This is a genomic window from Nocardia sp. NPDC047038 (assembly GCF_040644075.1).
Classification (GTDB): Bacteria; Actinomycetota; Actinomycetes; order Mycobacteriales; family Mycobacteriaceae; genus Nocardia; species Nocardia sichangensis.
The window spans coordinates 238,527-325,692 of sequence record NZ_JBEYVQ010000008.1; the positions used below are offsets into that span (position 1 = coordinate 238,527).

Sequence of the window (87,166 nt, forward strand, 5' to 3'; positions counted from 1 at the left end):
AGCATCGGCGGCGGCCCGCACACGTACACCGCCGCACCGGGTTCTGCGCGCGCCAGCAGTGCGGCGACATGCGGAGGGCCGAATTCGTCGTCCGGCCTGACGTCGGCGCCGGGCAGGTCGGCCAGGAACGGCATGGTCTCGCGTGAGCGGCCGACGTATACCAGGCGTCCACGCGCGCCCGCCGCCTCGACCATCGGCATGATCGTGGTGATGCCGATGCCACCGGCCAGGAACAGATACGACGTCGCCTCGACGAAGGTGAACGCGTTGCGCGGCCCGCGAATGCGCAGACGGTCGCCGACTCGCAGCGAATGGTGGATCTCCCGCGATCCGCCGCCCCCGTCGGGAATGAGCCGCACCGCGATGCGATACCGGAACCGGTCGCTCGGGTCGCCGCACAGCGAGTACTGGCGCTGCCGTCCCGAGGGCAAGAAGACATCCACGTGCGCGCCCGGCCGCCAGGTGGGCAGCGGACTGCCATCGGCCGCGCGCAGTGTCAGACTCACCACGTCGGCGGCTTCGCGTCCGATCCCGGCGATCGTGACGTCCGTATAGAAGCCCGTGCGGCGCACCGTGTTCGGGCGGGACAGGAATGCGGCGGTGCGTCCGGTGACGAACACCTTCCGATAGATGTCCATGACATCGCCGATCAGGCGCAGTCCCCCGGGCACCGAGCGCTCGGCCAGGGTGGGTGATCCGTTCATCGGTGCGCCGCCCGCGCGGCAGGCGAGTGCGCCAGATAGCGCAGGGCCTTGTCCATCGGACCCAGCTGGGACGGATGGAAACCCGGCCGCAGGTACCGCGGCATCTCGGTGACGAAGACCGTCCACTTCGGGATGACGCCACGCCGGGTCGCGCTCCAGAACTGCAGGCCCCAGAACCGGCCCTTCTGCGGCGACGGATCCTTCCGGTAGAGATAGGCGGTGGAGACGATGAACAGCGGAAGCAACGTCGCGCTGGCCAGGATCGCCGTGCGGGCTTTCCGTGCGTAGCTGCCGTCGATATGCATGAAAGCGTCGTAGACGACGCTGCGGTGCTCCACCTCTTCGGCGCCGTGCCACCGGACCAGGTCCAGCATCGCCGGATGCATGCCCTTCTCCTCGAGGATGTCCGCGTTGAGCAGCCATTCCCCGAGCACCGCTGTGTAGTGCTCCATGCCCGCGAACAGACCCAGCCGTTCCTTGAGCCACTCCTCTCGCGCCCGGCCGGTCAAGCCGTGGTCACCGAGGATGCGATCGACCAGCCAGGCGACTTTGCCGACGTAGGAATCGACGTCCAACCCGATCGATCGCAGGTGGGCGCGCGCGGCTTCATGACTGTTCGCGTGCATGGTCTCCTGCCCGATGAACCCCGTCACCTCCTCCCGCAATCGTTCGTCATCGATGTGTGGCAGGGCTTCGGCCAGTGCCTGCGCCATGGCTCGTTCCCCTTCGGGCAGCACCAGGTGCATCACATTGACGATGTGGGTGGCCAAGGCCTCGCCCGGCACGTAGTGCATGGGCACGGAGTCGAAATCGAAATGGACGTCGCGCGCATGGATGGCATGCGCTTCGTCGCGATACCGGCGCTGCGTCGCGCCTGCCTGCTCAGCCATGACCCGACCGTACAGAACAACAAATCGCATTGCAATGTTGCAGCAACAACTCGGGCTGAATGTTGCAGGATGGATCCGTTTTGCTAGCGTTGGCCCATGCCCACCGCGTCGAAGGCCACTGCGAGCAGCGAGAACGTCGCCGGTACCCTCGTCACCCGGATCCTGGACGCGGCTCTGGTCCTCTTCGAGCAGGTCGGCGTCAAGAAGACGACGATCGAGGAAGTGGCGCGGAAGGCGGGCGTGGACCGGGTGACGGTCTATCGCCATGTCGGTGGCCGCGACGACTTGGTGCAAGCCGTGATCAGTCGAGAGGTGGCCGCGGTGCTCGCCGAGATCACCCAGATCGCCGACCGGCACGACGAGCTCGGCGATCTCGTCGCCGACATCTTCGTCACCGTGATCACCCGCTGGCGCACGAATCCGCTCGTCGACCGCATGCTGGCGCTGGAACCGGCGCGCGTTGTCCTGAAACTCACCGTCGATGGCGCGGGCCCGTTCGCGATGTCCGTCCACGCGACGGTCACCGCGCTCGAGCGCGCTGTCGAACGGGGAATCCTGCCGCCCGCAACGGATCTGACCACTCGTGCGGAAATCGTGTGCCGGATCGTCCACTCGCTGATCCTCGCGCCGCACGGGCTCACCGAACTCCGGACCGACGGGCAACTCGACGATTTCGCGCGCACATACCTGGTGCCGGTGGTGGCCGGACCGAACGTCGCGCCCCGCTGACACCGGACGCGCCGGGCCGGTCGCTCCGTGGAATGCCGCGTGCGGATGTCCATCGGACGAACGCTCAGTTGTACCGCGGCAACCGCTGTCGATTTCGTCCGGTGTTCCGCGAAAAACGCTGCGCCGGAATTCGTTCAGAAGACGCCTTCGTCCACTTGGCGATCCCGGATGTGCCGTTGACCAGCGCCACGTCGAATCCGTCGCGTTCGGCGAAACGGTCCTCGGCACCTCCCCGCGCTCTCGTTGCGACGGGACGATCGGCCGTACCTGCGACAAGGCCCGGCAAATAGCGGAGAGTGTGCTATTTGGCGGGCGATCGATCGCGAACGACCGTGTGGTGAACGGGGGACCGCGACCGTCAGCGGATCGTCGAACATCGTCCCGTTGATCATGTGATGCGCGGTGTTTCACTGTGGCTCCGTACTTCTGGCCTACACCGTCCAGCGGTCAGCCACTCGGAAGTGTTTCCATCCAGAAGCCTTCAGCCAACGAAGAGATGAGGTAGCTGCATGTTGACTGTGTGACGATGAAGGAGGAGGGGTGGCGATCTCGATGACCTACAAGGTGGCTGTCGTCGGAGCGGGTTTCGGCGGCATCGGGATGGGAGTCGGGTTGCGGCGAGCCGGGATCACGGATTTCGTGATCTTCGAGCGGGACGGCGACGTCGGCGGGGTTTGGCGAGACAACACCTATCCGGGCTGCTCCTGTGATGTGCCGTCCCACTTGTATTCGTTCTCGTTCGCGCCCTACCGAAGTCGGCGCATCCGATATCCGCGCCAGGCGGAGATCCTGGAGTATCTGCGCGGGGTCGCCGCCGACCACGGTTTGGTTCCGCATCTGCGATTGGGCACCGCGATCAGGGAAGCCAGCTATCTGGAAACCGAGGGCGGGTGGGAACTGACCACCTCCGACGGGCGGCGTGTGGTCGCCGAGGTGGTGATCTTCGCCGTGGGCCAGCTGCACCGGCCGAGCATTCCCGATCTCGCGGGCCGGGCGGATTTCGCCGGACCGTCGTTCCATTCCGCGCGCTGGGACCACGACCAGGACCTGCACGGCAGGGACGTGGCGGTGATCGGCACCGGCTCCAGCGCGGCACAGATGTTGCCGACCCTGGCGACGAGAGCCCGGCGGGTCCGCATCTTCCAGCGCACGCCGCACTGGGTACTGCCCAAACCACCCGCCGACTTCGGGCCGCTCGCTCGAACGGCGCTGCGGCTGCCCGGCGCTCACCATCTCTATCGCCGAGTCCTGTACTACGGCTCCGATGCCGTGCTCGCGCCGATCATGCGCCGAGGTTGGTCGGCGCGGCCCGCCGAATGGGCTGCCCGGCGGTACCTGCGCAGCCGGATCGCGGACCCGCGGCTGCGGGCGAAACTCACCCCCGACTATCCGATCGGGGGCAAGCGCATCATCTTCGACAGCCACTATTATTCGGCCTTGGCCCGCGAGAACGTCGAGCTGATCACCGACCCGATCGCCCGGATCACCCGCGATGGAGTGCGCACGGCCGATGGTGCACACCATCCCGCGGATGTGATCATCTACGCCACCGGGTTCCGTGCTCCGGAGTTCCTGGTCCCGATCACCGTGCGTGGACGCGGGGGCGTGCTGCTGCACGACCAGTGGCGTTCCGGAGCGACCGCGCTACTGGGCATGGCGGTTCCCGGCTATCCGAATGCCTTCCTGATCGCCGGGCCGAACAGTTTCAACCCCGCGGGCAGCAATCCGGGAATGAAGGAGTGTCAGGTGGACTACATCGTTCGTTGCCTGCACTGGCGTGATCGGATCGGCGCGTCCGCCATCGAGGTCAGGGAAACCGCGATGCGGGCACATCAGCAGTGGCTCGAGCAAGCGGTCACCAAGACGGTGTGGCCCGCGATGGGACCGAACTGCTGGTACAAACACGACAGCGGGCGCGTCACCAACCCGTGGCCCGCCTCGGCGCGTGCCTTCGATCGCGCCTTACGGCGACCGCCGTCCGAATCGTTCCGTGCGGTTCCCCCCGATCCGGCGAACCCGGCAGATCCGGCCGCATCGGAACCGGCCGCCGGAATCCACTCCGAGTGACAATGCCCGGCCGAGCCGTATTTCGTTGCTACTCGGATGTTTCCGCTCGCTGGGCCGGATTCGCACCCGAGATCGGTTCATAGAGGGCGATGTGCCAGGCGGAGCCGGGCGTCGGCCGTATCACGGCGCGGCGTTCGTGCGGTCCGATGGCCGGCTGCGCGGCTTCGAAACCTCCGGCGCGCAGCCGGTTCAACGCGGCATCCAGGTCGTCCACCTTGATCGCGAGGAACGGGCTGTCGTCCTCGCGGTCGGTGCCCGCGAGCATCACGCGGACGCCATCGCTGTCGAACTGGGCCCAGCGGTCGCCGTCGACGACGGTGGGTTCGGTAGCGAGGACGGCGGCGAGCAGTGCCACCGTGGCGGGCAGGTCGTCGGTGGGGTAGGCGGGGCCGATCCGTTGGATCGTCATGGGTGGGTCCTAACAGTGCGTGGTGCGGGCTCGTTCAGGAACGCCGCTCGGCGTGGGCGGCGCGAACGACCTCGTAGGTGGCGGTGTTGGCCCGGATCGCCTCGGGCAGGTCGTCGGCCATGCTCAGGAAGCCGTGGAACATGCCGTCGCAGCGGTGGATCGCCGCCGGGACACCGGCTCGCCGCAGCCGCTGCCCGTAGTCCTCGCCCTCGTCGCGCAGCGGATCGAACTCCGCGGTGACGATGTGTGCGGGCGGGAGCCCGGCCAGGTCGGCGGTGAGTGGGTTGGCGTACGGATCGGCGCCGTCGTGCGAGCCCAGGTACTGACGCCAATACCAGCGCAGGTGGGCGGCGGTGGTGAAATAGCCGTCGGCGTTGTCGCGGTAGGACGCCGTGGCGCAGGCCGGATCGAGCATGGGATACAGCAGCAGTTGCCGGGCGATCTCGGGGCCGCCTCGATCGCGTGCCATCAACGTGGTCACCGCGGCGAGGTTGCCGCCCGCGCTGTCCCCGGCCACGACGAGGCAGGCGGGATCGCCGCCCAGCGATTCGGCGTGGTCGGCGACCCAGCGCAGCGCCGCGTACGCGTCCTCGGCCGCCGCGGGGAACCGGTGCTCGGGCGCCTGCCGGTAGTCCACCGACACCACGATCGCCTCCGCCCCGACGGCCATGGCCCGGCAGAACCGGTCATGGCTGTCGAGGCTGCAGATCACGAATCCGCCGCCGTGGCAGAACATCACGATCGGAGGCGGCTGCACCGCCGCGGCGGGACGATAGACGCGGACGCGGATCTCGGGTGCGCCCGGCGGGCCGGGAATCAGTCGATCCCACACCTCGGCGACGGGAATCGGATCGATGACCGGCGCGGGACGGGCGGCGAGCAGCCGCCGGGCCTCGGCGGCGTCGAGCACTTCGGTGCCCAATTTCGGGAACGCGGCGCCCGCGGCCTCGACGATCGCCCGCGCCTGTGGTGTCAGCGGCATCGCGGCTCGCCCCTTTCGCTACTGCTCGAGGTCCGGTGGCAGGAACTTGCCCGCCGCCAGGCCGCCGTCGATCGTCACCTCGGCGCCGGTGATGTAGGCCGAGGCGTCGGAAGCAAGGAACGCGACCAGTTCGGCGACCTCCTCCGGCGCGCCGGTGCGTTGCAGCGGCAGGGACGGGAAGCTGCCGGGGCCGGTGGTCAGATACGGGACCATCGGGGTCGCGATCGGGCCAGGATGCACCGAGTTGACCCGGATTCCGGCCGGGCCCAGTTCGAGCGCGGCGGTCTTGGTCAGCCCGCGCAGGCCCCATTTCGAGGAGCCGTAGGCGGAGTGACCCATCAGCCCCTCGAGGCCCGCCTGCGAGGAGATGTTGACGATCGAGCCGCCGCCCGCCCGCGTCATCGGCCCGATCGCCGCCTGGATGCCGCGGAACGGACCGACCAGATTCACCCGCAGGATCCGCTCCAACTCCTCCGGCGCGGTGTCGCTCAGCGGCTTCGCGGTGTAGATGGCGGCGTTGTTCACCAGGACGTCCAGCGTGCCGAACGCCGAAACCGCCGTGCCGACGGCGGCCTCCCAGTCGTCACCGCTGCCGACGTCGTGCCGGACGAAACGTGCGGCGGCGCCCAACGATTCGGCCAGTTGCGCGCCTTCGGCTTCCAGCACGTCGGTGATCACCACCAGGGCGCCGCGCTCCACGAACAGCCGCGCCTCGGCGGCGCCCTGTCCTCGGGCGGCGCCGGTGATCAGGGCGACCTTCCCACTCAGGTCAACCATGTCGAACTCCTCGTTGTCTTGCGGGGTCAGCTGTTGCGGAAGTGGGGGATGACCTTCTCGCCCCAATGCCGGATGGTCTCCAGGCAGGCCTCCTGCGGCACGGTGCCCATCTGGATGAGGCAGAGGATCTCGTCGGCGCCCGCCGCCTGCAGACGCTCGACGTAGGCGATGGCGTCCTCGGGGCTGCCGTAGGCGTGCTCGACGTTGAAGACCGAGGTGGCGCCGGTCTTCACGGGAATCTTGGCCTCGTGCAGGTAGGCCACGTGGTCGTCGGCGGCCTGCTTGATGGCGGCGACTTCGTCCGCGTTCGGGTCCACGGCCTCGTCGGGAGCCGGACCCGCGCCGTAGTAGTGCTTGATGGACTGGGCGAAGAAGCGCTGTCCGCGGGCGCCGATCTGCTGGGCCTTCTCCCGGTCGTCGAGGACGATGGTGGGGCACAGCGCCGCGAAATGATCGTTCACGACGGTCGAGACGAAACGCTCACCGGTGCGCGCGGCGATCGCCTCGTCATAGGTGCGCCGCAGTTCGGCGATCTCCTCCACGCCCGCGAAACCCAGCACGAGCGCGCCGATTCCGTAGTCGGCGGCCATTTTCAGCGTGTCCTTCTTGGTGCACGCCATGAACAGCGGCGGATGCGGCAGCTGCTCCGGCCGCGGCAGCAGCGAATGCGGCGAGACCTGCAAGAGTTCGCCGTTGTACTCGAATTCGGCCTCGGGATCCTGCCATGCCTTGCCGATCATGCGCAGCGACTCCTCGACCTCCTGGTAGGTGCGCTCGGGGTCGACACCGCACATGGAGGTCTCCACCGGCGTCGCGCCGCGGCCCGCGCCGAGGTTGAGCCGGCCGCCGGACAGCACGTCGAGCATCGCGGCGCGTTCGGCCGCCCGCACGGGGTGGTTGAAGTTGAACGGCATGCACACCACGCCGTGCCCGATCCGGATCCGTTCGGTCTTGGCGGCCACCCAGGTCAGGAAGACCTCAGGGGCGCTCATGTGCGCGTACCACTTCAAGCCGTGGTGCTCGACCGCCCAGACGGTGTCGAATCCCATCTCGTCGGCGAGTACCGCCTGCTCGACACAGTCGCGCAGCACCTGGTGCTCGTGCTCACGCGAGGGGTTGGCCATCTGGGCCTCGAAGATCATCGAGAACTTCATCCGGTCTCCTTCTCGACGCCCGATCGGGCGTTTCCGGTTTCGTCGGGGTGATTCGTCCCGCTGCGGGACAGTCGGAAGCTGTATGCCTAATCGAAATATGACCGCTGGAATTTCTCAGGTCAGGAGCTAGTCCCGGTGGCCGGGACCGTCCGGTGCCGTGCCCCCGGTGGGCGACCTAGCGTCGGTGCGCAAGGGACGGTCAGAGAGGACGGAAATCGGTGGGACAACTCGACGGCAAGGTGGCGCTGGTCACCGGCGGGGCGCGCGGGATGGGCGCCGAGCACGTACGGCAGTTCGTGGCCGAGGGCGCGCGGGTGGTGTTCGGTGACGTGCTCGATCACGAGGGAACGGCGCTGGCCGCGGAACTGGGTGACGCCGCGCGGTACGTGCACCACGATGTGACCAGCGAGGCCGATTGGTCCGCCGCGGTGTCGGAGGCGGTCGGCCACTACGGGCGGCTGGACGCGGTGGTGAACAACGCGGGCATCCTGCGGTTCGTCCCGATCGCCGAAATGGCTCTGGCGGATTTCACCGCGATCATGTCGGTCAACGTGACCGGCACCTGGCTGGGCATCAAGACCGCCGCACCGGCGCTGGCCGAGACCGGCGGCGGCGCGGTCGTGAACGTCTCCTCGGTGGAGGGGTTCGTCGGCGCCGCGGGCCTGTCCGCCTACAGCGCGAGCAAGTTCGCGATCCGCGGCATCACCAAGTCGGCCGCCCGCGAGCTCGGCCACCTGGGTATCCGGGTCAACTCGCTGCACCCGGGCGGCATCGCCACGCCCATGACCGCGGCGGTGTCCGGTGCGTCCGGAGTCGACGGCGACGGCTTCTTCGCGAGCCTGCCGATCCCGCGCTGGGGGCAGCCCGTCGAGGTCTCCCATGTGGCGGTGTTCCTGGCCTCGGACGCGGCGAGTTATTGCACCGGAGGCGAATTCGTGGTCGACGGCGGCATGCTCACCGGCTGCGGCTACTGACGGGAAGCGACGCGATGACTCAGGAATTCGAATTCGACGTGGTGGTCGTCGGTTCCGGCGCCGCGGGCATGACCGCCGCCCTGACGGCCGCCTACCGTGGACTTTCGGTGACGCTGATCGAGAAAGGCCGAGCGTTCGGCGGCTCCACGGCACGGTCCGGCGGCGGCATCTGGATCCCGAACAACCCGGTACTCCAGAGCGAAGGCGTGCCCGACAGCCCGGAACTTGCCCGCACCTATCTCGCGGCCGTGGTGGGCGATCGGGTACCGGAGGTCAGGCAGCGGGCGTTTCTCGAGCGCGGACCGGAGATGATGCGCTACCTCGGCGCTCGCAGCAAATATTGGGAATTCGTCTACGACCGTGGCTATTCCGACTACCACCCCGAGTTCCCCGGTGGTCTCGCCCAGGGACGCAGCATCGAGCCGGCCCCGCTGGACGGACGGCTGCTCGGCGGCGACCTGCACAAGATCAACCAGCCGACCATGTCCGGTCCCAAGGGCATCGCCTTCACCGTCAGCGACTTTCACGATCTGAACATGATCGCCCGCACCTGGGCCGGGAAGCGCACCGCGATCAAGGTCGGTATCCAAGCGGTGGGGAACAAGCTGCGCGGACGGCTGCCGCTGAGCCTGGGCAAGGCCCTCGCGGCCCGGCTGTGGCTGTCGCTGCGCGACGCAGGGGTGCCGGTGTGGCTGAACACGCCGCTGACCGAACTGATCACCGAGGGCAACGCGGTGGTCGGCGTACGCGCCGAACGCGACGGGACGCCGGTGGTGATCAAGGCGCGCCGCGGCGTGGTGCTGGCGGCGGGCGGCTTCGAGCACAACCTGGAGATGCGTCGGCAGTACATGAGCGGCCCCCAGTCCACCGAATGGACGGTGGGCGCCACCGAGAACGTCGGTGAGGGCATCGTCGCGGGCCAGAAGGCCGGCGGCGCGGTCGATCTCATGGACGACGCCTGGTGGGGACCGTCCGTGCGCAATCCCGACGGGCCGCCGTTCTTCTGCCTCGCCGAGCGCTCCCAGCCCGGCGGCATCATGGTGAACCACGCGGGCGAGCGGTTCGTCAACGAATCGGCCCCCTACGTCGACGTCGTGCACAAGATGTACGAGCAGGAAGCGGCGGGCGTCGGGCACATCCCGGCGTACTTCATCATGGACCAGCGGTTCCGGGACCGGTACCTGTTCCTGGGCAACTTCCCGAAGCGTCCGCTTCCGCAGAAGTACCTGGATGCCGGGATCATCCAGCAGGCAGACACTTTGGCCGAGCTCGCGGCGAAGATCGGCGTGCCGCCCGCGGCGCTCACCGCGACGGTGGAGCGCTTCAACGGTTTCGCCCGTGCCGGTCGCGACGAGGACTTCCGCCGTGGCGATTCCGCGTACGACCGCTACTACGGCGATCCGACCGTGCGCCCGAACCCGTGTCTGGCGCCGCTCGAGCAGGGGCCCTTCTACGCCGTCGAGATGGTGCCGGGAGATCTGGGCACCAAGGGAGGTCTGGTCACCGACGAGCACGCGCGCGTCCTCGACAGCGACGACCAGCCGATACCCGGCCTGTACGCGGCCGGGAACAACTCGGCCTCGGTGATGGGCAACGACTACGCCGGCGCGGGCGCGACCATCGGTCCCGCGATGGTGTTCGGCTACATCGCGGCGGGCCACATCGCGGGCACCCGGTCGGAAACGACCGCGCAGCGGGCACAGACATCGGAAGGAGCGCGTTGATGGGACGCGTCGACGGCAAGAACGTCATCGTGACCGGCGGCGCCCGGGGAATGGGTGCGGCTTTCGCACGGCGGCTGGTCGCCGACGGCGCCAGCGTGGTGATCGGCGACGTGCTGGTGGACGATGGGGTGGCACTGGCCGCCGAGCTGGGCGACGCGGCGACCTTCCTCCCGCTCGACGTCACCGACGAGTCGGCGTGGAACGACGCGGTCGCCTACGCCGAGAAGGTCTTCGGGCCGGTCTCGGGCCTGGTCAACAACGCGGGCATCGTCCACGTCGATCCGATCGAGAAGCTGTCGGAAGCCGATTTCCGCAAGGTGATCGACGTCAACCAGGTCGGGGTGTTCCTCGGCATGAAGGCGGTGCTGGGGTCGATGCGCCGGGCCGGAGGCGGCTCCATCGTCAATATCTCCTCGATCGGCGGCATCATCGCCTTCTCCAACATCCTCGGCTACACCGCGTCCAAATGGGCCGTGCGCGGCATGACCAAGACCGCCGCCCAGGAGTTCGCCGCCGACGACATTCGCGTCAACTCGGTGCACCCCGGTGTCGTGGTCACCGAGATGACCGCGGATTCGACACGCTCGCAGGGCATGTCGGGCAATCAGCCGATCCGCAGGGCCGGCCGTCCCGAGGAACTGGCGAACCTGGTGCTGTTCCTGATCAGCGACGAGTCGAGCTTCAGCACCGGCTCGGAATTCGTGGCGGACGGCGGCTACACGTGCCTGTGAGGACCACCGGCAGAGCAAACCGGCGGGCCGACCGCCGAGCGAGACAAGGAAATCGACCGTGAAGAATTTCGAGGGCAGGACCGCGGTGATCACCGGCGCGGGCGCGGGCATCGGCCGGGCGTTGGCGGTCGAACTCGCCCGCCGCGGTGCACGGCTGGCGCTGTCGGGCCGCAACGTGGAGAACGTCGCCGAGACCGCGGCGCTGTGTGCCAAGGAAGGCGCGCAAGCGCGCGCGTACAAGCTCGACGTGACCGACCGGGCGGCGGTGTACCGCCACGCCGACGAGGTGGCCGAGGACTTCGGCGGGATCAATCTGGTGGTCAACAACGCCGGAGTCTCGCTGACCGCGAACGTGGAAGAACTCGGCTGGGCCGACTTCGAATGGATCGTCGGCATCAACTTCTGGGGCGTCGCCTACGGCACGAAGGCGTTCCTGCCTCATGTCATCGCCTCCGGTGACGGCCATATCGCGAACGTGTCGAGCATGTTCGGCCTGGCCGCCTGCCCCAGCCAGGGCGCCTACAGTGCGACGAAATTCGCCATTCGCGCCTTCACCGACGCGCTGCGGCAGGAGATGAACATCGCCGGGCACGCGGTGGGCGTCAGCAGCGTGCATCCGGGCATGATCAAGACCGAGATCGCCTGGAAGGCGCGGGCGGGCGGCGATCGCGATCGCGACGCGCTGGCCGCCAACTTCGACCGCCTGGCCAAGACCACCCCGGAGCACGCCGCGCGGGTCATCGTGAACGGTATCCGCAAGAACAAGGCGAAGATCTTGATCGGCGCGGATGCCCACGTCATCGATTGGCTGCCAAGGCTTTTCGGATCCGGATACCAAAAGATCCTCACCGCGCAGATGAAGAACGAGGTCGCCTGACACGCGGCGCGCAGATCCTGTGGGCGGCAGGTGCGTGTCAGCAGCCGGACGCGTTCTCGCTGATCACCCACTGCACAAGGTGGTCCTACCGAACCGGGTCCTTCACGACCTGGCCGGGTAGGACCGCCTTGCTCGTTTCCGGCGCTTCGACAAGAAGGACGGCCCATGCTGAGGGGATGGCAATGGAGCGGGTTCGAGACGGTGGCGCTCCAAGAGGCGATGCAGCGGTCTCCTGACCCATATAGCTATCCTGCCGCGTGGGGGATGGTGCAACGGTGGATTGGGGTCACCTATAGGTTCGCCGGCGGCCTGGGAGGCGATTACCGGGGTAGAGGCCGGGAATGCTCAGGGCTGGGCACCCTGCGAACGCAGGACCCGTTTGAGGACCTTGCCTGCAGCGTTTCGAGGTAGTGCCGCTACGACCTCGATGCGACGCGGGGCCTTGTAACCGGCGATACGGGTCCGGGCCCAGGCGAGGATCTCTGTCGGGTCGATTTCGACGGGGCCGTCGGGGACGACGAAAGCGTGGCCGACTTCACCGAGACGAGCGTCGGGGACACCGACTACTGCGGCTTCGGCGATCTCGGGATGGTCGAGGAGGATTCGCTCGATCTCGGCGGGGTGGACGTTGAACCCGCCCACGATGAACATGTCCGCGCGGCGGTCGGCGATGCGCAGGTAGCCGTTGGTGTCGAGGGTGCCGATATCGCCGGTGTGCAACCAGCCGCCGGAATCGATGGCCGCTGTTGTCGCTGCGGGGTCGTCGAGGTAGCCGTGCATCACGTTGGGACCGGAAATCACGATCTCGCCGGGCTCACCCGCCCGCACCCGTCGCCCGGAATCGTCCACAACCCGAATCAGCGTGCCGGGCAGCGCTTTTCCTACGGTGTGCGCCAGGAGGTGCGCCGGTGCATCGGGTGCGCAGATCGTGGCGACGCCGGTCGACTCGGTCAGTCCGTAACCGGTGAAGATGTTCTCGGCACCCAGTTCACAGCGGATCCGCTCCACCAATTCGGTCGGCACGCTCGAACCACCCGTGCCCGCCAGCCGCAGGGAACTCAGATCGTGGGCGGAGCGTCGGTGCGTGAGCAGGTCGTGGAAGAGGGTCGGTGGGCCGGTCAGCACGGTGATCCGCTCGCGCTCGATGGCGCTGAACACACGCTGCGGATCGAATCGGTCCACCGGCACCATGGTGGCGCCGCGTAACAGGCACGCGATGATCCCGGCCTTGTAGCCGAAGGTGTGGGAGAACGGGTTCACCAGCAGATACCTGTCGTCGCCGGAGAGAGTGACCGCATCGGCCCAACGGCTGAACGCCTCGATCGTCTGCCGGTGGGTGGACGGCACGCCTTTCGGCACTCCCGTGGTGCCGGAGGTGAACAGGATGTCGGAGACCGACTCCGGGTCCACGGACGCGATCCGCGCGTCGGCGTCCGCGACGGGAACTTCGGCGCCGAGTGTGAGAAATCGGGACCACGAGAGTTCCGCGGCGGTGTCGTCGAGCACGACGGTGGTGTGCAACTCCGGCAGCGCGCACCCCGACTCCCGCAGCATCTCCGGGTAGTCGGTGCCGAGGAATCCGGCCACGGTGAGCACCATGCGGCACCGGCCGCGAGCGAGGATGTCGGCCGCCTCGCGACCGCGCAGCCGAGTACTGATCGGGACGAGCGTCGCGCCCGCACCGAGCACGCCGAGCGTGGCGGTCACCCATCGCGCGGTGTTGGGCGCCCAGATCGCCACCCGATCGCCGGGCCGCACCGATCGTGCCAGCAACGCCCGTGTGACCCGCCGCGCCGCGACGGCGAGTTCGGCGTAGGTGAGCTGACCCTCCGGCGCCACCACCGCGATCCGCGCGCCGTGCCGCCGTGCCCGGTCGGCCAGTACCGCCGGAATGGTCGCGAGCCCACCGGTCGCCGCGCGCCGTCGATCCATGCCGCGATCGTGCCGCACCAGCCGTTCGCTGCGGACCGATCGTCGCCGAACATCCCGCTGACCGGGAATTCTCTCCCGGTCAGGAGTTCGCAGGTACCGCGTATCGCCCATCGGTACCGGCGCGGTCGCGATATGGCACGTCGAGCGGTCGAGGGCGCGACGACCGCATGCCGCCATCCGGTCGGCTCACGCGGGATCACTGGTCCTGCTCAGCGGGACCACGGGTACGGCAGGTGACCGGTGGCACGGCAGGCTCGAAACGAGCGACAGGTGTGTGCGCCGCGGTTCGCGCCGCGCACGGCCCGGTGTACGAGATCCGAATCGCGCTTAGGCGCGGAACGTTCAGTGATTGCCAAGGAGTGACATGACGGCCGGAGCAGAGCTAGTGGAGCGCAACGACGAGGCAGCGGGCGCGGGGCCGGTCGTCGAACTCGACGGCGCCTGTTCGCTGTCCCGGGAACGCATCGGCGGCAAGGCGTGGAGCGTCAACCGCATGCGCGCGCTGGGCCTCTCGGTGCCGCCCGCGTTCGTGATCACCGTCGAGGGCTGGGCCGACTTCTCCGCGCGCGGGGAGATCGGCGAGGACATCTGGCACGGTGTCCGGGCGGGCATCGCCGCTGTGGAGCGCGGCACCGGCCGCATCTTCGGATCCGGCACCCGCCCGCTGCTGGTGTCGGTCCGCTCGGGCGCCGCGGTGAGCATGCCGGGGATGATGGACACGGTGCTCAACCTCGGCATGAACGAGGCGGTCGAGCGAGCGCTGGCGGCGGAGACCGGGAATCCGGGCTACGCGGCCGATACTCGGGAGCGGTTCCGTACCCAGTATCGCGAAACGGTGCTGGGTGACCCCGCCGGTGCGGTGCCGGAGGACCCCTGGGAGCAGTTGCGGGCGGCCATCAGTGCGGTGTTCCGGTCCTGGGATTCGCCCCGGGCGCAGACGTATCGGCGCAATCGCGGCGTGTCCGCAAGCCTCGGCACGGCGGTGACGGTGCAAGCCATGGTGTTCGGCAATCTCGACGAGAAGTCCGGTACCGGTGTGCTGTTCAGCCGCAACCCGAACACCGGAGAGCGCGCGACGTTCGGCGAGTGGCTGGTCGGCGGACAGGGTGAGGACGTGGTGTCCGGCCGGACCACTCCCCGGCCGCTCGACGAACTGGCAACGCTGTCACCGCAGGTGCACGCCGAACTCATCGCGGCGGCCGACCTGCTGGAACGCGACGGTCGCGATATCCAGGACATCGAATTCACCGTCGAGTCCGGCGCACTGTGGCTGTTGCAGTCGCGGTCGGCCAAGCGCTCGGCGCGGGCGGCGGTGCGTGCCGCGGTCGCGATGGCCGAGGAAGGGCTCATCGGCACCGACGAGGCGCTGAACCGGGTCACCGCCGACCAGGTGCGCACCGTGCTGCGCCCGGCGACCGGGGAGTACACCGGGACACCGCTCGCACGCGGCGAAGCGGCGTGTCCGGGCCTGGCCTCGGGTGTCGTCGTCACTGATCCGCACGAGGCCGAGCGTAGGGCGGAGACGGGCGAGGACGTGATCCTCGTCCGCCCGACCACCAGCCCCGACGACCTGCACGGCATGATCGCCGCCCGGGCGATCGTCACCGAATCGGGCGGCGCCACTTCGCATGCCGCACTGGTCGGCCGCGAGATCGGCAGGCCCTGCGTGGTCGGCTGCGGCCCCGGCGTCGTCGCGGCCCTCGCCGGTCAGGTGGTGACCGTGGACGGCGGTGCGGGCAGCGTCTGGCCGGGCCGGGTCGAAGGCAAACCCGTCGATGCGAGCACCCTCGCGGACGTCGGCCGATTGGCCGGGTGGGCGGGCACCGACGCCGACCGGTTGGCGGCGTGGCTCGACGCCCGCGCGACCGATGTCTCGGTGAAAGTAGATGTGGCATCCCCGGCGACCGTGACGGATATTCCCGACCTCGATTTGCTGCGGCTGATCGGGATCAAAGGCCGGGCCGCCCATGACGCGCTGGCCGCGGGCGTAGGTGCGTCTGCCGAGACGGTCGCCGCTCGATGCGAACAGCTGGTAACCGCGGGCTGGTGCGCCGCGACACCGATCGGAGTGCGGCTCACACCCGAGGGCAGACAGCACCTGGACGGCCTGCTGGCGGCGGAGCGACGGACCGTCGACCGTGCCGCGATCGCCTCTGTCTACGCCGAATTCTGCGACTTCAACGGCGTTTTGAAAGAAGTCGTCACCGCCTGGCAGATGAAGGATCCGGCCACCGTCAACGATCATGCCGACGCCGACTACGACGGTGCGGTGCTGACCCGCCTGACCGACCTGCACGGCGCCGTGCAGCCGCTGCTGCGGCGGATCGGCGACGTCGCGCCCCGGCTGGCACGGTACCGCGCCCGCTTCGCACACGCCGTCGAGCGGATCGCCGATGGTGACCACGCTTGGGTCGCACGTCCGGTGCTCGACAGCTACCACACCGTGTGGTTCGAGTTGCACGAAGACCTGATCGGACTGTGCGGCCTGAGCCGCGCCGACGAGGCGGCGGCCGGCCGTGCCCACTGACAGCACGGGCGAAGCCACCGTGCCCGACCGGTGGGTCGAGTTCGCCCAAATCGACAACGTCCGCGACCTGGGCGGGCTGCCCGTGCAGAACGGCGGCACAACCCGTTTCGGCGTCGTCTACCGTTCCAGCACGCCGCAGAATCTCACCGAGTCCGACATGGCGAAGCTGCTCGGACCGATCGGTCTGCGCACACTGATCGATCTGCGGCTGCCCGACGAGGTGGAGCGCGAGGGCTACGGCCTGCTGGCCACCGCCGACGTGCGGCGGGTCTGCCTCCCGGTGCGGAAATCGCCGCAATCCTCGCTCGCCGCACGAGATCTGGTCCCCGACTCGAGCCGGGTGGATCTGGTCGACTTGTACGACAAGCTGCTGGCGGGCAGCGCCGAGTCCATCGTCGCGGCGGTCCGGCTCGTCATCGACGCAGGCCACCACTCGGTGCTGTTCCACTGCGCCGCGGGCAAGGATCGCACCGGAGTGCTCGCAGCGGTGCTCCTGGACGCGGTGGGCGTGCCGCCGGACGCGATCGCGGCCGACTACGCCCTGACCGGCGAACGCATGCACCGGGTCCGTGACCGGCTCGACGCGCTTCCGTCCTACACGGGGCTGCCCCCGGTCAGCACCGGCATTCTCGGCGTCGAGGCCGAAGTGATGCGGCGTTTTCTCGCGAAACTGTCCGCGGACCACGGCGGTGCGGCCGAGTGGTTGCTGGACGGCGGGCTCACCACAGGGGAGCTGGCACGACTGCGTGCCGTGCTGATCGCGCCGGAATAGGACATCGCGGCCCGGTCCGGCGCGCTCACCGAGCCGCTCCGGCAGGTCAGTCCTTGACCGGGTCGGCTCCGGCCCGCTTGATCACCGAGTCGCCGACCTCCAGCACCTTCCACAACGTCCGGTTCACACGGATCTTCATCGTGCTGCCATCCTGCAACCGAACGTGCAAGCGTCGATACAGATTCGCCCCGTCCAGCAACCCACGCGACTTCTTCACGACCGTCCCGCGCCACTCCTGCTGTGTCACTGATCGACTCCTCACTCGACTGGACGCCGACGCCGTAGCGATTCCCCGACCGGCGTGGTTCCAGTGTCGCCACCCATCGCGCTGGAAACATCACCATTCAGGAGTAAGTCCGCTGTGCCGGAAGTCGCACACCCCATCGAACGGTCGGTTGATGCCGCATGCCACCGGAGGGTGGGTATGGGTCCGGCCGACACCCTCCGCGTGCTGATGGCAGACCGATCCTCGAGCGCGAATTCGTCACCCGCATCCGCTCAGCGGCGCGGTCGTCCGGTGGGTCCCGAAACGACTGAGCGGGTCGGGTGGATCACGATCCACCCGACCCGCTCCGGTCGTCGACTACCGCGGCAACAGTTCGGCTTTCAGCGCTTCCAGTGTGGCACCGTCGACTCCGAGTCCGTCGGTGACGAACCGGTCGAAGGATCCGAAGGACGCGGCGGCCTGGTCGAAAGCAGCGTCGAGGTATTCGGCGCGCACGCCGAGGATCGGATCGAACAGCGCGGGATCGGTGACCAGCCCCTTGGCCACCAGCCCGTCCATCGTCGTCTTGTTGCTCGCGGCCAGGTTGTCGTTCGATTCCAGATAGTCCTTGTACACCTGGCCTTTCGGCACACCGAGCGCCGTCATCAAGATCGCGGTCATCCAACCGGTGCGGTCCTTGCCCGCGGTGCAATGGAACAACACCGGTCCGTTCGCGTTCACGATGTCCCGGATGGCGGCCCCGAACTGCGCGCGAGCCGCGGCGTCGGTGACCAGCCAGCGGTAGTAGTCGCGCATGATGCCCGCGGCCTTGCCGTCGCCGAACATCTGCTGCTGCACGGCGGGACCGCCCTGCACCGCCTTGCCCACCATCAGGTAGAAGTCGTTGCCAGGGTCGTACACCGGACGCGCGAGCGCGGGAATCGATGCCGGAAGCTTGTCGGGGTTGGCCCCGGACTCGTTCGGGCTGCGGAAATCGATCACCGCGGTGATGCCCGACGTGACCAGCTTCTGCTGGTCGGCGGCGGTGAGTTTGTCCAGGGCGTCGGTGCGGAACACCACGCCGGTACGGAGTTTGCCGTTGCCCTGGGTGGGATAGTCCCCGATGTCCCGCGCATTCGGCGCCGACGACAACTGCATGGAGCGGTCGTGCACAGTGTGCACCAGTCCGGGCCCCGCCACTGCGGTGGTGGTGGACGGGAACACGGCGATCAATGCGGCGGCGACACCGGTCACCGCTCCGCGAGCAGCACGCGAAATCGTCACTGGCTCATTCCTTCCATAGAGTCGCGGCCCGGCGACGCCGAGCCGGCAAGTGGGCCGGAGTGTGCGACCCCGGCCACGGCTCAGGCGTCGGCGAGCAGGGTGACCGTGCCGGCCGCCCCGTCGACCCGCACCCGTTGCCCATCGGCCAGCCGGGTGCTGGCGGTCTTGGTGTCCACGACGCAGGGGATGCCGAATTCCCGGGCCACGATGGCCGCGTGCGAGGCGGAGCCGCCGATGTCGGTGACCACCGCGGCGGCGTAGGCGAACATCGCGGTGTGCCCGGTGTCGGTGACCGATGCCACCAGGATGTCGCCCGGCTCGATGTCGTCGTCCAGGGACAGGACGCGTTTCACCGTGCCTTCCACGACGCCGGGGCATACCCCGATGCCGGTCAGGCCGTCTCCGGGCGTCAACGCGTCCGCGTTCGGCAGCGGCTCCCAGTCACCTGCGATCACATCCGGCATGCGGACGCCGCGCAACCGGCTCAGCTCGGCTCGGCGGCGTGCTACCCGTTCGGTCAGATCGGCTGGCGCCCAGAGGATTTCGTCGAGCGTGAGAAAGCAGGCGTCCTCGGCCTGCTGTAGCAGCCCCTGCCGGATCAGCCGCTCCGCCCGCTCCCGCACGGCGAGGCGCAGGCAGTGGGTGTACCGGACCACGGCGTCGCGGACGCGTTCGCGCGCCATCGTCGCTCCTGCCGCCATCCGTGCGGTGCGGCTCGGCGCCGGGTCGACCGGTTCCCGCTTGGGCGCGGGCATCCGAGCGGCGCGTGCGGCGGCGGTCACCAGCAGCTCCGGCCGGTCGCCGAAGGTCGGGTTGAGCAGCTCGCACTCGCCCGGTCCGCGATGTCCGATCCGCCGCAGCTCCTCCTCCAGCGCGGCGGCGAACGCCGGGGAGATCGTCCGCGCCGCGGTGACGTCGCCCGCGTGCGCCGCGTCGTGCAACGCGGTGTCGTCCCGGCACAAGGCGGCGAGCCGTTCCACCGCGAGCATGGTCCTGGCCGACTCCAACCGCTCCAGATCGATGGGCACGGTCGCCGCTTCCTTGCCGCGGGAGTGGATGGCGGTGGCCGCGCCGGTCATCATCACCCCGATGGACGCCGCCGCCCAGGACTGATTCAGCCGATCCCGCCACAGCAGGGCGCGGGCGTGCAGTTGTTCATCGGTGAGCTCGCGAATCGCCGCGGCGCCAAGGGATTCCTGATGCGCGGCGGCATTGATGCCGTCGGTGGTCTCGCGGTAGCGCAGCGCGGTGCGCAGGACCCGGGCCGCCGCGCGCCAGGTGGCGCGGGTACTGGCGAATCCCGTCGGTGTGGGTGGCTTGCCGTGCGGGGTCAGCGAGATCTCGGGCGGGATGTTGCCGTAGACGTCGCGGCGGATGCTCTGCTCGTCCCAGCCCGGCATGTTCTCCGCGGCCAGCACGCCGATGGAGGCGTTGATGTAGATGTGGTGCCCGAGCACCGTGGTGACCCGGCTGGTCCAGTGCTCCAGCGCGATGCCGTCCAGCGCGATCATGGCGCCCATCGCGGCATTGGCCAGCCGGATAGCGCCCGCTTGGAGATCCACCGTCAGCGGGGTGAGCGGTCCGGGCAGCGCCTCGGATGTATTGGTCGCGGTGTGCACCGGATAGGCCGGGTCGACACGATCGTCGAACTCGCCCTCGAGACCTTCCGGCGCGACCGACACCAGCGCGTGTCCGTCCGAGGTGGCCGCGCGGGTGGGTATCAGGTAGCCGGGCAGCGGGATGGCGCCGGGCCCGGCGACGAACTCGTCGCCGTCGAGTCTGCGACCGGTCAGTCCGCGGACGATGTCGGCCACCACTTCGGACGCGGTCCAGCCGCACCGGAATCCCCATTCGTCGCGTGCCACCCTCGGATCCACCTGCGGTGGCGTGCCGGACGTCCGCCGCGACTTCCGTGTTCGGGCCGCCTGGCGGATGCGATGCGCGTCCGCACTCGAGACCACCCCGGGCGCGGCCAGTTCGACCAGGCCGGTGCGCTCGGATTGCGCGGCCAGCACCAGGAAACGTTCGAAGTCGTCGGTGTGCAGCACCTGGAATCCGCCCGATCGGCGGGAACCGAGCAGCCCGCGCAGGATTCGCCAACTCGCGCCATCGACGCGCCTGCCCGCGACCGGCGCGGTGCGCACGATCAACGCCGCCGCCCCGCTGGACCGCACGACGTCCTCGGCGATCGATTCCGGCCCCGCGACCACCGGAACGACGATTCGCGCCCCGGCCGCTCGGGCCGCCGTCGCGATGGCGGCGAGCGAACCGCCCAGATGCACTACCGACGCGCAGTCGGCGACAGCCCGTGCGCACAACGCGGGCTCGGCGGGGTCACCGGTGATCACCTCGATCCGAGGGTCGACGTACCGGTGCCGCGCGCGGTCCAGCCCGATCACGTCGTGGCCCGCGGCCAGCAGCATGCGCGCCACCGCGCGACCGGTCGGATCGGAAACTCCGGTGACCAGGACCCGCATGAAATCTTCCTCCTCGCTGGCGCCCATGCAGACGTGACGCCGTTCACACACCATCGCCATACGGCGAGCCTGCGGCCGACCACAGTCCCGATGAACGGGACCGGCGGGTCGCTCACCAAGACGGGCGGCCTGCCATCGCGACCGGCGCGGGAAGGTCGACCCCATGAGTGATCGGTATTCGGTCGCGCCTCGGGAGGCCGCCGACGTGCGCGCCTACGACCTCGAGACCGATGTGCTGGTGGTCGGTTACGGATGCGCCGGAGCGGCGGCGGCATTCGAGGCGGCGGCGAGCGGCGCGCAGGTGCTGGTGCTGGATCGGATGAGCGGTCCCGGCGGCGCATCCGCCCTCTCGGGCGGTGAGATCTATCTCGGCGGCGGCACACCGATCCAGCGGGCCTGCGGATTCGACGACGACCCGGGAGCGATGGCCGCGTTCCTGTCCGCCGCGCTCGGTCCGGGGGCGGATTCGGCCAAGATCTCTCGCTACAGCGAGGACAGCGTCGCGCACTTCCACTGGCTCGCCGACCGCGGCGTGCCGTTCAAGCCCACACTGTGGGACGCGCCGACGTGGGTACCGCCGACGGATGACGGGCTGATGTGGCTGGGAGAGAACAGCAAGCCGTTCTCCGGCCTCGCCGGTCCCGCGCCCCGCGGGCATCGCCCGGCCGCCGCCGACTTCGGCGGCAAGCTGCTCATGGACTGTCTGGCCGAGGCCGCGCGATCCGCCGGCGCGACAGCGCTTCTCGATACCAGGGCGACCTGCCTGATCCTGGCGGCCGACGGCACCGTTGTCGGTGTGGTGGCCCGGCGGTACGGCACCGAGCTGACCATCCTGGCGCGTCGCGGCGTCGTGCTGACCACCGGCGGATTCGTGGACAACGACGCCATGCTCGCCGCCCACGCACCGAAACTGCTGGGGCACACCAAGGTCAGCGCGGGCACCGACGACGGAAGCGGGATCCGGATGGCGCAGGCGCTCGGCGCGGCCGTGCGGCACATGTCCACGGGCCAGGTCGGCATCTCGCTCGTTCCCGGCCTCGCCGCGCGCGGCATGGTGGTCAACGGGCACGGGCAGCGGTTCGTCAACGAGGACACCTATCCCGGCCGGATCGGCCAGGCGGCGCTGTTCCGGCACGGCATGCGGACCTGGGTCGTGCTGGACGAACGAGCCTTCGAGGAAGTGCCGGAACCACAGCGGTGGGGTGTGCAGCCGACCCATGTGGCGGAGACCGCCGAGGAACTCGCCGACCTGATGGGCGTACCGGCGGCCGCGCTGGCCGATACCGTCCGCCGGTACAACGACTTCGCCTCGCGCGGGGTGGATCCCGAGTTCGGGAAAGCGCCGCGCTGGGTGCGGCCCCTCACGCCGCCGCTCGCCGCGATCGACGTGCGGGCGGGGGTGCGGCCACCGTCGGAATCCGGTGATCGCCGTGGGACCGGTGCGTCCGTGTTCACCCTCGGCGGTCTGCACACCTCGCTCGACGGCGCCGTACTCGATATCGACGGCGCCCCGATCCCCGGTCTGTTCGCCGCGGGCCGTGCCGCGAGCAACCTGCACGGCGAGGGCTACATCAGCGGCACTTCGCTCGGCGACGGCACCTTCTTCGGCCGCCGCGCAGGTACCGCCGCGGCCCGCACCAGCTGATCCGGACGGCGGGTTCCGGTCATCGGGATGGATCGGACCGGACGGCGCCGCACCGGCCTAGCGTCGAAAGACGGCACTACCAGGAGGACTACCGCATATGACCAACAAGGTGCTCGATCGGGTACGGGATCTGCTGCCCGCGATCCGGGAGCGAGCCGCCGACGCCGAACTGCAGCGCAGAGTGCCCGACCAGAGCATCCGGGAGCTGACCGAGGCCGGGGTGTTCCGCATGCTGCAGCCGTCCCGTTTCGGCGGCGACGAATCCTCACCGGTCGCGTTCTACGAGGTGATCCGCGCCATCGCGACCGCCTGCCCGTCCACGGCCTGGGTGTCCTCGGTGCTGGGCGCGCACCCGTGGCAACTGGCGTTGTTTCCGCTGCGGGCACAGGAGGACGTCTGGAGTGCCGATCCGGACACACTGGTCTCGTCGTCGTACGCGCCGACCGGCAAGCTGATACCGGTCGAGGGCGGCTTCGAGATCAGTGGTCGGTGGAGCTTCTCCTCCGGGTGCGATCATGCCCGCTGGGCCTTCCTGGGCGCGGTCGTGCCGAACGACGAAGGCGGAGCGGAGTATCTGACCGTTCTGGTGCCGCGTGCCGATTACCGCATCGAGGACGTCTGGCACGTGTCGGGGTTGTCCGGCACCGGCAGCAACGACATCGTCATCGAGAAGGCGTTCGTACCCGCCCACCGGACCTACAGCGCGAGTGAGCAGGCCGAGCTGCGCGGACCCGGACAGGAGGTCAATACCGCTGCGCTGTACCGGATTTCGTTCGGCGCGGTATTCTCCAACACCATCACCGCACCCATCATCGGCGCCGCCCAAGGCGCGTACGAAGCGCACATCGAGCGCATGCGCGAGCGGGTGCGGATCTCCTACGGCGGGCAGAAGGCCGCCGAGGATCCGTTCGCGCACGTCCGCGTCGCTCGCGCCGCCTCCGAGATCGACGCCGCCGTCCTGCAGATGGAGCGCAACATCGGCGAACAGCTGCGCTACGCCGAGGCGGGGGAGGAGATCCCCCTCGAACTGCGGGTCCGCAGCCGCCGCGACCAGGTGCGCGGCACCGAACGCGCCATCGAGGCCATCGACCTGCTGTTCGACAACTCCGGCGGTCATGCGATCCGCAAACCCAATCCGATCGAACGGCACTGGCGCGACGCGCACGCCGGGAGCGTGCACGTGATCAACGACGTGGAGCGCGCACTGGTCCTGTACGGCCGGGACGCGTTCGGCCTGCCGGTCACGGATCGGATGATCTGATGACGCTCACCGCGGAGAACACCACGCGCCGGAGCACGACGGGCGGACTGGAACTGCGCTACCACGAAGCGGGGTCGGGCGCGCCGCTGGTGCTGTTGCACGGCTCAGGACCGGGCGTCTCGGGATGGGCCAACTTCGGCGCCAACCTGCCGGTGCTGGCCGAGCGTTTCCGTTGTCTGATCGTGGATCAGCCTGGCTTCGGCGCCAGTGGCCGCCCGCCGGTGTACGAACGCAACTACCTGCGCATCTCCGCCGACGCGGTGCTGGGCCTGCTCGATGACCTCCACCTGGAACGGGTACACCTGCTCGGCAATTCGATGGGTGGCGCGGTCGCGACGCTACTGGCGCTGGAACATCCCGACCGGGTCGATCGGCTGGTGCTGATGGCGCCCGGCGGCGTCGGGGTGAACGTGCTGGGGCCCGATCCGTCCGAAGGCATCACGCGCTTGCTGGAGTTCAGCGCCGCTCCCACCCGGGAACGGCTGCTGCACTGGCTGCGCGCCATGGTGTCGGATCCGGCGACCCTCACCGAGGAGTTGATCGAGACCCGGTCGGCCGCCGCCTCCGATCCCGCCGCCATCGCCGCGCTGCGCGACGCGTACGCGACCTTCGCCGATCCCGCTCTCGCCGAACCGGTTCCGCTGTGGGCCCGGCTGCGCGGCCTGCGCGCCGAGACGCAGATCCTGTGGGGGCGTGACGACCGGGTGACACCGGTGGAGGCGGCGTTGTTCCCGGCACGGCAGATCCCGAACGCGGATCTGCGCGTCTTCGCCCGGTGTGGTCATTGGGTGCAGATCGAACGCAAGTCGGCGTTCGAGCGCGCGGTCGTCGATTTCCTCACCGCCGGTCTCTGACCGCCCGCCGCCCGCGTCGATCACACCTCGTGATCGCGGACCCACCCCGCGATCTGGGTTCGGGAGGTGAAACCGAGCTTGGTGAGAATGTGCTCGACGTGGGTCTCGGCGGTGCGCACCGAGATCACCAGCTCGGCGGCGATGCGTTTGTTGCTGTGCCCCGCCGCCACCAGCCGGGCGACGTCCTTCTCCCGGCGTGTGAGGACGTCCGCCGCCTGTGCCTCGACCGGAGCGGCCTGCGGCGGTCGCGCCGTGGCGGGCGCGCGTCCCAGCGCGTAATCGATCGCCTCGCTCAGCGACAGCGTCGCGCCGCTGTCGAAGATCTCCTCGAACTTCCGCTCGCCCAGTTCTTCTCGCACGCGACCACGCATCCTGTCACCGAGTACGCCGGTGATGGCGTGGGCGAGGCGTACCGTGCTGCGCGCCAGGATCTCCGCGGCGCCGAGCAGACGGGCGGCTCGCTCGAAGTCGGCGCGCGCGACCGCCGACCACGCCAGCCCTTCGAATCCGGAGGCGAGCCAGACGCATCGGTCGAACAGGCTGAACATCTCGACGGAGCGGGCGAGATATCCGGTCGCGGCACGCTGATCGCCGCGCCGCCAATGATCCAGCCCCATCGACCACTGCGCCAGCCCGCCGAGCAGATACGGTCCGCGCTCGGTGGTGACCTTCAGCAGCCGCTCGGCGAAGGCGGTCGAGCGTTCGTCGGCGAGCACCAGCGCGCACACGAACGCGAACGCGAGGCTGTCCATCTCCATCGCGTGATGGCCGCACTCGGCCGCCAGATGCGTGGCGGTCTCGGCCAATTCGAGCGCGCGGGCGGTGTCGCCGTCGTTGAAGGCAAGCAGCGCCGAATCGAGCATCGCCTCCGCGAGGATGTCGGGGGCATTGACCCGGCGCGCCAGGGCAACGCATTCGTCCACCAACTGGCGCGCCGACCCGCGATCGGACAGCAACGCCGCGAGCGAGGCCGCCGCGGACAGCCCGCGTGCGCGCAGCTCGGTCGGTTCGCTCGACCTCGCCAGCGCGTCGGTCAGCCAGCGGTAGCCCTCGGTGAGGAAGCGATTGTGCTCCCAGAACGGCCGCAGCACCGCCGCCATCTCGAGCGCCGACTCGGGCGCGTCGGTCAGGCTGAACTGGAGCGCCGCGCGCAGATTCGCGTGCTCGCGGTTAAGTTCGCGGAACCAGGCGACGTCATCGGAACTCCAATACGCGGTGCGGCCGCGCAGTGCCAGCCGCCGGTAATGATCGCGGTGGCGGCCGCGCACCTCGGGCTCCTCGCCCCGCTCGGCCAGCCGGTCGCGGGCGAACTGCCGGATCGGCTCCAGCATCGAGTACCGCCCGACATCGCCGTCGTAGCGCAGACTCAGCACCGACTTGTCGACCAGGCCGGTCAGCGCGTCGATCACCGTGCGCCCGTTCGGTGCGGGCAGGCACACGGCTTCGGCGGCGTCGATGTCGAAGCCGCCGGAGAACACCGACAGCTGCTCCCACAAGCGCTGTTCGGCCGGGATGCACAGGTCGTAGCTCCAGCGGATCGCGCCCTCGATGGTCTGCTGTCGTTCCGGCGCGAGTCGCGGTCCCGCGCTGAGCAGGCCCATGGTGTCGTCGAGCCGGGTGAGGATCTGTTCCGGAGTGAACACGCGGAACCGCAACGCGGCCAGCTCCAACGCGAGCGGAATGCCGTCCAGCCGGCGGCAGATCGCGGCCAGCGCATCGCGATTCGCGGGGGTGGCCGCGAAGCCGGGGTTGGCGGCGCCGGCCCGCTCGGCGAGCAGTCGCATCGCATCGCTGTCGGTGGTCCCCGCGTCCGGTAGCGGCAAGGGCGCGACGGGCATGACCTGTTCGCCCTGCACGCCCAGCACCTCCCGGCTGGTCGCCAGTACGCGGACCTCCGAGGTGGTGGCCACGATCCTGCCCACCAGCCGCGCGCAGGCGTCGATCAGGTGCTCGCAGTTGTCCAAGATCAGCAGCAGCCGCTTGTCCGCGAGGAACTCGGTGAGCCGCCGCAGGGGCGCCGCCGTGTCGTCGCGCAACGCGAGGGCCTCCGCGACGGTCACCGTGACCAGATCCGGGTCCTGGACGTCGGCCAGCTCGACCAGCCACACCCCGTCCGGGAACGCGCGTGCGACCGCGACGCCGACTTGGCGGGACAGCCGGGTCTTGCCGACGCCGCCCGGACCGAGCAGGGTCAGCACGCGTGTCGTGGGCAGCAGCCGCTTCGCGGCGGCGAGTTCCTCCCGGCGCCCGACGAAGCTGGTGACCTCGGCAGGGAGGTTGCCGATGGGACGCCGCGCCATGGGTGTCAACCCTAGGTACCGCGCGGGGCGCGGAAGAGCGTTCTGGACAAATTCAACTCCGATGAACGTGCCCGCGGGCCCGGCCGGCGCGGGATCGGCGGCGTTCCGGTGACCGCGGACGGATCGAACCGGCGCCGCTCACCGAGCGGCGGCAGCGGCGTCGACGTCGCTGAGCTGATGGCGCATACGGTCGCGCTTGGCGCGCAGGTACCGCACGTTGTGCTCGGTCGGACTGGTCTGCAGCGGAATCCGTCGTTCGACGGCGATGCCGTATTCGGTCAATCCCGCCTGCTTGGCCGGATTGTTGCTGAGCAAGTGGACCGACCGCACTCCCAGGTCGGCCAGGATCCGCGCCGCGGCGCCGTAGTGACGGGCATCGACGGGCAGCCCGAGTCGCAGATTCGCGTCGACCGTGTCGGCGCCCTCGTCCTGGAGCGCGTAGGCGCGCAGCTTGTTCAGCAGTCCGACGCCGCGCCCCTCTTGTCCGCGCAGGTACACCACGACGCCGCGGCCCGCGGCGGCCACTGTCCGCAAGGCGGCGTCGAGCTGCTCGCCGCAGTCGCAGCGCAGCGAGCCGAACGCGTCGCCGGTGAGGCATTCCGAATGCACCCGGGTCAGTACGTCGCGCTCGCCCGGCGCGCCGAACACCAACGCGAGGTGTTCGGCGTGGTCGGTCGTGTCCCGGTAGCCGATGAGCCGGAATTCGCCGAAGCGGGTGGGCAGCCTGGTCTCGACGACGCGCACGACGCCCGGCTCCAGCCTGCGGCGATGGTCGATCAGGTCGGCGATGGAAATGATCGGGATTCCGTGCACCCTGGCCATGGTCAGCAGGTCGGGGAGCCGGGCCATCGAGCCGTCGTCGCGCACCACCTCGGCGATGACCGCGGCGGGGCGCAAGCCCGCCATCCGCACCAGGTCGACCGCCGCCTCGGTGTGTCCTTGCCGACCGAGCACGCCACGCGGGTGCGCTCGCAGGGGGAACACGTGCCCGGGGCGAGTGAAATCCCGGGGTGTGGCGCCGGGATCGGCGAGCAAGCGCATGGTGTGCGCGCGGTCGGCGGCCGATATGCCGGTGGTGATGCCCGCCGCCGCGTCGACCGAGACCGTGTACGCGGTGCCCTTCGGGTCCTGGTTGATCGCCGTCATCGGCGGCAGCTCCAGCCGGTCCAGGTCGCTGCCCGTCATGGGCACGCACAGCACGCCGCTGGTGTGCCGCACCAGGAACCCGATGTTCGCTGCGGTCGCCTGCTCCGCGGCGAGCACCAGATCGCCTTCGTTCTCGCGGTCCTCGTCGTCCACGACGAGGACCATGCCGCCGTTCGCGATGGCCGCCACCGCGGCAGGCACCGAGTCCAGTTCACCGGTCATCGTCCGCCACCTCCATATGCCTAATAGAAATATGGCGGGGCCGGAACAGCCAGGTGGCGTCTCACTGAGTGAGGCGGTCGATATCCGCCAGCAGCTCGCGGGCGAAATCGCGCTCCGCCTCGTAGTGCCGCACGCACCAGCGCAGCACCAGTTCGGGATAGGCCCAGTCCGGATTCGCCTCGGCGCCCTGCGCGTCGGCCTCGGCACGCCTGCGCATCTTCTCGGCGTACTCGATGTGCTCGGTGAGTATGTCGCGCATCCGGTCGGGTTCGGCGAGGTTGCCGAGCCATGCGCGCAGCATCACACTGTGCTTGAGCACCGGCGCCTCCACCGGTGCGTGATTGACCCAGTTCGCCGCGGCCGCACGGCCTTCCGACGTGATGGCGTACATCCGCTTGCCGCGCACGCCGTCCTCGTGCGCCACCGTGCGGGAGCTGGCGTAGCCGTGCTTCTCGAGGCGTTTGAGTTCGGCGTAGATCTGGCTGAACGACGGGCTCCAATAGAAGAACTGCAGACTCCAGTCGGCCCATTTCTTGAGGTCGTAGCCGGAGAGTTCGTCAGCGTGCGAGAGCATGCCGAGTACGGCCCACGCGGTGGTCGGCAGGTCGGGCACCGCGGGTGTGACGCCATCGGTCATGGTCGGACTGTACCGCTCAGGCATATTCGGATTCGAACTATCGCCAGCGCGCCCGCCGCCCGAACAGCGTACGTCCGGCCTCGTGGGAGATCTCGAGCAGCACCCGCGCCAGCTTGTCGAAGCTCATCGCCTCGGCTCGACCGGACAGCGACAGGGCTGCGGGTGCGGTGCCGCGGCCCCGGAGTGGCGCTGCGACACAGGCGATTCCGTCCATCGCTTCCTCGCGGTCCAGCGCCACGCCCTGGCGCAGCCGGACCTGGGCCAAGGCGCGATGCAGCGCGTCGGGCTCGGTGATGGTGTGCGCGGTCCGTCGCGGCAGCCGGGAATGGAACGCGGCTTCGGCGATGGTCGGCTCGAGTGTGGCCAGCATGGCCTTGCCGAGCGCGGTGCAGTGCGCGGGCATGCGGCCGCCGAGGCGGGTCGGCAGCATCGCGGCCAAGCGCCCGCCCGCCTTGTCCAGGTACACCACCTCGCGCCCGTCGAGCACCGCCAGGTGTCCGACCATGCCGGTGCGCTGGCACAACTCGTGCAGCAGCGGGCTGACCGCGTCGCGGATCTCGTTGTGGTCGGCGGTGAGCCCACCCAGTTCCAGGGTTCGCATGCCGAGCCGGTATCCGCCGGACGTGTGGGCCAGCCACCGAAGCCGGATCATCTGGTCGAGGATCCGATGGACGGTCGACCGCGGCAGGCCGGTGCGTTCCACCAAGCCGAGCAGCGTCAGCGTCGGGGTGGCCGCGTCGAACGCGTCCAGGATGAGGGTCATCCGCTCGATCATCGACACCGGCACCTCGGCTTCCACCCCCTTGGCGCGGGTCCGCCGTGGGACCCGGTCGGTGCGCGGCTCGCTGTCGGGCAGCAGGGTGACGGTCATTCGAACCTCCGTCGGTCACAGTCGGTCAACGTCGACCAGGCATTACGTGCTCGATCGTTTGTGTCTCCCATCACACTGACGACTTCGCAGCCGAGATGAATCGGGAGAACTACGTAGCTTCTACGGATCCGCATCTCGGTGACCGGACTCCGATCTTGACGACCCTCGGGCGAGCGCTGCTGTCATAGCTGACAGGTATATGCCTGATCGAAATAGGAGGCCCGATGGAACCGGTGCTCGAGATGGACGGATCGCCACTGGACGTGCGCGACTTCAAAGCGGTGCTGGGTCGCTTCTGCACAGGCGTCACGGTGATCACCGCGCACGCGGAGGACGGGCCGATCGGATTCACCTGCCAGTCGTTCTCGGCGCTGTCGCTGGAGCCGCCCGCGGTCTGCTTCTGCCCCGCGCGCACGTCCACATCGTGGCCGCGCATCCGGGCCGTGGGCCGGCTCTGCGTCAACATCCTGGCCCACGACCAGCAGGAGGTCTGCCGCCGTCTCGCGCGCAGCGGCACCGACAAGTTCGCCGGGGTCGACTGGGAGCCCTCGCCCAACGGCTCGCCGCGGCTGGCCGGAGCCATGGCCTGGCTCGACTGCGAGATCGAGCAGGAGGTCGACGGCGGCGACCACACCATCGTCATCGCACGCGTCACCGCGCTGTCGGAGCATCGCGAGGCGCCTCCGCTGCTGTTCTACCGCTCCGCCTTCGGGCGGCTCGATGAGGCCTGAGCACCTCCCGGCCAGTGGGACTGCACATTTCCGGGGCGGGACGGCGAACCGAAATATCGAAGTGACAACCGTGCGCGAATCGTGGAGGAACCGATGACTACCGACACCGAGGTCCGAGTGATCGACGCGGGCGCTCCGCCCGCCCGCTACGCGCGCGGTTGGCACTGCCTGGGGCTCGCGCAGGACTTCCGGGACGGGAAACCGCATACCGTCGAGATTTTCGGCACCGAACTGGTGGTCTTCGCCGGTGCGGGCGGAGAGTTGTACGTGCTGGACGCCTATTGCAGGCACATGGGCGGGAACCTCGGGGACGGCCGGATCAAAGGTGGCTCCATCGCCTGTCCTTTCCACGACTGGCGGTGGGGCGGCAATGGACGCTGCACCGGCATCCCCTACGGCCGCCGAGTTCCACCCCGGGCTCGGACCCGCTCGTGGCCGACGTTGGAGCAGAACAAGCAGCTGTTCGTGTGGAACGACCCGGAGGGCGATCCGCCCCCGGCGGAGGTCACCATCCCGCGCATCGACGGGGCGTTCAGCGACGAGTGGACCGACTGGACCTGGAACACCATGACGATCGACGGCGCGAATTGCCGCGAGGTCATCGACAACGTGGTGGACATGGCGCACTTCTTCTATGTGCACTTCGGGTTCCCGACCTACTTCAAGAACGTCTTCGAGGGTCACATCGCCAGCCAGTACATGACCTCGGTGTCGCGCGAGGACATGATGGGGGAGACCGCGAAGGCGTTGGGCGGCAAGAACGTCCTGCACTCTGATGCCTCTTACTACGGCCCGTCCTACATGATCGATCACCTGCGCAGCGAGAGTGCGGGCCTGACGGTCGAGGGCATCCTCATCAACTGCCACTACCCGGTGTCACCCACGAAATTCGTGCTGCAGTACGGCGCGATCGTGAAGAAGCCACACGGCGTGCCCGCGGAGCAGGCCGAGGAGATCGCGGCGAAGTTCGCCGGTGGCCTGGGCCGCGGCTTCGAACAGGATGCCGCGATCTGGCAGCGCAAGACCCGCATCGACAACCCGCTGCTGTGCGAGGAGGACGGACCCGTCTACCAGCTGCGCCGCTGGTACGAGCAGTTCTACACCGACGTGGCCGACATCGATCCGAAGATGACCGACCGCTTCGAGTTCGAAGTGGACACCACCAGGGCGGTCACGGCGTGGGAGGCGGAGGTCGCCGAGAATCTCGCCGAGCAGCGCGCCGCCGCCGGAGCCTGAGCGGGGTGCGATGGAACGGGTTACCTGCCGTATCTGCGCGACGTGTGTGCTCGTCGAGAAGTTCAGTCCGCAGCACACCAGCGTGCAGTGGAGCGCGGGCGCGGTGGCGGCGTGCGCCGAGTTCGCCGGCGCGGACAGTGCGCGGGTACGGACCTGCGTCGCGCTGCGCGACAGCATCGATGCCGCCGTCGCGGGCGGTCTCATCGACGTCAGCACCCGGGACGGGGACGAGCCGTGACAGCCGTGGAGGACCGAAGAGGAGACGCAGCAGTGGATCGAGCCCGAGCGGCCGTGGCGCCGGGGAGCCGGGCCGAGGTTCCCGACGACACCGAGAGTCGCCCCGGCGCATTCCTCACCCTGCGTGTGGCGCGGGTGATCCGGGAGACCCACGACGCGGTATCGCTGGAGCTGAGTCCGACCGCGGAGCAGTCGAATGCGATCGACTATCGGCCGGGCCAGTTCCTGACCCTGCGGATTCCGAGCGAGCTGACCGGCTCGGTGAGCCGCTGCTACTCGTTGTCGAGCGCGCCGCACGAAGCGGGGCCGCTGAAGGTCACGGTCAAGCGAACGCCCGACGGCTACGCGTCGAATTGGTTGTGCGACAACGCGGTTGCCGGCATGGATTTCCACGCGCTGCCGCCCGCGGGTGTCTTCACCCCGGCGTCGCTGGACGAGGACGTGCTGTTGTTCGCGGCGGGCAGCGGGATCACCCCGGTGCTGTCGATCCTGAAATCGGTGCTGGCAGACGGAGCCGGGCACTGCGTGCTGATCTACGCCAACCGCGACGAGCGCTCGGTGATCTTCGCCGACGAACTCGCCGACCTGTCCGCCCGGCATCCCGGCCGCCTGGTCGTGGTGCACTGGCTGGAGAGCGTGCAAGGGCTGCCGTCGCGGCCGCAGCTCGCGGCGCTGGCCGGACCGTGGCGCGAGCGCGAGGCGTTCGTGTGCGGACCCGGCCCGTTCATGGACGCCGTCTCCGCCGCACTGATCGGGTCGGGCGCCGACCGCAAGCGCGTGCACGTCGAGAAGTTCGTGTCGCTGAACGGCGATCCGTTCGATACCGCCACGCCCGATGTCGTCGACTCCGGCGACTCCGGCGACCACGCGGCGGTCGAGGTGGAACTCGACGGCGAGACGCGCGCACTTCCGTGGCCCCGCCACCAGGTCCTGCTCGACGTCCTGTTGGCCAACGGGCTGGAGGCGCCCTATTCCTGCCGCGAGGGCGCGTGCAGCGCCTGCACCTGCCGGGTCGTCTCCGGTCAGGTGGCGATGCGGCACAACGAAATTCTCGACGAGGCCGATCTGGCCGAGGGATACGTGCTGGCCTGCCAGGCGGTCCCGGTCACCGACACGGTGCAAGTCACCTATTCCTGAGGAGTACGACGAATCAATGGCTGACATCGCCTCGCTCGGCTACGTCCGAGTCGCCATCGCCGATGTGGCGGCCTGGCGCGCCTTCGCCTTCGACGTGATGGGTTTCGCGCAGGCCACCGGGCCGAATCCGGACAGTCTGTACCTGCGCATGGACGAGCACGCCTACCGTTTGGAACTCGTCCCGGCGGAACAGGACCGGGTGCTCGCCGTCGGCTGGGAGGTGCGCGACTACCGCGCGCTCGCCCGGGTGCGGCAGGCGCTGGAGCAGGCGGGCGTGGCGGTCACGCCGCTCGCTCAGGAGCAGGTCGACGCACTACGCGTCGAGGAAGCCTGCACCTTCACCGACCCCGCCGGGTTCACCGTCGAGGTCTTCCACGGCCCGGTGCTCGACCACAGCCCGGTCGTCACTCCCCACGGAAACCGTTTCGTCACAGCGGGATCGGGACTCGGCCACGTCGTGCTACCGGTGCCCGATCTCGAGGAGGCGAACCGTTTCTACTGCGAGATACTCGGATTCCTGCCACGCGGCTCCTTCCGAGTGCCCACCCCACCCGGGGTGGGACCGGTACGCGTGCGGTTCCTCGGCGTCAACCAGCGTCACCACAGCCTCGCCTTGATCCCCGGCACCCGTCCCGACGGCCCTGGCCTGGTGCACATCATGGTCGAGGTCGACGAACTCGACGCCGTCGGCCGGGCGCTCGACCGCGTGATGCGGGCGGGTCTCCCGTTGTCGTCGACCCTCGGCAGGCACACCAACGACAAGATGATCTCCTTCTACGTCCGCACGCCCGGCGGCTGGGATCTCGAATACGGCACCGAAGGTCTGCTGGTCGACGAGTCCACTTACAGCGCGGAGGAGATCACCGCCGACAGCTACTGGGGCCACGAATGGTCACGTGGCTGATCCGGTGGCCCGGCTCGTCAGCCGCGCCTCGAGATCGAGCAGTTCGGCGCGGCGCAGTTTTCCCGCGTCGTCGCGCAGCGGGGTATCGGTGAACCGGTAGGTGCGCGGGCATTTGTAGCGGACCAGTCGCGACTCGACGTGACCGCGAAGCCGCGCCTCGTCGAGCGGGGCGTCGGTCTCGACCACGGCGTGAACGCGCCTGCCGAGGTCGTCGTCCGGCAGCCCGACGACCGCACACCCGCGCACGCCGGGATACTCGGTGATCACGGCCTCCACCTCGGCGGGGAAGACGTTGGCGCCACCAGTGACGATCAGGTCGGTGCGGCGGTCGCTGAGATAGAGGAATCCCTCGTCGTCCACGTGGCCCAGGTCGCCGAGAGAATCCCAGCCCGGCCAGCCGGCGCGGGTGCGCGGTTCGGCGCCCACGTAGCGATAGCTGGGTCCGTCGCCCTCGGCCGGGCGCATGAAGATCTCGCCGACCATGCCGGGCGGGCACGGGCGTCCGTCGGCATCCAGGACGACGAACTCGCCGAAGACGGCGCGGCCGACCGAGCCGGGGTGGGTCAGCCAGTCCCGGCCGTCGATCAGCGTCATCATCTGATTCTCGGTGCCGCCGTACATTTCGTAGATCTTCTCGGCGCCGAGCAGCTCGATCCAGGCCCGCTTGAGCCACGGCGGGCAGGGCGCAGCCATGTGCCAGAGCCGCCGGACGGAGCCGAGGTCGTAATCCTTCGGCCGATCACGCACCTCGGTGAGCATGCGCGACATCATGGTCGGCACCACGGTCAGCCAGCTGACTCGGTGGCGAGCGATCGCCCGCAACGCCGTGCGCGCCTCGAATTTCGGCAACATCACCAGGTGCTGGCCCGCCATGAGACCGAAGAACGAGGTATTGAACGGCGCGTTGTGATAGAGCGGGCCGCTGACGAGCTGGACATCGTCCGGTCGCTGACCGAGCACGGCATTGAGCGGCGCGACGTCGAGCAGACCCGCCTGGCCCGACACGATCAGCTTCGGGCGTCCGGTCGTCCCGCCGGAAGTCGGCGCCTTCCACGCAGGCGCGACCGGATAGTGGTCGAACGGCGCGTCGGAGAACTCTGCCGACAGCGCGTCCTCGTCCGGCGCCGCGGGCAGGCCGGGTTCCGCGGCGCCGACCACCAGCCGCGGTCGCGCGAGCCGGAGTACGGCCGATCGCTCCGGTGCGGGAAGCCGCGGCGAGATGAGTTGCGGCACCGCGCCCAGCTTCCAGACCGCGAAGACCGTCGCGAAGTAGGACGGTTTGTTGGCCAAGGCGACGGTCACGTAATCGCCTCGGCGGACACCGAGTTCGGCGAAGTGCCTGGCTCGGCGATTGGCGGCCGACTCGAGGTCCTGCCGCGACCAAGTGTCGCCTTCGAACGTGATGGCCGCGGCGTGCGGGTCGGCGGCGGCCAGGTCGGTGAGAATCTGCCCGAGCGGCCGGGCGAGTGGATCAGGCACGGCGGGCGAACCTCGCTAGGAAGTCCGGGTCAACGATGTCGCCGTGGACTTGGACGTTGTGGCTGTGCGCGAGCTGATGCAGCGCGAAGGCCGTCTGCTGTGCCGTCGCGCGGCCCTGCGCGTCCTGCGCGGCGTTGACCGACCGCTTGGCCAGTTTCAGCGCGAACAGCGGCATGGCGGCGATCGTCGCGGCCAGCCGCATAGTGTGCTCGGTCAGCTCCGCTCGCGGGACGACCCGGTTGACCATGCCGATGCGTTCGGCGTCGGCCGCCGTGAGAGTCCCGGCGGTGAACAGCAACTCTTTCGCTTTCCGTATGCCGAATTCCCACGGGTGGTTGAAGAACTCCACCGCGTTGGCGCCCATCGCGACGACGTTGTCGACGAACTCGGCATCCTCGGACGCCACGATCAGATCACACGGCCAGACCAGCATCAGCCCGCCCGCGATGACCTTGCCGTGCACCTCCGCGATGGTCGGTTTGGGGATGTTGCGCCATCGCTCGCTGAACCCGGCGTAGATCTCCTCCTCGCGGGCCATGAGTCCCTCGGCGCCCTGGCTGCCGAAGCCGGCCCAGGTGCCGACCGGCGTGCGCGGACCCATGTTGGCGCGCCAGTCGTGTTCGCCCAGATCGTGTCCCGAGGAGAAGTGCGGGCCTTCGGCCGCCAGCACGATCACGTGGATGCCGTCGTCGCGGGCGGCCCGGTCGAACGCGTCGTTGAGGGCGTAGAGCAGCTCGGTGTTCTGCGCGTTGCGTGCGTCGGGACGGTTCAGGACGATCCGGGCGATCCTCGGCGTGCTGTCGTCGTAGCGGACCAGATCGCTCATCGCACACCCGCCCACAGCAGTCGCTCCGCGGCATCGGGATCGTTCGCCACGGTGACGGTGTCGGCGATCAGGCCGGTGGTCCGCCGCTGCCGCTCGTACCGCGCCCAGCCCGGATCGGCGTCGAGCACGAAAGCCCGATACATGCCGTGCAGGTTGTCGGCGACCGCGTCGGGGGCGTGCGCGCCGACCAGGGTGTGATTCTCCGGGCGGGTGTGCGTTTTGAAGACGAATGGCAGGTCCACCGCGTGCGCGGCGCCGAGCCGCCCTCCGAGCCGCGGTGAGCGCCAGTCGAATCGGAAGGCCCACGCCGCGCCGCCCGCGTCGGTCTGCGCCTCGGCCAGGCGAATCGCCGGGATGCGGAAGAACCAGTCCGTAACGACCGCCGACAGCAGATCGCCCGCCGAGGCATCCGGCCGGGACGCGCGATAGCGGGGAAGCGCGACGGCGGGGTCCAATCCGTATCCTGCGGCTCCGGCGGCCAGGGTCGGCTCATCGATCTGATCGATGGCGCCGGAAGCGACCAGGATGAGCCGGGCGTCCTCGGCATTGCTCCCGGCCAGGATCGCCACGTCGGTGGTCGCGCCGGAGGCGACCGCCCCCAGCGGATCGTCGACGACGATCGCGCCGTCCACCACGGGCGCGAACGGCAATGTGGTCAGCGCCAATCGTCCCCATTTCGCCGGATCCGCGGCGGTTTGCACTTCGTGCAGCACCGCCCTGACGTGCGTGGACAATTCGTCGATCGGCACGTCCGCGAAGGCGTCGAGCGAGGGCTCGATGCCGATGTGCGCGGCCACGTTGTCGATCAGCAGGCGCGCCTCGTCCGGGGTGACGGTGTTGGCCGCCGCTCCGGAGTGCGCGATCAAACCGCGGAACAGGCCCCGAGCGCGCGGCACGGCGAGCAGAGTGGTGGCGAGCATGGCGCCCGCGGACTGTCCCGCGATGGTCACCCGCGCCGGGTCGCCGCCGAAGGCCGCGATGTTGTCGCGCACCCACTCCAGCGCCGCCACGACGTCCAGGATGCCGAGATTGACTGTGTCCGCGCCGAAATGCAGCCACCCTTCGCCGCCGAGGCGATAGTTGACGGCCACCATGACCACCCCGCTCGCCGCGAACGCCGTGCCGTCGTAGGTCGGCAGGGCGTTGGAGCCATTGGTGAACGCTCCGCCGTGGATCCACACCAGGACCGGGCGCGCACCCTCGGTCGCGGAGGTCCAGACGTTGAGGTTGAGCACGTCGTCGCCCGGGATCGACACTTCGGGAACGAGCCCGTCGTAAGCGGGCACGTACGGCGCGCGTGCCGCGGTCGGGCCCGGATCGGTCGCGTCCCGGACCGTGGCCCACGCTTGCGGCGGCACCGGTGGAAGGAACCGATGCTTCCCCGCCGGGGCGGCGGCGAAAGGGATACCGAGGAATTCGTGCACCGGCCCACGGGTGCGTCCGCGCACCGGTCCGTATTGGGTTTGGACGGTTTGCAACATATCTGACATCTGTTTCATCCTTGATTGGAATTCAGCGCATGTTGCAATCAAGCCCTACGGGATCTCGCTGGTCAAGAGCATCGTCATGACCAATTAGTTGCACATGTGCAACATAGTGAATATTTGTTACATCAGCGGTACGCTGGCCCGCATGACATCTCGAACGCCTTTGCAGCGGGCGCTGGGGGACGGCGCGGAGCGGCGGCCCGAACCGATGGACGCTCTCCGTCTGGCGAAGCGAAAGTTCCTGCGCGGCGAGCGACTCGACGTCGGCCAGCTCGCGACCGAACTCGCGGTCAACCGGGTGACGCTGTACCGCTGGGTCGGCAGCCGCGACCAGTTGTTGATAGAGGTCATCTGGTCGCTCACCGAGGCGACACTGCGCGACGAGTGGGAGCGGGTGCGAGACCAGCCGGGCGCTCGGGTGCCCGCGCTGCTCGCCGCGTATCTCCGAGCGGTGCTGGCGCAACCGGGAGCGCGTAAGTTCGTGTTGGAGGAGAACGAGCGTGCCATGAAGCTGCTCACTTTGGCGGGCAACGGGTTCCAGCCGCGCCTTGTGAAAGCCGTTGCCCGGTATCTCGCGCGGGATCTCGAGGACGAGCGCATCGCCACGACGCTCACGCTCGACGAACTGGCCTACGCCAGCGTCCGGATCGCCGAGTCGTTCCACTACCTGCCGACGATCGCCGGGGCGCCCCCCGACCCGGACCGGGCGGAACGGGTCTTGAGCGCGCTGCTGCACAAAGGGACGGGGTGACCGGCTGACTCGCGCTCGACCACCTCGGTGTGCATAGACTGTCGGATCGAGGAGGAAGGACGCTGATGAAGCGAAAGCTGAACTGCCCCTGCGGAGAACTGATCGTCGGAACCGACGAGGATGATCTCGTGGCCAAGACGCAAGCCCATCTGGCCGAGAACCATCCCGGCCACGACTACTCGCGCGACGAGATCCTGTTCATCGCGTACTGACGAACAGCCCGCGTGGACGCCGCCGAGCGCTCCGGCACCCTGATCCTCGGGCCGGGTGAGGTTCGAGGAACGTGCCGCTGCCACGCCGACCGGCATCCACCGCCGGCACTCGTGCCGCGACAATCGCGGCGCATCACGGGCGGGGGCGCAAGCCTTCGATCATGTGTGTGGTCGTCTCGTCCACCAATTCGTCGGCGGTCTCGGCGGCGATCACGCCCGAGCCGACGAAGGTGGCCAGACCTTGTAGCGCGGCGACCGCGGACAGCGCGATCCGGCGCGGGTCGCCGTCGATCACCTCCCCCCGCTTCTGTGCTTCGGTGATGAGCGCGACCGGCGTCGCGAACGCCGCGTCCACGGCCCGGGACATCGCATCGCCCGCGGCGGGGCTGTGCCTGCGCGCGAACATCAACGCGACGAGCGCCGAGTTCTCGGTCGCGAAATGGAGATAGGTGCGGGCCAGGGCGCGGATGTGCCCGTCGGCCGAGTCGGCGGCCGCGGTCTGTGCGAGGGCGGCGGCGAGGCGTTGGAAGCCGGACACCGCGATGGCATCCAGTAGCGCCTGCTTGTCCTTGAAATGCCGGGTCGGAGCGGCGTGACTGACTCCGACGTCACGCGCCAGTCGGCGTAGCGACAAGCCGTCGACGCCGGACTCGCGCAGCGTGGCCTCGGCCCGCTGCAACAACTCGGCGCGCAGGTCGCCGTGGTGATAGGACCGGCTTCGAGTGATCGGCATGGTGTAGGCAGGATAACAAAAGGTAGTCATTGCCTACTTTGTAGGCGGTGACTACATTGACTCGCATGACGGTTCGGACCTTCACCGCCCCGATCGCAGTGCTGACGGTCTTCGCGGCGCTGCTCGCCACCATGTATCTCGGCTACGCCAGCAATACCGAGAAGAACCTGCACGACTTCCCGGTGGCCCTGGTGAATCAGGACGTCGGCGACACGCTCGACGGCAAACCCGCCAACTTCGGCGCCCAGGTCAGCGACGCGCTGGTCGCGGGCATCCCGGCGGAGAAAATCGACCTGCGCGTCGTCGGCATCGCCGAAGCGCGCAAACAATTGCAGAACGGTGAGGTCTACGGCGCGATCGTGATCCCGTCCGACTTCACCAAGCGGCTCGCCATCCTCGGCGCCGCCGCCGTGGTGCCCGGTGCGGTCGAGCGCCCGGTGATCACCATCCACACCAACCCGCGAATCGGCCCCTACACCACCGGCATCATGCAGCGCATCGCCGACCGCGCGTTGCGTCAGGTGGACGAGACCGTCGGCAAGAGCCTGACCGATCAGGTGAACGCCGCCCTCGCCGCCGGGCCTGGCGCGCCGGTCGAGCCCAGCGGGGCCGCCCGGCTGATGCTCACCGATCCCGTGCAGATCGTCACCGCGCCCTACCGGCCGATGGACGACGGCGCCGGGCAGGGCCTCGTCGCGTTCTTCTACACCTTGATCCTGCTGCTGGCGGGCTTCACCGGCGCCATGATCATCCACACGCTCGTCGACTCGGTGCTCGGTTTCACGCCCACCGAATACGGCCCGTGGTTCGTGCACCCGCCGTCCACCGGCATCTCCCGGTTCCGCACGCTGCTGATGAAATGGGCGGTCATCGTCACCGCGGCTCCGGTTCTGTCGGGGATATTCCTCGGGGTCGCCTCGGCATTCAATGTCCCACTGGGCAGTCCGCTGCTGTTGTGGCTCTACGGAACACTGGCCATCGTCGCGGTCGGAGTGACCGCGCTCGCCGTGCTCGCCACCTTCGGCACCGCGGGGCTGCTGGTCAATCTGATCCTGTTCGTCGTCCTGGGCCTGCCCTCGTCGGCCGCCACGGTCCCCCTGGAGGCGACGCCCGCCTACATCGCGAACCTCGCCGCCTTCGAACCGATGCACCAGATCTACCTCGCCGTTCGCGCCATCCTGTTCTTCGACGCCCACGCCGAAGCCGGTTTCGGCCAGGGCTTGTGGATGACGGTGCTCGGCCTCGGGATCGGCCTGCTGCTCGGTGTGACCGCGACCTACGCCTATGACCGCCGCGGCCTGCACCGGGCTTCGGCTCCGACCGAGAACGCACCGGTCATCGCCGTACCCGCCCTAGCTCGATGAAAGCCCCCCGCGCGGTGGTCGGTGTGGGCTACCGCGCGGTGTGAACCTCCCCGGTTGCGTGATGAGCGAAAGCTCGAGCGTCGTGCGGATACCGGCTGGGCGGCCACCACCACGGGAATGGCGTTCACGATGTGTCCTGCCGCAGCGGGGGTGGCGGCGTGATTGTGATCGCCCTTGCGGCTGGTGGGGCGGATGTCCACGACGTAAGACGGCTCGCCGACGATTTCGACACGATTCGAGCTGCCCGTCTGGGCCGTAGCGGCCGGCCGGGGCGGAGGTACACGGCCGATCACGTGGCGTACCTGTGGGAGCTGATCGAGCGCTCCGGGACGTCGTAGTATCGAGCTTGGTAGTCCGCCCCGGCCGTCCATCGTCCAGCCGGGCGGCAGCCACGGGGAGTGCAAGATGAGCGCACGCGAGGGCCTCCGCCCGCGACGGTTGCATCGCAGCACCCGGGTGCTGGTGGTCGCCGCCACGGTGTTCGTCGTGTCGCTGTTGGTGGTGCCTCGGCTGATCCGAGGCTACGTCAGCTGGCTGTGGTTCGGCGAAGTCGGCTTCCGTGGTGTCTGGCTGACCGTGCTGTTCACCCGGCTCTCGCTGTTCATCGCGGTCGCGCTGATCATCGGTGGCGTCCTTTTCGCGGTGCTGTGGCTCGCGTTCAGATTCCGCCCGCTCTTCGTTCCCGAGTCCGAAGAGGAGAACAGTCTTCGGTCGTATCGGGCGGCGGTGCTCCGGCATCCGGTGCGGTTCGGTCTCGGTATCGCGACCACGCTGGGGCTCGTCTGCGGCCTTGCCGCGGAGTCGAACTGGATGACCGTCCAGCTGTTCGTCCACGGCGGGTCCTTCGGCGTGTCCGACCCGCAATTCGGGCACGATATCGGGTTCTTCGTCTTCGACCTTCCCTTCTATCGATTCGTACTCAACTGGCTGTTCATCGCCGTGGTCCTCGCCTTTGTCGCGAGCCTCGCCGCGCACTACCTGTTCGGTGGCCTGCGGCTGTCCAGAAAGACGGGCGGCCTGACGCACGCGGCCCGCGTCCAGCTCGCGATACTGGCCGGCTCGTTCATCCTCTTGAAGGCTGCCGCCTATTGGCTCGACCGGTACTCACTGCTATCCAGCCGCAGCAAGGAACCCACTTTCGCGGGCCCTGGCTACACCGACATCAACGCGGTGCTTCCCGCCCGCCTCATTCTCTTCGCGATCGCCGTCATCTGCGCCGTGGCGGTCTTCGCCGCCATCGTCGTGCGGGACCTGCGAATCCCGGCGATGGCCGCGGCGCTTCTGCTGCTGTCGTCGATCCTCGTCGGAGCCGTCTGGCCATTGGCCGTCGAGCAGTTCTCCGTCCGCCCGAACGCCGCCGACATGGAGCGCGTCTACATCCAACGCAACATCGCGGCCACCCGGCAGGCGTACGGGATCGGCAGCGACCGGGTCGAGTACCAGCCCTATCCCGGCGTCGGCACCAGGTCGCCGCCCGAGGTCCCCGCGGACGTCACCACGATCGGTGACGTCCGTCTGCTGGACCCGAGCGTGCTCTCCCGGACGTTCACCCAGCAACAACAGCTGAAGAATTTCTACAGCTTCCCACCGCATCTGGACCTGGATCGCTACCGGGTCGGTGGGCAACTGCGCGACTACGTGGTCGCGGCGCGCGAGCTGACCCCGACCGCGCTGAGCGGCAACCAGCGCCATTGGGTCAATCGTCACACCGTCTACACGCACGGCAACGGGTTCGTCGCCGCACCGGCCAACCGGGTGAACGCGGCGGTCCGCGAGGCCGCGGGCGATGCCGCGAGCAGCAACAGCGGATATCCGATCTACGCGGTCGGTGACATCGCGTCCCAAGCCTCCGGGCACCAGGTGATCCGAGTGGATCAGCCGCGCGTCTACTTCGGCGAAGTGATCGCCCATGCGAGCCCGGACTACGCCATCGTGGGCGGCGGCACCGAGCCCCGCGAGTACGACACCGACACCACCACCTACACCTACGCCGGCGCGGGCGGCGTCCCGATCGCCAACTGGGTCAACCGCCTCGCCTTCGCGGTGACCTACACCGAGCGCAATATCGTCTTCTCGAAGGCGATCGGTCCCGGTTCGAAGATCATCTTCAACCGCGATCCCCGCCATCGTGTCGAACTCGTCGCACCGTGGTTGACCACCGACAACGACCCCTACCCGGCGGTCGTGAACGGCCGGATAGTCTGGATCGTCGACGCGTACACCTCGATCGACGGCTACCCCTACGCCAAGCGCAGTTCGCTCGAAGCCCTCGAGCCGGGCGACGAGACCCAGCGGGAGTCGCCGCGAGAGATCTCCTACGTGCGCAACTCCATCAAGGCGACCGTCGACGCATACGACGGCACGGTCACCCTCTACCAGGTCGACCGGCACGATCCGGTGCTGGCGGCCTGGATGAAGGTCTTCCCCGGCACGGTCCGACCGGAGGAGTCGATCAGCACGGAGCTACGGGCGCACTTCCGGTATCCCGAAGACCTGTTCACGATCCAGCGCGAGATGCTCGCCAAATACCACGTCGACGAACCGCGCGAATTCTTCACCACCAACGCGTTCTGGTCGGTGCCCAGCGACCCCACCGTGGAGTCCAATCCGCATCAGCCTCCGTTCTACGTCCTGGTCGGCGACCAGGCCAGCGCGGAACCGTCGTTCCGGCTGGCCAGCGCGATGGTCGGCTACAACCGGGAATTCCTCTCCGCCTACGTCTCCGCCCGCTCCGACCCGGAGGGCTACGGCAAGATCACCGTCTCGCAGTTGCCCACCGACACCCTCACTCAGGGTCCGCAACAGATCCAGAACTCGATGATCTCCGACACCAGAGTCGCTTCCGAGCGCACCCTGCTCGAGCGCTCGAACCGGATCCAGTACGGCAATCTGCTCACCCTGCCGATCGCCGACGGCGGCGTGCTCTACGCCGAGCCGCTGTTCACCGAACGGATCTCGACGGCACAGAACGCGTCGACATTCCCGCAATTGGCGCGAGTGCTGGTCAGTTACCGCGATCCCGGCACCGGCGGTGTCCTCGTCGGCTACGCGCCGACCCTCGCGGAGGCGCTGGAGCAGGTGTTCGGTCCGGCCACCGGCAGACTCGCCACGCCGCCCGGCGGCGGACCCGGCGCCCCACTGCCGCCGGGTCAACAGCCCGCCGCGCCACCACCGGTCGCGTCACCGCAGGCGCAGCCCCCGCCGGTGGATCAGGCGAAGATCGCCGAACTCAACGCGCAGATCGACCAGATCCGGGCCGCACTGGAACGCCTGCAGAAACAGCTGGGCGAACTCGAACGCAACGGTCGCTGACGCTCGCGTCGTCGGCCGCCCGCTACTAGTCGGATTCCGCTGCTGCCGAGTCACTTTCGAGGACCGCGCTGCGTTGCGAGTCCGGCAGGTGAACCAGAATCAGGCCGACGCCCGCGATGAGGAAGTTCTGCAACGCGGCCGACGAGGCGTTCACGTCGTCATTGGCCCACATGCGGAACCATTCGCCGCCGATGGTCAGGAACCCGCCCAAGAACAGCAGCACCGCCATGGTCCAGCCCAGACTCGACAGTTTCACGGCCGCGTCCAGACCGGCTCGCAGCCTGCGCGGCCGTCCGGTCAGCACCCGGCCCCATACGGCTCCCGCCGTGAGGAGCACGAAGGCGATCAGGAATTCCCAGATCACCACGAGGATGTAGGCGACGAGCGCGACATTGCCATTGGTGATCGCGCGCCAGTCCGTGCCCGGATTGTGGATCGTCGCTTTCATCGACAGCACAGCGGCCACGCCGTTGCGATTGGTGTCGGTGTCGACGCAATTGGTGAACGCGACGAACAGATAGTAGAAGCCGGTGATGGTGGCCAGCGTCGCCACGGCCATCCGGCGACTGCCCACCACATCGAGAATCTTTGTGCCGCTGCGTGTCATCTGTCTACCTCGGGTCGACCGGCCAGGAGCTCCAAGCGTCGACGATCATATCGGTGCCCGATCACGCATTCTCCCCACGGCGGGGAGCCCGGCACGGCCGGGGACGAGTCGAAATGTTGTCTACCGCATGAGGTTCCGTTTTGTATCGCCCGGAGTCTGTGCGCGAGGCTTCCGGCTGTACGACCGGCGGCGGCGGGCGGGGGACGTCGTGAAACGCGGCGACTGCGCCACCCGGGTGTGGTGGCGCAGTCGTCAAGTGTGCGCTCCGAAGGCTCGGCGGAAGTGCCGAACCCACCGGCTTCTACTGGGCGGTGGTCTGCCGCTTCGGCAGCTTCCACCCCGGCCGGGGGAAGTGGCAGGTGTAACCGTCCGGGTAACGCAGCAGGTAGTCCTGATGCTCCGGCTCGGCCTCCCAGAACTCACTCGCCGGGGTCACCTCGGTGACCACCTTGCCGGGCCACAGACCGGAGGCGTCCACGTCGGCGATGGTGTCCAGGGCGACGCGCTTCTGGTCGTCGTCGAGATAGAAGATCGCCGACCGATAGCTGCTTCCGATGTCGTTGCCCTGGCGGTCCTTCGTCGTCGGATCGTGGATCTGGAAGAAGAACTCCAGCAGTTGCCGGAAGTCCGTCCGGGCCGGGTCGTAGACGATCTCGATCGCCTCGGCATGGCCAGGGTGGTTCCGGTACGTGGGATGGTCGTTGCGTCCACCGGTGTAGCCGACGCGTGTCGATATCACTCCCGGCTGCTTGCGGATCAAGTCCTGCATGCCCCAGAAGCATCCACCGGCCAGAATCGCCTTGCGCGTGTCGGTCACGCCTCCTCCTTCGCGAAGAGAGTCCTGTACTGCCCATAGCCTTCCGCCTCGAGGTCGTCGAGGTGGATGAACCGCAGCGCAGTCGAATTGATGCAGTACCGCAAGCCGCCCGCCGCGCGGGGACCGTCGGTGAACACGTGCCCGAGATGGCTGTCGCCGTGTGCCGAGCGCACCTCGGTGCGGACCATCAGATGGCTGAAGTCCCGCTTCCGCACCACGTTCCCGGCTTCGATCGGCTTGGTGAAACTCGGCCATCCACTTCCGCTGTCGAACTTGTCGACCGAGGCGAACAACGGCTCACCCGACACCACATCCACATAGATGCCCGGCTCGTGGTTGTCCCAGTACTCGCCCGTGAACGCCCGCTCCGTGCCGTTCTCCTGAGTGACGTGGTACTGCTCAGGCGTCAAGGCGGCGACCGCCGCGGGATTCCGGTTGTACTCCCGTGCCACATGACCTCCTCATATCGGCCCCTGGTACAACCAGGGCACCGGCATGGAAAATCCCGTGCGAGCCGGGCGTCACACTCCGGCCCGGGCAGCCGGGCCCACGGCGGCCGCCCACCGTCACCGACGGCGTCGGTCGTCCCGCTATACCGTGGAACTCGCGGTGGCTTCCGGGGCGGGAGGGGCGACGCTCGGGGGCGCCTTTCTCCGGGGCACCGTGAATACGGCGACCAGGCAGAGAACCGCGACAACGAAGCACGCGAGGGTGTACCACAGATTCCCGATCGGGTCTCCTTCGCTGGTCACACCGTCGACGGCGGCGAAGAAATCGGGCAACGCGGTCGCCCAGAGCAATGCCATCACGCCCAGGTACACCACGCCGTAAATGCGGACGAAGTCGTTCGTATAGGGCGCCGCGTCCGAGTCGCCGCGCCGCAGCCGGAGCCACTGGCGGGTCAAGATCACCACGGCGGCAATGGAGAGGACGGCCAATTCGGCGGCGTAGAGCACGCCACGCACCGCGGTGCTACCCATGCCGAAGACGGTCGCGGGGATGGGCAGCACCGCTGTGCCCAACGACGCGAGAATGCCGATGACGATCGTGCGCCCGACCAGCTGCCCTCCGGAGAGGTTTCGGCCCTGGTCGATGTGGCGGCCGACGAACAATTGGACGCAGAAGGCGAGCGACATCGGCCACAGAGCGGCGAAGACGACCACGCTCGGAAGCGGTACCGAATCGAACATCGGTTGATTGATCGGGTTGTCGACCGACCACTCCCACCAGCGCAGCTGCGGGCCGAGATGATCGAAGATCTCGTAGAAGGCGTGGTGGACGAAGCCCACGCACACCGACCCGGCGAGCACCCCGTAGTGCCGGAAGACCCCGAGAATCCTGACCAATTCGAACGCGAGGGTGGCCATGAACGGGTAGATCGCGATGATGTAGAGCGGTAATCGGCCCCAGAGGAATTCCACGGTGAACAGGTTGTGCGCGAACATCGTGTCGACGTGCGCGTCGATGCCGAACGCCGCGGGGAAGTACAGCGGCGGCTCGATGATGAACAGATACGCGGTCGCCCCGAACCAGAGCACCAAGTTGGTGGGATCGCCGTGGCGGCGCAACCGCACGATCGCGTAGATCAGGGCCAGGACCGCGCCGAGGACGATCGTGAATTCGAGGACGGGAAGGGTCCAGTTCTCCAACGCGAAAGGGTTCCGCACCTCGACCGGCCCGCCCGCCTCCTCGCAGGAGAAGCCGAGCGCGGTCGCGAGACGGTCGAAGGTGGGTGCGCAATGATCAGCCATCGGTCCGGCTCCTAGCGTGCGACCGTGTCGGCGGTGTACCAGTGCGAGACGTCGTAGCCGGCGTCATAGCGTTCGAACCATACGGCGGCCAGTTCGGGTAGTTTCTCGTGGTCCGGATTGTGCTTCGGCAATTGACTTCGGATGACGCCCACCAGTGCGACGAGTTGTTCACCGAGCGGCAGGTGGTCGAACGCGCGCGGCATCGGGCCGTTGTCCTCGGCCTGCAGAAACGGCAACCATTTGCGCAGCTTCTGCCTCCGCCGGTAATTCGCGAACATCGACAGCGCGTCGACCTTTCGCTCCTCCAGCGGGACATGCTTGTTGAAGCCCGCGCAGGCCAACCGGATCACCTTCATCACGTGACGGAAGATCGACGGCGCCATGCGCATCCGATACACATCGCTCCCGACGACGGAATCGAAGATGATCAGCGCGGAACTGCGATGTTCGACCTCTTCGACGAAGTGCCAGATGAACAGCGACGCCACTCGGTCGTCGCCCGGCCGGAACAAGGTCGAGTCGTTGTCGAGCATCAGTTTGAACACCGGAGTGAACGTCGCTTCGAGATCGGCGGTGTAGGCGAGGCGGTATTCGACCGAAGTGTTCACGGTGAGGCGGTCGAATTCCGCGATCACTTCGTTGAGCGTCTCCTGCAGTCCCGGGTAGCGCCGGATCAAGGCATTGGCGTGCTGGCGGTGGGCGGTGGAGTGCTGCCCCTCCTGGCGCACGAACGCGTCGGCTTCCTCGGCGACCTTGGGATCGGTGATCAGGGGCATGGCCTCGCGGATCATGTTGACGATCATCTTCTCGAAGCCGATCGCCAGGAAGGACACCGCATTGGCCATGGACGAGAAGGCCGGATTCTCCTCGTTCCACAAGAAGGGCACGTCGTAGTCCGCGAATGCGAAGCGCATCTTCCGTACTTGAAGATCGGTCACTGGGCTATACCTCGACTTTCCGAAAACGAACCGGTCCGGCGGCACCATCCCGATGCGCCGAGCCGCGTTGCAGTGATCATACATACGACTGTCTAAGTGTATGATCAGAATCGCGCTCGAACCGGGACTCCGGCACCCTTGTGATACGGTCGAACCCTTGATCCGGAGGGTCGGCAGGCTTTCCATCAGGGGGTTCGCAAGCGACGGGCTTCGAGTCGAGGAAGCGGGCAGTGGCAGGAAGGCGCGGGTGGGGCGGGAGTCCGCCGAAGGACGACGAGGAAGCCTCGCGTCGCATCGTCGCCGCCGCGGTCGAACTGATCGGACGGACGGGTTCGGAGATCGGCATCGCCGACGTCGCCGAGTCGCTCGGCGTCATCCGGCAGACGGTCTACCGGTACTTTCCCAGCGCGGACGCGCTGATGACCGCGGCGGCGATCGCCTCCGTCGACGGGTTCCTCGATCGGCTGACACAGCACGTCAGCGGGTTGGAGGACGCCGTGGAAGCGATGACCGAGGGGGTGGTGTACACCCTCGCCGAGGTCCGTCGAACACCCCATCTCGGCATCTTGCTGTCGAGCACGTACTCGAACGTCCATCCGGAGAGCCTGACCTCCGAAGAGGCGCAAGCCTTCGGCATGACGATGATCAAGCGCTTCGACGTCGACTGGGCGCGTTACGGATACGACGACGAGTCGCTGCACGAGCTGGTCGAATACGTCCTGCGCACGATGCAGTCGTTCTTCATTTCCCCGGGCAATCCACCGCGCGGCGAAGATGACCTGCGGCGGTATCTACGGCGCTGGATGGGCGCCGCGATCATCGCCCAGACGAAGCCCTCCGCGAGCGTCCAGGGGTTTGCGCCGTAATCCGTTGCGGCACTTGTGGTGTGCCGCCGATTCGGGCGAGGCGAGTCGGATCAGCTCGCGTCGTCGAGCCGTACCGTCACGAAGACGCGGCCGCGTTCGTCGCGTCGCGCTACCGCGTGCCCGGGCCGGTCGGCGCCGTTCAGATGGAGCGTGATGGGGCCGCCCTCGCCCAGGAAGTTCCGCCACCACGTCTTCCGGTCCGGCAACGCGACTCCGATGACGAGCTCGTCCGCTTTTCGCCAGTAGTTGACCGGTGTGCTGAACGTCCGCCCGGACCGTCGCCCCACGTAGGTGATCACCACGAATCCTCTGCCCAGCAGGCGCCCGAGTACCGGCGCGTCGAGCATGCCTGCCACCCCGGCGTTCATCGCTCGCACGACGCGTCCCAGCACCGTCTTCAGTTCCACGAATTCCTCCAGCCACCCACGGACATCTCCCGAACCCTAACCGTTTTCGCGGCGACGAGCCCGCCGCGGTGGGCCGGACGGTCATCGAAATGTCGTTTTGCGACGCTCGACTTCCGGTTGTGGGCAGGATTCGCCAATTGACCGGCACCTCGAACGGACCCGCTTCGATACTCGTGCAACGACCGTCATCACGGCGGCCGGAGGGTTCATGCGCAGAAGGGAAACCGATGACAACCAGCCTGCCCGCATTCCCCGCGGCGAACGAGGATCTGCTGGACACCTGCATCCGGCTCCGGGAGATCGCGCCGGTGGTCGAGGTGGAGTTCCCCGGCGGCGTGCCCGCCTACCTGGCCCTGACGCACGACGCGGTGCGTGAGATCCTCGCCGGGGACAACAAGACCTTCGCGCGGGATCCGAAGCATTGGCCGGCCCTGCACGACGGTTCGATCGCGGAGGACTGGCCGCTGCGCGCCGTCGTGCAGGGCGATCACCTGTCCACCAAGGACGGTGACGACCACCGGCGGCTGCGGGGTCTGATCAGCAAGGCGTTCACGCCGGGCCGGGTGCAGGCGCTCGAGCCGCGCATCCAGGCGATCATCGACCGATTGCTGGACGACGTGATCGCCGCCGGTGACGGCGTCGATCTGGTGCCCACCTTCACCGAAGCGCTGCCGATGGCGGTGATCTGCGAACTGTTCGGGGTGCCTGAGCCGGAGCGGGACCGGCTGCGACGCTGGACCGCAACCCTGCTGGCCCACACCACACCGCCGGAGGAAGCATTCGCGACGCAGAACTCGCTGATGACATACCTGTACGAACTGGCGGACCGGAAACAGGAAACGCCCGGCGACGACCTCACCACCGGTCTGGTCCAAGCTCGCGATCGGGACGACAAGCTCACGGCCGACGAACTGGTCGCCGTTCTGTGGATCATGCTGGTGGCCGGGCACGAGACCACGGTGCATCTGCTCGGGCACGCCATTCTGGCGCTGTCGCGACACCCCGAGCAGCTCGCCCTCGCGAAGGCGGAAGACCGCTGGGGTGATGTGGTCGAAGAGACTGTGCGCTACCGCCATTCGGTGATGATGACGAGCTGGCGATTCACGCTGACGGACGTGACCGTGGCCGGAGTCGCCATACCCAAGGGCCAGGCGGTCGGTGTCGCGTACCAGGCCTGCGGGATCGACCCGGCCGAATACGGCGAGACCGCGAACGAGTTCGACATCACCAGGGAGCAGCGCGGCGGACATCTCGGATTCGGTCACGGGCCGCGGTACTGCATCGGCGCGGGCCTGGCCCGCCTGGAGGGCCGTCTCGCGCTCGCCTCGCTGTACCGTCGGCTGCCGAACCTGGAACTCGCCATCGACCCCGACGAAATCCCGTACTCGCCGTCGTTCTTCACCGTCGGACCCCTGTCCATTCCGGTGAAACTGGGCGCCGAGAAGCAGTAACCCTTGCCCGGCGCGGCAGCCGAACCACGAGGTCTCGGGTCCCGACTTTCGTGCCGGTTGCCGCGCCGGTCGACCCGCAATTGCCGATAATCGGTCAGCGTGGTGAACGACTCGCTGGGTGCTGGCCACGGCGCACTCGATGCATGTTCACATGGTCGGCAAGTCTGCGCGGATGGTGCCCGGGCCGTTCGCGATGGTCGCGGCGGATAGTCGAATCTTGCAACGTTTCCGCTGGTCAACGGTCTATTGCGAACGGGAAACGCATTGTCGGATCTGGCGAGATCGGATCATGTGTCGTGTCACGCTGCTGCGGTCCGCAGTTCCGTAGCAACTGGCAGGAAGGATCGATGACGCCGATGTCACAAGGAGATCCGATCGTCGGGACCACGTCCGAACAGCTCGCCCGGATCGCAGTCCAGGGGCCCTGGGACGCCCAAGGGCAGGTGCGCCCGGAAGCGGTGCAGTTCGCGTCGAACTTGGTGAGCGCCGTGCGTAAGCGCAGTGGCAAGGGGCTGGTGCCCGATGACGTGGACGATCTGGTGAACCGGGCGCTGAACGTCGCCGTGCCGACGTTCCCGCGCATCGAAGGAGCGGGCGGGATCGGTCTGTCGGCGCACATGCTGCGTCAGACCACCACCCGGCCGTGCCCGCTGGTGGTCTTCCCCGCCGGGTGGACACCCGTCGGCTGGCCCTTGTTCGAGTACGCCTATCTCACCCTCGCGTGGAAGGGCTATCACGTGCTGGCCTACACGCCGCGCGGAATCGGCTGGACCGCCACACCGGGAACGAACCTGCCGTGGTTCGGCACGTCCGAAGGCACCGTCGATGTCGCTGGTCCATGGGATCGGGCCGACGGCAAGAAGGTGCTCGACTACGCGATAGACGAACTCGCCCCCAGCGGCATCGCCTTCATGGGTGAGTCCTATGGCTCGGGCATCAGTCAGCTCGTGGCCGCGCACGATGACCGGGTCGACGTCGTCGTCGCGCTGAGTACCTGGGGCAACCTCGCCACCAGTCTGTACGACAACGGCACCCGCCATCTGAAGGCCGTCGAGGCACTGATCGGCCTGACCGGTGGCGAGCAGGCGGAGAAGTTCGACGAAGAAGCACTGGAGATCCTGGCGAAGTTCGCCGAGGGTGTGGACATGGATCCGGTTGTCGAGTGGGGCACCGAACGCGCACCGGAACGCTATGTCGGCTCCCGTGATATTCCGACCTTCTTCTCGAATACCTGGCACGAGGGGCTTTTCCCGGTGAACCAGGTGCTGGAGACCTTCGAGAAGCTTCCGCGCCCGAAGCGGCTGAACATGTGGATCGGCGACCACGCGGCGCCGGAAGGCCCCGGCCTGATCGCTCCACCCATGCCCGGTGCGGGCCCGAACGAGCCACTGCGCGAGGCATACGCCTGGCTCGATCACTACCTGAAGGACGAGGACAACGGCGTCGACGCGTGGCCGGAGATCAGCAATCAGGTCATGTTCACCTACGTGACCACTCCGGGCGCCGGGAACGGCCAGAACGTGATCGTCGAACCGGCGCGGCGCGAGGAGAAGGCCTCGTGGGCGGACGTCACCACCGACACGGAAGTGCTGGTCTTGACCGATGAGCGTGAGGGCGGCGACGGTGTGCTGACCCCTGATTCCACGGGCGGTTGGCAACGCAGTTTCACGGTGGGCGAGGAGCCCGAGGTCGTCGCCATGGACAAGCTCATGACGACGGGCCAGGAGGAGTGGTCGGGCAATCCCAAGGTCTACCGGATCGATGAGATCGACCGCGGTCATGCCCTCGTCTGGTCGACGGGGCCGCTGCTCGCAGCACGAGGCGGAGTCGCCAGGCAGATCCGCGGGATCCCGCGGTTGCAAGTGACCATCGACAGCACCGACGAGTCCGCGACGGTGGTCGCCTATCTGCTCGATGTCGACGAGAACGGCTCGGCGAGAATCATCACCCACGAACCGAAGACGATCGAGTCCGGTCTGCCCGCGTCCGTTTCGTGGGAGCTGCAAGCAGCCGCCTACGATCTCCCCGACGGCCATCGGTTGATGCTCGTCCTCGACGGCATGGATCCGCTGTATTCCAGCGCGAACAAGGTCGGTTCGACGATCACCGTCAGTGCACCGGACGGCGCCCCGTCCTGCCTGGAGTTGCCGCTCGGCTGACCGTTGCGCGTGGCCCGGGCAGGCAAACCATCCGGGCCACGCCATGGTCGACGACGGATCGGGCCATGACCACGATTCGGCGGTCTTCAGCCCGGCGCGAACGTCACCACCAAGACATCGCGATAGGCGGGGCGGCTCCGATCCACCGGACGCACCGGCGAAACACTGTGCAAGGTGCGGCGGTCGTCGCCGAGCAGCAGCGTTCCCGGCCGATCGAGGGTGGTCCGCAGCAGTCGTCGTCCGTTCGGATCGAACACCGAACTCGCACCGCCCAGGGCATTCTGCCGTCCAACCAGAAGCGAGGAGACCAAGGTGACGCCATCGCGGTGGCGGCCTTCGGGTGTAGGCAGGCCGTCCGCGTCCGCCGAGGCGATGACCCGGAAGGGATGTACTTTCGCGCTCCACCGCGCCGGGGCGGCGTCCAGCGCCGTCGCCAATCGCGCGAGCAGTCGCAGCACCGCCACGAAAACAGGGTCGGTCACGAATGCGTCGGTCAAGGGCTCGAAAGTGCGGTCCACGCCGATATAGAGCGGGTTGGATTCCTCGGGCTGCACGAACGAATCCGACGACAGCAGGCCGATGCGACCGGCCGAACCGGTGAGTGAGAACCGGCCGTACCGGCGCAGCCTGCGCGTGCCACGGGCGTCGGCGTAGACGTCCGGGTGCAAGTCTTCCCAGTGTCGGCGAAATCGTTCCCAGTCGGCCGGCTCCAGGTCGAGGCTCGCGGTGGTGACGTCAGCGGGCAGGAGGTGCACGCCGTCGGCGACCAAGGCGTCGCTCGCGGTCCGTTGTACCTGCTCCGCCGTCTGCCCTTCCGGATTCAACGGACGTGGGGCCGGGTGGGCGCGGAGATGACGTCGTCCTCCGCCGCGATCACGACGTCGTAGTCGTGTTCGGTGAACCGCCGGGCCAGTTCCAAACCGATACCGCTGGAGGCTCCCGTGACGAGTGCGAGTGGTGTGTCGGTCATGTGCTGGGGCTACCCACTGAAGCCGCACCCATACCCGGGTCCGACCGGCTCGGTAGTCTGCAGGGGTGTCCGCCGCGCCCGCCGACGCTGACGCACCGATCGTTCCGGTGCGAGACGGAGTGTTCTTCACACTTCCCGCCGCGTTGCCGCGGGGGCGCCACAATCTGGGGCGGGAGCAGGTGATGGCGGCGCAGCGGGAACGGTTGCTGGTCGCCGTGACCGAACTGCTCGCCGCCCGCGGTTACGCCGGATTCGGTCCCACCGATGTCGCCAAGCGGGCCGGAGTGTCCTTGGCGGCGTTCTACGACGCTTTCGCCAACAAGGACGAGTGCGTATTCGCGGGCTACGACCGCTTCATCCAAGTGCTGCTGACCCAGCTGACCGCCGCGGACGTCAAGGGCCGGGACCGCAGATCCATCGTCGCCGACGCCCTCGGCCAGTACCTCGGCTCCCTGCAGAACGACCTGGTCGTAGCACGCGCCTACCAGGTGGAGATCGACGGGCTCGGGCCGGCCGCCCGGCGACGCAGGCGCAAGTCGATCCGGCTGTTCGCCGAGTACATCCGCGGTCTGGTGCAGAGCGCCAGCGCGAACCGGCAGCCACTGTTGTCCGTCACCGCGTACATGGGCGTCGTGTACGCCGTACGCCAGCTCACCGCCGATGCGCTCGACGAGTCGGGCGAGCCGGATCTGACCGCGCTGAGCGCCGACTTGGAGCCCTGGCTCACCGATCTGTTCCGCGAACACTGACCCGGCGCGCGGCCGCGAGCCCGACTTGACATGACAGCCGCCGTCGCGCAGCATTGGCGTAAAGCTCGTTACTTCGATACCGCCCGCATCGGCGTGGCACGACGCCGAATGTCCGATTCCGCCGTCGTCGATCCCCCGCGACGGATGCCTGTCGTCGAAAACCTCGAATGGCCGTAACAATCGCACTCTTCACCCGTGACCTGCGCGTCCACGACAACCCGGCCTTGTTGGCCGCCGTACACGAGGGCGCGGCAGTGGTTCCGCTGTTCGTCGTCGACGACCGGCTCGTCGGCAGCACTCGCCCGGCCGCCAACAAACTGCGTTTCCTCTCCGCAGCGCTGGCCGAACTCGATGCCGAGCTTCGCTGCGCCGGTGGGCAACTGGTGATTCGGCACGGTGACTACGTCGAGGCGGTGGATCGGGTGGCGGCACAGGTGCACGCCGACAGCGTCCACATCGCCGAGGACGTCACCTGGTACAACCGATGCCGACTTCGGGCACTGGGCGAACGGCTGGCGCGGCGCAGCTGCCTGCTGCACACCCATCCCGCCACCCTCACCGCCGTGGATCCCGCCGATTGCGGACCGTATCGGCCGGACGACGAGGTTCCGGACTTCGCGACCTATTTTCGCCGATGGTTGTCGGCGCCGAAGCGACGACCGCTGGAAAAGCCCACGGAATTGATCGTTCCCCGCATCGAAAGTGATCCCGTGCCGAGATTCGACGAACTCGGCGACGCGGCCGTTTCACCGCAGTTGGCGGTCGGAGGCGAGATCACGGGTCGTGCGCTGTGGCGAGGCTGCACCGCCGACCGACGACAACCACGCGGCCGGTCCAAGGGTGACCTCACGGGCGAGGGATGCTCCCGGCTGTCGCCGTACCTGCATTTCGGTTGCCTGTCGGCCGCCGAGATGGCGTACCACACCGATATGGCGACGCCGGACGGCCGCGCTTTCGTCCGGCAGCTCGCTCGGCGCGACTTCCATCTCCAGTTCCTCGTCGCCCGGGCCGATCTCGCGCGGTCCGGCGCTGGTACGGATGTGCGGCAGGCGCACGATCCGGTCGTCGTCGGCGCCTGGCGCGACGGCCGCACCGGATACCCGATCGTCGACGCGGGCATGCGGCAGCTGGCCGCGCAAGGGTGGATGCCGGAGCGGGCACGGGTGATCGCCGCCAGTTTCCTCACCACGACGCTGCAGGTGGACTGGCGGGTCGGCGCCGAGCATTTCCGCCGGTGGCTGCTCGACGACGCGGCGAGCGACCGCTTCACCTGGCAGCAGGCGGGCCGTTTCGACCCGAGAGCGGTCGGCACCGCCGAACGCTACGACCCCGAGGGGAACTACGTGCGGCGCTGGATACCGGAACTGGCTTCCCTGCCGGGTTCGGAGATCCATCGCCCGTGGTGCCACAGCGTGCCGCCCTCGGTATATCCCGCTCCCATCGCGGGCAGCGCGAGCACGTAACCGGCCCGCCGGGCGGTTTCGCGTGCTCGCTGCCGGGTACCGCGGCGACGGACGTAATTCGTCAGTCCGTCCCGATTGCCCGAGGGAGGTCAACCATGGCAACCACGATCGACTCGACCACCGACGCCGTCGATTTCCTCATCGACCAGCACGGCCGGATCCGGCAACTGTTCATCGAGACCGCCGACACCTCCGACCCTGTTGAGCGCGAAAGCAAGTTCTTCGAATTGCGACGCCTGCTCGCCGTGCACGAGACCGCCGAAGAAGAGATCATTCACCCGCGCGCCCGGCGTGAACTGGGCGATGGCGCGTCTGTCGTCGACGCGCGGCTGGAGGAGGAGAACAAGGCGAAAAAGCAGCTCGCCGAAATGGAGTCGCTCGACATCAGCTCGATGGAATTCCAGGTGAGACTGGCCAAGCTGCGCGAAGCGGTGCTGGCCCATGCCGACCATGAGGAACGCGAGGAATTCAACCGGCTGCGCGAGGAACTCGACGACGAGACGCTGCGACGACTGCGCAAGACCGTCGAGCTCGCGGAGGCGATGGCGCCGACCCGGCCGCATCCCGGCGTGGAATCCGCCGCCGCGAACGTTCTGGTCGGCCCGTTCGCCGCGATGATGGATCGTGCCAAAGACATGATCAGCAAGCCGCGGCATTGATCCGTGCGGCAGTGCAAGACGCGCGCGGCGCGCGGCACCTGGTGCCGCGCGCCGCGTCGCTCAACGCCTGAACAGCCGTGTTCCGTTCCGGGCGTAGGCGTGGGGGAGTCAGTCCGGTATGTGTGATTCGTGGGTGAACGGTTTGGTGCCGTGAACCGCGGGCTCGCCTTGCGGGTTGGTCTGCGCGCCATGGTTCACGCGTTCGTCGGAATCGAGCCATTCGCTGACCGGATTGTCGATGTAGCGCCATTCCGTGCCCGAGGGCCACGGCCCCTGCCCTTCGTTCCATGGGCCGCGGGCGCTCGCGGAGCCGTTGGACATGTTGAAGGCCACGTTCTGGAACCGATCGTCGCCGGGCAGTGCTCCGGGCGGGAAGTTGACCGGCAATTCGTTCAGCGCCGCGGTGAACTGCTGGAAGTGTGCGATCTCGCGGGTCATCAGGAACGAAAGCGTGTCCTGCACACCGGGATCGTCGGTGAACTGTTTGAGATATTCGTACACGATCTTGGCGCGCGACTCCGCCGCGAGGTTGCTGCGCAGATCGACCGAGGGCTCACCGTTGGCGTCGACGTACGACCCCGACCAGGGCACGCCCGCGGAGTCCTTGACGACGGGCCCGCCGCCGCTGAGCACGAAGTACAGGGGGTTCACCGCGACCTGATGGATCACCTGGTCACGTCCGCCGGGCGTCGCCACCATCGGCATCCAGTCGCACCGCTCGTTGGCTTGCTTCAAATCGTCGTTGAGCCCGTCGAGCAACATGGTGATCATCGCGCCGACGATTTCGAGATGGCTGAGTTCCTCCGTGGCGATGTCCATGAACAGGTCATAGGTTTTCGGGTGCTTGCCACGCAGCATGAACGCTTGGTTGAAATATTGCATGGCGGCCTTCAATTCGCCGTTGGCGCCGCCGAACTGCTCTTGCAGCAGGGTCGCGAAACGCGGATCGGGACGGTCGACGCGAACTTCGAACTGGAGATCCTTGTTATGGGTGAACATCGCTCTCCTTACCAATATGGTCGGCTGAACGAGATGGCTTCTACTGCCTAACCCAGCGCACGACGAGCAAGAGACGCGTTGCTTGTTCGGTGGCGACGATACGGGTTCGAATTGCCGGTCGTGCGCAGCGACACGAGGCGCGACCATGCCCTACCCCACGCCGGGGACCTCCAGCCAGGCCGCGCTGTCGGCGGGCAGGACGCTGTCCTGCAAAGGCTCGCTGGACAACAACAGCCGCTCGTGCCTGGGCAGCGTGGTCGGCGCGTTCGAAACGTTGACGATGCACACCAGGCCGGGAGAGCGTCGGAGAAGCAGAACACCCGGCGCACTGGGCAGCCAGGACCAAGCGCCCTCTCCGAGGGCCGGATGGTCCCGGCGCAGACGCAGCGCCCGGTGATAGAGGTCGAGCATCGAATCCGGTTCCCGCTTCTGCAATTCGGCGGTCAGCGACACCCAGCGCTGTGGCTGCGGCAGCCAGGGAAGGGTGTCTACCGGGCCGAATCCGAATGGCGGCCGGAATCCGCTCCACGGCAGTGGCACACGGCACCCGTCGCGGCCGCGGGCGGTGTGGCCGGAGCGCTCCCAAGTCGGATCCTGTAGCACCTCTGGCGGGAGATCTTCGACCTCCTCCAAGCCGAGTTCCTCGCCCTGATAGAGGTAGGCGCTGCCGGGGAGCGCGAGCATCAGCAGCAGCGCCGCCCTGGCGCGGCGACGACCCAGCCCGACATCGACGGGACCGTGCGGTTCGTGCTGTGAACCGCCGCCGCGGGTGGAGGCCCGCCCGTAGCGGGTCACATGCCTGGTGATGTCGTGGTTGGACAACACCCACGTGGGTGGCGCGCCCACCGCGTCCAACGCCTCGGTCGTGCAGTCGACCACGGCACGCAGCGCGTCGGCATGCCAGGAACACCGCAGAAAATCGAAGTTGAATGCCGTGTGCAGTTCGTCCGGACGCACGTAGCAGGCGAGGCGCTCGGGTTTGGCCACCCACGCTTCGGCGACGAAGACCCGATCCGGCCCATAGGAATCCGCGATCTTGCGCCAGCCGCGATAGATCTCGTGTACCTCCTGCCGGTCCCAGTGCGGATGATCGGTCCGATCCGGCGGCTCCATCATGTCCTCGTGATCGGTTTCGATATCCGGTAGATCGGGGTGTTTGACCAAACCGTGCGCCACGTCGATGCGGAAGCCGTCCACGCCCCGATCCAGCCAGAAACGCAGGATCGACTCGAACTCGGCACGGACGTCCGGGTGCTCCCAGTCCAGGTCCGGCTGGTGGGCGTCGAACAGGTGCAGATACCACTGCCCGTCCGCCACTCGGGTCCACGCGGGGCCACCGAACACACTCCGCCAATTGTTCGGCGGACCGCCGGAGGACGCGCCGTGCCGGAAGAGGTAACGGGCTCGCTCCGGCGAGTCCGGCCCGGCCGCCACTGCCTGCTGAAACCAAGGATGCTGATCCGAGGTGTGGTTGGGGACCAGATCCACGATGATGCGCATATCCTGCGCGTGCACCTCGGCGATCAGCTCTTCGGCCTCCGCGAGCGTGCCGAATCGGTAGTCGATGTCGCGGTAGTCGGAGACGTCGTATCCTCCGTCCGCCATCGGCGACGGATACCAGGGCGTGACCCATATCGCGTCCACTCCGAGGTCGCGCAGATAGGGCAGCCGAGACCGGATACCGGCGATGTCGCCGAGGCCGTCGCCGTTGCCGTCGCCGAAACTGCGGATGTAGATCTGATAGATCACGGCATCGCGCCACCAGAGAGCAGTCATCGCGGCACCCTCCTCTCGGCTCGTCCCAGGGCGGTTACCCACGATCGGAATCCTCGTAACGTCGCGTCGGCGCTACGCGGTCGAGGAGGAATCGTCACGCGCGGGGTGGCGGCGGGAGGTGGTGTGGTCTGTGCCCGCCCGGGTAGTCGCTGGACATGGCTACCACAGCTCCACTACCGGAAGAACGAGCAGGCACGCCGCGGCGAGCCGTGGTGACCGGGGGAGACTCGGGAATCGGTGCTTCGATCGCCGTCGCGCTCGCGGCGGGCGGGACCGATGTCGGGCTGACGTTCCACAGCGACCAGCGCGGCGCGGAGGGCACCGCGACGCAGGTGCGCGAACAGGGCAGGACCGCCGTCGTGCGCCGTCTCGACTTGGCGGCCCCGTCGTCCGCCGGGTCGGTGATCGACGAACTCGCCGACGAACTCGGTGGCCTCGATGTGCTGGTGAACTGCGCGGGTACCGGGTCAGCGCGGAAGGCGATGGACATGGACTTCGACACCTGGCGGCACGTGCTGTCGGTCGACCTCGACGGCGCGTTCGTCTGTTCCCAGCGCGCGGCCGGACATATGATCGCCGCGGGCAACGGGGGCAGGATCATCAACATCACCAGCGTGCACGAACACGTTCCCCGGGTGGGCGCCGCACCGTATTGCGCGGCCAAAGCGGGACTCGGCGCACTGACGAAAGTATTGGCGCTGGAACTCGCCGAATACGACATCACCGTCAATTCGGTCGCGCCGGGGGAGATTTCGACACCGATGACCGGCCAGGAAGACGTCGATCCCCGAGCGCAGTTGCGTCCCGGCGTGCCACTGGGCCGAACGGGGCACGCGAAGGAGGTCGCTGCCGTCGTGGCGTTTCTCGCCGCACCGGAGGCGAGCTATGTCACCGGCGCGTCCTACGTGGTAGACGGCGGCATGCTTCTGATGGGCCCGCAGGCCAGCACCTTGTTGACCGACGAGAAATGGCGCACGCCGTGACCACGGATCCGGTTACTTCGCGTCGTCGCGGGGCAATGCGCTGAGTTCGAGCAGACTGTCGACCAGGTCGGTGCGGGCGTCCGTCTATCGCTCCGCTACCGGAGTCATGCAGCTGGCCGGGGGATCGACGAACAAGCAGAGGGCCGGACCGCGGGTAGGACGGTAGCCGTCGGGCACTCCGCCCGCGTCGATGACCTGCGTGTAGGCGCCGACGGCGTCGGTGGGGCGGCGGGTGAGGGAGGGGTCGGTACGCACGTCCACGGTGTAGAGGCCGAAACGGGGCGTGTAGCTTCCCCATTCGTAGTTGTCGGTGAGGCTCCAATAGTTGTAGCCCATGATGTTCATGCCGTCGGCCTTGGCGCGCTGGATCCAATAGACGGTGTCGCGAAGGTGATCGCCGCGAACATAGCCATCGGCGCGTGGACGGCCGTCTTCGGTCGGCATCCCGTTCTCGACGACGTAGAGCGGTTTACCGGGCAGCCGGCGCGAATAGTATTGCAGCGCATAATAGATGCCTTCGGTGCGCAACGGCAGCTCCCAGATGCGCGGTCCGGGCAGCGTGGGCATCGCCGAACCGCTGGCCCGCAGGATGGACTCGATCAGCGACTGCGCCGGGTCGAAGGCGAAGTAGTAGTCGACACCCACGTAGTCGAGCCGATCGGCGATGCGGTCCATCAGCGGGCCGTTCACCTGCGCCTCCGAACCGGCGACGTAACCCATGTTGCTGGTCACCTGTGCGCCCGGCTGCTTCTGGTGGATGTAGTCGTAGCTGGCATTGTGTGCCTGCGCGACCCGCTCGAGCATTTCGCCGGCATCCGCGGCGCCGTGGCGGACCTCGTGCATGATGTAGGCGACGGGCTCGTTCACGGTGACCCACAACGGGTTGCGTGCCGCGTAGCGGTCCACGACGTTGCGCATGTTGGCCAGCCAATCCTCGACCATGCGGGGATTGCGCCAGCCCCCTCGGTCGGCGGCCCAGCCGGGGTACACCCAGTGGTCGAGCGTGATCATCGGTCGCATACCGGCCCGCTCGACGCTCGAGATCACCGCGTCGTAGAAGCGGAAGGCGCCTTCGTCCCACACTCCCGGCGCGGGTTGCACTCGGGCCCATTCGATCCCGATCCGGAACACCCGCACGCCCAGGTCCGCCGCGAGCTGGATGTCGGAGGCATAGCGGCCGTAGAAGTCGACGGAATCGCCGAGGGCGTCGTAGCCAGGGGTCGCGCCGACGTATCGGGTCCAATTGCTGTCCGGCGCATGACCTTCGGACTGGAAGCCGGAGGTCGATACGCCCCAGAGGAAGTCTCCGCCCAGCACCGGTAGGCCGGCGATCGGCTGTATCGGCGGGATGGCCGCGGATTGCGTGGCGAGAAGCAGGGTGGATGCCGCGGCGGCGAGCGCGGCCAGGACGTACCGACGGAACCGAGATCGCATCGACCCAGAGTAACTGGGTGCTGTCCACTGATTGCCGGAATCCGCTTATCGCAGCGATTCGAAGACGTGGACACTTGTTGCGATCGGTTTGCGGGTGGGCCACGCGGACCGCGACGCGTGGCACCCGCAGGTGCTATTGCATGGCGAAGCGCAACAGCGCCTGCATGTCGCCCTGCTTGATCTTGCCTTGGCGATTGAGGACTTCCAGCTGCCACACAGCGCCGTTGCGGAAGGCGCGAGCGACCGCGTTGGCGTTGTCGGTGCCGAGCAGCGAGGGCCAGATGTCGGCGACTTGCTGGCTGTTGCCGCCGGTGGCGTCGTAGATCTTGAAGGAGATGTTGTTCGCCTTGTCGAAAGAACTGCCCTTCTTGAAGGCGGCCGCGACGAAGACGATGGCGTCGATCGCGGTGGGGACGTCGGCGAAGGTGACGTGGATGGTCTCGTCGTCACCGGAAGCGGCGCCGGTCTGCTCGTCACCGGTGTGCGCGACCGAGCCGTTGCCCAACGGGTCCAGCGAATCGAGTCCCGCGAAGCGCACCGGGTCGTTGCCCTGCATGAGGACCGCGATCAGATCGAGGTCGACACCGCGTTTGCGGCGTGCCCAGCCGAGTGCGCCGCCGCTCGTTCCGGACGACGGATCCCAGCTCACTCCCACACTCAATTTCGTGATACCCGCGAGGTCCGCGGCACCGTCTTCTTTTCTGAGCGTAATCACGACATCAGGATACTGACGACCAGCCGCCGCGCTCGGGACAACGAATCCGTCTCCGGGACAGGCAGGTCCGCACCGGGTGGTGGAAGTCCATCGCGCGACGCGGCACCGTTGTCGCCGCAGCGATCACCGGCCCGCTCGGCGTGCCCACCACGCCTCGACCAGGCCGGTCGCGCCGATTCGCGCTCGCCGCCGGTTCGGCACGGCGGCGCGGTGATCGAACACGGCGAAGTCGCTGTCCTCGATGCGGTCGAGGATCTCCGAGTACAGCGTCGTCGCCGTCGCGACGCAGGGGCGCGAACGGCGGTGCAGCAGGGCGATTCCGGCAGCGGCGAAGCGGTAGATGTCGCGAGTGCGGGCGATTTGCGCCGCCAGGGCGCTGCGTACCCGGGGCTCGGTACGCCGCCGGGTGACGCACCAGCGCAAGAGATCGCGATCGACGTCGAACGCGGCCAGTTCGTCGGCGGGTAGATACATCCGGTCACGCAGGAGGTCTTCGCCGACATCCCGCAGGAAGTTGGTCAGCTGGAATGCCTTGCCGAGCGCGGCGGCATGCGGCGCGGCCGCATCGGCACAGCCGGTGCCCAGAATCGGCAACAACTGCAATCCGATCACTTCGGCCGACCCGTAGACGTAGGTGTCGAGCGCGGCGCGATCGGGATAGTCGGTCACGGTCAAATCCATTCGCATCGATGCGAGGAAGGCGTCGAACAGCTCCGCTGGAATGCGATATCGATCAGCAGTGTCCAGAACCGCCGGGAGAACGGCGTCGGTGTCGGCGGCGCGGGCGCGGAAGCGGCCCGCGAGTTCCTCGAGCCGCCGGGCACGTTCGGCGATATCGAGACGCGGGTCGAACTCATCGAGGATGTCGTCGGCTCGGCGGGCGAATCCGTATAGGGCGTGGACCGCGGGGCGCTGATCCGGTGCGAGCAAACGGGTCGCGAGGAAGAAGGTCTTTCCATGGCGTGCGTTCAGCCGGCGGCAGTACCGGTAGGACCGGTGCAGTCGCTGGTCGCTGAGCCGGGTGGTGTCGAGGTCGGTGCGGGTCATCTCGATTCCGATCACAGTTGTCGATCGATGCGGCTGGTGGCGAACGCGGCGCCGATGCGGCGCGGCCGCACGGGCCGGAGGCCGGTGATGCGATCCGCGGCCAGCCGGCCGGAGATCAGCACCGGCGGGATCCCCACCCCCGGCACGGTAGAGCCGCCGGCCAATACGGCATTGTCGATACCGCGGATCATGTTGGCCGGTCGGAACGGACCGGTTTGGGCGAACGTATGCGCCAGCGCGAACGGGCTCCCGGCGAGCATGCCGCGGCGCGCCCAGTCGGCGGGTGTGTCCACGCGCAGTATCTCGGCATCGCCGAAGACCGAGCCGAGACGATCCTGAGCGACCTCGAGTAGTTGCTCGGCATAGCTGGTTCCCGCCCGCTCCCAATCGATTCGGCCGCGTTCCAGGTTCGGCACCGGGGCGAGCACATACAGCAGGTCCCGTCCGGGCGGAGCCGTAGACGGATCGGTAGCCGAGGGACGGGTGACCAGCAGCGAAGGATCGCGCATCACCTGCCCGCGGACGATGATGTCGTGGAACGACTCCTCCCATGCGGCGCCGAACAGCAGATTGTGGTGCGCTATCCCGGCCGTGGGCGCGCACCCCAGATGGACGATCACCGCCGAGGGCGCGGAGGTCAGCGGCACCGGTCGACGTGGTGTGCGCGCCATCAGGCGATAGGCCTCGTGCAGTTCGGTCGTCAATACCACTGCGTCGCACGAGATTCGGTCGCCGTCGTCGGTGCGTACACCGGTGATCCGCGAGCCCGTGCGCTCCAGGGCGGTCACGGTGGTGCCATAACGGAATCGGACACCGGCCTCGGTCGCCGCGGCGGCCAGCGCCTCGGGGAGCGCACGCATCCCACCGCGCGGAAAGAACACACCGCCGACGGTGTCCATGTAGGCGATGACCGCGTAGGCGGCCTGCGCCCGGCTGGGCGCGACGCCCGCGTACAGCGATTGAAAGGTGAAGACACGCCGCAATTCCGGGTCGGGTATGTAGCGCGCGACGGCGCGATCCCAGCGGCCGAAACCACCCAAGGCGATCAGCCGCGCGAGAGCGGGGGTCACCATGGACAGCGGTGAGTCGAAGTTGGCTGCGATGAACCGGTCCATCTCCGCTCGGTACAAGCGGGTCAGCCAACGCCGCAGGCGGCGATAGCCGTCGGCCTGGTCGGCGCCGGCGAACCGGCGGATCTCCGCTTCCATCCGCGCGGCGTCGGTGTGTACCTCCAGCCTCCGGCCTCCGGCGAAATGTGCCCGATACGCCGGTTCCACCGGCACCAACTGCAAATAGTCAGCGCTGCGCGCCCCCGCGGCCGCGAAGACGCTTTCGACGATATCGGGCATGGTCAGAACCGTCGGGCCGGTGTCGAGGCGATAACCTGCCGGACCGGCCTGCCCGGCGCGGCCGCCCGGTACCGCTTCGCGTTCCACGACGATCACTTCGCGGGAGCGGCCGGCCAAATGCAGGGCCGCGGACAGTCCCGCGAGCCCGGCTCCGACGACCACCACCCGGTTGGTCGCGCCTTCGACGGTGCGCATCGAGGAAAACCTCCCGGTCAGGCGACGCGTTCGGTGCATGCGGTGGCCATGTGCTTCAGTGCGGCGTGCATCGGTGCGCTGAAATTCGCCGTGTGCAGAGCGTTTTCGGCGCAGGCGAGCAAGTCGGCGATCATCGTCTCGATCCTCTCGGGCGCCCCGGACTCGATGATCAACATCCTGGCGCGGTCGACCTCCGCGGGACCGAGCTGGACGCGATGGAGGAGCCGGGACAATTCGGTTCGGGCCGAGGGGGCCGCCATTTCGCGTGCGAGGACGACGACGCTGGTCGCGGTGCGTTCCCCGAGATCGCCGTCCGCGGGTTTGCCGGTCACGGCCTGCGACCCGAAGATGCCCAGAATGTCGTCACGCAACTGGAATGCCTCGCCGACCGCGGCGCCGTACCGGCCGAGCGCGTCCAGGACGGCCGCATCGCAGCCCGCCATCGCGGCGCCCATCTCCAACGGGCATCGCACCGTGTAGTTGCCGGACTTGACCCGCGCGATTGCCAGGACCGAGGCCAGCGCCGGCTCGGTGCGCGCGTCGTTGAGCAGATCCGCGAACTGGCCTGTCGCGAGTTCCACCCGCATCTTGTCGTAGCGCGGCCACGCGTGCGCGAGGGCGGACTCGGCGAGCCCGCTTTCGCGGAGCATCTGCTCCGCCCACACCAGGCACATGTCCCCGAGCAGGATCGCCGCGGACTCGCCGTACCTGGTGGAAGAGCCGGGCACGCCCATGCCGCGGTGCGCCCCGGCGAACCGGACATGTGCGGACGGGCCGCCGCGTCGCGTCGCGGACCGGTCCATGACGTCGTCCTGGAGCAGCGCGAACGCGTGCAGCAGTTCCAGACCGGCGGCCGCACGCAGCGCGGCCGGATCGTCCGGTCCGCCGCACAGCCAGCCGAGGTACATGAACGTCGAACGCAAGCACTTCCCGCCGGTGGCGTATTGCCGCAGAACGTCGTGCGCGCCGAGGCGATGAAGCGGCCTGGGGCATGCCCGCAGAAGGAAATCTTCCAGCTCGCCGAGTACTGCCCACCGCACCGCTTCCCGCCACTGCGAGAAGGGACCGGCTCCCAGTGCCGGGATGCCACCGACCGGTTCGTTCACTGTCGATTCGGACCACGTGATGCTCATTCCCGATTCCCTTCCACGCCTCGGGCAATTGCGCGCATGACTGAGATGCTACGCATAACGATGCACTATCGAGGCGAAAAGCAGCCCTGCAATGTCTGGAAGTCGCCCGCGAAGCCGAACCCGCCCGCGCAGGTCGGCGTCGAGGTGCCGGTAACCGTGACCGTCGCACCGGGACCGGCGATGCCGATCGACAACCCTGGGCGCGCGCCGGTGGTCGTGACCGTCGCGCCGGGTCCGACGGCGATCGCGGCCGGGCCGGACAGGTATGTCGAGTTCGAGGTCGCCACCCCGCCGTTCTGCGCGATGGCCAGGGACAGGCTGTTCGGTGCGGCGTCCGCGGTGGCGTCCGCGTCGAAGCCGTAGGCCGCCGCGGCGCCGCCCGCGCCACTGCTCGCGGAGCAGGAGGCGGTGCTGTCGGCGGTCTGCGTCGCGGCGAGGCCGGGTGCGGGGCACTCCGCGGGGGCGGCGGGGGCGGCGGGTGCGGCGAACAGCATGCCCAGCCACGCCGCGCCGACGCAGGTCGTCAGCCCCACCGATCGCGTGAGAGTGGGTCGATCCATGACGTCCTCCTTTGGTGCTCGGGCTTGCAAGGCTTCACGCTACGCCATTTTTGATGCAAAATCGATGCATCATTCGAATTCTTCCGGAAGGAGCGGGAGACATGCGGCGGATGCGGTCCCGCGATGGCTGACCAGGGGTCCGCCCGGTACGCGGTGGGCGCGGTGGCGAAGCGGCTGGGCGTTCCGGTCGCCACCCTGCGCAGCTGGAACCAGCGGTACGCGATCGGCCCGCCGAGGCATCGGCCGGGAGCGCACCGCCGCTATTCCGAATCCGACATCGCGACCTTGCGGAGGATGATCGCGCTCATCGAAGCGGGCGCCACACCGGCCGGTGCGGCACAGCAGGCGCTCGCCGAAGCTCCGCGAGTATCAGAGGGTCGCAGCGCTCTCCTGGTCGCCGCCGAACAACTGGAACCCGATGTCGCGCTGACTCTGATCATGGCTCGGCTGGCGCGCGACGGTGTGGTCGCGACGTGGAACAGGTTGTGTCGTCCGGCATTCGAGACGATCGTCGCGGCACAGGACGCCGGTCGGGGGCTGATCGAAGTGGAACATCTGTTGTCCTGGGCGGTGATCGCGGGATTGCACCGCATGTTCCCGCCGGTCCGGCGTCCGGGTTCGCAACCGCCGGTGCTCTTGGCCTGCACCGCGGGGGAGAACCACGTGCTGCCCCTGGAAGTATTGCGTGCCGCGCTGGCCGAGCGGGGCGTCGTCGCGTTGTTGCTGGGCGCGGCGGTGCCCGACTCGGCTTTGGCCGAAGCCTTGGCGCGCCATGATCGGCCCTGCGTACTCGTGCTCTGGTCGCAGCTGCCCGCGACCGCCACCGCGGGAACGCTTCGGGCAGTGCGAGAGGCGGCGGCGCGGCTGCTGGTCGCCGGGCCGGGCTGGTCCACGGTCCGGCTACCGCCCGAGGCTCCCTATGTCGCGACTCTCGAGGAGGCCTGGGAGGTTCTCGGCGAACCCGGACCCGACGGGGCGTGATCCCGGGTCACTTCCGGCCCTGCCACCGATGGCGGGTGTCCACGCTCCCACGCCGCCACGTCCGGCATCGGTGGCGTTCGATGCCGGACGTGGCAGGCGTGGGCGGCGGCGCTCGCGGTCGATACCACGGGCCGCCGCCGCGAACTCAGGCGTCGGCCGAAACCGTCTTCGCCGAGCGCACGTTCGGGAGGCCGAGATTGTCACGCAGGGTGGTCCCGGTGTACTCGGTGCGCAGTGCACCACGGTCCTGCAACAGCGGCACCACTCGGTCGACGAATTCGTCCAGGCCCCATGGCACGAGGTGCGAACCGAGAATGAAACCGTCGGACCCGTCGTTCTGAACGAAAGTGTCGATCTTCTCCGCGACCTGTGCGGGGGTTCCGACCAAGGGACCGCGCTCGAATTGGTCGATCACCACCTCGCGCAGCGAGAGCTTCTTCGTCTCGGCGACCTGGCGCAGGCGTTCGGCGGTGGCGAAGCGGTCTTGATGCACGAAGGCGCGGCCCTGGATGATCGGCGGAGCGTCGGGGTCCGGATCGATGTCGGGCACCGGCCCTTCCGGATCGTAGCCGGACAGGTCGCGGTTCCAGATCTGCTCCAGCAGAATCAACGCGGTCTGCCCGGTGACCTGCTCGTTGCGGACGGCATGGTATTTCTCGATCGCCTCGGCCTCGGTGTCCCCGAGAACGAAACTCGCCGACGGCAGAATCTTGATGTCGTCGGCCGCCCGCCCCGCCGCTACCGCGCGCGACTTGATATCGCGGTAGAAGTCCGCCGCCTCAGGCAATTTGCCGTACGGGGAGAAGATGGCGTCGGCATTGGCGGCGGCGAAGGATCGTCCTTGCGGCGACACACCGGCTTGCAGGATCACCGGCCTGCCCTGCGGGCTGCGCGGCACGGTGAAACGACCGGAGATGTCGAACTGGCTGCCGCGGAAAGCGAATGCCCCGGCATCCGGCCGAGCCAGAAACCGTCCGGCGTCCTTGTCGGCGACGATGTCGTTCGCGTCCCACGAATCCCACAGGGCGCGAACGGCATTCAGCGTCTCCTCGGCGCGGGCGTAGCGGTCGGCGGGATCGAGGAATCCGCCGCGCCGGAAGTTCTGGCCGGTGAATGCGTCGAACGAGGTCACGACGTTCCAGGCGGCGCGGCCGCCGGAGAGATGGTCCAGGCTGGCGAACTGCCGGGCCAGTTCGTAGGGCTCGTTGAAGGTGGCGTTGATGGTGCCCGCGAGCCCGAGATGCTCGGTGACCGCGGCGATCGAGGCGAGCACGGTGAATGTGTCGGGACGGCCGATGATGTCCTGATCGAAGATCTTGCCCGCGCGTTCGCGCAGGATGAGCCCTTCGGCGAGGAAGAAGAAATCGAACTTGCCGCGTTCGGCGGTGCGCGCGGTGTGTTCGAAACTGCTGAAATCGATCTGGCTGCCCGCCTCCGGATGCCACCAGGCGGTGTGATGATTGACGCCGCCGAGGTAGGCGCCCAGGATGATCTGCTTACGGGGGGTGCTCATGGTGACCTCGCTCAGGCAGTCGCGTAACGATTGGGGACGTCGGTGGGCAGGCCGAGCAGCGCGCGCAGCGAGCCGTCCGAGTAGCCGGTGCGGAACACACCGCGCCGTTGCAGCGCGGGCACGAGCCGGTCGGCCACCGCTGCCAGATCGTCGACCGCCACGCCGGGACGCAAACGGAACCCGTCGATCCCCCGCTCGCTCCAGTCGGTGAGCAGATCGGCGAGTTCGTCCGCACTTCCCGCGAAGACAGGGGCGTCGGAATCGAATTCGGCACGCGCGAGCTCGCTCAACCGGGACAGCCGCTGCGGACCCGGCTCCTCGTCGGTGTCGAGGAAGACGGTGATGTCGGCATAGACCCGCAGCGGCTCACCGGCGCGTCCCACTTGGGCCGCGGCGGACGCGACTTGCTCCAGGATCGGGCCGGGGCCTTCGTCGCGCGTGGGCGTGACGAAGACCAGATCCGCACCGCGGGCGGCGAATTCGTAGATCAGCGGACCGTGCGCCAGAGCCGCCACCACCGGCTGCCCTTGGGGCGGACGCGGCGTGATCGATGGCCCACGGACGCTGAAGAAGCGGCCCTCGAAGTCGATGTAGTGCAGCTTGTCGCGATCGATGAACCGGCGGGTGGCCACATCGCGGATCTCCGCGTCGTCTTCCCAGCTGTCCCACAATCGCCGTACCACTTCGACGGCGTCGGCGGCTTCGTCGAACAGATCATGGACGTGGCCGGGAAAGCTCCCGGAAGCGATCGCTTCCGCGATTTCGGCGGTGCTGAGGTCGCGCACCGAGCGACGTCCGAAGTGGGCCGCCTCCTCGGCCGTCCCGGACACGCGCGCCTGCCAGCCCGCCCGGCCACGCGACGTGTAATCGAGCGTGGCGATCGACTTGGAGACGTGGAAGGGTTCGGTGTGCGTGGTCGTCACGGTCGGGATGAGCCCGATGTGCCGGGTGACCGGGGCGACCCGCGCGGCGATCAGATGGGCGTCGAGCCTGGCTCGCACCTGATCGACGGCGTCGTCGGACGGTGCGTGCCGCTCACCGGGGATTCGCAGGCTGTCCTCGATGCTCACGAAATCGAGCAGTGCCCGTTCGGCCGTCGCGACCAATCCGGTCCAGTAACCGGGGCTGAACAGCTCGGCGGGCCGGGAGTTCGGCTCCCGCCATGCGGCCGGATGCCAGCCCGCCCCGTCGAGCGCGACGCCGAGGTGCAGTGGGTTCGGTGCCATCGTCTCCCGTTTCTCTCCATGCGCGAATGTCGTGGGTTGCAACGCGCGAACTCGCTCGACGGCGGCGCGAACGGGATTGCGGGGTCGTATCGACCAGCGATCGTCTCGCCCGGCGCGCCGCATCGGAAGCCGATAACACGTGGCCACGGTGGTGACTGCACAGGCACGACCGCTGTCGCGTCCGGGAGTGTCAACGATTCGGATCAGCTCGATCCGTGAGAAATACCGCGAGGGGAGGGTGGTGTGCCAATCACTGCGGCGGACGCAGTAGGTACTCGCCGGCGAGCTGGACGGCTTCGCGTGTGGTGTAGCCGGGGTGGTCGGCGACGATGAAGTGGCGGCCGATCGCGAGGGCGAAGGTCAGCGTGCTGCGCGCCTCGATCTCGTCGGGGTCGGTGACGAAGGCTCCGAACATCTTGCGCAAGAAGTCCATCCGCACGTTGTCGATGCGCCGCAGGCGCGTAGCCACGGACTCGTCGTTGCGGGCCCAAGCCCGCACCGCGAGATCGATCCGGTGCAGATCCTCGTCGAAGCTCAGCTCTCCGGCGCGGCGGATCCGGTCGACGGCGTCGCCGCCTCGCGCCTCGGCCTGGTCGAGCACCGCGGTCGAGCAGCGTCGTTCCCACTCGTCGAGCATCTCGGTCAGCAGCGCGGTACGACCGTCGAAGTACCCGTAGAACCCGCCCTTCGTCACGCCGAGCCGGGCGGCCAGCGTCTCGACGCGGACGGCGTCGGGTCCCCCGCGGGCGAGGGCTTGGAGACCGGCTTCGATCCAGCGATCTCGTGTGGTGCGGGGCGCTGCGGGAATCTGGCCACCTCCATTGATCCGGCTGATTGTATACGTTACAGTACACATCATCTGTACGGCACCGTATAAAAGTGAGGCATTGCCGTGCCGGGGCGATATGGAACAGGAAAGGTCACGATGAACGACGGAAAACGATTGCTGCGCTGGGCTGCTGCGATCATGCTCGTGCTCGGCACGGGGCATCTGGTTCTGCTCACGCTCGACTCTTGGGAGGACATCACCGGCTGGGCCGATCGCGGAGTCTGGGCGGCTGTCCCGCTCGGGCTCGGAGATGGAGGCGACGCGCAGACCGTGCAGTCGTTGCAGAACAAACTCACGTTCTGGGCCGGTCCGGGCAGCTTCGCCGTGCCGTTGATCCTGCTGGGTCTGCTGATCTGGCACCTCGCGGGCCGAGGAGTGGCCGTGCCCGCCGTGATCGGCTGGGGCTTGGCGGCCTGGTGCCTGCTGGGTGGGATCCTCCTGGAGCCGTCCCCGTTCTTCGTCGGGATCGTCGCCGGAGCGCTCGTCATCCTCGCGGCGCGGAGAAATGGCCGACCGGCGAGCGCGACGGCTTCGAGCGCGGAGATCCGAAGCTGAACGGATCGGCCAGGAAGCCGCCACGCCGCCCCGGGTTTCGATCAGCGTGAGCCGACCGGTCGCAACGGCGGGGACGGAAGTGGTCCACTCTCCGTGATCACGCATCGAAAGGAAGAGATACACACCGATGAGTTATGGCCCCTTCGATCTGACCTACGCCGCCGCCGACGACCGGTACGAGAAGGTCCCGTACCGCCGGACCGGCAACTCCGGCCTCGACCTTCCCGCCTTCTCCTTCGGCTTGTGGCAGAAGTTCGGCACCGATTACCCGTTCGCGACGCAACGCGAGATCATCCTGCACGCTTTCGATCTCGGCATCACGCATTTCGACAACGCCGACCGCTACGGTCCCCCGCATCGCGCCGCCCAGAAGAACTTCGGGGCGGTGCTCGCCAAGGACCTCGCTCCCTATCGCGACGAGCTGATCCTCTCGACCAAGGCGGGCAACCCGATCGGGCCCAGCCCTTACCTCAGGGGCGGTTCGCGCAAGTCGATCCTCACCTCGCTCGAACACAGCCTGCGCGACCTGGGCACCGAGTACGTCGACATCTTCTACCATCACAGCCCGGATCCGAGCACGCCGCTGGAGGAGACGGTCGGCGCGCTGGTCAGCGCGGTGCAACAAGGCAAGGCGCTGTACATCGGCCTGTCCAACTACGCGCCCGACCGCACCCACGAGGCCGCCGAGTTGCTCCGGAAGGCGGGCGTCCCGCTGCTGATCCACCAGGCGCGCTACTCGATCTACGACCGCCGCCCCGAACGAAACGGCCTGCTGGACACCGCCCGCCGGGACGGCTTCGGCACGATCGTCTACTCGCCGCTGGCCCAGGGCCTGTTGACCGACAAGTACCTGGAGACGATTCCCGACGGGGCGCGGGCGCGCAACAGCAGCTTCCTGTCGCCGGACGTCATCGACGAGACCTACCGGCAGCGCACCGCCGCGCTCGACAAGATCGCCCAGGCGCGCGGCCAGTCGCTCGCGCAGCTGGCGCTGCAGTGGGTGCTGCGGCGCCCCGAAGTGACCTCGGCGCTGATCGGCGCGAGTTCCACCGCGCAACTCGACCACAACATCGCGGCGTTGAACTTCCCCGCGTTCACCGACGACGAACTCGCCCTCATCGACGAGCACGGCGTGCACGGGACCGGGCTGAAACTCTGACCCCGCGCAAGCGGTTGGGACGGGGCAGCGCGGGCGCGCTGCCCCGTCTCGGTCTCGTCAATCTCGCAGCAACGGAAGCAGCTGGTTGCCTTGGCGCTCGATCTCGCGCAGATACGGGGTGTCGGAGAGCACGAAGTGCGTGATGCCGAGATCCTGGTACTTGCGCAGCGACTTGGCGACGTCTTCGGGGGAGCCGACCAGCCAGGTGGTCCCGGCGCCACCCGCGCCGAACTTCCCGGGCGTGGTGTAGAGGTTGTCGTCGAGCACCTCGCCCTTCGCGGCCAGATCCAGCAGTCGCTGCTGTCCCACGGCCGTCCGGCGATGTGGGTTCGGCACGGGGGCGTGGTGGTTGTCGGCCATCTCCGCGACCTTCGCCTCCGCCTCGGCCCAGGCCTGCTCGGTGGTGTCGCGGACGAAAGTGGTGACCCGCAGGCCGAACTCCAGTGGCGCATGCTCGCGACCGAGTTCCTCGCTCAGCGACCGCAGGCGCTCGATCCGTTCCCTGACTCCCGACAGGGGCTCGCCCCAGAAGAGCTGGACGTCGGCCTCGGTCGCCGCTACCCGCTCCGCGGCCTCCGACGCACCGCCGAAGTAGAGCTTCGGGTGGCGGCGCTCGCCGCGCGGGACGATCCTCGGCAGCGCGGTGGAATTGCTGACCTGGTAGTACTCACCCCGGTAGGTGACGTTCTCCTCCGTCCACAGCCGACGGACGAGTTGGAGGAACTCTTTCGTGCGGGCGTAACGCTCGGCCTGATCGCCCTCGGTCTCGCCGTAGGCCGCCAGATCGTCCTTGCCCGACACGATGTTCACCCGCACCCGGCCGCCGGAGAGGTGGTCGAGGGTCGCCGCGGCCGATGCGAAGTTCGCCGGACGCCAGTAGCCCGGTCTGATCGCGATCAGCGGCTCGAAACTCGTGGTCCTGGCGGCGAGAGCCGTTGCGACGGTGAGGGTGTCCGGGCGACCCCACCCGGTGCCGAGCAACGCGCCCTGCCACCCGTGCTCCTCGAGCGCCTTCGCCTGAGCGGTCAGGGTGTCGAGGCTGTTGTGGTCGGCCACGATGGTGTCGCCGCGGTGTCCCGGCGTGACCTGATTCGGGATATACCAAAGGAAACTCATCGGCGGTTATTCCTGTTCGGCGGGCGTGATCAACGGCGAATCACCCGGCTGGCGGGTCGACCAGCCTTCGGACATCGGAATTATCGACCTCTAACAAGGCCGTAGGCCGTTCACAGCCCGCGTCGTTCACCCTGGACCACCGCTCCTGACCTGCGACGATTCGCTGCGATGAGCAATAAATTCATCCAGATTCCAGCGCGGCCGATATGCCCTGCGCGATACTGATTTTCGGCGGATCACAGTCCCGGAGCGATCCTGGTGTCGACCGGGGAAGCGGCGGAATCACACCGCTGGGCGGGCGAGCGAGTGGTCGGAGCCGATCTGTGCGCGCATGTCCCGCGGCGATCCCTGCTCGCGGTCGATCGACGGGGCCGGTCGCCGTGCCCGGCGGAGCAACGGCGACCGGCCCATTGGTTATCCGACCGGAACGATCGGGGTGCCCGAGCCCGGTCCCGGCGCGGGCGGAACCAGCGCACCGGCGGGCGTATTGGTATTGGGCGCCGACTTGGCGGGCGGGGGCGCCAGCACTTGCAACGGCAGTGCCGGTGGCGGCGCGGCCGGCCCGCCGCGCGTCCCGGGTACGGGCTTGTCGTTGCCGCAAGCGGTGGCGGAGGAGGGTGATTCGCCGCAGCTCGGTCCCGGGCCGACCGGCACGATCGGCTCGGCGGAGGCGGTTGCCGCGGCGATGATCAGCGAAACCGACACGCCGATCGGCGCCATCCAGCGTCGCGGCGCTCGCCCGTGCGTCACAGCCATATCGGGTCACCGTAGACCGCGACCGAATTGTCCGCCGTCGCCGTGGATATCGACACGATCGCGAACGAGCGCAGGCTCACCGCGCCCGCGCACGCGTCGATCTTGATCTGGATCTGATCGACGGAGATCGAGCCGTGCGGTCCGGCAAGCGGTTTCGTTCCCAGCGTGATGCTGTTGATGGTGCCCGGCTTGATGGTCGTCGACATGCTCGGCAGGGCCAGCGCGCTGCCGCCGACCCCGAGGCCGGGCGAGGGGGCGACGGTCACCGTGGCGTTCGGGCCGATAGCCGCGGAGATGCCCACGGTCAGGCCGTTGGAGACGTCTATCTGGCAGCCGATCTGGTATCCCAATTGCAGCGTTCCGGAGTTCACCGCTTCCCGGCCCTCGCCGCCGATGTCGGCCGCGGCCGACAAGGTGACGAATCCTTCCCTGGTGAACGGTGTCGCGGCGAGATTGGGTACGCGCTGCACGTCTTCGGCGGTCTTGCTGATCCGCAATTCCCAGCCGTCCTCGGTGCCGACGACACGAGATTTGTCTGCCACTGGGTCAGCGGTCGCGGAGGCGGCGGTCATGCCGAATGCCGCGGTCGCGGCGATGCCGAGCATCGCCATCGTCGAGCCCTTCAATGGAATCCTTAGTCCTGTTAACAGTCGAACGCGATAGTACTGACTCCGCTGACGTGGCGGCGCGAAGGCCGCCCGCCATTGGGGTACAGCGGGTTTCGCCGATTGGGTTTCTCGTCAGCGGTGGATGTATCCCCGGGTGAGCGATGCGTCGTCCAGTCGCGGTGCGATCGATTCGCCGCCGAGCGCCTGCCGCAGGAGCGTTTGCTCGTCCTGGATGACGTGCATGACGGCATTGATCAGGGCGAGGTGGGTGAACGCCTGCGGATAGTTGCCCCAATGACGGCCGGTTCGGGGATCGATCTCCTCGGCGTAGAGGCCGAGGGGGCTGGCGTAGCCGAGCAGTTTCTCGCACAGCTGCTTGGCCTTCTTCTTCTCGCCGATCTCCGACAGCGCCGATACCAGCCAGAACGAGCAGATCGTGAAAGCGCCTTCCTCCCCGGCGCATCCGTCGTCGGTCTCGTCGACGCGGTACCGCAGGACGAGACCGTCTTCGGTCAGGTCTTCGGCGATGGCCAGCACCGTGTTGCGCACCCGCTCGTCCTCGGGTGGCAGGAAACGTACCAGTGGGATGAGCAGGGTCGAAGCGTCCAGCGAGGTGCTGCCGTAGTACTGGGTGAACACCCGCCGGGAGTCGACCGCGTGTGCGCAGATGTCGGCGTGGATCTCGTCGGCGGCCTGTTGCCACCGGTGCGCGCGGGCGAAGTCCTGGTGGATGCGGGCCAGCCGGGCGCCGCGGTCGGCGGCGACCCAGCACATAACCTTGCTCGAGGTGAAGTGCCTGGGCTGTCCGCGGACTTCCCAGATGCCGTGGTCGGGCTCGCGCCAGTAGGTGAGGGCGCTCTTGACCGCACGGCCGAGCAGCGGCCAGGCCCGCGCATCGATCTGATCTTGATGACGGCCGTAGAGATAGACCGCGTCCAGCGCGGCGCCCCACACATCGTGCTGACGTTGCCGGTAGGCCTCGTTGCCGATGCGCACCGGGCCCGCGTTGTCGTAGCCGCGCAGGTGGGGGAGGGTCTGTTCGGCGAGATCGGTCTCGCCGCCGATGCCGTAGACGATCTGCATGTCGCGGGCTTCTTCGGTCAGGTCGAGAATGTAGGAGAAGAAGTCGTTCGCCTCCCAGGTGAAACCCAGCGTGTACAGGCCCCACAAGGCGAAGGCGGAGTCGCGGATCCAGGAATAGCGGTAGTCCCAATTACGCTCACCACCAGGTGTTTCGGGTAGTGACGTGGTGGCGGCGGCAGCGACGGCCCCGGTGGGAGCGAAGGTCAATCCCTTGAGCGTGAGCGCACTGCGAGTGAGTTCGGCGGTCCAGGGATGGTCCGGAAATCGCCCGCCCGCCAGCCAGTGCCGCCAGTGGTGGATCGTGCGCAGCAGCCGCTCTTCGGCCTCCGCGACGTCGCCGGGAGCGTCACGACTGCCCCAGGCGAGCGCGCAGAACCGGGTGTCCCCCTTCTTCAACAGGGTGCGGGCGACCGCGTGCGTTCCCTCCAGACCCAAGCGCATGTCGGTGCTCAAGGTCAGTTGCAGATCGGTCCCGTCGGCGCCGGCCTGTGCGAGGTGATAACTGCCGAGGTACTCCCACCGCGCGCGATGCCTGCCGTAGTCGAAGGCCGGTTGGCAGTCGAGCCCGAACTGGATCTGCCCGGTCTCGCAGTGCACCGTGCGCAGCAGGATGTGCTCGGCGTCGTAGTCCGTCGGCGTGCGCCGGTGCGCGCTGCGGCCGGGTTTCTGGTGCCGCCACGGCCCGACCAGCAGCACATCGCGCACCGTCGCCCAGCCCTCGCCGCTGCGCCAGCTCGTCTCCATGACCATCGTGCCCGGGATGTAGCGACGATCGGTGGGCACCACGAAGTCGGCGGGAGCGAAGCGGAACGAGCCGGCGGAGCGATCGAGTATCGCGGCGAAGACGCTGGGAGAGTCCATGCGCGGCAGGCACATCCACTCGATGGCACCGCTGGGCGCGATCAAGGCGGTGACCTCGCAATCGGAGATGAACCCGTAGTCGTCGATGCGTGGGAACGCTGTGAGCCGCGGTGTGCCTTCGATCTCGTCCATGCGTTTCTCCGTCGTCGTCTCGGGGCTTACCGTCCGGGGGTCGTCCACCGGCGAGTACCTGGTGCACCGCCTTTCTTCGGGAGAACACTGTGCGCGGTATCGAGGCGTGAGTGCTGCGACGCTCCCATCAGCCCATCACCTCGTGGGCCGGATCGGCAAGCCCCGAGATCTGGCGACCGCCGTCGGCTCCGGGTGCCTCCGGGCTGACCAGCCGTCGTGCGGCGAGAACGGTGGCGGCGCGGCGTTCGGTGATGTTGTGCTGTGTGGTGCGGGTGGCGTGCATGGCCGCGGTGCGGGCGAGGTCGGTCAGCATGACGATCAAGGTGATGGGCGCGAACGCCCCGGTGATCAATCCCTGCTCTTGGCCGCGGCGGATCTCGGCGAGTTTTTCCGCGATGGTCCGGCGGATGGCGTCTTCGGCGGCGGGAATGTGGGTCTGCTCGATCTCCGCCCATGCCTGCAGCCGGGCGTTGTCCGGGTGCGCGACGTAGTGGTCGAAGAGCCGGCCGACGTAACCGGCCAGATCCGCGGCGTCGAGGGCGGTCTCGTCGGTGGTCTGGGCGACCCATTCCTCGGTGACCGCGGCGTAGAGCTCGTCTTTGCCCGCGAAGTACGCGTAGAGCCGGTCTTTGCTCGCTTTGGCCGCGTCGGCGATGCGGTTGAGTTCTGGAAACGGCGGCGGGAACGAGGATGGTTATGGGCTCTGTGGGGACTGGCTGGCGAGAACTCGTCGCGCGGGAGACCGGAGTGACCGCGGCGGAGCTGGACGCGCTGTGGGCCGGCCTGCCCACCGCGCGCGCCGAGGACATCCTCGGCGAGTGGAAGGGAGCGGCGTTCCCGACCGGGCATCCGCTGCGCAAAGCGTTGTCGGTGAGCCGCTGGTACGGCAAGACGTTCCACAGTGTGCTGGACGCCAAGCCGTTGATCTGCCGCGCCGAGGACGGATCGCTGTTCTCCGATGTCGAACTCGGCGGCGGTGGGGAAGCGACATTGTGGAACATCGAGTTCCGCGGCGAGGTCACCGCCACCATGGTCTAAGACAAGCGCCCGGTCTTCGACCACTTCAAATGGCTCGACGAGAACACGCTGATGGGCATCATGAACGGCAGGCCGGAGCTGGTGCTGGCCGACGGCGAGTACTTCTACTTCCTGCTCGAGCGGATCTGACCGATGGTGACCACCACCGCGGTGCTGTCGCGAGACCCCGCCGCGCCGTTCACCGTCGAATCCGTCGAGATCGACGCCCCCCGCGAGGACGAGAGGCGATCGATCTGCGCGATATCGTGTTGGGCGGCAAGGTGATGCGGTTGCCTCGAAGGCGACGCGGTGCCCGCGGCCTTCATCCCGCAGCTGCTGGACCTGCACGCCGCGGGACGGTTCCCCGTCGACCGTCTCGTCACGACCTACCCGCACGCCGACATCAATGTCGCGCTCGCCGACCAGCGCGCGGGCACGGTCGTCAAACCGGTCCTCACCTGGTGAGGTGACCGAAGTCAGGCGGCGGCTGCGCCTCGGCACGCACGGCGGTTCCGGCAACTGGCACCGAAAGAACGGTTTGTTTGTGGTCGCGCGTGGTACCCGGTGCACGTATCGGCTCGACAGCGCGGTCGCGCCGGTACGCGATCGGGGGATCCCCGCTGCTCGACCACCGGCCGGTTCGACAAATGTCATCAAATCGTTTGCGCCGCACGAGAACGAGGGGCCCCTAAGGTTGAATGGCGCAAAGGAATTGCATCGTGATCGAGGACGCGAACGTGCCCGGCACCGACGATGAAGACCGAGACCGGATCATCTGGCCCGAGTCGCGTTTGAGCGCATGGTGGGCGGATGTCATGGGCCACCGCTTTCCCCGAACTCAGACCACGACATCGAGTTGATCCCCGGCCGCCGGTTCGCCGGGTGCGAGTACGAGCAGCGGGGGAGATGTCCCGGTGGACTGAACTCCTCAGTGCTCACGGCACATGCGGCCTGGGGAGCGTGCGGTCCGGTTTCCATGTCCCGGCCCACGCGGAGCGGATCCGCGGACGTCCTCTGAGCTACCTCATTCCGGTATGACGGCGCACGTGCGCGTGTGCTACGCCCCGTCCGGTTGTGGCGTCCGGCGCAGCGCGAGGAGTCCGTCGATGATCTCGATCGCCGTCAGCGGAGCCGTCGCGGCGTTGTGGATCTGTGCGGCGAGACCCGCGGGGCAGCCGGGCCCCGGTCTGGCGGTCGTGGCGCACGCGGTACAGCCCGCGACGGCCTCGGCGAGATGCGCTTCGACATTGCGCACGTCGAGTGCGGTGATCAAATCGAACCCGCTCGAGAAGGGGATCGGCATGTCGATGGGTTCCTCCGGCTCAATGTCCGATCGGGTGGCACGTCGCCGCGAGTGGTCCGTCTCCGTGCCGCGCGGCGCGAATCGGCCGGAACGTCGGACGGCCGCGCGAGCAGGCGCCGACCGCTGCCGGGCCGTCGCGAGCGATGCATGGGCGAGAACTCGAGGCGCTGTCTGGTGGATGGGATCCGCTTGTGGCCGACCCCGTTGTCGGCCTGCCGACGTCGTTGTCGGGTCGGATGTCCGGTGACGTCGTTGTCGTTCGGACGAAGGAGCAGCACGTGTTTATATAGGCTCCGCATCGGTAATGTAACAGATGGATATACCTCCTGGGAACCCGTCAGCTAACTCGGATTCGCCGACCTTTTACCCTGCCTGTGCCTGCTTTCGTACGCGTGCGGCGGAGCGCGGGCTGCGGTTCGGCGACGACTACGCGTTGGGGAACTACCGACCCCGTCCGGCCTCGTGCCGGGCGGGGTCTTCCTCGTGCTCAGGCGGGAGGCGCGGACAGCAACCGGGTCCGCCGGGTCAGGGTCGCTCCGATGCCGTCGGCGGCCGCGCGAACCGATGCCGCGTGGGTCTCGGGATTGAACCGATGGGACGGGCCCGCCACGCTGATCGCGGCAACCACCTCGTCCACCTCGCGAACGGGGGCGGCCACGCAGACGATGCCGGGTGCGGATTCCTCGAATTCGAAGGCCACTCCGTCGGCGGCGATCCGATCCAGCTGGGTGCGCAACGTGCCCGGTAGGGCCATCGTCCGGGGGGTGTAGCGGCGAAGCGGCGCGGCGAGCACCTGGTCACGAAGCGCCGCGTCGGCGTTGGCCAGTAGTACTTTGCCGATGGCCGTGCAGTGCACCGGCATACGGCCCCCGATCCGCGACGGGGCGCTGGCCTGCCTGCGTCCGCCGATCTTCGTCAGATACACGACATCCGTGCCGTCGAGAATGCCCAGATGCACGGTCTCGTGGATACGCGCGTTGAGTTCCTCCAGGAATGGAATGGACACTTCGAGCAGACTCCGTTCGACCGATGCGCGCATCCCGAGCTCGAACACATAGCTTCCGAGCCGATACCCGGTGTCGTTCCGGTCCAGTAGTCGGACCGCCACCATGTCGGCGAGGACCCGGTGCAGAGTGCCCTTCGGAATGCCGGTCCGCCGTCCCAGCTCGGCCAGGCTCAACGCGGTGTCATCGATCGAGAACGCCTCGAGCACGGCCATGATCTTGCCGAGCACGGTCGAACCGTCTATCGCACGACCAGCGAACGCGGATGACACGGTCGACCTCCAACCTCCGGACCCGCTCACTCTACCGCGGCGGCGTTCGGCTCAGTGGAACGCAATGCTGGCGGATGCGTCCCACCTGCGGCGACAGTGAGAGCACTGTTTCACCCCCTCACGAGATCCGGGACTTCCGATGCCAACACCCCCAGGCCTTGACCGACGCTCCGTGGCTGCCGACGCTGCCACGATCGCCGCCGCCGACCTGCTCAGCGCGGCCGCCCGCTCCGGCACCCCGTGCGGACCGGTCCGCGATCTGATCGGTGCCGACGACGTGACCGCCGCGTACGCGGTGCAGGAACTGCTGACCGCCGAGCGCATCGCTGCGGGCGCCGAGGTGGTCGGCCGCAAGATCGGCTTGACCTCCCCGGCGGTGCAGCGGCAGCTCGGTGTCGATCAACCGGACTTCGGAGTGTTGTTCGACGACATGTACTACGGGCAGGACACACCCGTGCCGCTGAGCCGGTTGTTGCAGCCGAAGGTCGAAGCCGAGATCGCGTTCGTGCTCGGCGCGGACCTGGCGGATGGGCCGCTCGATGACGAGCAGGTCCGCGGCGCGGTCGACTACGCCGTGGCCGCGCTCGAGATCGTCGACAGCCGCATCGCCGGTTGGGACATCACCTTCGGTGACACCGTCGCCGACAACGCTTCGAGCGGTTTGTACGTGCTCGGCGCCGAACGCCGCACCCTCGATTCCTTCGAGCCCGTCACGGCACAGATGCGGATGTCGATCGACGGTGTCGAGGTGTCGACGGGAAACGGCGCGGCTTGCCTCGGCGATCCGCTGCACGCACTGGCCTGGCTGGCGCGGACCACTCGCGAGTTCGGCAGGCCACTGCGCGCCGGGCAGACAGTGCTCTCCGGAGCGCTCGGACCGATGGCGCCGATCGAGGCCCCTGGAATCGTCACCGCGGACATCACCGGTCTCGGATCGGTGACCGCGACCTTCATTCGGGAGTGAAACCATGAACGACAGCCCCGCCAAGCTCAAAGTCGCGGTGATCGGATCGGGCAATATCGGCACCGATCTGATGATCAAAGTTATCCGGCACTCGACCGTCCTGGAGATGGGCGCGATGGTCGGCATCGACCCGGAATCCGACGGTCTGGCCCGCGCGCGCAGACTCGGCGTGCCCACCACGTCCGACGGCGTGCAAGGCCTGCTGGAACTGCCGAACTTCGGCGAGATCGACGTGGTCTTCGACGCGACTTCCGCCAAAGCCCACGCCGCCCACGCCGCGGTGCTCGAACCGCTCGGCAAACGCATGATCGATCTGACACCCGCCGCGCTCGGCCCGTTCGTCGTCCCGGCGGTGAACCTGGACGCGCATCGCCACGCGCCCAACGTCAACATGGTGACCTGCGGCGGGCAGGCCACCATCCCGATCGTCGCCGCCATCTCGCGCGTGGCGCCGGTCGCCTACGCCGAGATCGTCGCGTCCATCGCCTCGAAGTCGGCGGGGCCGGGCACGCGGGCCAATATCGACGAGTTCACCGAAACCACCGCGCACGCGATCGAAACGGTCGGCGGCGCGCGGCGCGGGAAAGCCATCATCATCCTCAATCCGGCGGACCCGCCGCTGATCATGCGCGACACGGTGCTGTGCCTGGTCACCGCCCCGGATCCCGGCACCCATGAGGCGATTCGCGAATCGGTGGAGCAGATGATCGCGCACGTGGCCACCTACGTCCCCGGCTACCGCCTCAAGCAGCAAGTCCAGATCACCGCCGTCCCGCAGGACCAACCGGTGCACACCCTGCTCGGCCCGGACACGGCGACCGCGCCCACCCATCAGGTGACGGTGTTCCTCGAGGTCGAAGGCGCCGCCCACTACCTCCCGGCGTACGCGGGAAATCTGGACATCATGACCTCGGCGGCCGTGCGCTACGCCGAATCCATCGCCGACACGATCGCCGCGGCGCCGGCGGGACAGGAAGCGCTCCGATGACCACCCAACTGTTCATCCAAGACGTCACACTCCGCGACGGCATGCACGCCGTGCGCCACCGCATCACTCCGGACGACGTCGGCCGGATCGTGGCGGCGCTCGACGCGGCCGGTGTCGACGGCATCGAAGTAGCCCACGGCGACGGTCTCGCCGGAGGCAGCCTGAACTACGGCCCGGGAAGCAACACCGACTGGGAATGGATCGAAGCCGCCGCGGACAATCTCACGCACGCCCGGCTGACCTCGCTGCTGCTGCCCGGCATCGGCACCATCGAAGAACTGAAGCACGCTTACCGGCTCGGTGTGCGCTCGGTGCGCGTAGCCACCCACTGCACCGAAGCCGACGTGTCCGCCCAGCACATCGCCACCGCACGGGAACTCGGGATGGACGTCTCCGGATTCCTGATGATGTCGCACATGGCCGAACCGGCTCGCCTGGCCGAACAGGCGAAACTGATGGAATCGTATGGGGCGCACTGCGTGTATGTCACCGATTCCGGCGGCCGGCTGACCATGAACGGAGTCCGTGACCGGGTCCGCGCCTATCGCGAGGTGCTGGACCCCGGCACCGAGATCGGGATCCACGCGCACGAGAATCTCTCGCTGTCGGTGGCCAATTCCGTCGTGGCGGTGGAAGAAGGCGTCACCCGGGTCGACGCCTCGCTCGCCGGGCACGGCGCCGGAGCGGGCAACTGCCCGATCGAGCCTTTCGTCGCCGTCGCCGACCTGCACGGCTGGAAGCACAACTGCGATCTGTTCGCGCTACAGGACGCCGCCGACGACTTGGTGCGGCCCCTGCAGGATCGCCCGGTCCGCGTGGACCGCGAAACACTCACGCTCGGCTACGCCGGGGTCTACTCGTCCTTCCTGCGGCACGCCGAAACCGCCTCGCGGCGTTACGGCATCGACGTGCGCACGATCCTGCTCGAGGTGGGCCGTCGCGGGTTGGTCGGCGGGCAGGAGGACCTCATCGTCGACATCGCGCTCGACTTGGTCGCCGAATCCTCCGGCGCCACCGCCTGAACGGCATCGAGCTCGCCGACGGTGATCAAATGATCGACGTCACAGATCCTCTGTGATGTGTTCGGGACCAGCTGCTTTGCCGCGCCGGTGCGGCTTCCCCCACCTGGATCCCGGCCATACCGCCCATGGATTCCGAAGCCGCGTGCCCTCTTCGTCTCGTCGATCCTCTGCGAGCTCCGACGGTCCTTCCGCGGCTTCGGCTGCCGCACAACGACATTCCGGTCCCGCCGCGGCAGCGCCACCGCCGCGGCGGGACCGCCGTCGTCGCCGGCCGCGAGAGGCCCTCACACGGTTGCGTTGTGTGCGTGCGAGACTCGGGGCGATGCTCACTTACTTTCAAGCGACAGTCATCGGGGCGGTGCAAGGTGTCACCGAACTGTTCCCGATTTCCAGCCTGGGGCACTCCGTGTTGGTCGCGGCATGGCTCGGAGGCGACTGGGAGAAGTTGACCGGCGAGGGCGAGTCCAGCGCGGGCACACCGTATCTGGCGTTCGTGGTGGCGCTGCACGTGGCGACGGCGGTGGCGCTGCTCGGCTACTACTGGCGCGACTGGTGCGTCATCGTGGCGGGCTTTTTCACCACGCTGCGCACCGGGCGCCTCGACACCATCCCCCAGCGGCTGGCCTGGTCGATCGTCGTCGCCACCATTCCGGTCGGTGTGCTCGGCTTCCTGCTGGAACATCCGCTGCACGCGCTGTTCGGGACGCCTTTCTACGCCGGTATCTTTCTCGCGCTCAACGGCATCGTGCTGATCGTCGGTGAGGGATTGCGCCGGCGGAACGAGCCGTCGCTGGCCGAATACGGGCGGCGGTTCGCTCGGCGGGAAGCCCGCAGAGGCACCCTCACGGCCGAGGCGGAGACTCGGCGCCAATCCGACCGGCCGCTGGCCGCCCTCGGGACAGCGGACGCTCTCGGCATCGGCTTCGCTCAGGTCGGCGCGCTGCTGACCGGCTTCAGCCGTGCGGGCCTGACCATGGTCGGCGGCCTGTCGCGGGGTCTCGCGCACGAGCACGCGGCGAAATTCGCCTTCCTGCTGGCCACTCCGGCGATCCTCGGCGCGGGAGTCCTGGAACTACCGGAACTGGTCGGCCCGCAAACCGAAGGCATCCGTGGACCGGTGTTGTTCGGAGCCATCGTCTCCGGGGTGTCGTCGTGGCTGGCAGTACGGTTCCTGGAGCGCTACTTCCAGACCCGGACCCTACTGCCGTTCGCCATGTACTGCATCGTCGCAGGCACCCTCTCGGTCGTCCACTTCAGTTGAGCTCTGCTCGGCCGAAGTCGCCGATCCGGCTCCGGCGCGGCCGGAACGATCAACCGGTCACGCATTCGTCGGCCTGCACCTCCTCGTCGGTGTCCAGGACGACCGCCGCGCCGACCATCCCGGCGGCGACCAGTTCGATGACAACGGCGGAGGATCTCGGTTCGCCGCGGTAGGGGATCTCGGACTCGTAGGTGAGTTCGTCCCGGTCGCGCAGTTGCGCGGCCGCGATGGCGAGATCGTCGTAGCTGAGGGTCTGGTCCCCGACGAAGGCCGGGTCGGTGCCGGTCAGTGCCCGGGTGCGGTGCGCGTAGGTGACCGGGCGGGGTGATTCGGCGGCGATCTCGGCGATGACGGCGGGGTCGTCGAGGGCGAGCCAGTCGAGGGTGCCGGTGGGTGGATCGCCCAGGGTGAGGCCGATTTTGGCCTCGAGGTCGTCGGGCAGTGCGGTGTCGGGGACGACGGCGGCGCCTGTTTTGAGGACGGCCCAGGTCGCGATGACCGCTTCCATGCCGCGATCCAGACGCAGTGCCACGCCCGCGCCGGGGCCGCAGCCCCGAGCGATGAGTACCCGCGCCAAACGCGACGAGCGGGTCTCCAGATCGTGGTAGGACAGCTCGTCGTCGCCGGACAGGATGGCGGGGGCGTCCGGATCGTCCTCGACAGCGGCCACGAGTGTTTGGGCGAGTGTGGTGCCCGCGGTCGCCGCCGAGTTCGGCGGCGGGGTGGGAACGCTTCTGGCCGTGCCCATTTCCCGTTCGGTTCGGTCGAGGATGTCGATGTCGCCGATGGGGGTGTGGGGGTTGGTGGCGATGGTGGTGAGGATGCGTTCGAGTCGGTGGCCGAGGGTGTGGATGGTGGTTTCGTCGAAGAGGTCGGTGGCGTAGGTGAAGATGGTGTCGAGTTCGGCGGGGGTGCCGTCGTCGTGGTG

General features: G+C 68.2%; 79 protein-coding genes and 4 pseudogenes (1 of these 83 running past the window's edge). 37 read left to right on the top strand and 46 right to left on the bottom strand.

Annotated features, from left to right (window positions below):
- Positions 1 to 638, bottom strand: the 5' portion of a protein-coding gene (locus ABZ824_RS25895; RefSeq protein ID WP_356965954.1) for a PDR/VanB family oxidoreductase. Its footprint begins 349 nt before the window's first position; the window shows 638 of its 987 coding nt (coding positions 1-638); the start codon lies at positions 636 to 638; its stop codon lies beyond the left edge, outside the window.
- Positions 639 to 700: 62 nt separating this feature from the next.
- Positions 701 to 1,594 (bottom strand): metal-dependent hydrolase, encoded by an 894-nt coding sequence (locus ABZ824_RS25900; protein WP_356965823.1) that lies wholly within the window; start codon positions 1,592 to 1,594, stop codon positions 701 to 703.
- 96 nt (positions 1,595 to 1,690) lie between these two features.
- Between ABZ824_RS25900 and ABZ824_RS25905 the strand changes: the two genes are divergently transcribed.
- Positions 1,691 to 2,323 (top strand): TetR/AcrR family transcriptional regulator, encoded by a 633-nt coding sequence (locus ABZ824_RS25905; RefSeq protein WP_356965825.1) that lies wholly within the window; start codon positions 1,691 to 1,693, stop codon positions 2,321 to 2,323.
- Positions 2,324 to 2,863: 540 nt separating this feature from the next.
- Positions 2,864 to 4,390, top strand: coding sequence for an NAD(P)/FAD-dependent oxidoreductase (locus ABZ824_RS25910; RefSeq protein ID WP_356965827.1), 1,527 nt, complete (start codon positions 2,864 to 2,866; stop codon positions 4,388 to 4,390).
- Positions 4,391 to 4,418: 28 nt separating this feature from the next.
- Here the strand turns inward: ABZ824_RS25910 and ABZ824_RS25915 are convergent, their stop codons facing one another.
- The 4 genes from ABZ824_RS25915 to ABZ824_RS25930 are packed head-to-tail and all read right to left on the bottom strand — an operon-like array spanning position 4,419 to position 7,712.
- Entirely contained in the window at positions 4,419 to 4,799 is a 381-nt protein-coding gene (locus ABZ824_RS25915; RefSeq protein ID WP_356965829.1) for a hypothetical protein, read from the bottom strand.
- 34 nt (positions 4,800 to 4,833) lie between these two features.
- Entirely contained in the window at positions 4,834 to 5,781 is a 948-nt protein-coding gene (locus ABZ824_RS25920; RefSeq protein WP_356965831.1) for an alpha/beta hydrolase, read from the bottom strand.
- 18 nt (positions 5,782 to 5,799) lie between these two features.
- A complete protein-coding gene (locus ABZ824_RS25925; protein WP_356965833.1) occupies positions 5,800 to 6,558 on the bottom strand; it encodes a glucose 1-dehydrogenase in 759 nt (252 codons plus the stop codon).
- A 26-nt stretch (positions 6,559 to 6,584) separates the two neighbouring features.
- The gene (locus tag ABZ824_RS25930) at positions 6,585 to 7,712 is read right to left on the bottom strand and encodes an LLM class flavin-dependent oxidoreductase (RefSeq protein ID WP_355075421.1); all 1,128 of its coding nucleotides are present in this window, start codon (positions 7,710 to 7,712) and stop codon (positions 6,585 to 6,587) included.
- Positions 7,713 to 7,930: 218 nt separating this feature from the next.
- Here ABZ824_RS25930 and ABZ824_RS25935 point away from each other — a divergent pair, with 218 nt between their 5' ends.
- From ABZ824_RS25935 to ABZ824_RS25950, 4 genes are read left to right on the top strand one after another with little or no spacing between them, the layout of a single operon-like run.
- Positions 7,931 to 8,686 carry a glucose 1-dehydrogenase gene (locus tag ABZ824_RS25935; protein ID WP_356965835.1) on the top strand — a complete coding sequence of 252 codons (756 nt, stop codon included), beginning with the start codon at positions 7,931 to 7,933 and terminating at the stop codon, positions 8,684 to 8,686.
- A gap of 14 nt (positions 8,687 to 8,700) precedes the next feature.
- Positions 8,701 to 10,410, top strand: a complete 1,710-nt coding sequence (gene kstD / locus ABZ824_RS25940; RefSeq protein ID WP_356965837.1) for a 3-oxosteroid 1-dehydrogenase — start codon at positions 8,701 to 8,703, stop codon at positions 10,408 to 10,410.
- The gene (locus tag ABZ824_RS25945) at positions 10,410 to 11,141 is read left to right on the top strand and encodes a glucose 1-dehydrogenase (protein WP_356965839.1); all 732 of its coding nucleotides are present in this window, start codon (positions 10,410 to 10,412) and stop codon (positions 11,139 to 11,141) included. The genes kstD and ABZ824_RS25945 overlap by 1 nt, the downstream gene beginning before the upstream one ends.
- Before the next feature lie 58 nt (positions 11,142 to 11,199).
- Positions 11,200 to 12,018, top strand: a complete 819-nt coding sequence (locus ABZ824_RS25950) for an SDR family NAD(P)-dependent oxidoreductase (protein WP_356965841.1) — start codon at positions 11,200 to 11,202, stop codon at positions 12,016 to 12,018.
- Positions 12,019 to 12,363: 345 nt separating this feature from the next.
- Here ABZ824_RS25950 and ABZ824_RS25955 read toward each other — a convergent pair whose 3' ends face one another.
- Positions 12,364 to 13,950, bottom strand: a complete 1,587-nt coding sequence (locus ABZ824_RS25955; RefSeq protein WP_356965843.1) for a FadD3 family acyl-CoA ligase — start codon at positions 13,948 to 13,950, stop codon at positions 12,364 to 12,366.
- Between the two features lie 364 nt (positions 13,951 to 14,314).
- Between ABZ824_RS25955 and ABZ824_RS25960 the strand changes: the two genes are divergently transcribed.
- Positions 14,315 to 16,477, top strand: coding sequence for a pyruvate, phosphate dikinase (locus ABZ824_RS25960; protein ID WP_356965845.1), 2,163 nt, complete (start codon positions 14,315 to 14,317; stop codon positions 16,475 to 16,477).
- Positions 16,467 to 17,249, top strand: coding sequence for a tyrosine-protein phosphatase (locus ABZ824_RS25965; protein WP_356965847.1), 783 nt, complete (start codon positions 16,467 to 16,469; stop codon positions 17,247 to 17,249). The genes ABZ824_RS25960 and ABZ824_RS25965 overlap by 11 nt, the downstream gene beginning before the upstream one ends.
- Positions 17,250 to 17,295: 46 nt before the next feature.
- On the opposite strand, the gene ABZ824_RS25970 is transcribed toward ABZ824_RS25965, so the two are convergent.
- The 3 genes from ABZ824_RS25970 to ABZ824_RS25980 all read right to left on the bottom strand — a co-directional run bounded on the left by ABZ824_RS25970 (position 17,296) and on the right by ABZ824_RS25980 (position 21,275).
- On the bottom strand, positions 17,296 to 17,496 hold the full coding sequence (locus tag ABZ824_RS25970; RefSeq protein ID WP_356965849.1) for a hypothetical protein: 201 nt from the start codon (positions 17,494 to 17,496) through the stop codon (positions 17,296 to 17,298).
- Positions 17,497 to 17,832: 336 nt separating this feature from the next.
- Positions 17,833 to 18,738, bottom strand: a complete 906-nt coding sequence (locus ABZ824_RS25975; RefSeq protein ID WP_356965851.1) for a tyrosine-protein phosphatase — start codon at positions 18,736 to 18,738, stop codon at positions 17,833 to 17,835.
- Between the two features lie 80 nt (positions 18,739 to 18,818).
- Positions 18,819 to 21,275, bottom strand: coding sequence for a PEP-utilizing enzyme (locus ABZ824_RS25980; RefSeq protein WP_356965853.1), 2,457 nt, complete (start codon positions 21,273 to 21,275; stop codon positions 18,819 to 18,821).
- Between the two features lie 103 nt (positions 21,276 to 21,378).
- On the opposite strand from ABZ824_RS25980, the gene ABZ824_RS25985 reads away from it, so the two are divergent.
- The 3 genes from ABZ824_RS25985 (at position 21,379) to ABZ824_RS25995 (ending at position 24,975) form a co-directional block, all read left to right on the top strand.
- Positions 21,379 to 22,860, top strand: a complete 1,482-nt coding sequence (locus ABZ824_RS25985) for an FAD-dependent oxidoreductase (protein ID WP_356965855.1) — start codon at positions 21,379 to 21,381, stop codon at positions 22,858 to 22,860.
- A gap of 97 nt (positions 22,861 to 22,957) precedes the next feature.
- Positions 22,958 to 24,121 carry a 3-hydroxy-9,10-secoandrosta-1,3,5(10)-triene-9,17-dione monooxygenase oxygenase subunit gene (gene hsaA / locus ABZ824_RS25990; protein WP_356965857.1) on the top strand — a complete coding sequence of 388 codons (1,164 nt, stop codon included), beginning with the start codon at positions 22,958 to 22,960 and terminating at the stop codon, positions 24,119 to 24,121.
- Complete coding sequence (locus tag ABZ824_RS25995; protein WP_356965859.1) at positions 24,121 to 24,975, top strand: alpha/beta fold hydrolase; 855 nt, start codon at positions 24,121 to 24,123, stop codon at positions 24,973 to 24,975. The genes hsaA and ABZ824_RS25995 overlap by 1 nt, the downstream gene beginning before the upstream one ends.
- A 20-nt stretch (positions 24,976 to 24,995) precedes the next feature.
- On the opposite strand, the gene ABZ824_RS26000 is transcribed toward ABZ824_RS25995, so the two are convergent.
- The 4 genes from ABZ824_RS26000 to ABZ824_RS26015 form a co-directional block, all read right to left on the bottom strand.
- Positions 24,996 to 27,275: a LuxR C-terminal-related transcriptional regulator gene (locus ABZ824_RS26000; protein ID WP_356965861.1), complete on the bottom strand. Its 2,280-nt coding sequence runs from the start codon at positions 27,273 to 27,275 to the stop codon at positions 24,996 to 24,998.
- 138 nt (positions 27,276 to 27,413) lie between these two features.
- Positions 27,414 to 28,643 (bottom strand): bifunctional 3,4-dihydroxy-2-butanone-4-phosphate synthase/GTP cyclohydrolase II, encoded by a 1,230-nt coding sequence (locus tag ABZ824_RS26005; RefSeq protein WP_356965863.1) that lies wholly within the window; start codon positions 28,641 to 28,643, stop codon positions 27,414 to 27,416.
- A 61-nt stretch (positions 28,644 to 28,704) separates the two neighbouring features.
- The gene (locus ABZ824_RS26010; protein WP_356965865.1) at positions 28,705 to 29,280 is read right to left on the bottom strand and encodes a PadR family transcriptional regulator; all 576 of its coding nucleotides are present in this window, start codon (positions 29,278 to 29,280) and stop codon (positions 28,705 to 28,707) included.
- Positions 29,281 to 29,317: 37 nt separating this feature from the next.
- Positions 29,318 to 30,151, bottom strand: coding sequence for an IclR family transcriptional regulator (locus tag ABZ824_RS26015; protein WP_355075451.1), 834 nt, complete (start codon positions 30,149 to 30,151; stop codon positions 29,318 to 29,320).
- Positions 30,152 to 30,375: 224 nt separating this feature from the next.
- Here ABZ824_RS26015 and ABZ824_RS26020 point away from each other — a divergent pair, with 224 nt between their 5' ends.
- The 5 genes from ABZ824_RS26020 to ABZ824_RS26040 all read left to right on the top strand — a co-directional run bounded on the left by ABZ824_RS26020 (position 30,376) and on the right by ABZ824_RS26040 (position 34,396).
- Entirely contained in the window at positions 30,376 to 30,882 is a 507-nt protein-coding gene (locus ABZ824_RS26020; RefSeq protein ID WP_356965867.1) for a flavin reductase family protein, read from the top strand.
- A gap of 93 nt (positions 30,883 to 30,975) precedes the next feature.
- Positions 30,976 to 32,118, top strand: coding sequence for a Rieske 2Fe-2S domain-containing protein (locus ABZ824_RS26025; protein WP_356965869.1), 1,143 nt, complete (start codon positions 30,976 to 30,978; stop codon positions 32,116 to 32,118).
- Positions 32,119 to 32,128: 10 nt separating this feature from the next.
- Positions 32,129 to 32,356, top strand: coding sequence for a hypothetical protein (locus ABZ824_RS26030; protein ID WP_356965871.1), 228 nt, complete (start codon positions 32,129 to 32,131; stop codon positions 32,354 to 32,356).
- 119 nt (positions 32,357 to 32,475) lie between these two features.
- Positions 32,476 to 33,492: a ferredoxin--NADP reductase gene (locus tag ABZ824_RS26035; protein ID WP_356965956.1), complete on the top strand. Its 1,017-nt coding sequence runs from the start codon at positions 32,476 to 32,478 to the stop codon at positions 33,490 to 33,492.
- Between the two features lie 16 nt (positions 33,493 to 33,508).
- The gene (locus ABZ824_RS26040; RefSeq protein ID WP_356965873.1) at positions 33,509 to 34,396 is read left to right on the top strand and encodes a VOC family protein; all 888 of its coding nucleotides are present in this window, start codon (positions 33,509 to 33,511) and stop codon (positions 34,394 to 34,396) included.
- Here ABZ824_RS26040 and ABZ824_RS26045 read toward each other — a convergent pair.
- Genes ABZ824_RS26045 through ABZ824_RS26055 form a run of 3 tightly spaced genes read right to left on the bottom strand, consistent with a single transcriptional unit; the run spans position 34,385 to position 38,191 of the window.
- On the bottom strand, positions 34,385 to 35,875 hold the full coding sequence (locus tag ABZ824_RS26045; protein ID WP_356965874.1) for an AMP-binding protein: 1,491 nt from the start codon (positions 35,873 to 35,875) through the stop codon (positions 34,385 to 34,387). The two genes, ABZ824_RS26040 and ABZ824_RS26045, sit on opposite strands and share 12 nt — an antisense overlap.
- Positions 35,868 to 36,701, bottom strand: coding sequence for an enoyl-CoA hydratase (locus ABZ824_RS26050; protein ID WP_356965876.1), 834 nt, complete (start codon positions 36,699 to 36,701; stop codon positions 35,868 to 35,870). Before ABZ824_RS26050 ends, ABZ824_RS26045 begins: the two co-directional genes overlap by 8 nt.
- On the bottom strand, positions 36,698 to 38,191 hold the full coding sequence (locus ABZ824_RS26055) for a carboxylesterase family protein (RefSeq protein ID WP_356965878.1): 1,494 nt from the start codon (positions 38,189 to 38,191) through the stop codon (positions 36,698 to 36,700). Before ABZ824_RS26055 ends, ABZ824_RS26050 begins: the two co-directional genes overlap by 4 nt.
- A gap of 142 nt (positions 38,192 to 38,333) precedes the next feature.
- On the opposite strand from ABZ824_RS26055, the gene ABZ824_RS26060 reads away from it, so the two are divergent.
- A complete protein-coding gene (locus tag ABZ824_RS26060; protein WP_356965880.1) occupies positions 38,334 to 38,939 on the top strand; it encodes a QsdR family transcriptional regulator in 606 nt (201 codons plus the stop codon).
- Positions 38,940 to 39,004: 65 nt separating this feature from the next.
- Positions 39,005 to 39,151, top strand: a complete 147-nt coding sequence (locus ABZ824_RS26065; protein WP_355075467.1) for a DUF1059 domain-containing protein — start codon at positions 39,005 to 39,007, stop codon at positions 39,149 to 39,151.
- Between the two features lie 133 nt (positions 39,152 to 39,284).
- Here the strand turns inward: ABZ824_RS26065 and ABZ824_RS26070 are convergent, their stop codons facing one another.
- Positions 39,285 to 39,884 carry a TetR/AcrR family transcriptional regulator gene (locus tag ABZ824_RS26070; protein ID WP_355075468.1) on the bottom strand — a complete coding sequence of 200 codons (600 nt, stop codon included), beginning with the start codon at positions 39,882 to 39,884 and terminating at the stop codon, positions 39,285 to 39,287.
- Between the two features lie 65 nt (positions 39,885 to 39,949).
- On the opposite strand from ABZ824_RS26070, the gene ABZ824_RS26075 reads away from it, so the two are divergent.
- Positions 39,950 to 41,248: a DUF3533 domain-containing protein gene (locus ABZ824_RS26075; protein WP_356965882.1), complete on the top strand. Its 1,299-nt coding sequence runs from the start codon at positions 39,950 to 39,952 to the stop codon at positions 41,246 to 41,248.
- Here ABZ824_RS26075 and ABZ824_RS26080 read toward each other — a convergent pair.
- Positions 41,237 to 41,502: pseudogene (locus ABZ824_RS26080) on the bottom strand (hypothetical protein); the annotation flags it as partial. The gene ABZ824_RS26075 and the pseudogene ABZ824_RS26080 overlap by 12 nt on opposite strands.
- A 151-nt stretch (positions 41,503 to 41,653) precedes the next feature.
- Here ABZ824_RS26080 and ABZ824_RS26085 point away from each other — a divergent pair.
- Entirely contained in the window at positions 41,654 to 44,560 is a 2,907-nt protein-coding gene (locus tag ABZ824_RS26085) for a UPF0182 family protein (protein WP_356965884.1), read from the top strand.
- A 25-nt stretch (positions 44,561 to 44,585) separates the two neighbouring features.
- Here ABZ824_RS26085 and ABZ824_RS26090 read toward each other — a convergent pair whose 3' ends face one another.
- The 5 genes from ABZ824_RS26090 to ABZ824_RS26110 form a co-directional block, all read right to left on the bottom strand.
- Positions 44,586 to 45,167, bottom strand: coding sequence for a DUF2165 domain-containing protein (locus ABZ824_RS26090; RefSeq protein WP_356965886.1), 582 nt, complete (start codon positions 45,165 to 45,167; stop codon positions 44,586 to 44,588).
- A 301-nt stretch (positions 45,168 to 45,468) separates the two neighbouring features.
- Entirely contained in the window at positions 45,469 to 45,984 is a 516-nt protein-coding gene (msrA, locus tag ABZ824_RS26095; protein ID WP_356965888.1) for a peptide-methionine (S)-S-oxide reductase MsrA, read from the bottom strand.
- Positions 45,981 to 46,436 (bottom strand): peptide-methionine (R)-S-oxide reductase MsrB, encoded by a 456-nt coding sequence (gene msrB / locus ABZ824_RS26100; RefSeq protein ID WP_355075479.1) that lies wholly within the window; start codon positions 46,434 to 46,436, stop codon positions 45,981 to 45,983. Before msrB ends, msrA begins: the two co-directional genes overlap by 4 nt.
- 138 nt (positions 46,437 to 46,574) lie before the next feature.
- Positions 46,575 to 47,735 (bottom strand): hypothetical protein, encoded by a 1,161-nt coding sequence (locus ABZ824_RS26105; RefSeq protein ID WP_356965889.1) that lies wholly within the window; start codon positions 47,733 to 47,735, stop codon positions 46,575 to 46,577.
- Between the two features lie 11 nt (positions 47,736 to 47,746).
- The gene (locus ABZ824_RS26110; RefSeq protein WP_356965891.1) at positions 47,747 to 48,673 is read right to left on the bottom strand and encodes a metal-dependent hydrolase; all 927 of its coding nucleotides are present in this window, start codon (positions 48,671 to 48,673) and stop codon (positions 47,747 to 47,749) included.
- Between the two features lie 230 nt (positions 48,674 to 48,903).
- On the opposite strand from ABZ824_RS26110, the gene ABZ824_RS26115 reads away from it, so the two are divergent.
- The gene (locus tag ABZ824_RS26115) at positions 48,904 to 49,539 is read left to right on the top strand and encodes a TetR/AcrR family transcriptional regulator (protein ID WP_356965893.1); all 636 of its coding nucleotides are present in this window, start codon (positions 48,904 to 48,906) and stop codon (positions 49,537 to 49,539) included.
- Positions 49,540 to 49,589: 50 nt separating this feature from the next.
- Here ABZ824_RS26115 and ABZ824_RS26120 read toward each other — a convergent pair whose 3' ends face one another.
- Positions 49,590 to 49,907 (bottom strand): hypothetical protein, encoded by a 318-nt coding sequence (locus ABZ824_RS26120; protein ID WP_355075556.1) that lies wholly within the window; start codon positions 49,905 to 49,907, stop codon positions 49,590 to 49,592.
- A gap of 266 nt (positions 49,908 to 50,173) precedes the next feature.
- On the opposite strand from ABZ824_RS26120, the gene ABZ824_RS26125 reads away from it, so the two are divergent.
- Both ABZ824_RS26125 and ABZ824_RS26130 read left to right on the top strand, forming a co-directional pair.
- Positions 50,174 to 51,397 carry a cytochrome P450 gene (locus tag ABZ824_RS26125; RefSeq protein WP_356965895.1) on the top strand — a complete coding sequence of 408 codons (1,224 nt, stop codon included), beginning with the start codon at positions 50,174 to 50,176 and terminating at the stop codon, positions 51,395 to 51,397.
- A gap of 356 nt (positions 51,398 to 51,753) precedes the next feature.
- On the top strand, positions 51,754 to 53,556 hold the full coding sequence (locus tag ABZ824_RS26130) for a CocE/NonD family hydrolase C-terminal non-catalytic domain-containing protein (RefSeq protein ID WP_356965896.1): 1,803 nt from the start codon (positions 51,754 to 51,756) through the stop codon (positions 53,554 to 53,556).
- An 86-nt stretch (positions 53,557 to 53,642) separates the two neighbouring features.
- On the opposite strand, the gene ABZ824_RS26135 is transcribed toward ABZ824_RS26130, so the two are convergent.
- Both ABZ824_RS26135 and ABZ824_RS26140 read right to left on the bottom strand, forming a co-directional pair.
- Positions 53,643 to 54,311 (bottom strand): 2OG-Fe dioxygenase family protein, encoded by a 669-nt coding sequence (locus tag ABZ824_RS26135; protein ID WP_356965958.1) that lies wholly within the window; start codon positions 54,309 to 54,311, stop codon positions 53,643 to 53,645.
- Between the two features lie 78 nt (positions 54,312 to 54,389).
- A pseudogene (locus tag ABZ824_RS26140) lies at positions 54,390 to 54,526 on the bottom strand (SDR family NAD(P)-dependent oxidoreductase); the annotation flags it as partial.
- 65 nt (positions 54,527 to 54,591) lie between these two features.
- Between ABZ824_RS26140 and ABZ824_RS26145 the strand changes: the two are divergent.
- The 3 genes from ABZ824_RS26145 to ABZ824_RS26155 all read left to right on the top strand — a co-directional run bounded on the left by ABZ824_RS26145 (position 54,592) and on the right by ABZ824_RS26155 (position 57,397).
- On the top strand, positions 54,592 to 55,275 hold the full coding sequence (locus ABZ824_RS26145) for a TetR/AcrR family transcriptional regulator (RefSeq protein ID WP_356965898.1): 684 nt from the start codon (positions 54,592 to 54,594) through the stop codon (positions 55,273 to 55,275).
- Positions 55,276 to 55,442: 167 nt separating this feature from the next.
- Entirely contained in the window at positions 55,443 to 56,738 is a 1,296-nt protein-coding gene (locus tag ABZ824_RS26150; protein WP_355075493.1) for an FAD-binding domain-containing protein, read from the top strand.
- A gap of 95 nt (positions 56,739 to 56,833) precedes the next feature.
- Positions 56,834 to 57,397: a hemerythrin domain-containing protein gene (locus ABZ824_RS26155; RefSeq protein WP_355075494.1), complete on the top strand. Its 564-nt coding sequence runs from the start codon at positions 56,834 to 56,836 to the stop codon at positions 57,395 to 57,397.
- Positions 57,398 to 57,505: 108 nt separating this feature from the next.
- Here the strand turns inward: ABZ824_RS26155 and ABZ824_RS26160 are convergent, their stop codons facing one another.
- Entirely contained in the window at positions 57,506 to 58,396 is an 891-nt protein-coding gene (locus tag ABZ824_RS26160) for a manganese catalase family protein (protein ID WP_356965901.1), read from the bottom strand.
- A gap of 150 nt (positions 58,397 to 58,546) precedes the next feature.
- Positions 58,547 to 60,172, bottom strand: a complete 1,626-nt coding sequence (locus ABZ824_RS26165; protein ID WP_356965903.1) for a glycoside hydrolase family 13 protein — start codon at positions 60,170 to 60,172, stop codon at positions 58,547 to 58,549.
- Between the two features lie 155 nt (positions 60,173 to 60,327).
- Here ABZ824_RS26165 and ABZ824_RS26170 point away from each other — a divergent pair, with 155 nt between their 5' ends.
- Positions 60,328 to 61,155, top strand: coding sequence for an SDR family oxidoreductase (locus tag ABZ824_RS26170; protein ID WP_356965905.1), 828 nt, complete (start codon positions 60,328 to 60,330; stop codon positions 61,153 to 61,155).
- Between the two features lie 84 nt (positions 61,156 to 61,239).
- On the opposite strand, the gene ABZ824_RS26175 is transcribed toward ABZ824_RS26170, so the two are convergent.
- From ABZ824_RS26175 to ABZ824_RS26200, 6 genes are all read right to left on the bottom strand, one after another.
- Positions 61,240 to 62,589 (bottom strand): family 1 glycosylhydrolase, encoded by a 1,350-nt coding sequence (locus ABZ824_RS26175; protein ID WP_356965907.1) that lies wholly within the window; start codon positions 62,587 to 62,589, stop codon positions 61,240 to 61,242.
- Between the two features lie 133 nt (positions 62,590 to 62,722).
- Positions 62,723 to 63,304 (bottom strand): TerD family protein, encoded by a 582-nt coding sequence (locus ABZ824_RS26180; protein ID WP_355075501.1) that lies wholly within the window; start codon positions 63,302 to 63,304, stop codon positions 62,723 to 62,725.
- A 123-nt stretch (positions 63,305 to 63,427) separates the two neighbouring features.
- The gene (locus ABZ824_RS26185) at positions 63,428 to 64,351 is read right to left on the bottom strand and encodes a phytoene/squalene synthase family protein (protein WP_356965909.1); all 924 of its coding nucleotides are present in this window, start codon (positions 64,349 to 64,351) and stop codon (positions 63,428 to 63,430) included.
- An 11-nt stretch (positions 64,352 to 64,362) separates the two neighbouring features.
- A complete protein-coding gene (gene crtI, locus ABZ824_RS26190; protein ID WP_356965911.1) occupies positions 64,363 to 65,895 on the bottom strand; it encodes a phytoene desaturase family protein in 1,533 nt (510 codons plus the stop codon).
- A gap of 17 nt (positions 65,896 to 65,912) precedes the next feature.
- The gene (locus tag ABZ824_RS26195) at positions 65,913 to 67,022 is read right to left on the bottom strand and encodes a polyprenyl synthetase family protein (RefSeq protein ID WP_356965960.1); all 1,110 of its coding nucleotides are present in this window, start codon (positions 67,020 to 67,022) and stop codon (positions 65,913 to 65,915) included.
- A gap of 71 nt (positions 67,023 to 67,093) precedes the next feature.
- Positions 67,094 to 67,588 carry a DUF6764 family protein gene (locus ABZ824_RS26200; protein WP_356965913.1) on the bottom strand — a complete coding sequence of 165 codons (495 nt, stop codon included), beginning with the start codon at positions 67,586 to 67,588 and terminating at the stop codon, positions 67,094 to 67,096.
- 123 nt (positions 67,589 to 67,711) lie between these two features.
- On the opposite strand from ABZ824_RS26200, the gene ABZ824_RS26205 reads away from it, so the two are divergent.
- The gene (locus ABZ824_RS26205) at positions 67,712 to 68,569 is read left to right on the top strand and encodes a MerR family transcriptional regulator (RefSeq protein ID WP_356965915.1); all 858 of its coding nucleotides are present in this window, start codon (positions 67,712 to 67,714) and stop codon (positions 68,567 to 68,569) included.
- Positions 68,570 to 68,714: 145 nt separating this feature from the next.
- Here the strand turns inward: ABZ824_RS26205 and ABZ824_RS26210 are convergent, their stop codons facing one another.
- The 3 genes from ABZ824_RS26210 to ABZ824_RS26220 form a co-directional block, all read right to left on the bottom strand.
- Positions 68,715 to 70,082, bottom strand: a complete 1,368-nt coding sequence (locus ABZ824_RS26210; RefSeq protein ID WP_356965917.1) for an NtaA/DmoA family FMN-dependent monooxygenase — start codon at positions 70,080 to 70,082, stop codon at positions 68,715 to 68,717.
- Between the two features lie 11 nt (positions 70,083 to 70,093).
- Complete coding sequence (locus ABZ824_RS26215) at positions 70,094 to 71,308, bottom strand: LLM class flavin-dependent oxidoreductase (RefSeq protein WP_356965919.1); 1,215 nt, start codon at positions 71,306 to 71,308, stop codon at positions 70,094 to 70,096.
- Positions 71,309 to 71,558: 250 nt separating this feature from the next.
- Positions 71,559 to 72,167 (bottom strand): TetR/AcrR family transcriptional regulator, encoded by a 609-nt coding sequence (locus ABZ824_RS26220; RefSeq protein ID WP_356965921.1) that lies wholly within the window; start codon positions 72,165 to 72,167, stop codon positions 71,559 to 71,561.
- Between the two features lie 66 nt (positions 72,168 to 72,233).
- On the opposite strand from ABZ824_RS26220, the gene ABZ824_RS26225 reads away from it, so the two are divergent.
- Both ABZ824_RS26225 and ABZ824_RS26230 read left to right on the top strand, forming a co-directional pair.
- Positions 72,234 to 72,692 (top strand): DUF6463 family protein, encoded by a 459-nt coding sequence (locus ABZ824_RS26225; RefSeq protein ID WP_356965923.1) that lies wholly within the window; start codon positions 72,234 to 72,236, stop codon positions 72,690 to 72,692.
- Between the two features lie 127 nt (positions 72,693 to 72,819).
- Positions 72,820 to 73,851, top strand: coding sequence for an aldo/keto reductase (locus ABZ824_RS26230; RefSeq protein ID WP_356965925.1), 1,032 nt, complete (start codon positions 72,820 to 72,822; stop codon positions 73,849 to 73,851).
- 57 nt (positions 73,852 to 73,908) lie between these two features.
- Here ABZ824_RS26230 and ABZ824_RS26235 read toward each other — a convergent pair whose 3' ends face one another.
- From ABZ824_RS26235 to ABZ824_RS26255, 5 genes are all read right to left on the bottom strand, one after another.
- Entirely contained in the window at positions 73,909 to 74,967 is a 1,059-nt protein-coding gene (locus ABZ824_RS26235) for an LLM class flavin-dependent oxidoreductase (protein WP_356965927.1), read from the bottom strand.
- A 414-nt stretch (positions 74,968 to 75,381) separates the two neighbouring features.
- Positions 75,382 to 75,723, bottom strand: a complete 342-nt coding sequence (locus ABZ824_RS26240) for a hypothetical protein (protein ID WP_356965929.1) — start codon at positions 75,721 to 75,723, stop codon at positions 75,382 to 75,384.
- On the bottom strand, positions 75,714 to 76,349 hold the full coding sequence (locus ABZ824_RS26245; RefSeq protein WP_356965930.1) for an MspA family porin: 636 nt from the start codon (positions 76,347 to 76,349) through the stop codon (positions 75,714 to 75,716). Before ABZ824_RS26245 ends, ABZ824_RS26240 begins: the two co-directional genes overlap by 10 nt.
- Before the next feature lie 114 nt (positions 76,350 to 76,463).
- Positions 76,464 to 78,407, bottom strand: coding sequence for a glycoside hydrolase family 15 protein (locus ABZ824_RS26250; RefSeq protein ID WP_356965932.1), 1,944 nt, complete (start codon positions 78,405 to 78,407; stop codon positions 76,464 to 76,466).
- Positions 78,408 to 78,534: 127 nt separating this feature from the next.
- Complete coding sequence (locus tag ABZ824_RS26255) at positions 78,535 to 79,062, bottom strand: TetR/AcrR family transcriptional regulator (RefSeq protein ID WP_356965962.1); 528 nt, start codon at positions 79,060 to 79,062, stop codon at positions 78,535 to 78,537.
- A gap of 41 nt (positions 79,063 to 79,103) precedes the next feature.
- Here ABZ824_RS26255 and ABZ824_RS26260 point away from each other — a divergent pair.
- The 3 genes and pseudogenes from ABZ824_RS26260 to ABZ824_RS26270 all read left to right on the top strand — a co-directional run bounded on the left by ABZ824_RS26260 (position 79,104) and on the right by ABZ824_RS26270 (position 80,284).
- Positions 79,104 to 79,574, top strand: a pseudogene (locus tag ABZ824_RS26260) (DUF4334 domain-containing protein).
- Between the two features lie 98 nt (positions 79,575 to 79,672).
- A pseudogene (locus ABZ824_RS26265) lies at positions 79,673 to 79,889 on the top strand (NAD(P)-dependent alcohol dehydrogenase); the annotation flags it as partial.
- Between the two features lie 254 nt (positions 79,890 to 80,143).
- Complete coding sequence (locus ABZ824_RS26270) at positions 80,144 to 80,284, top strand: hypothetical protein (protein ID WP_355075525.1); 141 nt, start codon at positions 80,144 to 80,146, stop codon at positions 80,282 to 80,284.
- Positions 80,285 to 80,481: 197 nt separating this feature from the next.
- Here the strand turns inward: ABZ824_RS26270 and ABZ824_RS26275 are convergent, their stop codons facing one another.
- Positions 80,482 to 80,727, bottom strand: coding sequence for a hypothetical protein (locus ABZ824_RS26275; RefSeq protein WP_356965934.1), 246 nt, complete (start codon positions 80,725 to 80,727; stop codon positions 80,482 to 80,484).
- 487 nt (positions 80,728 to 81,214) lie between these two features.
- Entirely contained in the window at positions 81,215 to 81,946 is a 732-nt protein-coding gene (locus ABZ824_RS26280) for an IclR family transcriptional regulator (protein ID WP_356965964.1), read from the bottom strand.
- A 196-nt stretch (positions 81,947 to 82,142) separates the two neighbouring features.
- On the opposite strand from ABZ824_RS26280, the gene ABZ824_RS26285 reads away from it, so the two are divergent.
- The 4 genes from ABZ824_RS26285 (at position 82,143) to ABZ824_RS26300 (ending at position 86,238) form a co-directional block, all read left to right on the top strand.
- Positions 82,143 to 82,967 (top strand): fumarylacetoacetate hydrolase family protein, encoded by an 825-nt coding sequence (locus ABZ824_RS26285; protein WP_356965936.1) that lies wholly within the window; start codon positions 82,143 to 82,145, stop codon positions 82,965 to 82,967.
- Positions 82,968 to 82,971: 4 nt separating this feature from the next.
- Positions 82,972 to 83,955, top strand: coding sequence for an acetaldehyde dehydrogenase (acetylating) (locus ABZ824_RS26290; protein ID WP_356965937.1), 984 nt, complete (start codon positions 82,972 to 82,974; stop codon positions 83,953 to 83,955).
- Entirely contained in the window at positions 83,952 to 84,977 is a 1,026-nt protein-coding gene (dmpG, locus tag ABZ824_RS26295) for a 4-hydroxy-2-oxovalerate aldolase (RefSeq protein ID WP_356965940.1), read from the top strand. The genes ABZ824_RS26290 and dmpG overlap by 4 nt, the downstream gene beginning before the upstream one ends.
- 322 nt (positions 84,978 to 85,299) lie before the next feature.
- The gene (locus tag ABZ824_RS26300) at positions 85,300 to 86,238 is read left to right on the top strand and encodes an undecaprenyl-diphosphate phosphatase (protein ID WP_356965942.1); all 939 of its coding nucleotides are present in this window, start codon (positions 85,300 to 85,302) and stop codon (positions 86,236 to 86,238) included.
- Between the two features lie 49 nt (positions 86,239 to 86,287).
- Here ABZ824_RS26300 and ABZ824_RS26305 read toward each other — a convergent pair.
- Positions 86,288 to 87,166, bottom strand: an 879-nt coding sequence (locus ABZ824_RS26305) for an AMP-binding protein (RefSeq protein WP_356965944.1), incomplete at its 5' end; no start/stop codon positions are given.

Bases quoted from the DNA above. Each gene is read 5' to 3' on its own strand.
- kstD (WP_356965837.1), top strand. From the start codon at position 8,701: ATGACTCAGGAATTCGAATTCGACGTGGTGGTCGTCGGTTCCGGCGCC.
- ABZ824_RS26010 (WP_356965865.1), bottom strand. From the start codon at position 29,280: ATGACCGATGGCGTCACACCCGCGGTGCCCGACCTGCCGACCACCGCG.
- ABZ824_RS26215 (WP_356965919.1), bottom strand. From the start codon at position 71,308: ATGGCACCGAACCCACTGCACCTCGGCGTCGCGCTCGACGGGGCGGGC.
- ABZ824_RS26015 (WP_355075451.1), bottom strand. From the start codon at position 30,151: ATGACCGTCACCCTGCTGCCCGACAGCGAGCCGCGCACCGACCGGGTC.
- ABZ824_RS26235 (WP_356965927.1), bottom strand. From the start codon at position 74,967: ATGAGTTTCCTTTGGTATATCCCGAATCAGGTCACGCCGGGACACCGC.
- ABZ824_RS26085 (WP_356965884.1), top strand. From the start codon at position 41,654: ATGAGCGCACGCGAGGGCCTCCGCCCGCGACGGTTGCATCGCAGCACC.
- ABZ824_RS26125 (WP_356965895.1), top strand. From the start codon at position 50,174: ATGACAACCAGCCTGCCCGCATTCCCCGCGGCGAACGAGGATCTGCTG.
- ABZ824_RS26130 (WP_356965896.1), top strand. From the start codon at position 51,754: ATGTCACAAGGAGATCCGATCGTCGGGACCACGTCCGAACAGCTCGCC.
- ABZ824_RS26220 (WP_356965921.1), bottom strand. From the start codon at position 72,167: ATGATGTGTACTGTAACGTATACAATCAGCCGGATCAATGGAGGTGGC.
- ABZ824_RS26070 (WP_355075468.1), bottom strand. From the start codon at position 39,884: ATGCCGATCACTCGAAGCCGGTCCTATCACCACGGCGACCTGCGCGCC.
- ABZ824_RS26075 (WP_356965882.1), top strand. From the start codon at position 39,950: ATGACGGTTCGGACCTTCACCGCCCCGATCGCAGTGCTGACGGTCTTC.
- ABZ824_RS25905 (WP_356965825.1), top strand. From the start codon at position 1,691: ATGCCCACCGCGTCGAAGGCCACTGCGAGCAGCGAGAACGTCGCCGGT.
- ABZ824_RS26040 (WP_356965873.1), top strand. From the start codon at position 33,509: ATGGCTGACATCGCCTCGCTCGGCTACGTCCGAGTCGCCATCGCCGAT.
- ABZ824_RS26160 (WP_356965901.1), bottom strand. From the start codon at position 58,396: ATGTTCACCCATAACAAGGATCTCCAGTTCGAAGTTCGCGTCGACCGT.
- ABZ824_RS25930 (WP_355075421.1), bottom strand. From the start codon at position 7,712: ATGAAGTTCTCGATGATCTTCGAGGCCCAGATGGCCAACCCCTCGCGT.
- ABZ824_RS25925 (WP_356965833.1), bottom strand. From the start codon at position 6,558: ATGGTTGACCTGAGTGGGAAGGTCGCCCTGATCACCGGCGCCGCCCGA.
- ABZ824_RS25955 (WP_356965843.1), bottom strand. From the start codon at position 13,950: ATGGATCGACGGCGCGCGGCGACCGGTGGGCTCGCGACCATTCCGGCG.
- ABZ824_RS26205 (WP_356965915.1), top strand. From the start codon at position 67,712: ATGGCTGACCAGGGGTCCGCCCGGTACGCGGTGGGCGCGGTGGCGAAG.
- ABZ824_RS26250 (WP_356965932.1), bottom strand. From the start codon at position 78,407: ATGGACGAGATCGAAGGCACACCGCGGCTCACAGCGTTCCCACGCATC.
- ABZ824_RS26240 (WP_356965929.1), bottom strand. From the start codon at position 75,723: ATGGCTGTGACGCACGGGCGAGCGCCGCGACGCTGGATGGCGCCGATC.
- ABZ824_RS25985 (WP_356965855.1), top strand. From the start codon at position 21,379: ATGAGTGATCGGTATTCGGTCGCGCCTCGGGAGGCCGCCGACGTGCGC.
- ABZ824_RS26230 (WP_356965925.1), top strand. From the start codon at position 72,820: ATGAGTTATGGCCCCTTCGATCTGACCTACGCCGCCGCCGACGACCGG.
- ABZ824_RS25900 (WP_356965823.1), bottom strand. From the start codon at position 1,594: ATGGCTGAGCAGGCAGGCGCGACGCAGCGCCGGTATCGCGACGAAGCG.
- ABZ824_RS25920 (WP_356965831.1), bottom strand. From the start codon at position 5,781: ATGCCGCTGACACCACAGGCGCGGGCGATCGTCGAGGCCGCGGGCGCC.
- dmpG (WP_356965940.1), top strand. From the start codon at position 83,952: ATGACCACCCAACTGTTCATCCAAGACGTCACACTCCGCGACGGCATG.
- ABZ824_RS26005 (WP_356965863.1), bottom strand. From the start codon at position 28,643: ATGACCGGTGAACTGGACTCGGTGCCTGCCGCGGTGGCGGCCATCGCG.
- ABZ824_RS26200 (WP_356965913.1), bottom strand. From the start codon at position 67,588: ATGGATCGACCCACTCTCACGCGATCGGTGGGGCTGACGACCTGCGTC.
- ABZ824_RS26275 (WP_356965934.1), bottom strand. From the start codon at position 80,727: ATGCCGATCCCCTTCTCGAGCGGGTTCGATTTGATCACCGCACTCGAC.
- ABZ824_RS26030 (WP_356965871.1), top strand. From the start codon at position 32,129: ATGGAACGGGTTACCTGCCGTATCTGCGCGACGTGTGTGCTCGTCGAG.
- ABZ824_RS26025 (WP_356965869.1), top strand. From the start codon at position 30,976: ATGACTACCGACACCGAGGTCCGAGTGATCGACGCGGGCGCTCCGCCC.
- ABZ824_RS26170 (WP_356965905.1), top strand. From the start codon at position 60,328: ATGGCTACCACAGCTCCACTACCGGAAGAACGAGCAGGCACGCCGCGG.
- ABZ824_RS26165 (WP_356965903.1), bottom strand. From the start codon at position 60,172: ATGACTGCTCTCTGGTGGCGCGATGCCGTGATCTATCAGATCTACATC.
- ABZ824_RS26210 (WP_356965917.1), bottom strand. From the start codon at position 70,082: ATGAGCACCCCCCGTAAGCAGATCATCCTGGGCGCCTACCTCGGCGGC.
- ABZ824_RS25980 (WP_356965853.1), bottom strand. From the start codon at position 21,275: ATGGCGATGGTGTGTGAACGGCGTCACGTCTGCATGGGCGCCAGCGAG.
- ABZ824_RS26105 (WP_356965889.1), bottom strand. From the start codon at position 47,735: ATGGCTGATCATTGCGCACCCACCTTCGACCGTCTCGCGACCGCGCTC.
- crtI (WP_356965911.1), bottom strand. From the start codon at position 65,895: ATGCGCACCGTCGAAGGCGCGACCAACCGGGTGGTGGTCGTCGGAGCC.
- ABZ824_RS26290 (WP_356965937.1), top strand. From the start codon at position 82,972: ATGAACGACAGCCCCGCCAAGCTCAAAGTCGCGGTGATCGGATCGGGC.
- ABZ824_RS26150 (WP_355075493.1), top strand. From the start codon at position 55,443: ATGGCCGTAACAATCGCACTCTTCACCCGTGACCTGCGCGTCCACGAC.
- ABZ824_RS25915 (WP_356965829.1), bottom strand. From the start codon at position 4,799: ATGACGATCCAACGGATCGGCCCCGCCTACCCCACCGACGACCTGCCC.
- ABZ824_RS25995 (WP_356965859.1), top strand. From the start codon at position 24,121: ATGACGCTCACCGCGGAGAACACCACGCGCCGGAGCACGACGGGCGGA.
- ABZ824_RS26280 (WP_356965964.1), bottom strand. From the start codon at position 81,946: ATGGCCGTGCTCGAGGCGTTCTCGATCGATGACACCGCGTTGAGCCTG.
- ABZ824_RS26185 (WP_356965909.1), bottom strand. From the start codon at position 64,351: ATGACCCGCACCGACCTCGACACCACCCGGCTCAGCGACCAGCGACTG.
- ABZ824_RS26225 (WP_356965923.1), top strand. From the start codon at position 72,234: ATGAACGACGGAAAACGATTGCTGCGCTGGGCTGCTGCGATCATGCTC.
- ABZ824_RS26000 (WP_356965861.1), bottom strand. From the start codon at position 27,275: ATGGCGCGGCGTCCCATCGGCAACCTCCCTGCCGAGGTCACCAGCTTC.
- ABZ824_RS26285 (WP_356965936.1), top strand. From the start codon at position 82,143: ATGCCAACACCCCCAGGCCTTGACCGACGCTCCGTGGCTGCCGACGCT.
- ABZ824_RS25960 (WP_356965845.1), top strand. From the start codon at position 14,315: ATGACGGCCGGAGCAGAGCTAGTGGAGCGCAACGACGAGGCAGCGGGC.
- ABZ824_RS26050 (WP_356965876.1), bottom strand. From the start codon at position 36,701: ATGAGCGATCTGGTCCGCTACGACGACAGCACGCCGAGGATCGCCCGG.
- ABZ824_RS26065 (WP_355075467.1), top strand. From the start codon at position 39,005: ATGAAGCGAAAGCTGAACTGCCCCTGCGGAGAACTGATCGTCGGAACC.
- ABZ824_RS26020 (WP_356965867.1), top strand. From the start codon at position 30,376: ATGGAACCGGTGCTCGAGATGGACGGATCGCCACTGGACGTGCGCGAC.
- ABZ824_RS26120 (WP_355075556.1), bottom strand. From the start codon at position 49,907: ATGAACGCCGGGGTGGCAGGCATGCTCGACGCGCCGGTACTCGGGCGC.
- ABZ824_RS25945 (WP_356965839.1), top strand. From the start codon at position 10,410: ATGGGACGCGTCGACGGCAAGAACGTCATCGTGACCGGCGGCGCCCGG.
- ABZ824_RS26300 (WP_356965942.1), top strand. From the start codon at position 85,300: ATGCTCACTTACTTTCAAGCGACAGTCATCGGGGCGGTGCAAGGTGTC.
- ABZ824_RS26060 (WP_356965880.1), top strand. From the start codon at position 38,334: ATGACATCTCGAACGCCTTTGCAGCGGGCGCTGGGGGACGGCGCGGAG.
- hsaA (WP_356965857.1), top strand. From the start codon at position 22,958: ATGACCAACAAGGTGCTCGATCGGGTACGGGATCTGCTGCCCGCGATC.
- ABZ824_RS26090 (WP_356965886.1), bottom strand. From the start codon at position 45,167: ATGACACGCAGCGGCACAAAGATTCTCGATGTGGTGGGCAGTCGCCGG.
- ABZ824_RS26175 (WP_356965907.1), bottom strand. From the start codon at position 62,589: ATGCGATCTCGGTTCCGTCGGTACGTCCTGGCCGCGCTCGCCGCCGCG.
- ABZ824_RS26155 (WP_355075494.1), top strand. From the start codon at position 56,834: ATGGCAACCACGATCGACTCGACCACCGACGCCGTCGATTTCCTCATC.
- ABZ824_RS26055 (WP_356965878.1), bottom strand. From the start codon at position 38,191: ATGTCAGATATGTTGCAAACCGTCCAAACCCAATACGGACCGGTGCGC.